The sequence below is a fragment of the Brevibacillus ruminantium genome (genome assembly GCF_023746555.1).
Lineage (GTDB): Bacteria > Bacillota > Bacilli > Brevibacillales > Brevibacillaceae > Brevibacillus > Brevibacillus ruminantium.
Genome location: NZ_CP098755.1, coordinates 2,489,240 through 2,604,582, shown reverse-complemented (window position 1 = coordinate 2,604,582; position 115,343 = coordinate 2,489,240). Strand labels below are relative to the sequence as shown.

The window sequence follows — 115,343 nt, the reverse complement described above, 5'->3', positions numbered from 1 at the left end:
TGATGGGCCCCGATACAGAATGTTTCTTTGGCGTTAGCAGACCAGGCGAACAGTTGGCTGACGCCGGCAAACACTTGGCCGAATCAGAACAGGCGTTGATCTTTCAAAGAAGCACGGACAGCCCATATTTTTCGGAGCTGGGATTATTCCGCCTGCTTTTCCATGTCCCCCAGGAGCCGGTCCTGACCCATTTTATCCATGACTATCTTGGTCCGCTGGTTCGCTATGATGCAGAAAACGGTACACAATTGGTCAAAACCCTGCGGCTTTATCTCGACAATCACCTGTCCAAACAAGAAACTGCAGATAAATTATTCATTCATCGGCAAACCCTGTACCATCGGCTGGAAAAGATCCAGGAATGTCTGAAAGTCGACCTGTCTCAGCCTGACAAGCGCCTTTGTCTCGAGATTGCCATCCGTGCACATGAATGGAAACACGGGCTAAAAGAGGGCAGCAGCCCCCCAAACGATGTGCAACAAAAAGCGTCGCATCCTTCACGATCGTGAGGAATGCGACGCTTTGTCAAAATAGCTACCTCGGGTAGTCGAGGTCCAGCTGATACTTGGCCTCGTTGCCTTTTTCCAGTTCAATCTTGATCTTGTACTTGCCTGCATCAGGCAGCGAGATCGTAAGGGTTTTCCCTTTTTCCAGTTTTTCGATAACCTTGATCGGCATATTTGTCTCATCGTACAGGATCAGACTGAGTTCGGCATAGCCCCTCCACGTAGGCACTACTCGCAATCTGCCTTCTTGGGCTGCTCGAAACGTCATCACGTCATATCTGTTGATGGCCTTTTCCGTGTTCAGAGTTCCCTTTTTTACATCGGGCCCTTCGGCTTCATCCACGATTTTCCCTGTGGTCGCCAGAGCGAATGGCTGTGGTCCTTTCGGGATATTGTAGCCCTTTACTTTGACCGTGTATACCCCTCTTTCAGGGCGGGGAATCCAGACCTGCTCCACGTTGTTCAGATTATCCACTTCGTCATCATAGGGATAGCGGAAAAAGTCATTGCCGTTGTACTGTTCCCCGTCGGGGGAGATGACAACAAGATTAAGATCGTTGACCAGTGTCCGATAGGCAGCGAGGGAGGCCGGATAATCGGTCCAGGCAAGCGTAATGGCCAGTGGTTTGGAGCGATCCGTTACTTTGACCGAGTATGACGCGCCCTCGCCCGTAAGCAGCCCTTCCTTTTCATCGACAAAGTCTGTCTGGATGGCATTGAGAAGATTGGCACGTCCGAAGCCTTGCAAACGCATGTCTTCATCCAGGTCATCTGTACCGCTGATCAGCATTGCCTTCAGGAGTGCTGCACTGGGGTTGTCATTCTCTTTTTCTTCCGAAAGGAATTGCCGGATTTGCGCAACACCCCCAGCCAGAAGCGGTGTTGCCATGCTTGTCCCACTGCTGTACGCATAAAACCTGTCAAACAGTTCTTCAAAAGCTTCCTCAGGTGCCAGCGAGGAGCGGGCAGACAGAATAAAGGTGCCAGGTGCTACCAGATCGGGCTTAAATCGTCCATCCATAGTGGTTCCACGGCTGCTGAATCCGGCAACTGTATCGGGATCATCCGCTTTCTCCCCGCCTACTTTAGGACGGTCATTCTCCGACGCCCCTACCGCGATCACGTTTTTGGCAGTAGCTGGACTGCCAACGGTTTTAAAGCCCCGGTATCCGACGTTGCCTGCAGCAACCAAAGCCGTCATATCCTTGTGCTCCCAGAGAAACTGATCGAACATGTAAGAATCAAGACCGTAATCACCGAAATCATCATCTCCCCAGGAATCGGAATGAATACGGGCCCCGCCCTCATACGCCTGACCCAGAATATCGCGGACTTCTCCGACAAGACCTCCCCATTTGTCCGACATCGAATGAAAGATGAGCTGTGCGTCTGATGCCGTTCCCTTGTATTTTCCAGCAGACGCCGCTCCCGTGCCCAAAGCGGAGGCGACAACATGTGTCCCGTGCCCTTCGAGATCACTCGCGTCACCTTCACGGCCGATGGCATACAGACGCAGGATTTGGCCGATGAAGTCGGGATGGATATTTTCCTCATCACCGGTATCCAGACCGCTGTCGGCGATCCCGATAATCTGTCCTTGGCCCGTGTAGCCTGTGTTTTCCAGCTTGTCCGATTTGAGTATTTTCGCTGCCCGGTCATTATGCAGCTTCCTTTTGGGTAACGGTACGACGGCTACGACATCCTCGGATTGGATCACTTCCTCCAACCCCTGCCCGGTCATCGCGGCCAAAGAAATATGGCGTGCATTTTTCAGACTCTCCACGCTGCCGCTCAGCTCTTCTTTGGCTGCTCTGTTCACCGTCCGGCGTATATCCACACTTTTATCAAAACCGATGACGGCAACCTCTACCTCTTTACTCGTGCCCAGAGCCTTTCGCAGCTCGGGTGCGACCTTGTTTACCGGATAAAAGGGAATGATCTCCTCGACAAAAGGCAGACGAACGACCTGTCGTTGGATTTTCTTGTCTGATAATTTTGCCACAAATGAAAAGTCAGGCAAATAATCCCCCAGTTCAATCCCGAGCGCCTCAACTTCATCCTTCCATTCCTGCTCGATGGGTCCTTCGAAACGGATGACATACAGGTCTGTTTCCGCTGTTTGCCTTGCATTGGACTTTAGAGCGAGCCCTTCGCTTGCTTCAATCTCCAGATCTCCCCGTCGTTCCCCCTGCTGCTTTGCTCCCGTCGGCAACTGACCGACCATCATACTCAGCACGAGGGTGGCAGACAAGGCAGCATACCACTTCATCTTTCGCTTCAATAAAAGCCCCCGCTTTCTTCTATCTAACTGGAACAATTTCTATTATACCAGCAGACTGCTAGATTTTGGATGTCTCTAGTCCAATCGTTTTGGAATTTTGTCCCAGATCAATTTCAAAAAGGAGGGCTATTGTTTTTAAACTGGCGATCGTTACTCAGTTCTTTCACTCGACTCATCCATGCCAGCAAAAAGCGGAGAAAAATCGCTCCATTCCAAACTGACAAGCTCTTCCCTGGTCCACTCCGCAGATTCTGTCATCGTCAAGCGCATCGCCTGGTTTTGCATCGCTTCCTGCAGCAGATTGGTTACGAACCTGCCGTTGCCATGAAGCCCTATCGCTAAAGCTGCCTGCTCTAGTCGCTCGCGTAGCAGCACTACCGTTTCGGGACGAATGCTGTACCCGCTATCCTCAACCCGTTGCAGCAGCATTTGGACCAATTCCTCTGGCGTGTAGTCGGGAAACGGAATGTATTTTTTAAACCGCGAATAAAGTCCAGGGTTGCTTTCCATGAACCTGAGCATCTCTGCCGGGTAGCCAGCCAACACGACGACCAGATTCTCCTGATGTCTCGTCATTTCCTCCACCAGGGTATGGATCGCCTCTTGCCCAAAATCCGATTCACTGCCCTCCGCAAGGGCATATGCTTCATCAATAAACAGGACGCCTCCCAACGCTTCGCGTACTTTGCGCCTGGTAACCGTTGCGGTCTGGCCGACATAACCGGCGACCAGGTCAGCCCGACCGACTGTCACGAGATGTCCCCGTTTTAAATAGCCGATCTCTTTCAGCATGGCGGCATACAGACGCGCCACCGTTGTTTTGCCTGTACCTGGATTTCCCGTAAAAACAGCGTGCAATTCGATGGGAACCGTGGGCAGACCAGCCTCATTTCGTTTGCGCTGCACGGTCACAAAGGATGTGATCTTCGCCAACTCCTCTTTCACCTGGGCAAGTCCGATCAAATTCTCGAGCTGACGCCTCGCAGATCCTGACTTGGATTCAGGTTGGGCAGGCAGGACATCCGCCGGATCAAGTAGGGTAAAGTCTTGCCATTTCAACTCTTTTTCACCAAGCTCCCGTCCCTTGGCGAAAATCGCATCCATCACGATATTGTGAACCGTTCGCGCGTTGCCAAAGGTATCGTCCACCTGTGCGTCCTCGATCCGTTTTCGCAGCGCCCGGCGCGTCTCTTCCGTCAGGGCATAATCGTTGCGGCTCGCCACTTTTTCCGCAATCTGCAGCAGCTCATCTGCACTGTAATCGGGCAGTAAAAAATGACCCGTTTCGGGAAAGCGGCTGCGCAGTCCCGGATTGGCAAAGAGAAATTGCCGCATTTCCTCAGGATACCCGGCCAGCATCACGACAAATTTGCCTGCATATTCTCCGCCCGTCATGGCTGCTACCAACGTGTCGATCGCAGCCTGCCCATAATCTGCCCCTGAGCTGTCCGACCGTTTTAGGCTGTAGGCTTCATCAATGAACAGAACGCCTCCTTCCGCACGTTTCACGGCTTCCATCACTTTTTGCTCGGTTTGTCCCACGTAGGCACCGACCAGATGCGACCGGTCCACCTCGACGATCTCTCCCCGCGCAAGCAATCCCAGTTCATGATAGAGTCGCGCAAGCAAACGAGCAAGCGTCGTCTTTCCCGTACCTGGATTGCCCATGAAAACCAGATGCAGCGGCAGTTGGTCCCGCATTTTCCAGCCCTTTTGCTCACGGAGCTGACGATAGCGAAGAAAACGGGCAAGCGAACGAACCCGCTCTTTGATCTCACGCATGCCAATCAGCGACTCCAGCTCTGCCAGTGCGGTTTCAGGTTGCTTCGGCTCCTCCTGGCTGTCACTGCTATCTTCCGCAAAAAGCTGCTGCTTCTCTTCGTGCTGGGCCGTCAATGCACGGATCGCATCCTGCAACGCCGTTAGAGATTCAACCGAAAAAAACATCCCGTGGAGAGAGCTCGCGTATTCTTCCGCTTTCTCTAACATCTGGCGTAAAAGGTTTTCCCGCTGCTGATAGAGTGCTTCCAGGTGAGCCAGCTTCTGTACGAAGGTAAACGCTCCTGCTTTTTCTGCTGACACTCTCGCCTCGGCAGCGAGCTTGATCCAGTCCGCCAGCTCTTCTAGTTCGGCAGCTCCTGCTTCCTGCAGCGTCTCCAGATTCTTTCGACGGCTTACCGCATTATCTGTCTCCCGAATTAACGGGTAGCGCTGACTGAACGTATGCTGCTTCAGTCGCTGCATCTGCAAACGCATCCGCCATTCGTGGGCAGGCAAAAAGGCAGGGTCCAGGAAAGCAGCGCGCGTCAGCCACTCATCGGCCAGGTGAAAACCATCGGGCTTCTCCATTCTTTTCGCAGCGAGCAGCGTCAAAACGACAGCTTCGACTTTAGAACCTTCTTCAGCTTCGGTACCAACCTCTTCTCCTGTTTCTGCTTTGGCATCTCCGGCTTTAGCTATCGCATCTTCTCCTGCTTTCTCTATACCTCCTTCGCTTCCCGGTTTCCCCCGTTCTTCGATGAGCCGAAGCAGCGTAAATAACTCTTCCTCCGTTACGGCCGCGGGATCAGGCAGTTTTTCCCGCCATCCTTTCATTTTTTCAAATTGATCCGGTACCTGTTGATGCTGCATGGGGTTCCTCTCCTATCCGTCCATTCAAGCTTTCATCCCTGTTGTATCATATTTTCTATGAAGTGAAAAGTACAGGTTGCTGCATAAAAGTGCCATCCTTGATTTTATGAAGAGAACTGCACTAATACAGAGCTGTGAAAAAGAGAAGGACAGCCTGACTCACATGGAGGGCTGCCCTGATTTTTATCTGACTATACTTGTATGTTGCCCATTTCAATATCGGACTGAAAATGGGCCATCGCCGCTGGAAATGCTTCTTCTTCCGTTTCCGCAGCAATCTTAAACATCGTAATCAGCTTATCGCCACTGCGAACCTGTACGTTGTATTGTGAATCACCGTCATAGGTTGTGGCGAACTGATATTCTCGTCCCTTTACCTCGATGCATTGTTCCATCGTCGACACACCTCCTGCCATAGTGTGCCTCGCTTTGAATTCTCTCATGTATGCGAATGGATCGTCAGGCGCCTCTTCCCTGCCCTTTATAGGCTTTTTCAGCCCCTGCTCCTGCGGGCTTTTTCCCGTTTCCAAGCGTCACTGTGCAAACGCCGGCAATCACCATGAGAATGCCGATTACCTGAATCCAGGTCATGCTGGCACCGTACAGCAAAACAGCGATCCAACAGGCATTGATCGGCACCAGATTCATATAAATACTCGCCTTGCTGGCTCCGAGATGATGAACCCCCTGATTCCAAAGAAAGAATGCCAGGACAGTCGCAAAGAATGTCATGTAGACCATCTCCAGCCAGGCCTGGCCGGACATCTGCGGCACCAGGCGCCAGCCATCCTCAAACAGGGACCAGATAACCAGTAAAACAGAGCCAGCGGCTGTCGTCACGGTAGTGGTCAACAGCGGAGAAACCCCGTTCATCACGACTTTGCCAAGTAAGCCGTACAGAACCCAGCAAAGCAGCGCCGCTAAAAACAACATATCGCCGGTATTGAACGTGAACGAGACAAGTGTTTCCCAGGAACCGTTGATAATGACGAGAAAGACGCCCGTCAGAGATAACAGTAAGCCGATGCCCAGCTTTTTATTCCAGGCCTCTTTCAGGAAAAGCACAGCCCCGAGCGTAATAAATACGGGTGAGTTCGCCATGATGAGCGATCCGTTAATGGCTGTCGTGTAAGTAAGTCCGTAAAAAAAGAACGCATTGTAGGCAAATATGCCGGTGAGAGCCATGAGCAAAAGACCACGCCATCGCTTCTTGATCTCTTCCAGGTGCCATTCTCCGCGGAGCTGCGTAATGAGCAACAGCAGAAGACTGGCTAGGGCAAAACGCAGAGCTGCGGCTGTGATCGGGGGGATTTCCGAAATGACGTGATGAGCGGCCCCAAATGCTCCTCCCCAAAAAAGTGGAACGGTCAGCATCCACACATACATGCGATAGTCTGTCTTGCTTCCTTCAGCTTTCATGTTCCTGGTTCCCCTTTTTTGTCCGGCTTGGCTGTGCTTTCTGCTCCTCCTTTTGCTCTTTCATGGGTTCTTCCTTTTGCTGACCCTCCGCCTCTTCCAGGACATGCAACACTTCCCTCATCGGCCGCAGCCAATTTTGCTTCATGATGGAAGCCGCCTGACTCGCATCTCTCCGTTCAAGGGCGTTGATAAAACGCTCATGCTCCTCGACGGATTCAGCCTTTGTCCGGATCGGCTGCTGCAAAAACAGGTATTTCATGCGCCGAACATGAAGTTGCAGAATCGAAGAAAACTGCGTGATGTACGGATTATCTGCCACCTCCAGGATGACATCGTGAAATTGTTCATCCCATTCCATCGCCTGGAAAAGCTGCCCGGCTTCGATTGCATTGCGGTAGGAGTCATTGATTTCCCGCAGCTTTCGAATATGTAGCGCTGTCATTTTGGGGGTCGCTTCTTCAGCGGCCAACGCTTGCAACGCTGCAAGCGGCGGATAGATATCGGGCACATCATCCTTGGAGATCGTCGTTACGATCGTTTGACGGCCTGGATACATCTCTACAAAACCTTGGGTTTGCAACAATTGCAGTGCTTCTCTCACCGGCGTGCGGCTAATGCCCAAAGCATCGGAAAGCTCAGCGTCATAGAGCTGCTCTCCCGGCTCCAGCGTCCCGTCGATAATCCAACGCTGGATCTGGTGAAACGCTTTTTCCTTCGCTGACAGGCGCACGGGGGCATGGTAGTCTTTCGGTATCGGCATAAAAAAGTCACCACTCACTTATAATTTGACAGAAATATATCGCATATAGGTTTAGCTGTCAAGGAATCTACTCGAACAGTGTAACAGTCCAACAGGAAGATCGACAGAGAGACTGGAGGAAGAAAGCTGCCGGGATATAGCGAATGGATGACAGGTATCTTGATGGCTGTTATGATTTGGATAAGAACGGAAAGCAGCTCGACATCCATCCCGGAAAGGAGCAGTACGATGAACTTCCAGTTGGCAGAAGCAGTAGAAGTTCTGGAGCGCACCCCGCAATCCTTGGAGTCTTTGTTGTCTGGCTTGTCTGAAGGTTGGTTGCATTGCAATGAAGGAGAAGGAACCTGGACGGTCACAGAGGTGATTGATCATCTTATCGAGAGTGAGAAAACAAACTGGATTCCTCGTCTGGAAATGATTTTGCAAGATGGCGAACGCACACCCTTTCCCCCTTTTGATCGTTTTTCCCATTTGAAGGAACCCTCAGAAACATCGATCGAACAAAAACTGCTTTCATTTCAAACGCTGCGTTCTGAAAACATCAGCAAACTGAAAGAGCTTGTTCAGCCTGAATTGCATTTGGAATTAACAGGCACACATCCTGCCTTTGGCGTCGTCAAGCTAAGTGAATTGCTGGCCACATGGGTCGTTCATGATTTGACGCACATGGCGCAAATCGTACGGGTTATGGCGGTCAGATACAGAACTGACGTAGGGCCATGGAAAGAGTATTTAGGAATATTGAACAAGGAAAATAGAAATCGTTGAAAGCCAGACAGATCCCCGCGCATGATGGGGGTCGATTTTTTTGCTTTCATGAAGAAACCCCCGGCAAATAACCGGGGGCATGAAACGCTTAGGTCACTCTATTTTCGATTGAACTACACAGCGGAAAACCTGGAAAGCTCCGTCACCTGACGCAGTACATTACCGTCTGGCAAGATAATGACCAGATAGCCCTTATCCTCATCATCTCCTGCTTCCCAGCGAAACCCGAAGCTCCGCTTCTCCTGCTCCGCTCCTTCGGGAAATACCTGCAACAGGCTGCTCATCGTATCAGGCAGAATGGGTACCGCTACCCGATTTCCCTGTTCATCCGGGATCGACAATAGTTTGGGCGCATCCGCAAAATATTGGACGGTATCGGCAAGCAGCGAGACCTGCTGGCCCGACAATTCAGAAGTAAACGATTCAAAAGCGACTCCCATTCCCATCATTCCTCTTCTTCTTGAGAATCATCAAACAGGCTTTGTTGAACCTGATTTTTCGCAGGCTCCCGTGTTGCTGCAGTGCGTGGTTCTGCAGAGCCGTCCGCATTTGGTTCTGCATCATCGCTCGGCAACACCGCCTCAAAAGCAACGCTGCGTACTTCACCGTTCACGGCTGAACGGCCGATGCCGCCCTGTTCGGTAATCCCGATCTGATCTGTCTGAAGCAGTTGCCACTCGTGGCCTTCTGTAAGCACATAGAGTGTTTCTTCGATGGCCAAAGCAACCAGTTGATGCGGGTGTGTCTTGCGCTTGCGAATCAGTTGCAAGCCTTTACCAGCCCGTCCCTGCAGTGGAAATTGACTGAGCATGGTCCGTTTGACAATGCCATCGGCGGTTACGATCGAAAATACGCGCTGGTCATCTTCTACCACCGGTTTTACGCCCACAACCTCATCGCCTGCCGCGAGCGAAATCGCTTTGACACCGCTGGACGCCCGACCCGTCGGACTTACCTCCGTTTTCAGGAAGCGTATACCCATCCCGTCTTTGGTGGCCACCAGGAATGCCCCGGACTCGTCAGTAGCAAATGCGGAGACAAATTCATCCTCATCTAATTTCAGCTTGGCCGCAACGAGTGCGCCGGAACGGTTGGTCTCGTACTCACTTAGCAGGGTTTTCTTCACCAGCCCCATCCGGCTCATATGTACGATATGGAGCGGTTCCTTGAAGTTCTCTACGATCGTAAAGCCGACAATGCGCTGATGCTTCTCCAGCGGGATGACGTTGACCAAGGCGGAACCAATGTCTTTCCACTTGTCATCCGGAATGTCATGTACCAACGTCGCAAAGTATTTCCCGTCCTGGGTGAAAAAGAGCGCCGTATGAGAGGTGTTCGTTTCGATAAAGTATTGGACGCGGTCCCCTTCTTTGACCCCGCAGGTTTCGATCGTTCCTCCCATGGATTTAAAGGAGCGAGGGCTGGTCCGCTTAATGTAGCCTTCGTTGGTCAGGGTGACAATGCAATCTTCTGCGTTGATCTGCATCGCGATATCTACCTTGATTTCTTCGATCTCTCCCTGAATCTCGGTAAGCCGAGGTTCCGCATACTTTTTCTTGATTTCATTGAGCTCCGCTGTTATCACTTGTATCAATTTTTTCTCACTTGCGAGGATCGAGCTCAGTTCCGCGATCTCCTTCGCCAGCGTTTCCAGTTCTTTTTCCAGCTTGACGATATCCAAACGGGTCAAAGAGGCCAGCTGAATGCTCAAAATCGCATCCGCCTGCGGATCGGAAAAACCGTACTTCTCTATGATGTTTTTCTTCGCATCTGCCCGATCTTCCGAATCCATGATCGTGTCGACCACCTGACGCAAGATGGACTTGGCCCTGATCAAGCCTTCGACGACATGCTCGCGTTTCTGCTTTCGGTCCAGATCGTACTGGGAACGTCTGGTTACGACTTCCTTCTGGTGATCGATGTAAGCCGCCAGAAGCTCCTTCAGCCCCATTTGACGGATTGTCCCCTCATGAATCACGTTCATGTTGTAATTGTAGTAAATTTGCAAATCCGTGTTTTTATAGAGGTATTTGAGGATCGCGGTTTCGTCCACATCTTTTTTCATGTCGACGACGATTCGTACCTTTTTCTGCTCCGCTTCCTTTCGGCCGGTTTCATCCCTGACCGCAAGTGCCCCCTCAATTTTTCGCTCCATGACCAGCTCGTCGATTTGGGCGACCAGCTTGGATTTGACCACATCGTAGGGAATTTCCGAGATGACGATTTTCTTTACCTTGCCACCCTTCGGCTCCTCGATATGCGTTTTTCCGCGTATGATAAACTGCCCGCGTCCAGTCTCAAACGCCTTGCGAATCCCCGACAATCCCTGAACAATTCCACCTGTCGGAAAATCAGGTCCCTGCACGTAGGTCATCAGTTCGTCCAGGCTGATATCCGGCTTTTTCATCTGGGCGATGGCTGCATCAATCACTTCCCCCAGATTATGGGTTGGGATATCCGTAGCAAACCCGACGGCAATTCCCGTCGCGCCATTTACGAGCAAATTGGGGAAGCGGGACGGCAGAACGGCTGGTTGCTGGGCCGAATTGTCGTAGTTGGGAATAAAGGTAACCGTATCTTTTTCAATATCGCGCAGCATTTCATTGGCGAGGGCGGAAAGCCTCGATTCGGTATAACGCATCGCTGCCGGCGGGTCCGCATCCAGGCTACCGAAGTTTCCGTGTCCCTGAATCAGCGTTTGCCGCATTTTCCACCATTGGGCCATGCGAACCATTGTTTCGTAAATCGCGCTGTCACCGTGCGGATGGTAGGTACCCATCACGTATCCGACGGTTTTCGCCGATTTCCGGTACGGCTTGTCATTGGTATTGCCCTCTTGATACATGGCATACAGAATACGACGCTGTACAGGCTTCAGTCCATCGCGAGCATCCGGAATCGCCCGGGACAGGATGACCAGATTCGCATAGTCGCCGAAGCGTTTCCCCATGATCTCTGCAAAGCTTTGTTCAAAAATCTGATTAGACAACATGCTTACTCATCCTCCCCCACTTCAAAGGTGACATGACTCTCAATCCATTCTCTGCGGGGCGGGACTTTGTCACCCATCAGTATGGTGACCAGTTTCTCCGAATGGGCCAAATCCTCCAGTTGGACCTTGATCAGCTTGCGTGTCTCCGGGTTCATGGTGGTCTCCCACAACTGATCCGGGTTCATCTCACCCAATCCTTTATAACGCTGTACATCTGCGCCGCGACCCAGCTTTTTCAGCGCCTGCTCCAGCTCAAAATCGTTCCAGCAATAAATGCCCTCCGTTTTCTTCCCACGCACTTCTTTTTTGACCTGGTACAAAGGAGGCTGGGCGATATACAGCCGGCCCGACAGGATCAATGGCTGCATGTAACGGAAGAAGAAGGTCAGCAGCAGCGTTTGAATATGGGAACCGTCCACGTCCGCGTCGGACATAATCACGATTTTGTCAAAGGCACAATTTTCAATAGAAAAGTCTTCGCCGATATCCGTTTCCAACACTTCCAGAATCGTGCGGAACTCTTCATTGGACAAAACATCGGAGAGCTTGGCTTTTTCTGTATTCAGCGGCTTTCCGCGCAGTCCAAAAATAGCCTGGAATTCTGAGTTTCGCGCCTGCTTGGCTGAACCCCCAGCGGAGTCCCCCTCCACAAGAAACAATTCATTGCGGCTCGGGTCTTTATACTGCGGAGGCGTAAATTTTTCGGAAATTGATCTCCGCTTCTTGGCGCTTTTGCCCTTTTTGTCTCCTCGCAGAGCCTCCCGCTGTTTCCGCAGCTCTTCCCGGATTTCCGCCGAACGAATCGCCTTGTCCACCAGGAGTTTTCCGGTCTCCGGATTCTCTTCCAGGAAAAAGCCCAGCTTTTCCGAAACGATCTGCTCCACAATGGTACGTGCTTCCTCATTGCCCAGCTTGTCCTTGGTTTGGGATTCAAATTGGACATCTGCCATTTGCAGAGAGAGGACGCCCAAAAAGCCTTCGCGCAGGTCATTCCCGGTCAGATTGGCATCCTTTTCCTTCAAATACCCCTTTTTGCGGGCAAATTCATTCAAAATTCTCGTCGTTCCATTCCGAAAGCCGGTGACATGCGTACCGCCGTCCGTCGTCGGAATTGAGTTGACGTAGGAAACCAGCGTCTCGGTATAACCGTCGTTGTACTGAAAGGCAAGCTCCACGTAGACGTTGTCTTTTTCTCCCTCAAAGTAGACGACGGGATGAAGCGTATTTTTACCTTCGTTCAGATAAGTGACGTACGACTTGAGACCGTCTTCATAATAAAATTCCTCTTGTTTTTTCTCGGGCCCGCGCTCATCGACCAGAATCATGCGCAGCTTCTTTAACAAAAACGCCGTTTCGCGGAATCGATCGCGGATCGTCTCGTAATCAAAGCGGGCTTGACCAAAAACGGCTTCATCGGGAAGGAAGCGGACTGTTGTTCCCGTCCGTTTTGTTTTTCCGGTGACGACCAGGTCCGTGACAGGCTTGCCCACGTGCTCATTGCCCTGTGCATCTACCTCGTAGGCAAATTTCTGCTTGTGCACCTGGCCATCCCGGTGGATTTCCACTTCCAGCCAAGCTGAAAGCGCCACCACAACGCTGGAGCCCACTCCATGCAAACCGCCGCTTTTCTTGTATCCGCCGCCGCCAAATTTTCCGCCGGCGTGAAGTGTCGTGAAGATGACTTCCGGTACGGGTCGGCCTGATTTATGCAATCCGGTTGGAATCCCCCGCCCATGGTCTTCGACGCTGACACTACCGTCTTTATGTAAAGTGACAAGGATTGTATCGTTAAAGCCGGCCAACGCCTCGTCCTTGGCATTGTCGACAATCTCCCACAGCAGGTGGTGCAGACCGCGGCTGCCCGTCGAGCCGATGTACATTCCCGGCCGTTTTCGTACGGCGATCAACCCTTCTAGTACTTGAATATCATCCTCGGTATAACGGAGCGTATCTGTTTCCTTCAATCGCTTTCTCCCCTCTACTTCTTTCCCTCGCGTTTGTCAGTCACTTTCTGTTGCAGTGATAAGGCGTGACCGAGCATTAACGGTTGATGATCCAAAAAAGCGAACACTTAATCGCTATTGTACCGTATGGAAACCATTGTATTCAATCTTTCGCTCTGTTTCGTATAGAAAAGTAGGCATTTCGTCCTGTTTTCATGGAAAAGCCACCTCACTTCACTGCGAGATGGCTGGTGGTTCCGCATTGTATTACTGAAGCAGCTGCTCCATTTCTTCGTCGTCAATTTCATAGTTGGCGTAAACGTTTTGGACATCATCATTGTCCTCAAATGCTTCCATCATCTTCAGCATTTTGGCTGCATCATCGCCTGTAATCTTCACGCTGTTTTGCGGAATCCATTGCAAAGACGCGTTTACAAAGGTATAGCCTTCTGCCTCCAGCCCATGCTTCACTTGATCAAGCTCATGTGGATGCGTGAAAATCTCATAGCTGTCCTCATGAGTCACCAGATCTTCCGCCCCTGCTTCCAATGCTTGCATCAGCAGGGTATCCTCATCGACATCGAATTCCTCACGATCAATCGTGATCACGCCTTTGCGATCAAACATGAAGCTCACCGAGCCGGTTTCTCCCAGATTACCGCCTCGTTTGTTAAAAATCGCCCGCACGTCGGCTGCAGTCCGATTACGGTTGTCCGTCAAGCATTCGACGATGACAGCAACGCCACCCGGCCCATAGCCCTCGTAGCGGATTTCATCGTAGTCATCAGCATTGCCTGCATCCGTCGCTTTTTTGATGGCACGCTCGACATTATCCATCGGCATGCTAATCGCGCGCGCATTGGCAATAATGGCTTTCAGCTTCAAATTTGCATTCGGATCGGCTCCGCCTTTTTTGGCTTCTACGTAGATCTGTCTGGCAAATTTGACGAATTGATTGTTCTTTTTCTGGTCTGCTGCGCCCTTCTTGGCTGCAAACAATTTAAACTTTGGCATCAGAAACTCTCCTCATCACTGCGGAAATACCACTTTCTAGTCTAGCACTAGAGAGGAAGGAAGGTCAAAGAAAAACACAAACAGCGCCCCATTTTTGTTACTTGCTTTTCCATTGTTCCCCTCTCCCGCCGCTTTCATGATCCTCTTTGATCTGGGCAACCTACAATCGAGTGAATAGGCCAAAAAGGGGGAGTTTCCTTGATCAGCGCAACGAAACCGTTCGTCAAATTTCACCGGTATGACCAGGAGCTGGTCTCCGATATTCAGGCTCTGAACTCATCGGGCTATCACAAAGACGATATTTGGGTGCTCAAATGGAACCCTGACAAAAATCATTCCAATCAGCGGGATAATTACTACAAGTACAGCACCCATTTTGAAAGTGCTGTCGGTCATATTGATAGCAAAGCCCACTTTTTTGACAATGGCGGAGAGGAAATGCGCACGCGTCTGGAAAAACTGGGGCTGACCAAAGATGAAGCATCTGCTCTGGTTCGCGAGCTGCTGGAATCGGATTATACCTGCCTATTGGTCGTCCGTGATCTGAAAGACAATATTATCAAGATGAACGACTAAAAAAAGACCGCTGCGCGTCTCGGCAGCGGTCTTCTCTTGTCAGTCTGACTATTCCTTTTCGATCAGTTCAATACCTTCCAGAACCTCGTTCAGCTTGGCATAAACGGTGCTTTCCTCGTCCTCTTCCAACGGCACCATTTCGCCCCCGTCTATCTGAAATACGAAGATATCCACTTCTTCTTCCAAATCCTCGTCGCTATCTTCGTCTTCCACTGCTTCTGTCAGGGCTACATACTGTTTGCCGTCCTGTTCAAACATTGCGATGACCTCAAAATCACCCAATGGTTCGCCGTTCTCGTCGTCCAGCGTAATAATATCGCCCAGTTCCAGATCTTTTTCTTCAGCAGTCAATGTGTTCACGTCCCTTTGATGAAATTGGCTGTTTCTTTCCCATCATACCGGTTTTTTCCTTCAGAAGCAAACAAACTGGCTGTCAGGGATTATGTACTTGTCCGGCCTTTCATTCCATATCCTGGATAATGCCTTTCTCACGCAGGAATGCTTCTTCAGACTCAAGGATCATGATAATCGCATCTCGCTGCACGTATTTTCCGGCTTCTGCCAGACGACGTTCCACGAAGCGCAGCATTTCTTCAAAATCAATGATTTGAATGTCTTGGTCACTCACGACGTACTCCTCCTTTTGTCTCTGTTCCCTATTGTACATGATGAACTCATTTCTTCCAACTCCATCTCCATCTTCGTTTGATTGGCGCCAGCAAATAGGCGCTCCAGGAGACAAGCAGCATACTGAGTACGAGATAGACACAGGAGAAGAACAACCAGGGCGTAAAATCAAAGCGAACTGCCGGGAGTGTGCCATCCTCTAAAATAGCGGAGAGGACGAGAAGCGGATTGATCCCGGCCAAATATTGAAGCTGCGGCAGATTCCACACATCTCGAGCAAGGGCGCGTTCAGGCGAGAGCTGAATCAGAATTTCTCCCAGAAAATAAAAGATCAGTCCTGTTGCCACAACGAAAAAAAAGGCAACTCCATAGGCAATAATGGTACTCACAGCCGTCCGCTTGATCAGAGTCGAGCAAAACAACCCCAGCGAACCGAGAAACAGAATGTTGACGACAAAAAACAGCGACAGCTTGAGCAGTTGTTCGGGGGAAACGCTACCGTAGAGCATGACGATGCTGTACAGCGGCATCGAAGCAATCACAAGCAGTGACGTAAAGGCAAGAGACGTGAACAGCTTGCTCCAGATAATTGTTCGTGGTGACAACTGCGTCGTCAACAGGACATTCAGTGTCTGTCGTTCTCTTTCGCCGCTCACTGCCCCTGCTGTCAGCGCCGGTGCAACAAAGCAGATCATCGCATAGTGGATGACAGCAGAAATTACAAACAAATCCTTGTTTTGTCCCAGTGTATCAGCCTTGATTGGATTGACGATCAAGAATCCGAGGGGAATTCCCCCCATGATCAGTAGAAACAAAGCAAGCGTCCAAAAGGTCCTTTTAGACCGGAATCGTTCACGCAATTCTTTGACTATGATCGGATTGGATAAGGCTCCTCTCATCCCTTGCCCACTCCTTCCGTAATAGCGAGGAATACGGCTTCCAGGTTTTCACTGGACTCCCCGAAGTAGGAGACGGCAACGCCTGCCGAAACCAGGTCGTGGAGCAGAGCGGCCTTCTCGGTATCACTGCCGACGAATCGAAAGCGAAAACCGTCCATCTGTTCATCCAGATCCTCGACAAATACGTTTTCTGACAGGAGCAAGGCAGCTCGATGATGATTGGACAGCGTTTTGACCATCATCAGGGTGACTCCGCTCGCCCGGATACTCACCTCGTCCAAAGCGCCACAAGCAATCAGTCGGCCCTTTTCGATAATTCCGATCTCATCACAAAGCTCGGCAAGCTCTGGCAAAATATGCGAGCTGATCAAAATCGTTTTTTTCATGCCGCGCAGCTGCTTCAAAATTTCCCTCAGCTCAATCCTGGCGCGAGGGTCCAACCCCGATGCCGGTTCATCCAGGATCAGTACCTGCGGATCATGAATCAAACAACGGGCGAGGCTGAGTCGCTGCTGCATCCCCCGAGAAAGAGAGTCTACGTATGCTTCTGCTTTGTCGGAGAGATTCACCAGCTCTAACAAATCAGCGAGCAGCCGCTTCCGCTTTCCGGCCGGAATTTTAAAGGCACCTGCGTAAAAATCCAGATACTCAAGTGCCGTCAGGTTGTCATACACGCCAAAAAAGTCTGGCATGTACCCGAGCGACTGACGAACGGCTGCTGGTTCCTTGCGCACATCATAGCCACAAACGAACGCCTCTCCCTCCGTGGGTTCCAGCAGGGTGGACAGAATCATCATGGTGGTCGATTTGCCTGCTCCATTGGGGCCAATAAAACCGAATACCTTGCCCTGTTCGATGGAAAGCTGGAGATCAATGAGGGCTTGAACCTTCCCATAGTTCTTGCTCAGATGAACGGTATTAATCATACAGTCCGCGCTCCTTTCCCTCCACCTGGAAGAACGGCATTGAAAATGACAGTCGCTGTTCTGCGGGATTTGAAAAACGGATTAAGATGGCTCCTTCTGGTGTGAGGTATTCGTGAAACTCACTTCCGAGAATGAGTCGCTGCTCCCTTTTAATCGGCTTCCACTTTCCGCTCTTCTGGTGGAAGACCTCTTTTTGGAACGGGCGAAACATACTGTGATCAAGCGGGACGATAACACGGTCCGCAAAATTGATCGCCCTGCCCATTTGCAATGCAAACGTAACACTGCCCTTGGAAATCTCCCAAAGCCCATACCGATTGGAATCAATATCCCCTTTTGCTTCGTGAAAATTCACGCTCAGCATGCCAAACGGGTAGGTAATATCACCGTTTTGATTTGCTTGGAGCTCAACATTTTGCGTGATGACATTGTAGTAACTGGCCTCATGAAACATATTCAGCGAAAAGATCGGCAGCGGGGCCTGATTGATTCCAACGACCCTCACTTTATTGGAATTGCCGTAGGAAATGACGGCATCCTGCATCCTGCTGAGCCGTTGTTCCGGAGTTTCTTCCCCGTCGGCGTACGGCTGCCGGGGCAGGTAGAGAGACTCCAGCTTTACGTCAATGCTCTTTTCCCGCCCCTTCCCGAGAAGGCCTATCGGGATGCGCTGCAACCCGATTTCAATAAAAGTTTGATCAAGCGAATAGATTGAATTATTTTTGATTCTGCCTAACAAGCGATCGCCCTGGACATATAGCTGAACATCCAGGTTCCCGACATTGCGCAAAAATCCAAAGCCTACCGTATGGCGTGGGGTTAAATAGGGAACGCGCTCAAATGAAAGCTTTGAGCCATCATCCCGCCGGTCATTTTCCAGGCGTCCATCCAGTTCGTAATCATTTCGTCCGATTGACAGCGGTATCGCCGTCATATCCGGCTTGACTTCGATGTGGAAATCCCCACCGCTAATCGGCAAGAACGACGATGCCGTCATGGCATATGCCAAATCTTTGTCCAACAGCTGAACGCGGGTCACCGAGTGACTGTAATTATCAGCGGCTACAGTCGGTTTGACCAAAAGGAACATCCCAGACCCGAGCAAAATGGCAGAGACAGGGATGATTCCCCAAGCCCATTGTCTTCGCTCTTTGCGCCTTAACAGAAAATACAGCACGGGAGCAACTGCGAGCACATAGGCGACCCATACCCCAGTCATGATCAGGGGATTGGGCGTCTTTACTTTCGGGATCATTTTGCTGAGTTCCAGCATCGGACGACCCAGTTGGTCGAAGTACACTCCATCAGTGATTCGTTCTTGAATGCCATGCTTTTGAAAAACACTTTGCCACAGTTGTGCATTGTACTGAGAAGAAGCGAGAGGCTCCTCGGTTACATCATAATTGACAAACAGGACGATGCCCTCGCCTGATTTTTTTGAAACAAAAAGAGGCAGTTCATGGGAGTAAACCGGAATATCCAACTGAGGGATATTCTTTTCAGAAAGATAGGGACGCAACCCATGTTCGGCTGCAATCTTGCCCCCAGACGGCCGGTCAATGGAGAGGATGTCTGAAAATCGTTCCACCCCTTTTTGCTGTCCGGGACCTGCAGAAAGAATGACGATTCCTCCGCTTTTCACCCATAACTTGATGGCCTCCATCTGTTCGTCGGACAATTTCACGATGTCATTTCCGCCGATCGCCAGCATGCTCAAATTTTGATAAAGCCAAGGCTGTGTCGGCATGGATTCGGGGTTTACATTCTGAACCAGGTATGGCATCCGTAACCTCGTCCCAGTCTGGTTCGTTGCCAGAAAATGGAAGGCATTATCACCCGAATGCAGGACCCCGACTAACACTCCGTCTTTCGGGTAGGACATGCGCAATTTTTCGCTTTTTACTGTCCTGCCGTCTTCGATCAAACGAAGCTGCAAGTTATTCATAATCATTTCAGCCGGAAGGTCAAAAAACACCCGCTTCTGTTCTCCGTCTTGCAACGTCAAAGGCTGTGTAAACCTGGCCTTCCGTGATGACATTTGCTCAGGTTCCGTCCCCAGCTCGATCTCACCGGAAAACGGTTGATCCCGACTTGTGACCGTAACTTCCAGCCGCATCCATGACTCGTATTTGGTGATTCCATCCAGCGGCTGATCAATATTGAAATCGTAAATCCCTTCAGCAGTCGCAGAGGGGGTTGAAACCCCCAGGCAAAATACTGCCAAAACGAACAGCCATTTCCATCTCATGCTTTCTCCTCCGCTCGTTACCTGGACGCAATCGAAATCGTGACGGTCGATTCACCTTTTCTTTTCTGAGCTAATAACAGATGTTTGCGATCCAGGGACCATTTCGCCTTGAGCAGCTCTCCTTCGCTCAACCTGCGAACAGGAATCACTTTTGATTCAGACGAGGCATCTCCTAGCTGAACCTGATTGATTTTCCCATTCGGTGTCGTGAACGTAACGCTGTTCGTCTCGTTCCATGAAGGCCATGTCCCTGCCTCCAGCTGCTTGACTTCCCCAGAGCGCACTTCCAATACATGGACCTGCTCTTTTTTTACGAATGCCAACAGCCTGCCGTCTGGTGACCATTCCGGCTGCGTACCTTCTACCAACTTCCAATCCCGCATTGCGATCGTACTGCTTACCCAGATTTCTTCGACTCCGTCGCTTGTCCGTCGGGTATACGCGATACTCTCATCGTACTGCGACCAGCTCGGGGACGTATACGTGACACCACGCTCTTCCTTAAGAAGCCTTTTGCTGACTGGACGGTCCTTGTCGGCCAGATCAACAATCCACAACCGCGAAAAACCATCAACCAGCTCTGTGACGGCTAATTGCTTCCCTCCGTTCGACCAGGAAACAGCTGTATAGGTCCCGCTGGTGGCAGGCAGTACAAGCGCCTCTTTGGACTTTTCTTCTTGAAGTGAAATCATTCTTACCTTCGTTTTATCAGCGATATAGGCTATCTTGCTTCCGTCGGGATTTAGACCGACTATAGCGCCGTCTGCATCACTGGCAAGTGTCAACAGCTCATACTGTTGAACAGATGGAACATCGCTTGACCAGACCCCAAAGTAGAGCGAAAGCGCGAGCAGGATCACCCCGCCTCCTGCAGTCAACCAGAGCCGCTTCAGCTTGCTACCCTTTTCTTTTTGCTGCAGTCGTTTTCTTTCCTGCTCCATCTCCGCTATTCGCTGCATCAACTGCTTTTTCAACTTTTCTTTCAGTATGTAGTTCACCGGAACGGCACGTCTTAGCTGCTGCAAATGAGATAGCAACTGCGCTATCGTGCCCTCGTCATTTCCAGGAATGGGGAAGCGCTCTTGGTCTCTCATTTGTCGTCTCCCCTTTCGTACATCTTCTTGAGCTGATGCAAAGCACGGTAGGAGATCATTTTTACGCTCGATTCGGTTTTCCCCAACACTTCTGCGACCTGTAGAATTTTTAGATCACCAAAATACCGCAGGGTCAAGACGTCTCGCTGATCTTGTGTCAATAATTCAAGTCGCTCCTGCAAAATTCGGATATCTTCATTCATGAGGGCCTGCAGCTCCGGCTGCCAGGTCTCGTCAGATTCGCCACTGAGAAAAATCTCCTGATCAACAGGAAATTCCCGGTTCTTTCTCATAAAGTCCACATAGGTATTGTGGGCGATACGAAAAATCCAGGATGCAAAAGGACTGGTCCTGCTATATTGTTCAAACTTTTCTAGCGCTTTTAAAAAGACCGTCGTGGTCAGGTCATCGGCATCCCACGAATTACGCACACGGCAGCGAAGATAGCGATTTACGCGATCGAAGTACTCATCGTAAAGCTCGCTAAAATCACGCGCCTCGTAATATTGGTTCGATGACTCGGAAGACGGTTTTGTCGATTGCTGTATGGCCATCTCCATCAATGTATCATCACCCTCTGTCCGGACCAATTTGTCTTGCAAAGCAGATGAAAACAGCGCCTGACAGGAAAAATTGGTTCCACAGGGGCTTTCCCCCTTTTGTACTACATCAATTTACTACGATTGAGATGGGTAAAATGTTACAGTTTTGTCGAAAAATTTTTGTAAAAAAAGGTAAAGTGCTGAGGTTTTTAGACAAATAATGCCCGTTCCAATTCCTCTTGAATGTCGGCTGCTGCCTCAATACCGACAGAAAGTCTTACCATTCCTTTGGTTATCCCGCTTGCTTCCCGCTGTTCCGGAGACAGAGCCCGATGAGAGGTAGTGACCGGATGAGACAGACTGGTTTCTACGCCTGCCAACGAGGGAGCCAGCTTGATCCAACGAAAGCTACGGAAAAAATCATATATCCGGCTCTCGTCCGCCAGCGTAAACGAAACCATCGCTCCCTGTTTTTGTCGCGCAAAAAAGGGGGTGGAAGCAGCATCAGGATAATAGGTCTTTTTAACAGCAGGGTGACTTTTCAGAAACTGGGCAATCTGCTTCGCGTTATCACATTGCTTTTCCATGCGCAGCGCCAGTGTTTTCAAGCCTCTGGCAGTAAGCCAAGCTTCAAACGGACTGAGCGAGGCTCCATAATTGACGACCACCTGTCTGGCACGTTCGATCAGCTCTTGCTTTCCAACCAGCACGCCGGCTGTTACATCACTGTGTCCCCCGATATACTTGGTCGCTGAATGGGCGATCAGATCTGCGCCGTAGTGTGCAGGCTGCACGAGATACGGGGTGGCAAACGTGTTGTCGACCATGACGGTGAGACCGTAGTTTTTTGCCTGCATGATCCAGTACGGCATATCGGCTACCGTGAGCAGCGGATTCGTGATCGTTTCCATAAAGAACATCTTGGTATTGGAGCGGATGTGTTGGTCCAGAGAATCGAGACGATTGAGATCGATACACTCCGCAGTGATTCCCAGCTTGGAGAGTTCGTTAAACAAAAGACTGTAGGTACCGCCGTAAATCTCATGGGAGACGAGGATATGGTCGCCAGGCCCCAGCACTGCGAGCAACCCCGCCATAATGGCTCCCATTCCGGAAGCTGCGCTGACACCTGCCTCAGCCTCCTCCAGAGCAGCTACAGCATCTGCCAGCTCATGCTGATTGGGATTCCCGTTTCGGGTATAAAGAAATTCACCTTCGCCTTCGTAGTACCTTTCTACATCCTCCAGACTTGAGAAAGCGAAAACCGAGGTCTGATAAATCGGCGATGCTTTGCTCTTTACCTGTCTTAGCGGTTCTTGTCCGATATGAACGGTTTTCGTCTCAAAGCTGTCTGCCACATGTACCCCTCCAATGTCACATTTCCTTACATTATAACACGCATTTTCGTGATTTTGCCAAGGAACCGGGGAAAAATCTGTCGTCCACCTACCCATAAAAAAATCCCCTTTGAGAGCGTGCAGATTCCATCTTCAGATGGACTTGGACACAGTCAACTCGAAGGGGACTCGGCGACGGCAACTCATCTTTTTCCTCTCGTATGTACGGAGAACTGCTGATCGTTGCAAAGACGGTTCGCCTTTACCTTACTTTCCTTGTCTATACGGCATCAACCAAAGCGTTGGAGGAGATGCCGAGAAAATCATATGCTTCTTTTTTCATTACAGATGGGTCGTCATTCCAGAAGCTCTTCTGTACCTCAGAAATTCCCGAAGAACGCGCGATACGATCCATTTGCATTTTCATGATGACGCTGCAGCATAATACGGCGCATTTCGAAACCTTTGGAAAAATATCCTTTTGCGTCTGCTCCCAAATTTCATTCACTTCCGGCTTAAACACGATTGGCTTCCCGTTTTGAATCATGTTGCGATTATCGATGAGCAGATTTACTTCACCGTTTTGAAACTTTGATATTGCACCAACGATCAGGTCTCTTGCCTTCTTGGAGTCTTCGATCGTCAGGTCAGCATTGACTTTCCAAGAAACAACCTTTTTCGTCTGATCCACATTGAAAACAAACTTTTGATCAAAAGACACGATATTCACACCCCAGTGAAAAAATTTGCCTGGTCTTTAAAACCAGGACGATAGCATTTCATTCAGCACATGGATGGTATAGCGAACTTGATGTTCCGCTTCTTTCAATTCAGCCTCTGTCATTTCCGACACATAGTCGTAAACATCACTATGCTCTTCATCCGCTTCTGTGTGTACTTCCCAATACTCCAAATCAGTGAAACCAGCCTTTTTCAATTTATCGTAGGCATGGCAATAAACAGCATGCGCAAAACCTTCCGACGTGCTGTTAATAATCAGCAAAGACATATTTTCATCCATGGACGCCACTGCCCGATATTGAAGAGAAATGAAATGTTCCGTTTCATAGTTGGGATGGCTCAGTTCCGGATCTTCCAGACCGATGCTGATCATCCACTTGCGGAGCATTTCCGCATGATCCTTCTCTTCCAGGTAATGAGTCTCGAACACATCGTGAGAAACATCAGGGAATCGCTCCCACCGCAGCTTGAGCAGGTCGCCAAAATGCTTGGACAGGTGGTAAAGGTGAACGCACCATTTGAAGTCTTCTGCTTTCGCGCTTTCCGGGAATTCAGTGAAGAAAGAATTCGTTGCTTTGGTTTTTGCCAGTTCTTCTGAAATGATCGATGAGATTCTTTCGACTACTAACGTGTTTGACATTCCACTTCACTCCCTACATGTAGTTGGCAATCACTGAAAAAGAGAAAATGACAGTTACCTGGCATCACCTCCACATATTTGTAATCGGACAAAAACATGAGAAATTTTAGTACAATTTCCCTAATTTTGATGGAAATGTTCTTGATACACTGTCACAAATACTGTGCTTCCTCAACTTTTACATGTTTCTGCCGAATTTTGACGTGAACGAAGAATGTATTATAATGTGTGATGTGATTTCTTAGAACAAGAAAGAAAGGATTGATGACAATCATGAAGAAATCCTTGTTGTCGCTCTTCACTATTGTGCTAACCATTGGACTGCTCGTCGGATGCAGTTCAAGTAACCTTGATTCTTCTCCAGAAAATCCAGCCAACCAGCCGGTGAATCAGCACCCGAAGGAGAAGGATACCACGCCTGCTCAACCCGCGCCTCCGGGCAAGTACAAGGAATACCCGGCGATGTCGATTGATACCAGCAAGAAATATACGGCCAAGGTATCAACGTCTCTCGGAGATTTTTCGATTGAGCTTTTTGCCAAGGATGCACCCAAAACTGTGAACAACTTCGTTTTTCTCGCGAAGGACAAGTTCTATGACAACCTCTCCTTTCACCGTGTTATCAAAGGCTTCATGATCCAAACGGGTGATCCCAAAGGAGATGGAACCGGAGGACCAGGCTACAATTTTGAAGATGAGCTGGACAACGGCCATAAATATGAAGTCGGTGTCGTGGCGATGGCAAACGTCGGACATAACACAAATGGAAGCCAGTTCTTCATCGGATCGGGCAAAGACGTGGAAGGGCTGAATAATTCGCCTGACTACACCATCTTCGGTAAAGTCGTAAGTGGCATGGACGTGGTTGAAAAAATTTCCTCTGTCAAAGTGAAGAAAAATCCACTATTCAATGAAGAGAGCGTCCCGGAAGAACCTGTGACTATCAAAACGATCACAATTGAAGAGAAGTAATGGACTAGCCGTCGGAATATCCGGCGGCTTTTTTCTATTAGTAAATAGTTCTATGGAACCAATCTCCTATTGATCGGCTTCCAAATTGCAGGGTAAACTGGCACATGACCGATTCGCTTCCGCGGAACAGATGCAAAAAGCGAAAAGGAGTGGTTTACGCATGCTGACAAAAAGAGCGCAACCGCGCTTTTTCTTCTTATGGAATAGTTTTTTCCTGATGATGTTTTGCTTGTCTGTCACACCGACCAAGGCAACGGCTCCTGACCTCGTCTTGTGGGGTCCTCCCCTACCGAAGCAGACTAGTGTTAGTGCCGCTTCCGTGCCACATACAGACAATCATTCACTCGCACCCATGAAACCCATGAAAGCAGCACAAAAGACGGCTGTTCGGTCAAGTCGCGCAGTGGAGCGAATCTCCGCTCGCGATGGAAGGATAAGTGTATCAAATAGGGATAGGGAGCTATTAGCCCGGTTGGTTTACGCGGAAGGCCGGGGAGAACCCTATGAGGGTCAGGTCGCCGTTGCGGCTGTGGTCCTGAATCGAGTAGAATCTTCGCAATTTCCAAACACGATCCCCGGGGTGATTTTTGCGGAAAATGCGTTTTCGCCCGTCCACAGCGGGAGACTTTCATCGGCAACCAATGAAACAGCCCGCAGAGCTGTATTGGATGCCATTCATGGTGCAGATCCTTCGCAAGGAGCTCTTTACTTTTTCAATCCTGAGACGGCCACCTCAAGATGGATCTGGTCAAGAAAACAAACTGTACGCATCGCGAACCATGTATTTGCTCGTTAATCTAAAATAAAGATTTGTTAAATAAATTTAATATTGCTTTATTTTTATTTTATCGACTGTTAACTTTTTTTTGATAAAGTTACTTCGTAAGCACTTTTCAACGCATTGAGAAAAGTTCCGGATGTTCTTCGGAATATTCTTTTGTCGCAGTAAGCATGATTGGTTGATCACCATCTAGTTATGCTTACTGCGAAAATGCTGGCCCGCTACTGATGTGCTTTGGGTGAGAGCAAAGCATCTTCTCTAGTGCCAATCGGCATTTTTCTCAATTGCCCCCAAACCTTTGCATTCCCTTGTGGAGTGCTTTTTTTTTCTACGACTGACCAATTAACTAACAAGGATTTCCAAGACCTCTGTCGAAGTTAGTCATTAGCCTATTTGACGGAGGTCTTCTCATGCCTTTACCCAAGAATCGTGTCATTCCTGAAAAGAAAATATACTTTCGGCCAGAGATACAGCATTGCCCGCACTGTGGCACGAAACTCAGGCGACATCATACCGCATGGAAAAAGAATGTCATCACACTTGCCGGTGTTATCCAAGCTTGGAGTATGGCTTATGCTTGCAGCAACGCAGATTGCTCATACCCCAGAACCTATTACAAATCCGCTGAAGCTGAGCTTCTCAGCATGAAACACACTTCCTACGGTTTTGACGTGCTAGCGTTGGTTGGTCAGCTTCGGTTTAAGCAACATATGACAATCGGCGAAATTACGGAAACGTTGAATCAGCGCGGGGTAACCACGTCAGAACGCAATTCTCAGCGGTTGTACGAACGTTATCTTACCTTGCTCCGCGCTAGCGTGACGGATCACGTCAAGCAAGCACTCAAGCAAGTTGTTCAGGACCGTGGCGGTATCATGATTTCCATGGACGGTGTTCAGCCCGAGAAAGGCAATGAGACGCTCTATGTCATACGAGAAGTATTCAGCGGAACGATCCTGTCTGCACAAAATCTAAAGAGTAGCTCCGCAGAAGAACTTAAGAAACTCATCCTGCCTGTTATCGAACTGGGATTTCCCATCATCGGGATCGTTACGGATGGTCAACAATCCATCCGAATGGCCATGGAATCGTTACTGCCGGACGTGCCGTACCAATACTGCCAATACCACTATCTAAAGGACATTGCAAAGCCTGTTGTCGATTTAGACCGCAAGCTCAAGACAGGAATCAAGAAGAGCCTCCGTGGTATTCGCGAAGTCGAGAAGCGAATCGAAAACGATGCCTCTACAGAAGCAGAGGTGGCAAAAGATTACGTGGCGGCCATTCGTTCTGTGCTCCTCGAAGACGGCAATCCCCCACTCGATCTACCGGGCATACGTGTTTATGAAAATGCTAGAGCCATTCAGGCTTCCCTCGAACGATGCCTGAGTAAAAAAGGGGCCCTCTCTGCTCAAAAACCTAATCAGAATTTTCGATAAATTGGATGATTTTGAAGAGCAATATGCTACCGTGATGCGCTGGTCCAAACCGATTCACCACGTTGCCGGGATCTTGAATCCAAGCATAGATAAACGAAGTGAAACGGTTCGATTTCATATGCAGCATCTGTTAGATTGGGTTGAACAGACGTACACCAGCAAAGACGACTTGCCAATGGTTGCAAATCTGAAAAGCTACTCCCGAGGGTTTTGGAAAGGCCTGTTTACGTGTTACGACCATCCGCATGTCCCACGAACGAACAACGACCATGAGCGTTTCTTCCGCCAGACGAAGACCCGGCATCGACGGATGACGGGTCTGAGAAGTTGGAACGAATATATCCTCCGAAGTGGTGAAATGGTCGTATTTGTCGATGACGCACTTCACCAGAGTAATGTGTTAAGTAGACTTCAGTCTGTAAACTACCTTGATTTTAAAAATGAACGCCTGCGTTGGTCTGCTCGTTTGAGTGAAGCTACCAAACGCAGACGATTCCGAACGAATCCAAGTGTGTACCTGGAACAGGCCGAAAATGCTTACTGTATGTTAATTGGTCAGTCGTAGTTTTTTTTTGCATTTTTCCCTTCATGGTCATTTTTTGCTTTTCCTGTTACAATGGAGGGCATGGAAAGGAGGATATCGGATTGCGTTTATATAGTCAGATGACCTTGGCAGAGCTGCAGGAGGAGATGGAACGGCTGCGCGTTTTAATCGAAGAACTACGAGAGCGCGGTGATTCATCCCAACTAGCGATTCACCAGCAAAAATTCTACATGGCAAAGTCGTATTACATCGGGACGAGCGAATTTCGAATCGGCGGAACCTATCGCGTCGTTGACCACGATCAGCCATTTACCATTGAATATTTTAACGGAGTGTTTGCCTGGGGGTGTTTTCCCGGTTCTCCAGAATCCCTCGGTTTCCCCGTCGGCATGCTGGATTTGTGGGTGTAGAGAGACTAACGAAAAAAGCCGGTCCTGGTTTCTCAGAAGACCGGCTTTGCTTTACATATCAAGCCATCGACAGTCCAAATTTTTTCTGGCTGGAACACCATTTTACACAGAAAGAGAGATCAAACATCATGGACATCATTAATCTCATGCTTTTAGCTCTTTTGGCAATGGGGATCTTGGGAAACAACCCTTCTGTCTCCATCGCTGTTACCGTTTTGTTAATGCTGAGGCTGCTTCATTTTGACAAGGCTTTTCCCTTCCTGGAGCAGCACGGCTTGCAAATTGGGATCATCGTGCTTACCATCGGTGTGCTGTCGCCACTGGCAAGCGGCAAAATCAGTCCGCAGACGATTCTCTCCATTTTTACAAATTGGCAGTCGATTGTCGCTGTCATGATCGGCATTTTCGTCGCCTATCTCGGAGGCAAGGGAGTCGGACTGATGACAGCCAGCCCCCTTGTCGTCACAGGTATTTTACTTGGCACCATTATCGGTGTGACCTTTTTTAGGGGAGTGCCAGTCGGTCCGCTCATTGCCGCGGGAATGCTCGCCTTCGTGTTGCAATTCCTGCCGAAATAGTTATTCCCATCTTCCTTTGGGACGCAGCCCGTAGGCAAGAATCTGCTCGGGAGTCACCAGTCGAAAGCCTTGCTGCTCACGATAATCGATCAAAAGTGCATTGGCCCCTATGTAATCCGTCGTTTCTCGGTCTAGCAAGAAGGTAACTCCCCCCTCCTCTGCGGTTAGATCCCCAGGTGCCTTGTCGTCCCAAAACAACCCGTACTCCACAGTCATCCCGCATCCCCCTACCAATTCTCCGTTGATCCGAAGCGGTTGAGTCCGCTTCGCAGCCTCTTCGCGCAGCCTTTCGAGTGCTGCTTCTGACACGCTAATTTTCATTTTTGTTCCCTCTCTTTTCTCCTGCTTAGATGTATTTGGATGCATCATCTTTCCCAAGTTCGCATACAATGGTTGAAAGGCTTTGCGGAAAGGACGATTTTTTATGCTTATCTATGAACAAGACGGTATCTATATTGCGGAAATGGAATATCAATCGGAGCGCATCATGAAATTCGGGAAAACCCAAGAGGAAGCAAAGGAAAGGTTGTTGGTCCGCCTTCTCGTTCTGGAAATGATTGGCTAACGAGGCGGCGCAAGCGAGGCCTGCTTTTTTATTCGTCCCGGTAAAAACGAAAGACTACTGCCGCTGAAAGAGAGGCCGATTGTATTGAAACCCATCCAGACCGAAGATCGTGATATCATCGCAGATATTCGCCGGCTAACCCATCGGGCAAATCGCAATAACATAACACGTACACAGGCTTACCTCGCATTTTTTCAGAATCACTCCGAAGTGCACTGGGCATTGCTTGCCCACCTCGTCTCACGAAACGGCGGATGGAATATGACCGACCTGCACGGCGAGTGGCTACCCCGTCTGATGACCGCTGCGGAGATTAAAAACTATTTCTGGTTTCTGGAACGGTGCAACTGGCTCATCTTTCATGATGCTTACGCTCAGTTGCTGCTGTATGAAAAAATGAAACGGACGGGCCAGGATTTGACTGCCCTGCTGGTCGATTTAGGTGTTTCTGTCTTTATGCAGCCCATCTGGCAAAGCTTTTTACATACGAAAGATAGCGTTCGTTTAACCAGAGCCCTGATCATCAATGAACAACAGTACATCGAGCAAAGAGTGGTGGACAAGCCCTTTGCCGAGCAACAAATTTTCTTTAGTCTGGCTTTCTTTACACAATCCATTCTCTCATTAAATCAAGTCATCTTTCCTTATAAAGAACACCCGACAGACCGCAGACTGCATGCATGCGGGATTAGTGTCCATCGCTTCCCTTCCGTCACCCAGCGAATCGATATCGGCAAAACGCTGTATCAATTGCTTTTTGACAACCCCGTACGGCTGCAAAGCATCTATGAATGGGCGAGGCGGATTCCTCACACGGGCTCCCGTGCTGACTATTGGCCACATCTTTTCACTCCGCGAAAGCCAGCGAGTGAAACAGACGGCAGGTATCTTCCTCGGTTCGAGGGGAAGGAGCTGATTGCTGGAGCGCCCAAACTCTACAGTCCACAGGTAAGCAGCGTATGGCCTGATCAGGAGCATCCTCCAGCAGATGGGACTGACTGGTATCAGGGAGAAAACTGGCAGACAGCCTTAGAAGCACGCGCTGACCTGCCTACCCTCGATGAGGATCAGTATATCCGCTCCCTGCGGATGATTGAGTGGGGCGTCAAATTTGTACAAGCATTCCGTCCCTGACCCATCGTTCACAGTAGAAGACTGAAGTCTGCTTTTTCCGTGCAAACCACCTATCCATCCTCTGCTTCCATGTGCTTTTTTTCATGAGAAACGGCAAGGAACGGAATCAATTCCCCCTTTTCCCAGAAAAACGGCAGCGGTGAAATCGGCAGCGAGCTTTTCGAGGAAAAGTCGTAAGCAAGCCTTGTCAATAAATCTGCGCCAGTCTTTCCGTGCAGATCACCGATGATCAATACATCTGGATGAGGGATAGCGACTCCAAGCGCATCCCCCGTCCTGTTTTGCTCCATTTCTTGCAACAAAGTCGGATGCAGGACTCTGCTTGCTGCATAGCCGTCTGTCGGTGCAATAAAGGTGATAAGATGAGGCCCTACCTGTTGCTTTTTTTTCGGAACCGGCAGTCGTTGCAAATTGTCCAAGGCCTGCTGATGGAGCTTTTCGATTGTCCATCCCGTCTCCTCCAGCATGTTCTTTTCAATCAGCTGATAGCCTTCGCGGTCATCGATAGCGTAGAGGATGGCCGTTTCCGCAGTATGCGGCTGGTACGCCCAACGCTCAGGCGCTCTTTTGATAAAGGAAAGATGCCGCAAGACTGGATAGATCTGTTCCTCTGCTCCTTCCAACCGATGTTCTCTAAGCTGTCCACGCACAATTACGAGGACACGTTCTACAAAAGCAGTGGTGAACAATGCCGCATCCTGCGGAGATTTTTCTGCACGGCTAAAAAGTGGCGCCAGGGGAATTTCGAGCAGCGCACGATCCTTCCTCTCTCCGGCATCAGTCCGCCCGATCAGGATACGCTCCCCTTCCCCAACACATGAGAGTCCTGACGGAAGCTGTTTTTTTACCGATTCCACAACCTTATTCATCAGTGATTGCCTGCTTGTCTCCACTCAAGATCCCCCTTTCCTTCCTCATCGCTTTACTCCCACGGCGGCGGAGCATCATTTGTGCCTGTTTGCCCTCCGCTGGTCTCGTGATCTTCCCATGGTGGTCTTTCTGTTGGGGCAGCGGGTGCATGCTGAGGGCCTCCCATTCCCGGTTGTCGTGTTTCAAGCTCCCGAATAATTTCGTGGATATCCTGGGGCTTCAGAAATTCTACAGGTGACACACCTCGTTCAAATTGAAGGAAATCCCCGTCCAGGAGAAGCACATATCTGCCATTTACCTTGGCGATGTAGAAATTTTTTCCGTAATCAGCCAATAACGCCTTTACTTGCATATGATCCAGCTTGCATTTCAACTCAATTTCCGGCTGCTTATCGGTGATAATCTGTGCAGCCTCCATTACCGTCTCATGATCCCATCTTTCCGTCAGCTCACGTTTGGGACTGGCTGCGATCAGTTCAATCTCTTCTTCCGCCCGCATACGTTCCTCCGAAGCTTCAGGGTAGGTCAGATCAATATGCTGTCTGGCCAACGTGAGCACTTCCTCGGACACGATCTGTGTCAGCGTTTGCGGATACTCCACAAAGCGGAGGAATTCCTCGAAATAGCGAGCGTGAGAAAACTGATGGATTTTCACATGGTACGGGTCATTCATTCCCATTTCGATCATATGGGGATACATCAAGGATTTCATATTCTTCGCATTGATCGCCATCTGCACGTTGGCAATCAGGCTTTGCTCGTCGGTAATCACCGCTGTTTTTTGTTCGAAGTCGCATTTCAAAATGAAAACATAGGGCTCATTCAACGTCTCCAAACGAGTGCGGACGATAATCAAGACCCCGCCTCTCACTTGAGAAGTGCGCAAATAGGAATGGATAATCTCCTGCGTCGGTTCGTGACTCTCACCTACAGTTTCTGCACGAAGCAGTCGTTGAAGCAGGGCATAGTTCGGATTGGCATCGAGCGGATGACCCGCTTCGATCACAAACTGACCCAGCTTTGTCGGACTGGCCTCACTCTTCGGATTCAGTTCGGTCTTCCGCTTGGCGATACGGGCGAATTCCCCGTCCAAAAAATCGCGCAGCTCGCTTTTTACATATTCATCGGCAGAAAGATGACGTGTCATACGTACCCGCTTGGTCCCACTCTCTTCCTCCTGCTGATCGATTAACGAAAACGACAACCAATCGATGATAAAATTCATAGTTTTCCGCTCCTGTCTGACAAGTAACAGAACTGATTATAGCAAATGCCAGAGGAAACGGTCAGGCTTTTCACGAAAGAATGATGGAAAAACAGTCTTTGATGAAAAAGAAGCAGCCCCTCGGATGCCAAGAGGCTGCTTCTTTTTCTTTACTCGCGAATGGGTTCCTTTTTTGCACGCTCCATCGCTTGTTTCAGTTCTCCTGCCGAACGCCGCAATACCTGGCGCTCTTGCTTGGAAAGCACCTCTCCTCCAACAGGGCCGTTGACCAATAATGACTCATCATCCAAACGATCGTTACGCATGGGAACCTCCTGTGGAATTAGATTGGTGTGCCTACCACTACTTTGTTTCAAATCTCCGTTTCTTATGTACCGGACGTTTTGCCGGGGCTGATTTATCCTTCCGTTCCTGCGGATCAAGCAATTGTCCGTGAGTCATGATCTTTTCAGCCAACGAAATGCCGGTCTGCTTGGAAAACTTGCGCAAGATAAACAACTCCTGCGCAGCGACGATGGAAAAGACCAAGCCCGCTTTTCCCATTCGTCCCGTACGTCCACTGCGATGCACATACGAATCTGCATCGGATGCCGGATCAAAATGAACGACACATTCGACATCCGCCACATCGATGCCGCGTGCTGCTACGTCCGTTGTAATCAATACAGAGATCCTGCCTTCCCGGAACAACTGCAATGACCGTGCCCGTTCTTCTTTGCTGGTATCCCGGTGCAAGAGCCGGCATGGCAGATGGTGATATTCCAGCTTGGAAACAATCTCCTCCACTTTGTCAATCTGATTGACAAACACCATTGATTTTTTTACGTTTACCAATCGAAGCAAGCGGCGCAGCGTATCTACCTTTTTACGAGGTTCGCTCACCAGGTACATATGGGCAACTCCCATCCCATTCCCTGGAGCAACCGCTCTGATCACCGCCGCTTCGCTCGCCATGCTGGAGGCTAGCTGGATGACTTCTTCTGACATGGTGGCGGAGAAAAAGACCCGCTGCGTATCACGCATCAATCTCTTGACTACTTCCTGAACCGGTCGGAGAAAGCCTGCATCAAGCAGTCGATCTGCTTCATCGACGACAATCGCCTTGACCTGATGGACCTTTAGCTTCCGGCTCTCCAACAATTCAAGCAAACGCCCTGGCGTAGCCACAACGACAGTGGGACGTGATTTCAGCCTTTCCAATTGTCGTTTGACATCCACCCCTCCGATGATTGCCTGTGCTGTCTGATTGCTTTTCACTAACAATAAGTCTGCCACTTTTGTGATTTGCATCACAAGCTCATGAGTAGGAGCAAGTACAAGCAACTGGATCTCTTTGGACTCCCTATCAAGATGATTGAGTAAGGGAAGCAGGTAAGCGAGTGTCTTCCCAGTCCCCGTCGGTGATTCGACAAATGCATTACGGCCGCTCTGAATCAGCGGGATTGCCTCTTCCTGAACGGGAGTGGGCCGTTCTATTTTTAGTTCGCGCAATGCTTCCAACAGGGGTGCGCTCAGTGAATAATCAGTAAACGTGGTGCTCACAAAAACCCTCCTGGCATGGATAATGTTGCTGGGGTAAGCTTACCATACTTTCCACAAACGTGAAACAACGGGAAGCTGCCACTCCACAACCAGCGGTTCCCCATTTTAAAAAAAGAGCGAAACCCTTCAAGGATTTCGCAGCGCGTTCAGCGATTATTAGAATCCAAACGAGTTTCCCGTTTCTCCATCTTGTCATGTCGATCTTTTTCGGTTCGCTGGTTATGTGTTCCCGGAGGGTTCTTTTGATACGCCTCCACTTCTTTTTGAAACTCCTTATCAAATCCGCGCATCCCCATCACCTCCTGCTGTTTATTTTGTCCGTTATCTTTAGTCCCTCATGCACGAAACTTTTTCTTGCGCCAATCGTCAATGTAAGAGAGAGAACTTTTTTCGAAAGATAGGGGTCATTATGCAAACATTATCACGCACTCATACCAGAAAGAAAAAACAACGCCGCACTCGTCGTGGAAGAGTGTTGAGGCGCATTCTGCTCACGAGTATGATGACCTTCGTCACATGTCTCCTGCTCGGGTTTACGTTTCTCTTCTTTACGGAAAAGGGTGAAGAACTGCGGGAGTGGGGTGCTGGCACGCTGCTGACCACGCAGCATGACTACTGGGCTCCGTACATGTTTCTGTCGGATGAAAAGCTTGAAGAGCTAAAACAACAGATTCGCAATCCGGTCGTCATTAACTCTGTCAGTGAAACGGAGCAAAAAACCGAAGAACCCGAAGTAGCGGAAGAACCTGAAGTGAAGCGAGAATTGATTGAAATTGAAGAAATTGATGAAAAACGAAGCAACTACTATTTTAAAGGCAAAATCATGTATATCAGTGACCCGAAACGCGTCCAACTGCTTGTCACCAACCGCAAGGAGCGGGGTGACCTGCTCGATGAATTTGTCAATAAATCCGGAGCATTGGGGATTGTCAATGCAAGCGGCTTCTACGATCCGGACGGATACGGCAAAGGGGCGGTTGCAAACGGCCTTGTGATCAAGGACGGGAAAATCCTGCAGGGCTACAATGCAAAGGGGAGCGAAACGGCGCTCGGCATCACCTTTGACGGGAAGCTGATCACGGGTAATTACACGGCTCAGCAGCTTGTCGATATGGGAGTGAAAGACGCCATGAGCTTCCGTCCGCAACTGATCGTCGGCGGAAAAAACCTGTTTGCTGACAAACCGGCAAAAAGCTGGGGCATCCAGCCGCGAACTGCTATCGGACAGAAAGCAGACGGCACCATCGTCTTTTTGGTCATCGATGGCCGTCAGCCGGGGCACTCGATTGGTGCCAGCATGAACGATGTGGCAGATATTTTGGAAGAACGCGGAGTCGTAACCGCAATGGCGATGGACGGCGGCTCCAGCTCCATGATGCTGTATAATAATGAAGCCATTACAAAGACATCCTGCCCGTATTACCGCGGTCGTTATCTGCCCAATGCTTGGGCGGTTTTATAGGGGGGAAGTCATGTACTTCCACTTTAGTGAAGATAAATCAATATCTGTCTTTCATCCTCGGCTCCATCCCAGTGATCCAAGTCGCGGTAATATGGTTTGGGCGATCAGCGGTGAGAAATCCCCCTTGTATTTTTTCCCGCGGGACTGCCCACGTATCGGCTTTTATGCCGGCCCTTCTACTACTGAGGAGGATCAGACAAAATTTGCGGGCATCTCAAAGGCTTCCCTCATTATTACCGTGGAAGCAGCCTGGTACGAGAGAATACAAGCGGCAAAATTATACGCGTATTCTTTTGCCCCTGCTCCCTTTGTCCCTGTAGATGAAAACTCGGGTTACTACGTATCCTACAATACCGTCACTCCCTTATCCGTGGAGCCTATGGGGGATCTCATAACGGCACTGGTTAAAGCGAATGTAGAGTTGAGGCTGACACCCTCCCTGAAGCCCCTGCGTGACGCACTCCTGGACTCCACCATGTGCTTTTCCATGATACGTTTGCGAAATGCCAAGCTTTAAGTCAAACGCTTGCAAGAAAGTTGCGATATAGTCATAACCACCGGCTTAGCCGGTGGCTTCCATTAGCCCTATAAGGGCATGTTACAAGCAAGCGCCTCAAAGGCGCCCTGAAAGTCTGCCAACCGCGTGTTGCCTCGGGCAGCCCCTGAAAAGGGGCTCCTTACCTGCCCTTTTTCACCGACTCACCCGTAAACGGGTCGATCAGCTCTTTCATCGTTAATTGTTCATAGTTCTTGTCCTCCACTAATTGGTTCCGAATATATTCCTCAATTACCTTTTTGTTTCTTCCTACTGTATCTACGTAGTACCCTCTGCACCAAAATTGACGATTTCCATATCGGTATTTCATATTTGCAAACTTATCAAAGATCATCAATGAACTTTTTCCTTTTAAGTAACCCATGAACTCGGACACGCTTAACTTAGGCGGAATACTCACTAACATGTGAATATGATCCACGCAAGCTTCCGCTTCAATGATCTCCACTCCTTTTCGTTCGCATAACTCCCGTAAAATTTTCCCTATCTCTCTCCTCAATTTCCCATATATCACTTGTCTTCGGTATTTCGGAGCAAATACGATATGATATTTACAGTTCCATTTGGTATGTGCTAGACTGCTCTTGTCCATCCTTTGTCCTCCTGTGATAAGTGTAAGCGGTTGGCAGACCGGCTCTCATCTTATCACCGAGTTCAAAGGATGACTACTCATAGCTATAAGCTTTCCCGAACCCCCAGTCTAACTGGGGGTTTTCTTATACAACAAAAAGGCAGCCAACTCTCGGCTGCCTCTTTTTATTGCTCTAGAGCTTGATCGCGGTCTTCGCTTGATCCAAGCTCCACTCTTCCACGTTCCAAACCTGAGTGACCCAATCCTCGTAGAATTCCGGTTCGTGGCACACCAGCAGGACGGTTCCCTTGAATTCACGCAATGCCCGCTTCAGCTCTTCTTTGGCGACGACGTCCAAGTGGTTGGTCGGCTCGTCAAACACGAGCCAGTTCGCTTCGCGCTGCAGCAGTTTGCATAGACGCACCTTCGCCTGCTCTCCCCCGGACAGCGCGGTCAAGGAACGGTTGATATGCTCATTCTTCAGACCGCATCGGGCCAGTGCCCCGCGAACCTCATGGTTGTTCAGATGCGGAAACTCATTCCATACATCGTCCAGTGCTGTAATCGGCTTTGCTTTGACTTCCTGCTCAAAATAAGCCGGGTGCAAAAAGTCACCTTGCTCCAGCTTGCCGCCCAGCGGCGGAATCATGCCCAGAACGGTCTTGAGCAAGGTTGATTTACCCACACCGTTCATCCCCACGACAGCCACCTTTTCCCCCCGCTCCAAGCTCACTGTCAGCTTGGGCAACAGCGGATGGGTATAGCCAATCGCCAAATCCTCTGCCTGGAAAACGAAGCGGCTGCTGGCCCGCGATTCCTTGAAAATAAAGGTTGGTTTTGCTGCCGTTTCCGGCTTATCGATCCGCTCCATCCGATCCAGTTGCTTTTGGCGGCTTTTGGCGCGGCCAGTCGTCGAAGCCCGTGCTTTGTTGCGAGCGATGAAATCCTCCATTTTGGAGATTTCCTCCTGCTGCCTTTCATATGCGTCAAAATGCTGGGACCGCTTCGTTTCGGACTGTGCCAAAAATGACTCATAGTTTCCGGTATAGCGGTTCAATTTGGTGAACTCCAAATGGTAGATCACATTGACCACTTCATTCATAAAGGAAGTGTCATGGGAAATCAACATAAAGGCGTACGGATATTCTCTCAGGTAGCCCTTGAGCCACGTAATGTGCTCCTCGTCCAGGTAGTTGGTCGGCTCGTCAAGGAGCAGGACGCTCGGCTTTTCCAACAAAAGCTTCGCGAGCAGCACTTTGGTCCGCTGCCCCCCTGACAGAGCGGCTACATCGCGGTCCAGACCAATCGCGCTCAGTCCAAGGGCATTGGCAATCTCATCGACTTTGGCATCAATCAGGTAAAAACCGCTATTTTCCAGACGGTCCTGAATTTCACCCATCCGTTCCAAAAGCTCCTCCAGCTCTTCAGGAGAAGCTTCTGCCATCTTTTCACCGATGGCCAGCATTTCGGCTTCTTCTTGCAGCAAAGGCAGAAATGCATCCTTCAGCACGTCACGAATGGTTTTGCCCGCTTGAAGCTTTGTGTGCTGATCCAAATAGCCGTATTGGACTTTTGGCATCCACTCGATTTTTCCGTTATCCGGAATCAATTGCTTTGTCAAAATGCCCATCATCGTAGATTTTCCCGTTCCATTTGCTCCCACCAAACCTACCCGGTCGTTGGGCTGCAGACGAAACGATACGTCACGGAACAATACGCGATCCGCGAAGCCGTGTGACAAATTCTCAACGATTAATACACTCATACTGATCCTGGTCCTCCTGCCTATCCTACGTCGAAGCTGATGTTCTCAAAAAAAGTGGGTTTATAGCGAAGCACATAGCTTGTACCGACCAATATCTGCTCATCCAAGCGCTTGCGCAATTCGTTTAGTGATATTTTTTCCATCGCCGTATTCAAAATGACAGCACGGGCCATTTGTCTCAACAGCATGACCTCATTGGAAAGAGCTTTACCCAGTTCCTTGCCGCTGTGTACAATTTCCGAGCGGTGGTTGTAAGACTGTCTGACGAAATCGGCGATCTGTTCCCGTTTCTCTGGCGTTTCGCCAAAGTAGTAAGCCATGCGAAAACGGAGCTTGTAGGTAATCTCTCCTTTTTTCCCGTCAGGTGCAAACAGCGACTCCAGAGAGATCCACAAATCGAGTAATTGGTCTTCCAATCTCTTCTTCTCCAGTGACAGGGAGTAACGGCGCAGAGCCAGTGAAGGGAGCGTCCGCCCTTCCTCCATCAATGCCATGAAAATCCTTTGTTCCTCCTCACCAAACAGGTACTTTGGGCCATCGTATGACCGTTTTAGGTAGGTGATCCCGAAAACGGGCGGATGCGCGGTGATGACGTAAGGAATGGAGCAAATGCCACTGGTCGAAGCCAGATTAAGCTTGTTCTCAATTTCTTCAATCCAGTCTTTTTCTTCATTGATCATCATTTCAGGATAATCAGCCATGAGAAAGAGACTGGTTTTGTCTACTTTGCGGTCAAACAAATGCCGGCTCTCATCCATCTGGTTGCGAAGATAGCGAGAGGCAACATTATAAGGTTTTTCCACGCCCGAAACAAGATGAAACGGTTTTCGAAGTTCAATGTTGATTGCTTGGGTCGTCGTGGTGTTAAAGATTGGAGCAATCAATATAGGCATACGATCATCTCCTTTCAAGGCCCCTGGTACGAAACGGCTGAAGAAACACTACCTTATAGAATACCAGCAATTCCTATGGTTCGTCACTACTAGATTACGGCATGATAAATGTGAAGGAGCTGATCAGATGAAAAAGGATCATATCTTGGACGAAAACCCTCATGAAACCTATAACAACTCCTATGAACCCATGGAGCAGACAGGCGAGCCGATGCCCGGCTCCAAAAAGGTAAAGCAAAAAAATCACAGCCGCCAAATCAAAACGCGGGAAGGGTAACATCCCCTTCCTGTTTTTTACATTCTGTAGATTGAATTGTCCCATTAGGATGAACTATGATGGTAGAAGTATCCTAGATGGAGGTCTACACTCATGATTACCGTTCGCCTATTGGGCACTGCCCCATTTCATCATACCATCTCTTACAGCGTTTCTCCGTTGTTTGAATTAGCTTCCAGTCTTCATCTGTTGACCCAAGCCCCCGCTTCTGGGACCTCAGCAGGCTGGGCAGAGCAAATGCTGCAAGACTTCCAGACAGAACGGATAATGGAGGAGTGGAAATATTTTCTCCCCCTCTTTGAAGATGCCATCCCTGCTATGCTTGACCCCATCCGGACGAGTGGTGTCATGTCAGTTGAAGAACAATTTTCATACTTTGTCGAAATGCCCACCGCGACCTTTCAAGCCAGCCTGCAGACCTTGATAAACAAACCAGACCGTGAACCTGGTAATATGTTGGCGCTGGATGCGATCCAGGATGCAGACTTTGTGAAGGGACGCTTTTCCTTATTTCTCTCCAGCTATTGGCAGCTTTTTTTTGCAGAAACCTGGGAAAAAATCGCTCCTCTCTTTGTCCGGGAAGCAGAGCAGATCTTCGCTTCGCTGCATTCTCCCGAAGCATGTATCTCCTTTCTTCAGAAGATTGCTCCTCCTTTTTCCTACGATCAAGAGCGGCAAGAGTTGCAGTGGGATGACCGCTTCCCGGAAGAAATCATTACGGAACAGCTCATCCTGCATCCCAGTTATTTCTTTCCATCAACCACACTGCTCAAAAGAGAACAGTCTATCCACTTGATCTATCCGATCGAGACATGAAAAAACGCCCGGCTATGGGCGTTTTGCATCTTGTGTCATATGGGCAACAATGAGTTTATCCAGATGTTGACTAATCTTGACGATTTCCGGGTCGAGAAAATTGTAACCTGAATTCTTGACAGCCTGTTCTAACTGCTGACGCACATCATCAATCATCTTTTGCGTAATTTCCATGGTGTCAACCCCCACCCGACTCATGCTACCACTATTTTACAATAATTGATTATGGGTGGAAAGAGGGAAAGACGAAAATAACCCCTGCATCTTGAAAGCAGATGCAGGGGTTATACTTCCTTATTTCATCACATGGATGGGACGTCCGAGGGCAAGCTCGGCTGCTTCCATCGTTACTTCACCCAAAGTCGGATGCGCATGAATGGTCAGCTCGATATCTTCGAGTGTTGCGCCCATTTCAATGGCCAGGCCGATCTCGGCAATAATGTTGGAGGCTTCCGGACCGACGATTTGCGCGCCCAGTACCAGATTGGTTTCCTTTTCAGCAATCACTTTGACAAAGCCTTCTCGGGCGTTTACCGAAAGGGCACGGCCATTGGCTGCAAACGGGAAGCGTCCCGCTATATAATCAATACCTTGCTCCTTCGCTTCGCGTTCGCTGATACCTACGCTGGCAATCTCAGGATCGCAGAAGACCACGGCCGGGATTGCCTTGTAATCCACTTCAGCAGGATGCCCGGCGATTGCTTCGGCAGCAACCTTTCCTTCGTAGGAAGCTTTGTGAGCGAGAGCTGGACCAGCGACGATGTCACCGATGGCGTAAACATTGGGAATGCTGGTCTGGCCTTGCTTGTCGACCACCACGTACCCGCGCTCTGTCAGTTTCATGCCGATATCAGCAAGACCAAGCTCGTCTGTGTTGGGACGACGGCCCACGGTAACCAGCACATATTCTGCTTCTACCTGTTTCTGCTCGCCTTTCACTTCAGCAGTAACCACGACGCCGTCTTCTCTTTCTTCCATGCCTTGAGCCAGTGCCTTGGTGTTGATCTCGACGTTCAGCTTTTTCAACTTGCGCTCGACGAGACGCGTCATTTCTGCCTCAAAGCCAGGGAGAATCTGGTCAGAACCTTCCAGGATGGTTACTTTGGTGCCGAACTTCGCGAAAACGGTACCCAGCTCTACGCCGATGTATCCGCCGCCGATGACTACCAGACTCTTTGGAATCTCTGTCAAAGACAGCGCTTCTGTGGACGAGAGCACACGCTTGCCGTAAGGGAAAGCAGGCAACTCAATCGGACGGGAACCGGTTGCGATGATGCAGTGATTAAAACGATAGCGGTTTACATCGTATCCGTGAAACACGCGTACCTCGTTTTCATTTACGAACAGGGCCTCACCAGGGATAACTTGGATTTTGTTCCCTTTGAACAGCTTGCCAACCCCACCCGTCAACTGGTTCACAATGCCATTTTTCCATTCCTGAACCTTGGCAAAGTCCACTTTGACGTTTTCCATGGTAATCCCCATGTCCGCGGTATGCTGGCTTTGTTCATAGGTATGAGCCGCATGAACCAACGCTTTGGACGGAATGCATCCTACATTGAGACATACGCCACCTACATTGCCTTTTTCCACGACGGCAACGGTTTTGCCCATTTGGGCAGCACGAATGGCTGCCACGTATCCGCCAGGACCCGCTCCGATGACGAGAACGTCTACTTCTGTAGTAAATTCACCTACTACCATCGCTTCTTATCCCTCCATGACGAGCAGCGTCGGGTTTTCCAGAAGCTGCTTCACGTAGTTGATGAATCGCTGTCCCGGCTCGCCGTCAATCAGTCGATGGTCAAAGCTGAGCGAAAGATGCAGCACTTGGCCTACCACGATCTCACCATTTTTCACCACTGGTTTTTCACTGATGCGACCTACACCGAGGATGGCAGCGTCAGGATAGTTGATGATCGGCGTAAAGAGCATTCCGCCTGCCGAACCGATATTGGTGATGCTGAAGGTAGAGCCTTTCAGCTCATCTGCGGTTGCTTTGCGATCGCGTGCTTTTCCGGCAAGCTCTGTGATTTCGCCAGCGATTTCGAAAATCGACTTGCGCTCAGCAGCCTTCACTACTGGCACCACGAGACCTTGATCCGTAGAGGTTGCGATTCCGATGTTATAGTATTTTTTGTAAACAATTTCTTGTTTTTCGTCGTCGATGGAAGCGTTCAGCTCTGGGAATTTCTTCAGTCCGGCAACGACGGCCTTCACGATAAACGGCAGATAGGTCAGCTTCACGCCGCGCTCTTCCGCCAGCGGTTTAGCTTCTTTGCGCATAGCAACCAGCTCGGTTACGTCCACCTCGTCAAAGATCGTTACGTGCGGAGCTGTATAAGCAGATTTTACCATCGCTTTGGCAATCGCTTTGCGGATGCCCTTGAGCGGTACGCGCTCTTCCACTTCGCCTGCTTGCGCCGCGTAGTGAACAGTCGGCGTAGCTGCTGCCTGCGCTACGTTGTTAGCCTCTTGAGCTTCGGCAGCGACAGGTGCTACCGCTGCTGGGGCCGCTGTTTGTGCTGCTGGAGCCGCTACTGCGCCACCAGCCAGGAAGCGGTCGATATCTTCGCGAGTGATCCGGCCCAGTTTTCCTGTACCTGGTACATTTACCAGCTGTACGCCTTTTTCGCGAGCGTATTTACGAACGGAAGGGGTAGCCAGTACATGCTTGCGCTCAATCGGCGCTGCTGCTGTTGCGGTTGCTGTCTGTGCCAGTGGTGTGTCCAAAGCTTGGTTGGCATTGGCACTCACCTGGGAGCCGATATCGCAGCCTGGTTCCATTTTTTCTTCTGCAGCGGGAGCAGGAGCCGCACTATCACCATGACCATGGTCAGGCAGGTTCGGGATTTCACCTTCTACATCGAATTCGATGAGCGGATCGCCCACGACCGATACGGTGCCTTCTGTTACTTTCAGTTCCAGCACTTTCCCTTTTACTGGAGACGGAACTTCCACAACAGCCTTGTCATTTTGCACTTCCATGATGACTTGGTCTTCTTCTACGGTATCCCCCGGCTTTACATGCCATTTGACGATTTCGCCTTCATGGATGCCCTCGCCAAGCTCCGGGAGTCTGAATGTAAAACGACTCACGTAATCTCCTCCTCGATGAGGTTGTTTGTATTTGCCAAAAGAAGGCGGAAAGTGTTCTGCTTTCCGCCGGTGGTGTCCTTAAAAATCGAGCACGCGGGTCAAACCGTCTACGACGCGCTTGACATCCGGGAGCCAGATATCTTCTGCTTGCGCAAATGGATACACGGTGTCCGGAGCAGTCACGCGGAGCACAGGTGCTTCCAGGTGCAGGATTGCACGTTCATTGATTTGAGCGATGATTTCGGCAGCGACGCCAGAAGTTTTTTGTGCTTCCTGTACCACGATGGCGCGGTTGGTTTTCTTCACAGACTCGACGATTGTCTCGATGTCGATCGGATTGATCGTGCGCAGGTCAATGACTTCTACTTTCGCACCACGTGCTTTTTCCAGCTCTTCCGCCGCTTTCAGGCTGGTATGAACCATCGCGCCGTAGGTGATGATGGTAACGTCGCTACCCTCTTTCACTACGTTTGCCTTGCCGAGCGGGATGGAGTACTCGCCTTCCGGAACTTCTTGACGGAAAGAGCGGTAAAGCTTCATATGCTCCAGGAATACAACCGGATCGTTGTCGCGGATCGCGGAGATCAGGAGTCCTTTTGCATCGTATGGGTTAGAAGGAATGACAACCTTCACACCGGGTGTTTGGAGAATCAAGCCTTCCAGAGAATCCGCGTGCAGCTCAGGCGTTTTTACCCCGCCGCCAAAAGGAGAGCGGAATGTAACCGGACTGGTATAGCGGCCACCGGAACGATAGCGCATGCGGGATGCCTGAGAAGCAATGGCATCAAATGTTTCAAATACAAAACCAAAGAATTGAATTTCAGCTACTGGACGGAACCCGTTAATGGAGAGGCCCACAGCCAGACCGCCGATTCCAGACTCGGCGAGCGGCGTATCGAATACGCGCTGCTCACCGAATTCGGCTTGCAAACCTTCCGTCGCACGGAAAACCCCGCCGTTTTTACCCACGTCTTCCCCGAAGACGAGAACGGTTTCGTCGCGTTTCATTTCAACGCGCATTGCATCCGTAATGGCTTGAACCATTGTCATTTGTGCCATGGGTTACTTCGACTCCTTTGCCAGAAATTCCGCCTTTTGCTCTTCCAGTTCAGGCGGCAGTGTTTCGAACATAACATCGATCAGTTCGCTTACTTTCATTTTCGGTGCTTCGTCTGCTTTTTTGATCGCATCTGCAACCGCTTGTTTTGCTTCTTCGATGACGGCTTCTTCGTCTTTTTCGCTCCACAGACCTTTGTTTTCCAGGAATTTGCGGAAGCGGATCAGCGGGTCTTTTTGTTCCCATTCGCTTTGCTCTTCACCCGTACGATAACGAGTCGGGTCGTCACCAGCCATGGTGTGCGGACCATAGCGATAGGTCATTGCTTCGATCAGGGTAGCGCCCTCGCCGTTGATACCGCGTTGTTTTGCTTCTTGCACCACATGGTATACAGCGAGAATGTCCATGCCGTCTACACGCGCATTGGCGATACCAGCCGCTTTTGCTTTTACTGCGACGTTATCTGCTGCTGTTTGCTTTTCAAATGGAACAGAGATAGCGTAACCGTTGTTCTGCGAGAAGAAGATTACAGGCAGCTTGTATACACCTGCGAAGTTCATGCCTTCGTAGAAATCACCCTGGGAGGTCGCACCGTCACCAAAGTAGTTGATGGCTACACGTTTTTCACCGCGAAGCTTGTAACCCATTGCTACACCTGTCGCTTGCGTACATTGTGCAGCGATAATAATTTGCGGCATCAGAACATTGACACCCTCAGGAATGCGTCCACCCTCGATGTGTCCACGGGAGTAGAGGAATGCTTTATGCATCGGGAAGCCGTGCCATACCATTTGCGGGATATCGCGATAGCTTGGCAGGATGAAGTCCTCTTTGGAAAGTGCGGACTCGGAACCGATCATCGCCGCTTCCTGTCCGGCAACCGGCGCATAGAAACCGAGACGACCTTGGCGGTTCAAGCTGATTGCACGTTGGTCCCACACACGGGTAAAGACCATTTTGCGCATCAGTTCGCGCAATTCATCATCGGAAAGGTTAGGCATGAGATCAGGACGAACAACTGTACCGTCCGGAGCAAGAATTTGCAGCGGCGTGTTGTTGCCTGTTTGTTCAACAGCAGTGGTAACGCTCATCACATTCACCTCGTCACTGAATTTAAAAGCGGAAAGGCAATCGTGCTGGAGCTGTATTTCGACTCTCAATAGTGAAAGTGCTTACAGCTACTTCCGCACGCCCTGTTATACCTCAGACAAAATAACTGTTTATTGTGTTATAGTATTGATATTACAGGGTTTATTTCCTTCCTGTTATCATTTACTATAAAATCTGTATCAGTTTTTTTCAAGGCTTACTTTTGGAATTTCGTTCATGTTGAGGTGAAATCCCGTGTCAGAATATGTAAAGAGAACGATTATGAAGGAAGAAATACCCAGTCAATACCTTGATGCTCCCCGCTCTGTAAAGGTATACCTGCCGCCTGGATACAACGAGCTCTTGTCCTACCCTGTCGTCTATTGTCAGGATGGAAACGATTTTTTCACAATGGGCCGGATCGCCACGATTGCCAACCAGCTGATTTTGGATGAAGGCGTCCCTCCCTTCCTCGTGGTGGGCGTGTCCGTGGACAGAAATAAACGGACAAGCGAATATTCCCCGGTCGGCTCGCGGAACGAGGGATACAAACGTTTTTTTATAGAAGAATTATTGCCCTACATTGAGGAGAAATATCCAGTTCGCAAAAGTCCGGAGGCCAGGGTATTGGCCGGTGACTCCCTGGGTGGAACTGCTTCTTTGCACATCGCCATGGATCAGCCTTCCCTCTTTCCCAATCTGATCTCGCTGTCCGGTGCGTTTTTCCAGCCCACGCTGGATCATCTGGACAAATCTGAAGATTTGTCCTGGCTTACAGCTTGGCTGGTCGTCGGCCTGGATGAAACAGCGGTGGAAACGCATATAGGCACCTTTGACTTCGTCGACTGGAACCGGAAGACAAAAGACCTGCTGGAACAAAAAGGCTGCCGGCTCTCTTATCGGGAGAAGCCTGGCGATCATGTCTGGGGTCTGTGGCAAAAAGAGCTGCCAGATGCGTTGCGCTTTTTCTTTCCCCCAACGGAATGGTAAGGACGATCTGTTTTATAACCCGTTGATTTCGCTGATATCGGAATACTGATAATAGCTGCCATCCGTCAGGAAAACACCTTGATGGGTGGCTCTATCGATTTCACCAGCCACTTGTCTCGCATCGTTCAAGACGATGTTGACAATTTTGCTCTCATCGCGTTGCATCTGGTTTTGTATCTGCTTCCTCTGTCTCGCGGAAATCATCTACATCCCTCTTTCCCTTTTGTTGGATACAAGTAGTATTCCATTGCTATTTATGAAATACTCCCCCTTCCCAGATTGCTTCTCTTCTCCCGCCTTCCTCCTGCACCAGTCCAGGGATGCAAATGGCACATTTTGGGCAAACTTTTCTCGAATTGTCAAAACCAACACCTGCAAGCGACATTCTCGGGAAAGGACCTTTTGAATGATGCGATCAAGCCAATCCCCGTCAAAGGAACTCACCACCTCCGTCGGTCACAATCAGCAACTGCTGGCAGAGCTTCTGGGCAACAGTTCCGATCTCGTTTTTCAAGAATTGCCTCTTGCCGCATCGAATCGAAAGGCGATCGCTGTTTACCTAAAAGGTCTGGTTGACCAAAAATTTCTGTTCAATCGTGTTTATGAAGTGATCTCAAGCCAACTGCTCAATGACGCGGGAGAGAATCAAAGACCCTATCTGGAGCGTGTGAACTGGTTTGTGCAATATGCCAGCACATTTGCCCAAGCCTTTCATACGACCAATGTAGAGCAAATAATCTCAGAGCTTTTGCACGGGAATACCTGTATTCTGATCGAGGAGCATGCGGGGGCTATGGTTTTCGGAACGAGCAAAGAAAAATCTCGCTCGCCAGAAGAACCACAAAGCGAAGCTCTCGTCCGCGGCCCGCGAATTGGTTTCGTCGAAGATCTCACCGAAAATACAGCACTTATGCGACGTCGCATAAAAGACCCCCATCTGACGTTTGACTCCTTGATCATTGGCAGAAGGGGTCGCAAAGAAGTGGTTATCTGTTACTTGCGCGGAGTGGTGAATCCTGATTTGGTAGAGGAAGTACGGAGGAGATTGAAGGCGATCGATATCGATGACCCGATCGAATCCGGATATATCGAAAACTACATCCAGGACCACAAATACTCTCCTTTCCCCCAGATCCAGAACACTGAGCGTCCAGACAGGGTCGAAGGCGCACTTTTGGAGGGGCGCGTGGCGATCCTTATGGAAGGAACCCCTTTCTCGCTGATCGTCCCAGTAACCTTCCCCATGCTGATGCAGTCGCCTGAGGATTACTACGAGCGTTGGATTCCGACTACCCTGATCAGGGTGCTGCGTTATCTGGCGCTGTTTTTTGCACTCTTTTTGCCCTCTTTATACATCGCACTGGTCTCCTACCATCAAGGACTGCTCCCGACCAAGCTGGCCATCTCGATCGCCGGATCTCGTGAGGGCGTTCCGTTTCCCACCCTTTTTGAAGCGTTGATCATGGAGGTGACCATCGAGCTCTTGCGAGAGGCAGGAGTGCGCTTGCCAAAACCGGTTGGTCAGGCTGTCGGAATCGTTGGCGGTCTCGTGATTGGACAATCGGCTGTAGAAGCGGGAATCGTCAGTCCGATTATGGTCATCGTCGTTTCTCTGACCGCTATTTCATCCTTTGCCTTTCCCCAATACGCTGTTGCGATCTCGATCCGTCTGCTTCGTTTCGTGATGATGTTTGCGGCTTCCGTTTTGGGTCTTTACGGCATCATCCTGATTTTTGTACTGATTACTTCGCACATGGTAAAGCTGTACAGTTTCGGGGTGAATTATGCGGCTCCCTATGCATCCACTCAGCATTTTTCCTGGAAGGACTTGTTTATTCGGGCCCCTCTTCATCTTTTGTTAAAACATCGTCCTGCCATGCTCAAATCGCTTGACCGGACCCGCTCCGGTTTATCTAAGAAAAAAGGAGACTAAGCAGCCTTGGGTTCCTTGCCGATTCCCTTCATTTCCACCTACCATCTCACAATTACCTTTGTCTCTACCATCATAGGCGTGGGGATACTCACACTTCCCCGTGTGGCTGGTGAAAAGCTGGGTACCCCGGATGTCTGGATTGAAGTAATTCTGAGCGGGATTATCTCGTTTTTGGCTGTCTGTATTTGTCTCTACCTGAGCAACAGATTCCCGCAAGAAACCCTATATCATTACAACAAACGGATTGTGGGAAAAATCCTGGGCGCCGTTATCAGTCTCCTTTACATCGTGCACTATCTTTTCTATAGCGCTTATGAGGCAAGGGTGCAAGCGGAAGCAGTTCGCCACTATCTCTTGGATCAAACGCCCATAGAGGTGACGATTCTAGCTTTTCTGCTCGTCGGCGTGTACCTTACGACTGGCGGATTACCTGCCATTGTCCGGATATCTGTCTTCTATTTCCCCATCACCTTGGTCATCATTTTTTCGATTGTCCTATTGAATTGGCAGAACTTCAAGCTGGATAATTTGCGGCCAGTCATGGAATTTGGCCCCCTTCCTTTAGCCAGCAGTCTTCTCTCTACTTCACAGGCATTCTCCGGCGTTGAAGTCGTCCTCTTTTTTCTAGCCTATACCAAGGAGGCAAGAAAGGCATTGCGACCACTTCTGCTTGGGACAGCACTCGTCACCCTGATCTACATGATTACCGTCATGATGGTAATCGGTTCACTAACGCTGGAAGAAACCAAGACCCTGACTTGGCCCACGATGGAGTTTGTCAAGCAAATTGAGTTTCCCGGAGCATTCTTTGAGCATTTTGAAATCTTTTTTATCAGCATTTGGCTGCTCAACATGTTCACAACCTTTTTCGTGGATCTTTATCTGGCCTCGTTTGGCATTTCCCTCCTCTTTGGTTGGAACATCAGACCTGTCATGCTCGGGCTCGTGCCTGTCCTGTATGTGATCGCCTCGTTACCTAAAGACTTGAATGAAGTCATGCGATTATCGAATCTCCTCGGCACTACTTCGGTTTTCGCTTCGTTGGTCATCCCTGGGGTATTGTTGTTCCTCTCCGTTCTTTTGGGAAAACGAAATGACAATTCTCGCATGGCGAAGGCAGGGAAAGAAGGATGAAAAAAAAACGGGTACCCTATTTGTTTGTTCTTTTGTTGCTCGCGTGGAGCTTCTTGACAACCGGCTGCTGGGACCGGCGTGAAATTGAAGATTTGGGGATTACAATCGGGATGTCGATCGACACGGCGAAACATGCACCGAGCAAGGAAGAGAAGCAAATCCCGCATCATCATAAGAAATTGATCCCGCTGTCCCTGACTTATCAGATCGTCAATCCCAAGGTGATCGGGGGAACCAGGCGATCAAGCTCGTCCAAACAAAAGCCCTATATCAATATTACCAGCACAGGTGAAACCGCTTTTCAAGTCTTGCGCGAAACCTCAACCCGAGCCGGACGCCCTCCGTTCTTCATGCACTTGAAAATGATTGTCCTGGGGGACGATGTGAGCCGAAAAATGGACTTGTCCCAACTTCTCAACCTGTATCTGCGCGATACAGAAATGCGGCGAACGGTAAACCTGGCCATCATCAAAGGGAGTGGAAGAGATGTCCTGGAGGCAAAAACCAAAAATGAGGACCTCCCCTCCTTTGAATTTATGCAGTTGGTCAATAATATGGCGAAGACGATTCATATCTGCAGACCCATTACTGTCGGCGAGGTATCCGAAAAAATTGCAACAGACACCAGTTTTCTTATTCCGCGCGTAGTCGTTCATAAACAGGAAATCAAGCTGGCAGGTGCTGCTGTCATTAGCGGAAAAACAGGCAAGATGCTCGGGTGGCTCGGAGAGGAGGAAACGGCTGGAATCAATCTGATTCTGGGAGCAGGCAAGACGGCGGAAACGCGTCCCGGCGGAATTATTGAATCCTCTATCGATGGAGACAACGCGCCGTTTTCTTTTGAAATCGGTAAGGTGCACAGCAAAATTATCCCCAGCCTAAAAAATGGCCGAATCAGCTTTACCGTGCAAATTAAGGTCGAAGGTCGGATCGGTGAAGATTGGAACATGCATGAAAATTCCTTTAGCGAGGCCTATGTGCAGAAAGTAAACCAAGCTGTCGCCAAGGAGGTAAAAAGGCTCGTGCTGGATAGTCTCGATAAGACGCAAAAAGGGTATCGTGCCGATGTGGCCGGTTTTGGAAAAAGACTGCACATCCAATATCCGGAAACATGGAGGAAGGTAAAAGATAATTGGGATGAGCAATTCAGTCAAGTTCCTGTGAAAGTGGCGGTAAGCGTAAAGACGGCTGATTTTTCTTTGAAAGGAAAAAAGAAATAGACGAAAAAAAACGCGCAGATCGTTTATCCAACCTGCACGGTTTCTCCCGCTGCTGTTATGCGTGTAATATCGCCTCAATGGCTTGTAGAGCAGTTCGGATATCTTGCTCGGAGATGTGCCTATGAGTGGTAAAGCGTACGACGTTCTCGTCGAAATCCACGGCGAGGACTCCCTTTTCCGCCAATCGTGATAAAAAGTCTAGTGCGTTCATCCCTGCTCGTTCCGTATGTACCAGCACAATATTCGTCTCGACGGGCTTTACCTCAAAGGAAAGCTGACGAAGCCCCTCAGCAAGAAGTGCCGCCAGCTGATGGTCCTCTTCCAGCCTGTCAACCATCTGCGTCAATGCAAGAATGCCCGGTGCAGCCATATAACCAGCCTGCCGCATGCCCCCGCCCAGTTTTTTGCGCCACCAGCGGGCCTCCTGGATAAATTCACGACTCCCGGCCAGCACAGAACCGATCGGTGCGCTCAATCCTTTGGACAGACAAACCTGCACTGTACACGCATAGCGTGTAAAGTCGGTGATTTCACGCTTCAGAGCAACGGCTGCGTTGAACAATCGCGCACCATCCAGATGGACACCTACACCCTTGCTGGTCGCGACTTTGTATACGGCTTCCATCTGTTCCGGAGAAATCACTGCCCCGCCCGCCCGGTTATGAGTATTTTCCATGCAGATTAACCGTGTTCGGGCGTTATGGATATTGACACCTCGAATCGCACGCGCCACTGCATCAGGGGCCATGGTACCGCGATCACTTGCGAGCGTCCGGGTCTGTACGCCAGCCAGAGCTGCTACAGCACCGCCCTCATAGTTAAAAATATGAGAGTCCTCCTCCAAAATCACTTCATCCCCATTGACACAGTGCGTCAAAACCGCAACCTGGTTGCCCTGTGTGCCACTGGTTACGAACAATGCGTCTTCTTTTCCCAAAATCTCCGCCGCCAGCTTTTCCAACCGGTTTACCGTTGGATCTTCTCCGTACACATCGTCTCCCACTTCGGCTTCCACCATCGCTCGCTTCATCTCTTCCGTCGGTTTGGTCACCGTATCACTGCGCAAATCGATCGCCACTGCTCATCTCTCCCTTTTCTCTTTTGTCTATCGTAACACTTTCTACGTTGCAACACGATTTCCCAGTTTGCTAATATGGAGAGAGAACCATACCAAAACAAGGGAGACTGACCCATGAAGGTAAAAATTACCCGCAATGCTGCAAAACAATTGAACGCCGTTCTGGAACAGGAAGAAGATAAAGAGCTGAAGCTTCGTGCATACATAACGCATGCCCATGGTGACCACGCCCACTATGGCTTGGCTCTGGACAAGCCGACCGAAGAGGATGTCGTCATTTCTACAGATAAAGAAATTGACGTGATCGTGAAAAAAGACGAGCCGCTCCTCGATGGCATCGTGATCGACTATCTATATACGCCACAGGAAGGTTATGTGATTACAAACCCTTCCAAAGGAAATCACGGCGATCATTAATCGTCTCCCTGCCCCCGCTATGCATTGCGCAGCGGGGGTTTATTTTTTACAAACTGTCCTGTTCGCACAGCGCTGAGTCGATATCCCGAATGAGCGGGCTTACCTGATCGACCGGGTGGAGCAAGACCAGACGATGGACCGGGCGCGTCATAACCACATAAAGGAGCTTCGTGTCCCATTCGCTATCGGTATACGCTTCTGTATCAAGAGTAAAGACCACGTCGAACTGCAAGCCTTTCGTCAGATAAGACGGCATTACCACGACTCCACCTGGAAACTGTGTATCTTTGATGCTCAGCAGCTTTACATCCTCTATGTGCCCTCGCAATTTTTTATAAGCCTGTTTGCTGGCTTCTGCCGTTTTTGTGACGATAGCAATCGACTGGAACCCTTCTTGGAGGTATGATTTAATGCGCTTCACTATTTTTTGCACGGGGAGGTCCTTCCCCTCCCAGGAGAGGCAATCCGGTTTCGCACCGTGACGCAGAACCGGTTTGGCCATGATGGTCTCCGGCAACTCAATTTTTCGCAACACTTCGTTCGCACACTTCATGATCTCGATTGTAGAGCGATAGCTTTGCGCGAGCGTGTAGTAAACAGCCCTTGGCTGCAGAAATACCCCTTCCATCAGCTCTTCCCAGGTTTGCAGCCCTCTGTACGCGTGAATCCCTTGCGCAATATCTCCGACGACTGTAAGGGACTGCCGATTCGTCACCAGCCCGATGACGGATATTTCCATGGCACTGAGATCCTGGGCTTCGTCGACGACACTGTGATCAAAGTGGTCGGCCTGTTCCAGTCCTTCGATTAAATGGCGTAAATACAACAGGGGTGCCGCGTCTTCAGGTTCGATCCGTTCATTGGCAAAAATGTCCTTGCTGGAGGCGCAGACATCCTGGATGATTAACTCTTTTGATGTGTCATCATTGCTTTGAATCAGTTCGCCCAGTAAATCTGGGTCGGTAATAAGCTCCCTGTACGCTTCCCATACCTGGAGTTCTGGAAAAATGGAGAAATAATGGTCCAAAACTTGCTCAATCATCGTTTCAAACTTATGCAAGCTCTGTTTGTCCAGATCGATTTTCACTTCACGCAGATGGGCAAACAATTGTTTATTGATCTCCTGCTTAAGATGCTTGCGCAGAGCTTCCAAACGACGACGGTACGGGAGTTGTCCGTATAGTTCCGTGAACAGTTGACGGATCTCTTCTCCTGGGATGGTAAAGACCTGCTGGGTTCGCTTGTAGACAAAGCCTAGTTTTTTAAAGGAGATCCGGTTTTGTGCCACATACGAAAGATAGCGGTGCAATACTTCACGAAAGGCAAGCGATCCTTTAAAACGGAGGCGGTGCAGAGCCACCTGGCGTTCCTTGTCGCTATATGTTTCTTCAAAAAACAGCTGAAGCGGCTTCTGCGGGTCTAATATGCGCCAGCCTTTGGGCAACATGGGTTTGACCAGTTTGGCCGCCCAGTCAAGGAAAGTGGATTGCTGTACATCCTCTACTCCTAACTCGGGAAGCACCTCGGAAATATAGGTAAGAAAGAGACGGTTGGGAGCAAAAACCATAAATTTCTTCGACATCATCGAGTCTTGATAATTGTAGATAAGGTACGAGAGCCGATGGAGAGCTATCGTCGTCTTCCCGCTCCCGGCTACCCCCTGCACCACGACGGGGCGATCTTTGTCCGCGCGGATGATATCATTTTGTTCGGATTGGATGGTCGCCACAATATCCTTCAGCCTGCTGTCGTTCGTCTGGTTCAGGTTGGCAGCCAAAAATTCATCGATGTAGCCTTCCTCCAAAAATTCATCCGGATGGCCCACTTCTCTTTGAATCGTTTCTTTTAAGGCACCATCATAGATACCGGTGATCTTCCCATCCTGCATGGCGAAGTTTCGCTTCAGCCTGACCTCACCGCGGACAATCTCCCGGCCATTGCGAAAAAAGGCATCTTTACTCTCTCCGCTGTAATATAAACCTGCTATCGGTGCCCGCCAATCAACGACGACGGAATCAAAGGTATCGTTTCTGACGATGCCGCGTTTTCCTATGTATACACGATCCAGCTCATATGTTTCGTCTTTCAAAAAATCAACACGTCCAAAGTAGGGTTTTTCCAGTCCTTGATCCTCGAGATAACGAAGCTCTTTTCCCTTTTTATAATTTACCACCTGCTTGACATAGTCATCGGTGAACTCCTTCACCTCTTTTCGCAGGGTGTCCACTTCCCTTTTAATAATCGAACGTGTTTCATCCAGTCGCTTTTGTTCATGTTCGTAATCAGGGTGACGGATCGACATATGTTTCCTCCTTTCTCAATCTCAATTTGTTCGAATTCTACTTATGTAAGAAGCTGTCTCCCGACCCAAATCCCTAGAGCACAGGCACAGAGTCCAAGAAGAATGCTGGAACCCGCATATACAATACCCCGGGAAATTTGCCCCTCACTCAAAAAGGTGACCACTTCGAGAGAAAATGTGGAAAATGTTGTGAATCCCCCGAGCAGACCAGTCGTCAGAAGGAGGTACATCTCTGCTGGTAACAATCCTTTTTCTTTTCCCCAAATCGAAAACAAGCCAATCACAAAGGAACCGAGTACATTCGCAAGCCAGGTACCTGCAGGAATTCCTGGCTGATTCAGTACGAACCCGAGACCATAGCGGAGCATGGAGCCAATGGCTCCGCCGACGGCAACAGCTACCCACGACAGCATCTTATTCCTTTCCCCTTCTGAAGTGATTTGGAACAAAAAGACACCCAAGCAAAAGCGTTGGATGCCATTTTTTTATGTCAATTCTCGTTCAATTAGTGTTTCGTGCTGTTATCTTCAAGATCCTCTACATAGCGGATCGAGTCCAAATTGGACCGCAGCGACGCTTTTACGGCGTCGATGTACTTTTGCCGCAGCTCTTTTTGCTCCTGCTTTTCCTCGTCGGTCAAACCGGCTTCTCGCGATTTCTTGGACAGTTCATTGATCCGTTTGATTTCCGCGTCTGATACCAAAACTGTTTCCCCTCGCTTTCAATGAATGCCGCTCTATTATATCATATCGCCGCTTTGAAGCAAGTAAAAAGCTTTGTGAATCAGGGCTTTATGGGTATCTGAAGTGTCTGGCCCGGATAAATGATTGCTCCATCCAGTTTGTTCCATGACTTGATCTCATTGACCAGATCTCGAACATCCATCCCCTCATCGCTGCGGTGATCAACAGCCAGCTTCCAGAGACTGTCCCCCGGCTGTACAGTTACTTCCTTAACCGCCTGGATGTGCTGCACGGATGGAACAGGCTTTTCTCCGGAAGCAAACACTAGTTCGGTCAATGTATAAAAAAAGAGAGTGAAAGCAGCAAAAAACAGAATCGCGTGACCGCGGGTTATTCCAAACCGCACTTTTCGCTCTGGCTTTTTGGCAAATCGGTTCGTCATCGTCATCGAACTCATCATCATCATCCCCCTGCAAACAAACGTTCTGTATGTTCTTGTCCTCATCATAATGCGAACATGTGTTCATGTCAAGAAAAAAGTCGAACTTATGTTTGTCGAACGCAAGATCCCATGGTATAATATAGAAAACATGTTCGAGAAGATTGAGGTGTGGTTTATGTCCAAACTATCAAATAGACAGCAAGCCATTATCGACTTTATTCGCAAGGAAGTACGGGACAAGGGTTATCCCCCTTCCGTACGCGAAATTGGCGAAGCTGTAGGGCTTGCGTCTAGCTCAACCGTCCATGGCCATTTGGCCAGACTGGAGAAAAAGGGATTAATTCGTCGCGATCCGACAAAGCCGCGTGCGATTGAACTTTTAAAAGAAGATGAGCGTTTTCAGCAAGACGATTTTGATGTGTCAGTTGTACGGGTACCGGTCATCGGCAAAGTAACCGCCGGACAGCCCATCACCGCCGTGGAACAAGTAGAGGACTACTTCCCTCTCCCGGACAGTATTGTTACATCGGACAAGGTGTACATGCTCCGTGTCTCTGGTGACAGTATGATTGAAGCAGGTATTCTCGACGGCGACTATGTCATTGTTCGTCAGCAAAATGTTGCAACCAACGGCGATATTGTCGTAGCCATGACAGAAGAGGACGAAGCAACCGTGAAGCGGTTCTTTAAAGAGAAGCACCACTTCCGCCTGCAGCCTGAGAACTCCACGATGGAACCGATTATTCTGGATTCTGTGACCATTCTGGGGAAAGTGATTGGTGTCTACCGTTTGATTCACTAGGACTGTACAGTAAAAGGCGTTCGCAGGATAAACACTGCGAACGCCTTTTTCTTCTTTTCCTATCCACGATGATCAAATGCTCATTTCCTACAGGGCCACAAAAAACCAGATAATCATGACAATCTGCAGCATTACTTTTACGAGTGCACTGCTCAAAAATCCGATCAATGAGCCCACTCCCGCCTTGACTGCTCGTTCAATCGGCTGATTTTGAAACAGCAGCTCGACCAGCACCACCAATACAAATGGCATGATCAGCATGCCAAATGGGGGAAAGAGAAAAATCCCCAAAAAAATTCCGAGCACTGCTGCCCAAGACGATGCCTTTGAGCCCCCGTATTTTTTTACGAAGTACATGTTGGTGAGCAAATCTGCCCCGTAGAGCAAAATGCTCATAGCAACCATGCCCCACCAGAACGAAGCTGGAAGTCCTGCACCAGGCTCGGCAATAAAAAAGTGATAGATCAGGAAACCGCCCCACAAGAGCAGCGTATCTGGCAGCACAGGAAAAAAGATACCGACGATACTGATCACGAATAAAAGCGATATAATGATCCAAAGCACAATGTCCATATGGTTGACACTCCCTCCTGTATAGGGTATACGGATAAAGGGCGCCTTTTGTTTCTTTCTGCCCCAGTTTTTTGTCCCACAGTATTCCCACAGTCAGATGGTTTGAGTCAAAAATACGGATCGTTCTGAGAGAAAGGGGATTCGAAGGAAATGTTCTCGGCACATGCTCATTACCATTCCCGTGATTGGGCCAACTTGGATTATCTCAAAACCGGCACCCCTCGTCAGCAAGCAGCCTGGCTCGCCTTGGACAGCCTCGGGATTCCGTCCTCGTTACAACAATTTCAGCCCATCCTGACGGGTACGATACCGCTGTCTATCGATCTGGCTGAAAGTGACCTAGATGTCATTTTTTTCGCTGAGGATTTGGATCACTTTGATACCATTTTGAAAGAGAGATACGGCAGCTTGGATCATTACAAGTCGTATCGTACGGAGGTTGCCGGCGTCCCTACCAGCATTACATCGTTTTGGCACCGTGGCTTCTGGCTGGAATGCTTTGCGCAGCCTGTTCCCGTCTCGCAACAAAATGCTTTTCGTCACATGATCATCGAAGCCCGATTACTGCAACTTGCCGGAGATCAAGTCGCAGCTGAAATCCGTTCACTCAAACACAGTGGATTGAAAACCGAACCCGCCTTTGCGCATTTCTTCGGCATTTCCGGTGAGGACCCATACCAGGCATTGCTTGAGCTGGAGGCATACTCGGAAACGGAACTGCGGAAGCTGGTCAAAACAGCGAAGCATAACCAGCCGACAAAACAGGCAAAAATTGAATCAGATTGGCATCGCACATAAACCATCAAACGAAAGCAGGTGCAAAGTCCTATGGATATCGGCTTCCTATCGATTATTCCGTTGCTCTTCATCCTCTTTTTAAACGTAATCAACATCCTCATCAGTGTTTGGGCCTATCGCGATTCTCGCCGGAGAGGAAACAGCAAGGAATTTTCCGTTGTCGTACTCATTGCCCTTTTATTTTTTCCCATTATTGGTTTGATCGTTTATCTGGTTATTCGAAATGACTAGAATCATTACAATCGTGTATTCGCACCAATCAAAGAAGTGATCGTGGGTGTTTTGTGGGGGCCCTTTACAGAATAAGCACCAAAACCACTTCACCCACACCTATAGAAAAACCCTTACACCAATAGGTGCAAGGGCTCTTTCCTGTTAATACGTATTCATATACTGTGTACGCTCCCACTCATGTACACGGGTGCGGAACATATCCCATTCGATCTCTTTTGCGCTGACGAAATGCATTAACGCATGTTCTCCCAGCGCTTCGCACATCACAGGGTTCGCTTTGAGGCATTCGATTGCTTCTTTCAGTGTGGCAGGCAAGCTGGAGATGCCTGCTTCCTCACGCTCCGCCTCGTTCATAATGTAGATATTGCGATCAACTGCAGGCGGTACTTGCAGCTTGTTTTTAATGCCATCCAGACCTGCACGCAGCATGACAGCAAGCGCCAGATACGGGTTAGCTGCCGGGTCTGGATTGCGCGCTTCAATCCTCGTACTCAAACCGCGGGATGCCGGAATGCGGACAAGCGGCGAGCGGTTTTTCGCGGACCATGCTACATAGCAGGGTGCTTCATAGCCAGGCACGAGACGCTTGTAGGAGTTAACCAGCGGGTTGGTAATCGCTGTAAAGCCGCGAGCGTGTTTGAGGATACCTGCCAGATAGTGTTTGGCGATGTCACTCAGGCCAAGTGGATCCTTCTCATCGTAGAAAGCATTTTTCTCGCCCATAAACAGCGATTGGTGCGTATGCATGCCAGAACCGGCGACGCCGAACAGTGGTTTCGGCATAAAGGTTGCGTGAAGACCATGCTTGCGGGCAATGGTTTTAACGACCAGCTTAAACGTCAGAATCTGATCAGCCGCCTGGATGGCGTCTGCGTATTTGAAGTCCACTTCATGTTGACCAGGAGCTGTTTCGTGATGAGAAGCTTCCACCTCGAAGCCCATCCGCTCCAACGTCAGGACAATATCGCGTCGGCAGTTTTCGCCCAGATCAAGCGGAGCAAAGTCAAAGTAACCACCCTGGTCGTTCAAATCCAGTGTCGGTTCTCCCTTGTCATCCATTTTGAACAGGAAAAATTCCGGCTCCGGTCCCACGTTGAAATTCGTAAAGCCCATTTCTTCTGCTTCTTTCAGAGCCCGCTTCAAAATGTAGCGTGGATCTCCTTCAAAAGGTGTGCCATCCGGATTGTAGATGTCACAGATGAGACGCGCCACGTTGCCATGCTCATTGCCCCAAGGGAAAATGACCCATGTGTCCAGATCTGGCACCAGGTACATGTCGGATTCTTCGATGCGGACGAAGCCCTCGATGGAGGAGCCGTCGAACATCATTTTGTTGTCCAGTGCTTTTGGCAGCTGGGATACCGGAATCTCGACGTTTTTGATGATTCCAAGCAGGTCTGTGAATTGCAAGCGAATGTAGTTTACATTCTCTTCCTGGGCTAAACGAAAGATGTCTTCTTTGGTGTACTTGCTCACGATTCTCTCCTCCTATATGCTCTTGGGTCTGAGGTTGTTCAAAAAGCCAGGATGCCGGAAAGCGAGTGGACTCACTTACAAGCATCCTCCGTTTTGAGCAAGCTCTATCAGTGGAAGAAGCGGGATAGCTCTCCACGTATTAACGCATCTTCGCCAGGGCGATTTGCGTTATTGAAAAGGATTTGTTGCTTGAGGAGCTGGTGCAGATCTTGTTCAGTCAATTCTTTGCGCTTGGCCTCCGACTTCACAGTGATTTCTGTTATTTCCGGGGCCGGTTCCTGTAACTGCAGGACTTGCTTGATTCCAGCGATGTTCAATCCTTTTTCGATCAACGTCTTCACTTCAAGCAAGCGATCAACATCATTAAAGGAAAAGAGTCGCTGCTTCCCTTCTGTTCGTGCTGGCTGAATCAATCCATTCTGTTCATAGTAGCGAATCTGCCGTGCCGTCAGGTCAGTCAGCTTCATCACAATACCAATGGGAAACAGCGCCATGTTCCGACGAAGGTCATCACTCACGACTTGTCCCTCCTTTGAAATCATCCTCGTTTGCTATTGTATGATTCAAAAACTTATCTGTCAACGCATGTCAGAAAAGTTCACACAAAAAAATTAAAAATAGGCGATTGGCCCCTCATCGGAACCTTTCGCCATTCCTGTGTTTTGTGTCCTACACTTCCAAATTCGCACCATTTTTCACTTTGTTGAAGCTAGCCTTTATGCTTGCGCTGCATCCAGATCAAGCAGCCCTTTTTCAAGCAATCCATCCAGTGCGGTAAGGATGCCCACCTTTACATGGGAATAGGTCAAGCCGCCTTGGACAAACCCGAGGTAGGGGGGCCGAATCGGTCCGTCTGCTGAAAACTCGATGCTGGCGCCTTGGATGAAGGTTCCTGCCGCCATAATCACGGGATCGGCATAACCTGGCATCTCACTTGGATGAGGTGTGACGTGTGAATCGACTGGAGCACTTTTTTGAATCCCCTGGCAAAAGGCAATCAACCTCTCTGCCGTGCCAAACTCAACGGATTGGATCAAGTCAGTGCGGGGATCATTCCACAGCGGGTCGGTGCGAAAACCAAGCCGCTCCAGGAGCGCAGACGAAAAAACCGCCCCTTTCAAGGCTTCACCCACCACATGAGGCGCCAGAAAAAAGCCCTGATACATCTCCAGCAAAGAGTAAAGAGAAGCGCCGCCCTCAGCACCGATGCCCGGGGCTGCCATGCGATACGACGCACGCTTGACCCATTCCTTTTTACCGACGATATACCCGCCGGTTTTGACCAGTCCGCCGCCTGGATTTTTAATCAAGGAGCCTGCCATGATGTCAGCTCCGACCTGAAGCGGTTCCCGTTCTTCTGTAAATTCCCCATAGCAGTTGTCTACAAAAACGATCAGTTCGGGATTGATTTCTTTCACAAACTGAATCATTTCCTGAAGCTTGGCAATCGTAAAGGACGGGCGATCCGCGTAGCCTCGCGAACGCTGAATGCCGATCACCTTGGTTTTCGGTGTTATCGCCGCAGCCACCGCCGGGAAATCAATCTCTCCGGATGGAGTCAGGGGGACAAACTGGTACCCGATGCCGTATTCCTTTAAAGAGCCCTGCCCTTCTCCGCGTACGCCCACCACTTCTTCCAGCGTGTCATAAGGCTTGCCGGTAATATAGAGCAAGTCGTCTCCCGGACGAAGCAGACCAAACAGCGATATCGCGATGGCATGTGTTCCGGAAATGATATGGGGACGAACCAGAGCGTCCTCCCCACCGAATACGTCTGCATAGATCGATTCCAGCGTGGAACGTCCTGCGTCGTCATAGCCGTACCCTGTCGAGGGGGCAAAATGAAACTCGTTCACCTGGTGCTTTTGAAAAGAACGAAGCACTTTTAACTGATTGAAATCAACAAGGGAAGCGATCTCCTGATGCCGCCCTGCGATCATCCGTTCTACTTCTTGTACGATGGGGCGCAACCGCTCCCCGTGTGCAAATAACGAAAACATCTCTCTTACCAACTCTCTTCTACAGTCTCTGGTTTATCCAAAAGGAACGGAGCGATTCTCCCGTAAATGGGATGGTCTTTGTTCACACGAACCGATATCCGATAGGTGGCTTCAGACTCGTCGAACTCCTGCTCCATCTCCACGCCTTCTCGATGCAGAAGGGACAAAATATCTCCCCGCTCCGCTGGAACAATCAGCGTGTATCGGTCAAACGATGCATACACATAAGATTCGATCCGTTTCAGCAGCCCGGCACGATCCTCTTCGCGAATGGCCGAAATTACAATGGAGTCCTCCACCGGAGGCAAATACGTTCCCGGCAGAATCAGGTCAGCTTTGTTGAATACGACAAGCTGAGGGATGTCGTCGGCTTTTAGTTCGCGAAGAATCCGGTCGACCACTTCCATGTGTATCTCCAGATCAGGATGATGGCCGTCAACCACGTGCAGGATCAGATCAGCCTCCTTTACGCCCTCCAGCGTCGAACGAAAGGCAGCAACCAGCGTCGTTGGCAAATCCTGAATAAACCCTACTGTATCCGTCAGCAAAACCTCCAGCCCGCTGGGGAGTGTCAATTGCCGGGTCATAGGGTCCAGTGTGGCAAACAACTTGTCTTCCTGCAGGGTATTGGCAACCGTCAGTTCATTTAACAACGTCGATTTCCCTGCGTTGGTATAACCAACCAAAGCAATTTGGAACACCTTGTTCTTTTTGCGTCGCTCGCGGTGCAATTGGCGTGTGCGAACAAGCTCAGACAACTGCTGTTTGAGCTCACTGATCCGGCGCCGGATATGACGGCGGTCGCTCTCCAGTTTGGTCTCCCCGGGACCTCTGGTTCCGATCCCCCCGCCCAGACGGGAAAGCTGCTTGCCTTGTCCCGCCAGTCGCGGCAACAGATAGTTGTACTGGGCAAGCTCCACCTGTATTTTCCCTTCGCGGGTATGAGCGCGCCCCGCGAAGATATCCAAGATCAACTGTGTCCTGTCGATCACTTTGCAGTCAAAAGCGATATCCAGGTTGCGCGTCTGGCTGGGCGAGAGCTCATCATTGACGATGATCACGTCAACGTCCAATTCTTCCGCCCTGTGCGCAATCTCTTGGATTTTTCCACTGCCCAAATACCAGGCATTATCAATACGCTCCCGATTTTGCGTGATCACATCCACGACTTCTACATCTGCTGTGCGTGCCAGCTCATGCAGTTCTTCCATCGACAAGCGGGAGCGTTCCATATCACGATTATCCAAAAAACAGCCAACGAGGATGGCTGTTTCTCTTCTCTTGATTTCATCGGCCACAGAACCACGTCCTTTCTTCCCTTATCATACCATAGTTTGCCCTAGTCGTTACCTGCCCCTTTGGCGCTCTCCCAAATGAAGTCATCAGGCAGAAGCGTCATCACATCGTCTTTGGTCGGCTCAGCGATTCCCAACAATCGAACAGCCTGCTTCCGAATCGCCTGTTCGATTGCATTGCGCACGTAGCGGGCATTGCTGAAATTGCCTTCAAACATCTCATGGCGCATCCGGCTTAAATGAAGGCGCAATCGATCCCTGGCTCCCAGGGAGAGTCGATACTCTTTGCTATCGACCATGGTCTCCGCGATCTTGATCAAATCATCTACGGAATAATCGACAAATTGAAGCTGAATGGGAAATCGGGACGGAAGACCGGGATTCAGCTCCAGGAAAGCATCCATCTCGTCTGTATAACCCGCCAAAATGCAGATAAAATCATTGCTGTAATCCTCAAGGGCCTTTGTCAGACAGTCGATCGCCTCTTTGCCAAAATCCTTTTCGCCCCCCCTTGCAAGGGAGTACGCTTCGTCAATAAACAGGATGCCACCGAGTGCTTTTTTGACCAGCTCTCTGGTTTTTTGGGCAGTATGGCCGATAAATTCTCCGACCAGGTCAGCACGTTCTACCTCGATCAGATGGCCCTTGCTCAAGATTCCCATTTCTCGGAAGAGTTTCCCAAACAACCGGGCCACAGTCGTTTTCCCTGTACCCGGATTCCCTTTAAACACCATATGAAAAACTTGCTTTTCCAGCTTCAGGCTGTATTTTTCCCGTTCCTTGTTGATCCGCAGCAAGGCATGAATTTCGTACATTAATTTTTTGGCTTCTTGCAGGCCAATCAGCTTTTCCAGCTCATCAAACGCTGCAGCTACATTGCCCGGTGCAGTCGTGCGTACTTTTTCGGACAGAGTTTCCGGTAATTTGACCCGATCCGGCTGGCGAAATACCACCTGAATCCGGTGTGGAGATTTCACAGTCATCGAATCAGCCGGCGGTTGATTGCCCGACGGTTTCACAAGCGATCACCTGCCTCTTGGTCATACCTTAGTATACTCACCCGTCCGGAAAACCTGCCCATTTTTTGTTGCTATCCTCTTTCAGAAAGAGTCAAAGGTGCTTATCTTCAGCTTGTCTTTTCCTGAGCCAGTGCCGCTGATCGAGCAAGGAAAGCAGCACGAGGCCCAGTATGCAGCCAGACAAAAAGGGGACCACACCAGCCAGCGGACGTAGCAACAGATTTCCGTCCTGGGTCAACCATAAGTAGCCTGCGGCTGTCAGGATCCCGCAAAAACCTACCCCAGACCAGTATAGAAGCTTCTCAGGGAAAAAGTGCGGGGAGCTTCCAGCGTACCCTGTAAGGATCGCTGACGCTTCACATGTATCTGTTGGCAAGCGGGATGAATTTTTTCTGCGAGCCGCTGCCCAGGTAAACAGAGCAATCAGTAACAGCCCGCCTAGTGTGCTGCCATGCTGCAACAGCTTGTACACGGGTATCTCCCATCCAGCCATGACAACCTTTTGCTGGAGCAGCGAGATGCGTTGGACGAAAAATGCTCCGTCATGCGTAAAAGCATCCCAGGCCACATGGCTGAAACTGCCGATGAGTGCCGAATAGGCAAAGACCACAAAGGAGCGGAATGACCCCAGCTGCCAGGGCCGGTTGGCCAGGCTGTGTAACCCCCGGTCCAACGGTGCCGGCAGATGGGCGACAAGGCTCCGCTTTACGATAAAGTGAAAAAGAAATGCCAACAAAAAGACCATTGGCAAATCAAACAAAAACAGCCCTGCGACCGTATGGCTGATGGTACTGTATGGTCGCAAACGCAGAAAATATTCAAAGTCGGGTGCCATGCTGCCAAATATCAAGGCGGAAAACGAGAGCCACCGTACGCGATAAAACGGCAAAACGATGGCGGGATGTGCAAACGTGAACGGCATTTTTTCTTCTCCAGTTACCATAATATTTATTATGTATACAAAGACCTTGCTTTCTAACTTGCACAATCCTATTTCAGGAAGTGTCCGCTGTATATTCGTACCAAAAGATAGTAAAAAAGCCCGGATGGCTAGATCCCGGCTTCGTGGTGTGGCGCTGCTTATCCTTGTTGATTGTTTTGATCCTGGGACATAAGCGACACAGGGCGCTGCGGAGTGAAGGTTGAAATGGCATGCTTGTATACCAATTGCTGTTTTCCTTCACTGTCAATAACGATCGTAAAATTGTCAAATGCTCTGATATAACCGCGCAATTGAAAACCATTTACAAGGTAGATGGTGACCGCGATGTTTTCCTTCCGTAAGTGGTTCAGGAACGTATCTTGAATGTTGATCGACTGTTTCATGGTCAAATACCCCCTAAAAGGACTTGTATGTTATATATTCGGCAATTGAGGAAACTTTCCTGCCATTATCTGTTTGATTGTTTGCACGACCTTTGGCCGGTCATCAGGCTCGGTTACGTCAAACCATTGGATCTCGGACATTCTGCGGAACCACGAAAGCTGCCTTTTGGCAAAATGACGAGTCCGTTGTTTGATGTCGTTCACCGCTTTCTCCAACGGGATCTCCCCGTAGAGATACGGGATCAATTCTTTGTAACCGAGTCCCTGCATGGAGGTGTGAGCTGAACCGTAGCCGAGGTCAAGTAGACGCCTCACCTCCTCTACCAGACCAGCCTCGATCATCAAGTCAACGCGCTGATTGATGCGTTCATAGAGCTTCTCGCGCTCCATGGTCAGTCCAATGATCAAAAGGTCGTACGGCGAATATTCCGCACGATGCTGATAATCAGACATTCTCATCCCGGTTAACTGGTAAATCTCCAAGGCCCGAATGACACGCTTCACATCATTGGGATGCAGGCGCTCTGCTGTGAGCGGATCTACATCTGCCAGTCGTCGATGAAGCTCTTCCACCCCATCAATTTCGGCCAATTTTTGCAGCCTGTCTCTTAGCTCAAGGTCCTGCTGCGCATTGGCAAACTGAAACCGATGCGTTACTGCCTCTATGTACAGCCCTGTTCCCCCTACGATCATGGGCAGCTTTCCGCGTTCGTTGATTTCCGTGATCAAGCGGGTTGCTGATTCCTGGAAAAGGGCCACCGAATACTCTTCATCTGGATCAAGTATGTCGATTAAATGGTGGGGAACTTTGGTCAATTCGGCAGGTGTTGCTTTGGCTGTGCCGATATCCATGCCTCGATATACCTGCATGGAATCCCCGGAAATGATCTCCCCTTGATACTGCTCAGCCAGTTGCAGACTTAGCTCTGTCTTGCCCACTGAGGTAGGGCCGACGATTACGACAAGCCTCTCTTTTGCTTGCACGGTCACTCCCCTCCGCCTTTCTCTTTATAGCTGTACACGACCTGTTTTCCTCTGGTTCGATAGGGAGTAAAGCCAAACTGTCGATACAGCCCTCCTGCCTTGCCTTCCTTTAATACGACACGCCTTCTGGCAACTCGAAGTGCCTCCGCAATCGTCTCCTCTTTCAGAGCGTGGTTGTTTGCCCATTCCCTGATGCCGGCAATTCCTACGGAGCTTTGTACCGTTTCCTCGAACATCGGATCAAAGTAGATCACATCAATCGAATCGGCAGGCATGCTTTTCAACACATCAAAATGGTTTGCCACACGTACCTCGACTCGCTGCATCGCATCATGAAGGGCTGCAGAATCAGTGGACCAGTGGCGAAGGCCGTCTTCTACCAAAAGGCCGATAATCCTTTCCGATTCAATCCCGATAACACGTCCTTTTGCACCAACACCGTAAGCCAAAATGATCGCATCTGCACCCAGACCCATGGTTGCGTCCAGCACTTGATCGCCTGGTTGAATTTGGCAAACGGCAAGCATAGTATCAGTATCGCCGCGCTCCAAACGCTTTATACGAAAGGCTGCTGTATTTGGGTGAAAAAAGAATGGCTTCTTCCCCTCAGCTTCCAGTCTCGCCCCAGCGGAGGACACGATAAGGATCTCGTTTTGTGCATATTTTTTGCGCAGCTCGTGGAGCGAGTAATCCCTGCGCTCGATCAAAGGGAGCCTGAAGCTCTCGGATAGCTCCTCTGCGTGCTGGACTGTTTCCGCACTTGGTTCAAGCGAGGTGGTGACAATCATTCGTCTCACCTGTCAACATTGTAGTCATGATGGCTGGTACTCCTTTATCCGCACAGGCAGATCCAACTGTTCGATTTAAACTCTCCTTCATCTTTATATCTTTTTCAGGTAGGGATTGTCAAACTACAATCATTTTTTTGAAACAGCTACTATACATATTCGTAGAAATGAATATGGGTTGTAATAGCACCTATACATGCATAGGGGAGGTGTACGCCTTACACACGTAAGGCTACTCATTGGAACTAGTCAACTTGATTTTGGTTGTGATTCTCATCGCATTAACCGGATTCTTCGCGGCAACTGAATTTGCGATCGTGAAAATCAGAAGTACCCGGATTGACTAACTGAAATCGTCGATACACTGGGCGGCTGGTTCCTTACCACAAAAACAGAGTATACCGCGCAGCGCAATTGATAAAGAGGCCAAAGGTGTATGCAAAAAGACACCTTTGGCCTTTGATAGGTCTGTGATCAGTAGCAGGTCTAAGTCTGTCTGCCCTTTACATCACGCGTTTGAACATTTTTTCCAGATCGTAGCTGGTGAAATGTATGATGATCGGACGACCGTGCGGACAAGTAAACGGGCTGGAGGAATCGCGAAGCTGGTTTAACAGACTTTCCATTTCGGCGTGGGTCAAAAAGCGATTCGCTTTGATCGAAGCCTTGCAGGCCATCAAGATCGCTGCTTTTTCCCGCATGGCGCGAATATCTGCTTGCGCTGATTCCCCGCTCTCCAGTACGAATTGAACGAGCTCTTCGATCACCTCGATCTCGCTCCCCTCCGGGAACCAGTGCGGATGTGCCCGTACGATATAGGTCTTGCTACCGAAGGACTCGATCTCCAGTCCAAAGGTGTGCAACAGCGGCAAACGCTTTTCCAGCTTCAACGCCTCCTGCGCTGTCAGTTCAATCGTATGGGGAAACAACAGCATCTGACTGGCGACTCCTTCTTCCGCCAATTTCTGCATGAAGTGTTCGTAAAAAATCCGCTCCTGTGCGGCATGTTGGTCAATCAAATACATCCCATTTTCATTTTGCGCCACGATATAGGTCCCATGTACCTGTCCGACGGGGTAAAGAGGGGGTACACTTTCCTTCGTTTCAGAATCCGTTTTACCCATGACATCATCCTGAATGAGAGGAATGTACGGAGTTTTTGCCTGATCCGGTTGTTTTCGATCCGGTTCTGTACACGCATTGGGTTCGGCAGCCTCTTCTCTTCCCCTGATTTCCGGATTCTTCTCATAGGCACTGTCCGTTGCTGCCTGGTTGTCATCCTCCTGATCGGCTCTTTTTGTTTCCATGACCCCAGGATAAAGATCCGTTCGTACGGGCAGGGGCTGTCCCTTTTTTCCTTCCGACAGAAACGGCTGTGTGCTCGTACTGGACAGGGTATAGCGCATATCATCTCTTGCTTCACGCGCTTCCCGGATTTGCCCCGGCAGGTTAGCCAGGCGGACCCCAGCCCCCGCAGACGGAATCGATACTTCCGGTCCTGATCTGTCCTGCACTCCTGGCTTTGACCAGGTCAAATCGAACTGGGGCTGTACAACCTGTTCAATTACCCGTGCCTTTCGTTCTGCGGCCATCGGACGGACGATATCAAGTCCCTGGAGCAGGGTGTTTTTGACACATGCTTCAATCGCTGTACACAGCTCGTCTTCTTTGCTGAAACGCACCTCCAGCTTGGCTGGGTGAACGTTGACATCGAGCAGTGTCGGGTCCATCTCGATCTGCAGTGTGACGATCGGATATCGTCCGATGGGCAGCAGCGTGTGGTAACCGCGCATAATCGCATTATGCAAACCATAATGACGAACATAACGGCCATTTACCAATGTTGAGAGATATGAACGATTGGCACGGGTAACCTCTGTCTTGGAAATAAACCCGCTCCAGCGAAAATCCAGCGTCTCTCCTTCAATTGGCAAGAGCAGCTTTGCCACCTGCACCCCGTATATGGCTGCCATCACATGCAACAGCTTCCCGTCACCGCTCGTTTGCAGCAGCGTTTTGCTGTTGTGCGTCAACGTAAACGACACGGCAGGGTAGGTTAGAGCCAGTCGATTGACGTAGTCAGAGATATGTCCGATTTCCGTAGAAATGGATTTCATGTATTTGAGCCGCGCGGGCGTGTTGAAAAAGAGGTCGCGGACTGCGATTTCTGTCCCCTTCACCGTCGCAATTTCACTGACGCCCTTGATCGCCCCCCCTTCAATGGTCAGCCGGGTGCCGACCTGCCCGCTTGACTGTGTGCTGGTCAGTTCAACCCGAGAAACTGCGGCAATACTGGGCAAGGCCTCCCCGCGAAAGCCCAGCGTTCGGATGCGGAACAAATCCCGTGTCTGCCGGATCTTGCTGGTTGCGTGCCGTTCAAAAGCGAGGCGACAATCTTCCTCATCCATGCCTTGTCCGTTGTCAACCACGCGAATCAGGGAGAGCCCTCCCTCTTCCACATGTATTTCGACAGAGCTTGCTCCTGCATCAATAGCATTTTCCACCAGTTCTTTGACAACCGAAGCTGGCCGCTCCACTACTTCTCCGGCAGCGATCATATTGGTCAGGTGCTCTTCCAGCACATGGATTTTCCCCATCGGTTACCTCCTCGAACTGGGCAACTACCCTTTTTTCAACTGTTGTTTCCATTGAAATAGCTTTAACATCGCATCCATCGGCGTCGTCTGGTTCAGATCAAGCTCACGCAGCTCGACCATGATCCGTTCCTCGTCGGGAGATAGCAGATTTGCCGGCTCCTCCCGCACCGCGGCAACCGGCGCAGACCAAAGTGTCTCCAGTGACATTTGCTGATCATGAGCAGGATGTCCTCCTGTTTCCAGGCTGCTTAAAATTTCACGGGCTCTTTCGATCACCTGATTCGGCATCTCGGCAAGCTCCGCCACGTGAATTCCGTAGCTTTTGTCAGCTCGACCCGGTTCGATTTTATGCAAAAAGAGCAGTTTGCCAGCCCTTTCTTCGCAGCGGGCATTGACATTGACAACACCCGGCAAAGCGTCCTCTAAGCCGGTTAGTTCATGATAGTGTGTAGAAAACAATGTCTTGGCTCCAATTTTTTGTTGGATGTACTCGATCACAGCCTGAGCCAGTGCCATCCCGTCATACGTTGATGTGCCGCGGCCGATCTCGTCAAGCAGAATCAAGCTTTGCGCTGTCGCTTTTTGCAAAGCGTGCTTGGTCTCCAGCATTTCGACCATAAACGTAGAATGGCCTCCTACGAGATCATCGGCAGCCCCGATTCGGGTAAAAATTTGATCGACCAGGGACAGGCGTGCTTGTTTGGCAGGAACAAAACAACCGATTTGCGCCATCACCACCAAGAGGGCAACCTGCCTCATGTAGGTACTTTTACCTGCCATGTTGGGACCGGTAATCAGCAAAATCTGGCGATCCTTCTGGTTCATTTCCACATCATTGGCGACGTATTTTTCCCGCTCCAGAACCGCCTCCACTACGGGGTGTCTGCCTTCGTTGATGATGCACTCGCCCGATGTTACCAATTCCGGGCGAACATAGCCCCGCTCATCACTTACGGTGGCAAACGACTGCAATACATCGATCGCTGCAATTCGTTCCGCCAGTTCCTGCAAACGAGGGATGTGGCGAGCCACTTCGTTTCGAATCTGGACAAACAATTGGTATTCCAATTCAATCAGCTTTTCTTCTGCTTCGAGGATGAGCGATTCCTTTTCTTTCAGTTCTGGCGTAATGAAGCGCTCAGCATTTGCCAGTGTCTGTTTGCGCTCATACCTTCCTGCAGGCACGTTTCCAAGGTTCGCCCGGGAAATTTCTATGTAATAGCCAAAGACTTTATTGTAGCCCACCTTCAACGAACGAATCCCGGTAGCCTCCCGCTCCGATTGCTCTAACTGTGCGATCCAGGTCTTCCCTTCCCGGCTTGCGGTATGAAGCTTGTCCAGATAATCATCATAGCCGGAACGGATCAAGCCGCCTTCACGAACGGACACAGGCGGATCTTCGACCAATGCCGTCTGTAAAAAAGCGACGATGTCGGCACATTCGTCCATTCCTGTTGCAAGCTCGCTTAAAACTGGGGCATTCGTGCTCAGCAACAGCCGCTTCAACTCCGGAACACTCTCCAGTGAGAGGCGAAGCTGAATCAGGTCGCGGGCATTTGCATTTCCGTAGGAGATCCTGCCTGCCAAACGTTCCAGATCATATACCTGATCCAGGCATGTTCGCAAATCAGTGCGTAGCAAAAGGTCTGCCTTCAGATGAGATACGGCATCCAATCGTGCTTCCAGCTCTGTTTTATTGACCAAGGGGCGCTCGATCCAACGTCGCAGCATCCGCCCGCCCATCGCTGTTTCCGTGCGATCCAGCAGCCAAAGCAGCGATCCCTTCTTGGACTTGTCTCGGATGGTTTCCGTCAACTCCAGATTGCGCCTTGAAAAGCCGTCCATCTGCAGATATTGCTTGGCATCATAGCGCTTGATCAACCGCATATGTGCGAGGCTCCGCTTTTGGGTAGCCCCGATGTAATGAAGCAAGGTATTGACACCTAAGCGCATGGCAGGGTCCAGCTCTTTAGCAAGCGCTCCGTACTGCCCGTCCACAGCCAGCCCATCTACATCCGACTTATCGATGTAGCTGGTAGGGACATCCTTTTTAAGCTCCGAGTTCCAGCCGGCTAGTATCAATTCTTTGGGGCGGTATTGCATCGCTTCGTCCAATGCTGCCTCTTTTCGCCCTAACAAGGAGGTCGCGTACATCTCACCGGTACTCATGTCACATGCGGCTACGCCAAAGCTGCCATTCTCTTCCGCCACGGCTACAAGGTAATTATTTTCCTTGTCCGAAAGCCATTTCCCCTCCATCATCGTTCCCGGCGTAATCACTTTGGTTACTTCCCGGCGCACGACTCCTTTTGCTGACTTAGGGTCTTCAACCTGTTCACAGACGGCAACCTTGTAGCCTTTTTTCAGCAATTCGGCGATATAGTTATCGGCGGAGTGGTGAGGTACCCCGCACATCGGGATTTTCTCATCTCCCCCGCCTTCCCGTCCTGTCAGTGTAATTTCCAGTTCACGAGATGCCTGGATCGCATCATCAAAGAAAAGTTCGTAAAAGTCGCCTAAGCGAAAAAACAAGAAAGTATCCGGATAATCTCGCTTGATCGCCAGATACTGTTGAATCATCGGGGTATATTGAGCCATCGCTATACGTCTCCTAGCATCGAAAATCTCATCCGTTCAATTATAACATGGGAAAACACCCCCCGTGTACCGTATATCCCCAAAGGAATGTCTAGCCTTTTCAATCATAGAGACACCATTCTCTCCGCAGGTCTTGATCCGCGGGCCAGACTTTTACCGCGAGCAGATAGGAGAAATATTGATCCAGAATTGATCTGGACCGTTCATAGTCCGGGAGCTGCGACAGCTCTTTTCGCATCGCCTCTACGAAGGGAATAAGGCGTTCCTTGTCACTGCTGTAATAAGCTCGAATCAGTGAAGGAGGGATACTGTCCTGGCTCAGCAGCTCGCTTGAGACCGCCACCAAATGAGCGAGATGCAGAACACCCCTGGTTACGATGGGATGTACAAGCCAACTTGGCAACGTACGGTATTCGAACCCGGAGACACTGTTTCCGTACTCCTTTTCGCGGACGTCGCCCAGAAATCCATAGCGGGGACGCCGTTGTCGGCAGCCCTGATCCTCGATCAAAACCAAGGGGAGCGCCAGGTAAGCATCCAGTTGACGCAGCAGTCGAAAATGAGGGCGGATGCCGCTAAAGTGGATGTGACCGCCGATCGGATAGCCCTCAAAGGGCATACCTCCCGCGAGCCATTCGATCTCTTTATCCGTTATTTTCTGGGCAGCTTTCCCCAATGCCTTCACGATGCGCAAGAACAAAATGTCAGGGTTGCCAGAAGGTGCGGGACGCAATTCAACCAAAGGATGCTGGTGCAGTGCCAGCTCTTCCCGATATCGTGTCGAGTCACATCCGACGACACCCGTTGTCCCTAAGTATTCGGAGGCCAGAACCATTTTGCCATCTGCGTCACGCAAGGCAAATTCCGGATCTGCCCCGAGCTTCAGCTGGATATGCGTGCCCCAGCGATCCTGTTCAGCACGCCACCATTTTTCTGCTTCCCTGCTAAGCTCTTCTGCGTGTGCCAGCTCCCAAGTATCAGAGACCGCTCGCACTTTTATGCGATAGGGAGAGGCTGCCTCTAGAATGATTTGGCCCGAATAGAGACCGACTGCATAGAGACATCGCCTAGCCAGGCGCAGGACTGCGCTGACCTCATAATCCTCTGCGGATGGGTCAATGCGTTCAAACCGTTTATGATCAACCGTGTGCTGGAGCCACTGAGGTTGTTGCTGACACCGTTCTGCCGTCAGCACATGTTTCTCAATCAGTTGGATGCGGTACGTTCGCGTGCCTGGTTCAGGAGCTTCCTCTCTCGTCGTAGGGATTCCATTAATGCGCAGCAGATACTTCAGTCTTACAGGATTTTTTAGAAAGGCCACCAGCTTTTTGTGATTCTGCGGAAGAACCAGATCCTGCCAGCACTCACTCCATTCCGAGCGGGATCCCTTTGCTTCTTCGCTACATGCAAACACACCCGTCACCTCCACTCAGATGTGATAGCCTATGTCACCAGCCCGGAAAAAGTGAAGCTGCCCGGGTATGAACCTGGGCAGCTTTCCATATCCATAGAAAAAGAAAAAGAGGAGATGGTTCGTCTCCTCTTAATCCAATTCGTCCAGCAGCGTGGCCGAATCAAAATCATCATACTCATCGCTGTTGTCTTCGTAGTCACCGATCATATGGAAATCCTTGTCGTCGCAGCTATTGCACACGACTACACATACCTTGGTTTCCCCAATGACCTCGACTGCATATTCACTTTCTACTCTTACTGTGACGGTTCCGCCGCCGCTCAGTTCAGCTTTGACGCACTTCGGCTGTTCTACGGCGCGGGCGACGATTTCCAGGTCTCCGCGGCAGTTTCTGTCGAAGAACGAAAGCGGAACGAGTACGGAGAAATCGACGGTCTCCCGCTTAACTTCGGTTTGCGTGTTATCGGCAAACGAGTACCACAGGTTGACGTCATACGTACCAGATACCTCAACCGCGTCCCCATCCTTCTCTGCCTGGAAATTCGTGTTTATCACCCAGCATCCGAGGATCGTCGAAGGAGTGTGCGATGTTATGATGGTGTGGGTCGTTTGTGTAAATTTATGACCTTTACCGCAGACGGCTTTGGCGATGAGTTCCCGGCACTGCAGGTCTTTGTCTATACCCGACATTTCGTTACCTCCTCCATACAACGTTTCTGTACATTTGTATGCAGGGCATCCGACTAGGGTGCAAACACCCAGCGCCATTTTGGGAAGGCTTGTCGCCTGATCATTATAGAAGTCTTGCGGTATTCATGTTTTTAGGAGCAGCAACCGTCTGTATGTTTTTTCTCCGGTCCGCCTCCCGTTTCTCCTGTCAGCGGATTGCCGCCTGTGTCGAGAACGATGCGCTCCGAAACGGTGTTGGTAATGACGTTTGTAATCATTTGGAGCAAATCATTGACATCCACTTGGGACTGCTTGAACTCGGTGACGAGCGGAATGCTGTCCAGCTCTTCGTGAAGCTGGTTGTATTCATTTTCAACTTTTTTCACCAGATCTGCCTTGTTCATGGATTCGAACATGACCATTTGTTTTTGCTTCTTTTTCAGGTCGCTAATCAAATCCTGGACGCGTTCGTTGTTCTTGATCTGAAGTTCGGCGCGTTTGTAGAAGTCTACTTCCTTCGTGCGGGCGATCATCCCAGCCAGTTCGCGTGCCTTCTCCAGAATCTCTTTGTGTGTGTACAGTTCTGTTTGTTCCATCTCTCTTTACACCTCGATTTTTCTTACGATTTCCCCGTGAAGGGTCCATGTTTTTACATCTGTTATTTTAACATGTGTGTATTGGCCAATCAGTGAATGATCACCGACAAAGTGAACCAGCTTGTTCGTCCGCGTACGGCCGGCCAGTACTTCTGGATTGTTTTTGGACTCGCCTTCGACCAGGACCTCTACGACCTGATCTTTCAGAGGCTGATTTCTTTCCAGACTGATTTTTGCCATCAGTTCGTTCAGGCGGTACAAGCGTTCTTTTTTGACTTCTGTCGGTACATTGTCCTCCATCACGGCTGCCGGTGTACCCTCACGCGGCGAGTAGATAAAGGTATAAGCCAGATCGTACCCTACCGCTTCGACCAGCGAAAGCGTTTCTTCGAACTGTTCATCCGTTTCTCCCGGGAAGCCGACGATAATATCGGTCGTCAGAACCACATCAGGAATCACCGCTTTAATTTTACGCACCAGCTCCAGATAGTGTTCTCGCGAATACTTGCGGGCCATGCGCTTCAGCACTTCCGTCGAACCGGACTGAACTGGCAAGTGAATGTGTTCCACCAGATTTCCCCGTTTTCCCAGCACCTCAATCAGGTGATCGTCAAAATCTCTCGGGTGGCTGGTCGTGAAGCGTATGCGCGGAATGTCGACCTTGCGGATTTCGTCCAGCAGATCGCCAAATCCGTATTCGATATCCTCAAAGTCTTTTCCATAGGCGTTGACGTTCTGACCCAGGAGCGTGATTTCCTTGAAGCCTTGACGAGCCAGGTCACGCACTTCTGCGATAACATCCTCTGGTCGGCGGCTGCGCTCCTTCCCGCGTGTATACGGAACGATACAGTACGTACAGAACTTGTCGCAACCATACATGATGTTGACCCAAGCTTTGGTTTTTCCTTCGCGGAGCTTCGGCATATTTTCAATGATGTCGCCCTCTTTGGACCACACCTCGATCACCATTTCCTTGCTAAACATGGCATCGCGGAGCAAGAAAGGAAGACGGTGAATGTTATGGGTACCAAAAATCAGGTCGACCTGCTGATAGCTCTTGAGGATCTTGTTGACCACTTTTTCTTCCTGAGACATGCAGCCGCATACGCCCAGAATTAAGTTGGGATTGTTGTGTTTCAAGCGTTTCATGTGCCCCAACTCGCCGAATACCTTGTCTTCGGCATTTTCCCGAATCGCACAGGTATTGAAAAGAATCACATCGGCTTTTTCCACTTCTTCTACAGCGGAATACCCCATTTGTTCGAGGATGCCGGAGATGGTCTCCGAATCATGCTCATTCATCTGGCAGCCATAGGTACGCAAATGATAATGCTTGCCTTTCCCGATCTCTTTCATATCCTCAGGAATGTCAAAATTATAGTGCACTTGAATTTCTTCTTTGCCCCGCTTTTTTGCTTCCTTTAAAGAGGGCGGTTGAAAATATTTGGCGTAGTCTTCCACTGATTTGGCTGACTTCCCGGATTTTAAGTCCGGAGTCGCGTCCTTCTTCGCTGTCATTTGTCTATCACCTCATCTGCAAGATGTGTTTGTTGGTAGTTACAACTCATGATTATAGCACATCCAGCGCTGTTTCCCGAATGGAATTGAGAACTTCCTATGAAGATTCGAGGCGCCAAGCATTTGATTCCCGTCGGCATCTGCTTAGATTTATCATTTCGACACATGAATGTCGAAAGTGCCCCATATACATTTTTCAAGAGCCTATCCATGCAAATGGCTCTTGAACCAGCTCCGGCATCGGCCATTAGACCTGGTCCTTCCATACATAACCCGGTTTGATCGGAGGTAGAATCCGGTCATACGCGACTCGACTGTGACTATCTACACAATTTTTCCTTTCGGGCTTGTTTTCTTGCAACTTCTTCCTGTCCACCTTCGTCAGAAATGCAGGCCAAACGAAAACCAAACAGATCAGGAGGTTCCTATGAAAAGAGTGCTGTCGTTCTTTCTCGCTGTGATGATGTTCATTACAGTCGTGCCTTTTGTAAGTGCCCAAAGCACCTTCTCTGACGTCCCGCGTAATCACTGGGCGTATAAAGAAATCCAGGCTATGGCATCCAAAGGGATCATCAAAGGTTATGAGGATGGAAAGTTCCGTCCCAACAGCCTTGTAACCCGGGCGGAGTTTGCAAAAATCATGATCGCTGCGGCAGGCGTAGATATCGACAAGTCAAAGGTAAGCCAGACGTTTCAGGACGTTCCGAAGAATCACTGGGCTTTCTATTATGTCGAGTACGCCAAACCGTATTTGACCGGGTACAAATCGGATACGGGCAACCGCTATACCTACAAGCCTGACCAGTACGCTGTACGTGAAGATATCGCCGTCGCTCTTGTTCGTTTGCTTGGTTATGACCAAAAATACCAGGCTGACCTGAGCGTACTCAAGCGCTTCAATGACGACAACCGTGTGTCCCCTGCTCTCCGTCCCTATGTGGCGCTTTCGATCCAAACTGATCTGATGAAGGGCAGCAACAATTACTACCGTCCTCAGGACGCCATTACGCGAGCTGAAGCAGCGTCTTTGCTGTTCCGTGCTCTGCTGGATCAAAAGGATGACGAAACCAAGGTGGTCTTCCCGTCTCCGGAGAAACCAAACCAAGAGCTTCCGACCAGTGTTACCGACAACTTCAATTCTGACGATTTGAAAAAATGGGATACAGACAAAGCGATCGGCACATGGGAGGTTGTCAACAATCAGGTGTCAGCCGTAACCAAGGATCGCAAGCTGGAACACTTCTTCCTGCCGTTGATCTGGAATGAAAAAGCCAACACAGACCGATTCGAGATGTCTGTGGACGTCAATGCAGACGGCACGAATGGACTAGGTGGACTTTATTTCAACGGGAAGAATGAAAAAGCACACGTCGTCTTCTTCACAAAGGATCGCGTAATCCTGGCGAAAGTGGATGACGTGAACGATGAAGACTACGACATTATTGCAACGAGCTCGTATAAGCTGAAGAGCACGAATAAGCTGAAAATCGTCGTAAATAAAGACAACATCTCCATCTACATCAACAATCAGTATTTGTTTGGCCAACAAAAACTGAAGCTGGATGGAACCGAACTCGGTCTTTATCTGCAAAAAGCTGCGACCAAAGACGCTCCGAAAAAGATTACAACGCTCGACAATTTCAGCTTTAAGCTGGTTCGGTAAATTCATATAAACCGTCTCCCTCGGCAGCGCGATCACGCTTTGATCGTCCTTCCCGGAGACGGTTTTTTCTTCGCGGCAAAAATTGTGAGCCCTCCGCCCTAGAAATGATTGGCGCAGAGCGTTATAATGATAACGATTCTTGACCATAAAGGAGTTACCTATGTCTTTTTCTGTGAACCGCTCTTTTTTGTGGATGGATTCTGGTACGTACCAGGAAAGCCCATTGGAGCCTTTGGCCAGAGACGAGGCGCTGACTGCAGAAATGCAGCAGGAAAACGCCGCGCCGATTATCCATCTGTGGGTCTATGACAAAGCTCTTTATTTGGGCAGGCGTGACGCCAAGCTGCCTCGACTGGAACAAGCCTTGCATCATTTTGGACAGAAAGGGTTTGGCTGTGTCTTACGTTCTTCGGGTGGTGCCTGTGTGCCTCTGGATGCAGGTGTACTGAATCTTGCCTGTCTGTTACCGGATACGTCGATATCCATTGATGCTTTTTTTCAATTTGTCACTCAATTACTGTCGGTAGGATTGCGTGACTTCGGTGAAGTTCAGTTTGGAGAAGTAGTGGGTTCCTATTGTGCCGGAGAGTATGATTTCTCCCTTTGTGGTAAAAAAATAGGTGGAATGGCTCAACGTCGCACGCGGTTTGGGTCAATCTTGCAACTCTGCATCAACGTCGAAGAACAGCCTCGTGGTGAGTGGATGGAGGAATTTTACAGCCTTGCCGGATTGTCCGACATGGAAAAAAACAAGCCGATTCCATCTATTGATGGCAGTACTGTTGGCAGTATTGCTGATCTTACAGGATCGTCTGTTACGGTGGCCGAGGTGAAGGAGCGTTTGTATGCAGCTATTCAATCTCATTGGCCAGTCCAGCACGTTCCCTTTGCTGTCAATGACCACACACTCACCATGAGTCGTGCACATCTGGCTGATCGTCTGGGCCTGTTTGCTTTTACCGCAAAAGAGCTGGGTCACCCCGGCTGGAAACTGTCTGCCGCTTTGGAACCGATACGCTTCGACAACTAGAACAAGCGCTGTAATGACAGCGCTGGCAACATTTTAGGAGGAGATATGAATCGAGATCGAAAGGGAAAGTTTCAGGATTTGAATGCCCTTTTTGTATTTGGGGCTGCCACCGTTTTGGCCATTCATATTCTGGGCTTCTTTATTCAGACGAATCGAGAGTATCCCTGGAATACGGACATGGAAGCCGTGCTTTTGATTTTGCTCCGATTTGGTCGGTCATTGTTTATTTTTGCGACCGGTATGCTTCTGTTTTACTGGTACCAAAAACGCCACGTGGACTGGGGCAATTTTTGGCGAAAGCGTTGGTGGACGATCGTTCTGCCATATATCATCTGGACTGCAATCTACACCATGTTCAAATTGCAGACCGTCAATCCTGTTGAATGGGCGGGACCATTTCTTCACAGCTTGTTTACAGGAAGCGCTTTTTACCATTTGTACTACATTCCGTTGTACTTGCAGTTAAATGTCCTCTTTTTCTTCTGCAAAGGATGGGTGGAAAAGCATCTTCGCTTTTGGATGGTAGGCCTTTTGTTCGTCATCCAAAATGCGGTCTATCTGGGCTATCACTATCTGTTTGCAGATCCGCAATGGGCCATTGACTGGTCGGGTCATCCATTGCTCTCCCTGATCCAATACGGGTATATCACCAGTCAAAATTATGTCTATATGTATCTTTTCACATTTGCACTCGGTGCTTATGCCGGTCTCAACGTAGACAAATGGCGGCTGTGGACGGCACGTCTGCGCATTCCAGCAGCACTCGTAACCATAGGGATAGCCTTCTGGATTGCATACCGCTTCATCAGTGACCAAGTGAGCTATGAAGAGAGCTTGAACATCTTCGATCCGCTCTATCTGTTGTATACGACCAGCTTCCTGATCAGCTTTTATCCCCTTTCCCGCTACCTGGGCAGTCTGCCCGTGATCAGCGGATGGTTGTCTCAAGGGGCTAAGTATAATATGGCCATCTATATGGTTCATCCATTGATTTTGTTTTTATTGGAGAGCTACGTTATATTTCGACTGGATTGGTCTGTACCCGTCTTAATCACAGCAATGTTTGTGATTACGCCCCCACTCTCTATTTTTTTGTATCAGCATACGCAGATTTCTTCATGGAAGCGCGGCTCCGGAAACAAGGAACGCCGTCCTGTCTTTATGAAAACAAATGGCGCCTGATTCTAAGGCGCCTTTTACTTTTCATAACGAAGTGTCCGCTCATTATAACGCCATAACTGATAAGAGCTCTTCTCCATTATCGGGACACCTGTCAAATCCAGCGAGCGTTCCAAACTGAAATAAATCATGGATTTTTGTGCTGCATCTAGAAAGACAGAAGCATCAAGTACTTCATGATTCTCCCGCTGCTTTTGACGTAGTTGCCGGTGGGCAAGGCCGTTCCACACTTCCCGGTAGCCTTCCGGGGTTTTGTGCAGGATATGGTATGTACGCTCATCTACATCTGCAGAGGGACTATTGGTCGTAAGCACCAGTTGGTTATCGGCTACAAGCTGATAGCTGTAAACAGACTCTGCTTTGCTGAAGGCCGCTTGGTAGTGGCTGCCTTTCCGTTCGTAGACCACTACCAGTCCCTGTCCGTCAGGCAGGTTGATTGATGCGAGCAAATCCGGTGGGAGCTCGGATTGCGCCTGGGCAGTCTCCTTTTGATTTCCGATGGGTATGAGCTTGATTCCGTCTCGCGTAACCAACTGACGAACATCTTCGGCCACTCTGCCGCTCATATCTTCCACAATCCACGCAGGAGTAGACAGAGTCGTTCCGTCATGGCTGGCAAATCCATAACTTGAAAGTGAATACTGTCTGCCCGCTGCGAAACCGATCCCCGCCGATACTAGCATTATCAAGGCAAGTGCAGCCCAGATTGTTTTTCTCATGGCAACAGCTCCTTGCAAAAAGGCGATCCACTGGTAAGACGCTAGAACCAGTAAAAAAGTTACATCTTTCCTACAATCACCTAATGTATTCTCTGCATGATTCCTGCATAATACAAGCAAGGGACTTTTTGTTCCACACCTCGATCATTTGCCCGGTTCCTGCCGGGCATCTTTGCTTTGTTTTTCTTCAGAGCCCTATCCTTCCTTTACTCCTTGCGGTATCATAGAGGTGAACCACATAAGGTGAATCTTCACCAAAGAGAAGAAAGGTGGTGGCTGTTGTTTTGAATCTAGACCCGCAATTGCTTCACTCAAAGATAAAGGATCTGGTGATTGCTTCCACAAAAGTAGCTCATGTACAGCTCGGCAATTCTCTGGAACACGCCCTGCTGGTTCTGATTAAGTCAGGCTACTCGGCAATCCCGGTATTGGATCACTCTTACCGACTTCACGGTCATGTCAGCACAACCAATATCATGAACAAAATTCTTGGGTTGGAACGGTTTGAATATGAAAAAATGGCTGACTATACAGTGGATCAGGTCATGACTACCAAAATTGCCCGAATGAAGGACTCGGATGAGTTTTTGAAAGCATTGGAACTGTCAATCAATCACCCGTTTATCTGTATCGAGGATGAAAATGGTGTTTTTCAGGGGATTCTGACCCGGAAATCGATCTTGGCGCTTGTCTATCGGCATTTTCGGCAATTGCCTTATCCTGCTGCGGAGAATCAAGTGTCATCTCCCGAGGCTACATAGGCCCGGAACCGACAAAAATTAAAGGCAGACCTGGCCCCTGCAGCCGGGTCTGCTTTTTTTTTTGTGAAAAACGGTCATGACCGTATTGTGCATTTCTCACCATCAGATGGTTGGTCCTTGGTCGTGTCCTACTATAACAAATCAGCCAGTATGATCGGTGACTCCTGAATGTTCTCATGGTGTATTTCTCTGATGGTCGGCACCATTCCTTTCAGGAGAGAGCGGGCGTATTCCATTGGGTGACGATACGTCCGTTTGAACATCGTCATTTCTTTGGCTTTGTAAAAGGAGTAACGCTGATCTCTTACATTAATCTCGATCAAGTACGGTTTTCCTTTGTCGTCAATCCCCATATCCATGCCGAGATCGGCTAGTGACGGGTAGTTCTTTGCATATTGCCTGGCCAAATCCAACGCTGCTTTTTGGATACTCTCCACGATTTGTTCCTGCTGCTCCTGTGAAAATATATCCTGCCAAACGGATTTCAGTGGGACTGCCTTTCCACCACGAGACAAATTGCTCAATTTGTTTTGTGGATTGGCCACTTTTGCAACCATGCCGCTTACTGTCCATTTCATCTCTCTGTTTTTTTGAACCGATACCCGGATATCATAGGTTCTGCCCTGATAACGATTCAACGGAACACCCTGCTGAATCAAAAAACGCCTCTTTCCGGTCCACTCTGCCAGCTCCGACAGCAATCGCTGCCTTGTCAATACCTTTCTCTGCTTGGACGAGATGAAATGGTAGTGATCCCCCTCCCGCTCAATTCTCACGACACCGATCCCCACGGAACCAACGGCTGGCTTGACGTACAAAATCGAATAGCGGTTGAGAAAGTCTCGAATCTTTTCCCCCGAATATTTCACTGTATGGGGCAAGTAAGAACGTATTTTCGGGTTTTTCCACAGCATCTGGTGTACTCTCCACTTATCTCTGACGACCAGACCGTTAAACACAATCTGTTTCTTGCTTAATTGCCGAATCACTTTGCGCGATTGCTGATCTCCAGTCAAAACACGATTGTGAATCACTCTCGGTATCGGAACAATTCTCGGAACAAGACGCTTTCCGTTCCAAAAGTATCCCTTTACCTTTCCGTTTGACCGTACATGGCGGGGGTGAAAAAAAACAGGCTCAAGCCCCATTTCTTTTCCGATTTCAGCGTAATAAGGCAAATGTTCATACGACTTTTTGCCATCGATGCCGCTTTGCATAATCGCCCAATCCAGCATAATTCCAACTCTATCCACGGAGTTTTGCCCCCTTGATTCATTCCTCTCTTCAGGGTATGTTTCTCCATTTGGAAGAGCGTGCCTATTTTTGTCAGATCCTGCGCTTGCCCGGGAAAGGCAGCGTGCGTAAAAACGGTTGTACTCTTCACGTATCTCTGCGCTCGATTGCAATCAGGAAAGGAGCTTGGTTCTGTTGGTTGATGTATTGGTAGTGCAGGACAAGATACTCCATCTGACTCAGTTGTGAGCAATATGCCAAAACAGCCTCTTTCTCGGTGCTCCCTGCTGCATGACCCCAGTAGATCATCACGGTCATGATGCCTCCGGGCTTTAGAATTGACAACCCTGCGGAAATGGCTCGTACGGTACTGGATGCTTGCGTGGTAATTTCTTTGTTGCCCCCCGGCAGATAACCCAGGTTGAACATGATGGCCCCGGCTGAATCCGATAGCAGCTCCATTTCTTCATGACTGGCCAGCTTCATCTCCACCCTCTCCAGTACCCTTTCCCGCTGCAGACGCTCTCGGGTCTTCTCGATCGCTTGGGGTTGAATATCGTAGGCGACAACCTTTCCCTCCTGGCCTACCAGGGTTGCGAGAAACAGTGTATCATTGCCGTTGCCCATCGTGGCATCAATCACGGTCTCCCCTGGTGACACCCTCTCTCGTATCAGATTTCTTGCTACCTCCAAAACATTTGGAAACAACCTCTTTCTCTCCTTCCGCATGAATCCTCTTTTTAAACTTCAAGCCGCAAACCGATTTTTGCGATGTGGCAAGCTCCACTTTTGAAGACACTCGCTTCCCTCCGCACCTCTTCTTCTTCATACTGGTAAAACAGATGCGTAATTAACAGCGAACGGCATTGCAGCTTTTCGGCCCATTCCGCAGCCTGTTTGACACTGAGATGGCCGTTGGGCGTGGCCGGACGATTTCTTTCCAGATAGGTGCCTTCACAAATGAATAAATCCGTACCTTTCGCAAAGCCATCCCACTGGGTGCCTGGGCCACTGTCTGCACCGTACACGATTGATTTCCCTTGTGACTCTATTTTCATCGCATAACAAGGGTCCCCATCTCCATGATCCGTACGGAGAAAGGAGAGCCTCATGTCTCCAATCTCCCGTGTACTCCCCTCCTCAATCGGATAAAACCGGGTTGCCTCCCGGTAAACCAGTTCTGCTGCTTTCTCAGCCGGCTCTGCCGGAGCATAGATGGGCAGTGGACGGTCCTTGTCACGCTGCCCAAACAATTGGTGGACCATCAGTCCATACTGCAAGACCCCTACATCGGCTACATGATCGTGATGATAGTGACTGAGAAGCAGGGCATCCAAGTCATAGACAGGAAGGTACCGGGTAAGCTGTGCCAACACACCGCTTCCGCAATCCAGCAGCAAATTGGTTGTATCGGTTTGGATGAGATAGCCGGGTGTAGCTCCAGATGGACCCGGATATGGGGACTGGAAGCCAAGTATAGTTAGGTGCATATTCATATCGCTTCCTCTCATAGGATGGAGTAAGTGGGACAGGAGGTCTGACATGCAACATTCTTGGAAAGCCGCATTGCAAATCGCCTTTACCTATATCGGTACGGTAGTGGGAGCAGGCTTTGCTTCCGGTAAAGAGATTGTTGAGTTCTTTGTTCAATATGGATCTCAAGGGCTGATCGGGATTTTCCTCGCCACTGGCCTGTTTATTTGGGGCGGAGTACGTGTCATGCTCCTCTCCTATCGCATTCAGGCAGACTCCTATCAAGATCTGAGCACGTATTTATTTGGACGACCCATTGGCACCATTTTCAACCTCATTTTGTTAACGGTACTTTTTGGCACGACGTCCGTCATGCTCGCTGCAACAGGTGCCGTTTTTTGGGAATCCTTTGGCCTCCATCCGCAAGTCGGGATCGTAGTGAGCATGCTGCTGATCTTTTTCATTGCACAGCGAGGATTGATCGCCATTCACTCCGTCAACAGTTTCTTCGTCCCGCTCTTGATCGCGTTCACCGCACTTGTATTTCTTTACTCGAAGCCTTGGTTGGAAACAGGTCCGTTGATCGAGATCAATAAGCCTTTTGCCTGGCTTAGTTCCCCTCTCTACTATGTTGCCTTAAATGTATCACTTACACAAGCGGTTCTGGTTCCGATCGGACGTCACAGCACGGGTGAGCGGCCTCTGATCTTGGGTGGTATTATTGGGGGATCGGGCATTGGCTTGTTATTGATCTTGGCCTATTCCTCCATGTCGGTGCGCATGCCAGTCCTCGGTCAAGCTGAAATGCCGATGATCACCTTGCTGCAGGGATTGGGTACATCCATCCCTTTCTTTTTCTCCCTACTCGTCTACGCAGAAATATTCTCTACGCTGGTCTCCAACGTGTTTGGACTATCAGAGCAAGTAAAAAAGGCAACTGGTCTTCGCAGGCCAACGATTGTCGGAGGCATTCTCCTGATCGGCTACTTCATCAGCTTTATCGGATTTGGACCTTTGCTCCGGCTGCTCTATCCGTTATTTGGCCAGTTGGTTCTGCTATTTTTGCTGATGCTTTTTTTGCAACAGGTTTTGCGTAAACCAACCTGAGATTATTGAGGCAGCACGTATCTTGTAGAATCGAGTAGGAGGGGGTGGCTAACCCCCGTCCTCTCACACCACCGTACGTACCGTTCGGTATACGGCGGTTCACCAAGCTTGACGAATGTCAAAATATCGCTGTGTTAAGCTTTTGAGCCCTTGTTGTTGCCAGTAGGCAATGCCGAGGGCTTTGTGTATATGCGGAGTCTTTGTAGTACGCCATGCCCCCTTGCGGGTGTTTGCAATTTCAATTGCTTTTGTGTGAGATATACCAAGAGAACGGAGTTCTCGATATCTGGTTCTCACTCGTTTCCACTGCGTCCACAAGCAAAGACGGAGCCTACGCCTTGTCCATTCCTCAATGGATTGTAAGATTCCCTTTGCGTCTGCAAGGGCAAAATATCCAATCCAACCCATGAGATACTGGTTTAACCTTTCAACCCGTTCCTCAAGCGAGATACTCCACACTGGATTCGTGATCGTGCGGATTTTCTCTTTTAACTTGAGAAGGGATTTTGGGTGGATACGAACCGTTGTCTGTTTTACGAAAGTAAAACTAAAGCCAAGGAATTTACGTTTCCACGGCCGGTCCACCGCACTTTTCTCCTCATTTACTTTTAGCCTAAGCACCTTTTCCAAGTAATCTTTCATGCTCTTCTTAACCCGTTCTCCTGCTCGTCTTGTTTTCACGTAGACGTTGCAATCGTCCGCATAGCGGCAAAAGCGATGTCCCCTCTTTTCTAATTCCTTATCCAGATCATCAAGCAAGATATTTGCTAATAGTGGGCTTAGCGGTCCACCTTGCGGTGTCCCCTCACTTGAGGTAGTACAGATTCCTTTTATCATGACACCTGCGTTTAGATAGGATCGAATCAGCTTTAGAAGGCGCTTGTCTTGGATTTTACGAGCCACGCGGCTCATCAGGATATCATGGTTGACACGATCAAAGAATTTCTCTAGATCGATGTCCACCACGAATCTGTATCCTTCCCTGATATACGCTTGCGCTTTCCTTACTGCCATGTGGGCGCTACGTTTCGGGCGAAATCCGTAACTGGACTCCGAGAAGGTGGGATCGAAGATCGGTGTTAATACTTGGAGGATGGCTTGCTGGATGAAGCGGTCCACCACGGTGGGAATGCCTAATAACCTTACGCCTCCGTCAGGTTTCGGGATTTCGACTCTGCGGACAGGTGAAGGTCGATAGGTTCCTCTTTCCAATTCCTCACGGATAGTTTGCCAGTGTTCGTGTAGATAGTCGCGTAGTTGTTCGGTTGAAACACCATCGACTCCACCAACACCTTTGTTTGCTTCTACTCGTTGAAGTGCCATCCGTAAGTTTTCCCGTGATAAAACTTTCTCCAGCAAGTCCATAACGATATTCCTTCCTTCGCACATGCGGGTTCCGTGTTTGCTGAACGATACTCAGCCCTCTTTTGTACCCTCGGGGCTTCACCCCTGCTCTTCAAAAGTAGTTCCTTTCTGGAATTCTGCTTCGACGTATCGTAACAAAAGACATGGATCGCGTGCTGACTTGATGTTCAGCCCTTCCCCATTCAAGCGTCCTCTACTCGGGTACTATGGCCTCTGCTGACTTCTGCATGTTCAGCGCCTCCTTACGGAGGCGGTTACCAACAGTTGAAGGCGTTCCATGCAGACCTCCCCAGGTAAGAACGATAACTTTCATCCCATGTACCTGCCCAAGTTTACTGCTGTATCCCTTGGCTGTATGGGGCTTTGTCTTGTTTAGCAGACTCGCCCGAATACAACAGCCTCAAATTGGGTTCGTGTACCTCAGGTCGGGATTTTGCCGCTGGCTTCCTTCAGATTCGACCTCACGGTCGACACCCTTGCCTTGAGCTAACGGTTGGGACAGCCACCCCCCGTTCGGGACTTCCACCCTATAGCTATCGCCCATGCTGGGCGCACTAAAAACAAAAATCCTCTCCCGGTAATGGAGAGGATTTTTATGATCACGCAACTTTTTTCTTTTGGAACTTACGCGAACTCTGCAACCAGTTTCGCAAAGTCTTCGTCGCTCAGACGAATGTCTTGGGAAGCCAGACCTTGTTCTTTGAAGCCCGCTACCAGTTGTTCATATGGCTTTTGCTCTTTGTTTTGGTAGATCAGACCGGTCAAGAGACCTTTGTGCTCCATAGATGCAGCCATCGCTTTGATGCGGTTGTGAGGATCATAACCTTCGATGGTATCTACCGGCACGATGTTTTCTTTAAACCAGTCGTAGGTGTTTACTTTGTTGTAGGTAACACAAGGGCTGAATACGTTGATCAAAGAGAAGCCCTCATGCTTGATACCCATTTCAATCAGTTCTGTCAATCCTTTCAGGTCGCTGGAGAAGGATTGCGCTACAAACGTAGCACCAACGGACAGTGCCAATTCAATTGGGGAGATAGCAGACTCAATGGAACCAGCCGGTGTAGACTTGGTCACAAAACCAGTCGCAGAACGCGGAGAGGTTTGGCCTTTCGTCAGACCGTAAATTTGGTTGTCCATAACAATATAGGTAATGTTCATGTTGCGACGAATCGCGTGAACGGTATGACCCATACCAATCGCAAAACCGTCACCGTCACCACCTGCAGCGATTACGGTCAGTTCGCGGTTTGCCATTTTCAGTCCTTGAGCGATAGGAAGTGCACGTCCATGCACACCATGGAAACCGTAGCAATTGATGTAGCCGGAAATACGACCGGAGCATCCGATCCCGGATACAACTGCCAGCTGCTCAGGCTCCAGACCTACGTTAGCAGCCGCACGTTGAATCGATGCCTGCACGGAGAAGTCTCCACAGCCCGGGCACCAGTTTGGCTTAACGTTATTGCGAAATTCTTTCAAAGTCGCCATGCTTAATCAGCCCCTTAACTTCGCTATAGATTTCCTTCGGCAAGAACGGATTTCCGTCGTATTTCAGCACAGATTGGATTTTTTCTGCGTGTCCAACATGCTGTTTGAGCAGATTGGTTACTTGCGCCTGGGCATTGTGTTCAACCACAATGACTTGTTTTGCTTTCTCCACCAGTGCTTTCACTTGCTCAGCCGGGAAAGGATGAATCAAACGGATTTGTGCTTGGTTTACTTTCACGCCTTCTTGCTCAAGGCGGGTTTTCGCTTCTTGAATGGTACCGATCGTCGAGTTGATACCCACGATCAATACATCTGCTTCATCATGCTTGGCATCGACTGTTACAGGGTTTTTGAAGGTTTTCAGCACACCCTCCAATTTGCGCATACGCTTATCCATTTGAGCCACGCGGTTTGCAGCGTTCTCAGACGGACGTCCTGTTTGGTCATGCTCTACACCCGTTACATGGTGCAAGCCGTATTTTTGTCCTGGGATAACGCGCGGAGATACGCCATCTTCTGTTACTTCATAGCGCTTGAACAGATCATTCTGCTCTTTCTCCGGCAGTTCTTGTCCAGCCAGCAGTTTTCCGCGGCGGATTTCCACTTTGCTGTAATCAAATGGGTCAACCGTTTGTTTACCCAAAGAAAGGGTAAGGTCGGTCATCACGATTACAGGAAGCTGATATTCTTCAGCGATGTTAAACGCTTCCACAGTATCATAGAAGCACTCTTCCACTGTGCTTGGTGCGATTACCACTTTCGGAATATCACCATGCGTACCGTAGATCATTGCGTTGACATCGGATTGTTCTTGTTTTGTAGGCATACCAGTAGATGGACCACCACGTTGGGTGTCCACGATTACAACCGGTGTCTCTGTAATCCCTGCCAGACCAATTGCTTCCATCATCAGGGAAAGACCAGGACCCGCAGATGCGGTCAAGGCACGAACGCCACCGAAGTTTGCTCCGATTGCCATCGTAATCGCAGCGATTTCGTCTTCTGTTTGAATAACTGTTCCGCCAAACTTCGGCAGTTTTTTGATCAGATATTCCATAACCTCAGAAGCTGGGGTAATCGGGTAAGCTGGCATGAAACGGCAACCAGCCGCTACTGCACCAAGTGCAATGGCATCGTTTCCGATCAAGAACAGCTGTTTTTGACCTTCAGCCTTCTCCAGTTGAAATTCAGGGAGTTGTCCACCAGTCAAATCGTTGACAAAGTCAAATCCGCGGCGAATCGCATCCATGTTTTTCTCAACGACTTTTTCGCCCTTGCGGAGGAACATGTCTTCAACAATGTTGCGATAGCTTTCCGCTGGAATGCCGAGGATCGCGCTGGATGCACCAATAGACACCATGTTTTTCATCAGGGACGTACCCAGCTCGTCTGCAATTTCAGTCAGCGGAACAGTCAGGAACCGAACCGGTTTCAGACCTTCTGGCAGTTTTGGGTTAAATTTCGCGTCCGCGATGATGATACCGCCTTCACGCAACTCATGAGCGTTAAAATCAATGGTCTCCTGGTCAAAAGCGATTAGGATGTCCAGATCATCGGAGATTGCGCGCATCGGCTTGGTGCTCACACGGATTTTGTTGTTGGTATGTCCACCCTTGATCCGGGAAGAGAAGTGGCGATAGCTATACAGATGGTATCCCATCCGGTTCATTGCCATCGAGAAGATTTCACCGGTGCTCTCGATACCCTCCCCTTGCTGTCCTCCAACTTTCCAGGAAAGTTGACTAATCATTCAAATTCCACCCCTTCAGTGACTGTGAGAAAAAGCTGCCCCACCTTACTCGACAGGTTCCGATAAGATGTGACAAATACTGCATAGACTGTACCAATTGTAGTCTGAGCCATGCAAAAAAGCAAGCGCTTTTACTCAACTTAACTTTGGCCTGAATTAAATTTTGAACTTGGTACATTAATGTTCTCACTGACTATTGTAGCACGTTTCGAAAAACACGCAACCAGTTTTCACTCATAAATTTCTGTACGTCTGCCTCTTTGTAATGCTTTAGCAACGCATTTACCAAATGCTCGTAGTCTCCTGCCCTGCCCAGATCTCCGAAAGTTGTAGTAATGCCGTCAAAGTCAGAGCCAAACGCAATATGATCGGCTCCGCCGAGTGCACAGACATGATCCAGATGCCGCAGCAAATCATCAATCCACACTGTGCGCTCTTCCGCAGTGACAAAGAAGTCGACAAAGGTCAGGCCCATGACTCCTCCTTTGGCCATCAGAGCTGTAATTTGCTCATCGGACAGGTTGCGCGGATGATTGCATAATCTGCGGACATTGGAATGAGAGGCGATCACGGGAGCTTTGGACAATTCCAGTGTATCCCAAAAACCGGGCTCGGCCACATGGGACAGATCGATGACCATTCCCAAGCGATTCATTTCTTCTATTACTGTTCTGCCAAACTGGGTCAAACCACCGGGGGTGGGCTCCTGACAGCCGGCCGCTACCGCATTGCCATGGTTCCAGGTCAACGTCATGCCGCGAACCCCCAGTCGATACCAGGTTCTCAACTGGACCAGACTTTCTTCTAAAGCATGTGCGCCTTCTACAAACAGAATGGCCCCTTTATCGCCCTTTAATACACAGTCATCCAAATCAGAACGGCTCAGAATCGTGCGCAGCTGCTTACTTGCCACACGTTCATGGAAAAGATCCAGCATCTCCAGCACAGCTTGAAAACGCCGACCAAATGGAACCTTGCGGGGAACATAGCAGGCCATCACTTGTATATCGACGTTTCCTTTTTGCAGCTCAGGGAACCCTGCTTGCAGCTCTTCATCCCCCTGATAAAAATCCAGACTGGGATTCTCCCAAAGCTTGGCCAGCACATCGCAATGGGCATCAAAAACTCTCATGATCTCCCTCTTTCCCTTTGTTATTTCGTTTCCATGAAAAAAACCTGTTTATTCTACGAACAAACAGGCAGCTCAAGTCATGTTCGGTTTGGAATTTATCTGGGTTCTACGATCAGCTTGATGGCTGTGCGTTCTTCTCCATCAATCACGATGTCGGTAAAGGCTGGAATACAAATGAGGTCAACTCCACTCGGCGCTACGAACCCTCGTGCGATAGCTACTGCTTTTACAGCTTGGTTAAGTGCTCCTGCGCCGATGGCTTGAATTTCAGCCGCTCCGCGTTCACGAAGCACACCGGCTAGGGCACCAGCAACGGAGTTGGGGTTAGACTTTGCTGAAACTTTTAATACTTCCATCCTTTAGAACCTCCCGTCTGATAGGAATCCTGTCATCATTAGAATGATATTCGCATAACCCCTAAAAATTCCTGCAATAGCGCAGTAAATATTCTAAAAATTCAAATCTTCTCTCATTATTCCATAAACGGGTGGTCTGCGTCAATGCGGATTCGCTCCAGCTTCTTGGCATGGCCGGTTGCTTTATCCAGCGTGATGAGCACAGCATTCAACTGTGCAGGGCCTTCCGCCACCTCAAATCGAACCGGAAGCTGCGTCATAAATTTTTGGATAACTGCTCCGCGCTCCATGCCCAAAATCCCGTTCATCGGGCCGCACATGCCCACATCGCAGAGAAAACCTGTGCCCTGCGGGAGAATCCGCTCATCTGCCGTCTGTACATGGGTATGAGTCCCGACCACAGCGCTTACGCGTCCATCCAGATACCAGGCAAGCGCCTGTTTCTCCGAAGTTGCCTCCGCGTGGAAATCGACAAAGATATATTTGGTTCTCTTTCTCGCCTGCTCGACCAGCTTATCAGCCACCTGGAAGGGACAGTCGAGCGGCGGCAAAAAAGTTCGTCCCTGCAGATTAATGACAGCAAGCTCGCCTTCGGATTGTTTTATGTAAGTAATTCCGTTCCCAGGGGCACCCTGCGGAAAATTGGCCGGCCGAATCAGGCGAGGTTCATCGTCAATAAAGTCAAAGATCTCTTTATTGTCCCATGTGTGGTTACCGAGAGTAATCGCATGAACACCAGATTCAAGCAACTCTTTGGTCATCTTTTGGGTAATGCCGCGACCGTGGGCCGCATTCTCTCCATTTACAACCAGGAACGTGGGTTGGTATTTTCTCTTTAAGATGGGCAAGTAGGTTTTGACGATTTCTCTCCCTGGAGAACCCATGATGTCTCCGATAAACAACAGCTTCATATGGCTTTCACCTCATCCTTTAGTATAGCACTAATTGTTTTCATACAGAAATTCGGCAGGAGTTGAAAGGTGCTGTTTTCGTGAAAACCGCTATTTCGCTGAAATGCAGCGTGCATATCCTTATATTACAGCGTTTGTATAATCGGAATGAAGTGGTCGTATACTCGAGATACAGTAGTCGTATTCTCAAAATACAGCGGTCGCTCGCATCCTCATCCAGGTATAGAGCGCACAAAAAAAAGTAAAGTGGCATCAGCCACTTTACTTTGCATACTCGACAGCCCTGGTTTCACGGATAACCGTAACCTTGATATGACCCGGGTAGTCGAGTTCATTTTCAATTCGCTTCGTGATTTCACGTGCCAGACGGGTTGCCTCGGCATCGTCGATTTTGTCAGGCTGCACCATAACGCGAATCTCGCGGCCTGCCTGAATGGCGTAAGACTTCTCCACTCCATCGAACGACTCGGAGATCTCCTCCAGCTTTTCCAGACGCCTGATATAGGTTTCCAGTGTTTCGCGGCGTGCACCGGGGCGTGCAGCAGACAATGCGTCTGCAGCTCCAACCAGCATCGCAATAACCGATGTGGGCTCTGTATCCCCGTGGTGAGAAGCGATACTGTTGATAACCACAGGATGTTCGTTGTACTTTTTGGCCAGTTCGACACCAATCTCCACATGTGAACCTTCCACTTCGTGGTCGATCGCTTTTCCGATGTCGTGCAAAAGACCCGCACGTTTTGCTAGCTTCACGTCTTCTTTCAACTCTGCTGCCATCAAACCGGCAAGGTGAGCTACTTCCATCGAATGCTTCAACACGTTTTGACCGTAACTGGTGCGGTAGCGCAGACGTCCCAGGATCTTGATCAAATCCGGATGGAGACCATGAACACCTGTCTCGAAAGTAGCCTGTTCGCCGTACTCACGGATTCTCTCATCCACTTCACGACGAGCTTTTTCCACCATCTCCTCGATTCGTGCCGGGTGGATGCGTCCGTCTGCGACAAGCTTGTCCAGTGCGGTCTTGGCAATCTCCCTGCGAATCGGGTCAAAGCCTGACAGAATAACGGCCTCAGGTGTATCGTCGATGATAAGATCAATACCAGTAAGCGTCTCCAGGGCACGTATGTTTCGTCCTTCTCGACCAATGATTCGCCCTTTCATCTCATCGTTTGGCAATGTGACTACAGAAACTGTTGTTTCCGCCACATGGTCAGCCGCACAACGCTGAATCGAGGTAGTGATGATTTCCCGAGCACGTTTGTCCGCCTCTTCTTTGGCCTGTGTCTCGATCTCTTTGATCATGACCGCCATTTCGTGACGAACCGTGTGTTCTACCTCGGTCAAAATAATCGATTTGGCTTCCTCCTGTGTCAAACCGGAGATACGCTCCAACTCAGCAACCTGCTCTTTATATAAGTGCTCCACCTTGCTATGCATGTCCGCAATGGTTCTGTCGCGCTCAGCCAGTTCTTCTTCTTTGCGCTCCAGCTGCTCCATTTTGCGATCCAACGCCTCTTCTTTTTGCAAGATACGGCGTTCCTGACGCTGGATTTCGTTGCGCCGCTCGCGCAGTTCCGTCTCCGCTTCGGAACGAAGTTTAAATACTTCATCCTTCGCTTCCAGCACTTTTTCCTTCTTGACGGCTTCCGCGTCTCGTTTGGCTTCTTCTACGATCTGCAGTGCAGCTTCCTCCGCACTGGAGATTTTCGCCTCCGCAATGGATTTGCGTACGAAATAGCCAATAGCAAGTCCGACAAGCAGCACGGCAACAAGCACAATCATCATGACTATGGGATTTGAAAAAATAGCACTCATAGGCTCTCTTGTTTCACCTCCTCTTGGTAAGACATCTCCCCGCTTTCCAAGCATTCGTTTTTCACGGCGTACTGCTGTATGGTCGCTCTTCTCAAAGCTAAAAAACAGGACCGATTTTACTCGGTCCGCTGAATCCGTACATGTCCGTACGGGTCTTCAGTTGTTCACAGGTACGAGCGATCAAATCAGCGAAATGGTATGAAACAGCTAGTAAATACACATCTATTTTATTATTTGTGAACAAGAATTGTCAAGAACATGCAAAAGCTGCTGCGTTCACTGCTTTTCTTACTTTCTCAATTCCTGCCGAATCGCCTGAATCACACTACTGGAAAATCCTTTTCTGTATAGCATCGCCAGTAATTTCTGCTCGTCTTCCCGCTCCAGCTCTCCGGTGTAGCGGCGAAGTTTTTTCTCTACCAGTACCCGAGCTGCTTTTAATTCATCCTCTCGGGTTACCGTACTCATCACATCTTCGGCCGTTTCTTTGTCAATTCCCCGCTGCTGCAGTTCCATGCGCAGCATCAAAGGACTTCGCTGTTTTAACCGTATCCGTTCATTTACCCATTGTTGGGCGAAAGCCTGATCATCCAGATAGCCCATCTGCCTGCACCGCTCAACGATGTTTTCGGCCACTTCCCTCGAGTACCCTTTTTCTTGCAAATAGACGAGAATCTGTTTGGACGTGCGGGGCCTGATTCCGAGATAGCGCAGCGCCAGCAAATACGCTCTATGCTCCTCTTCCGCTAGCAACACTTCCTGAGTAAGGCGCTCATCTACTTCCATTCCTTTGACCAGCTGGTATTTGATCAGGATGTCCTCATGAACAGAAAAAACGAGCTCGTCTTCGATATAAAAATGATAGCGATGCTTGTTTTTGGTATCGCGGTGAACAGCGGTAATGCGCCCGCTCTTCATCGTGCCTCGCCCCTCTCTTCAGCTAACCTGACTTACGCTTAGCCAAGTATCTGTACCTGCAGGCAACCTAGTTTTTACCTGCAAACAGGAACAGCCTGTCACATGACAGGCTGCCTGTTTTCCCATTAATCGAGATCAAACATTGGTTCTTCGTCTTGTTCAGGATCATTGACCGGCTCTGTCGTCGGAACCGAACCAGGGTTCAGACTATAGTACTCACGAACCTTCGATTCAATCTGATTCGCAATTTCCGGATTCTCTTTCAAGAAGATCTTCGCATTTTCACGACCTTGACCGAGGCGCTCATCATTGAATGAATACCATGCTCCACTTTTTTGTACCACATCAATCTCCGCACCGATATCCAGAATGCTTCCCTCTTTGGAGATTCCCTCTCCGTACATGATGTCCACTTCTGCTGTCTTAAACGGCGGAGCTACTTTATTTTTCACGACTTTTACTTTTGTTTTGCTTCCGATCACGTCGTTGCCAACTTTGATCGATTCCGCTTTCCGTACGTCGAGGCGCACGCTGGCGTAGAATTTCAAAGCTCGTCCACCTGGTGTCGTTTCCGGGTTCCCGAACATGACTCCTACTTTTTCACGGAGCTGGTTAATGAAAATGGCAATTGTTTTGGATTTGTTGATCGCACCGGAGAGTTTGCGAAGTGCTTGGGACATCAAACGCGCTTGCAAACCTACGTGCGAGTCGCCCATCTCCCCTTCGATTTCCGCTTTAGGTACCAGGGCAGCAACCGAGTCGACAACGATGATGTCAACAGCTCCGGAGCGTACCAGTGCCTCGGCAATTTCCAGTGCCTGCTCACCCGTATCAGGCTGAGACAGCAGCAGTTCCTCAATATTTACACCCAGCTTGGCAGCATATACAGGATCAAGTGCATGCTCCGCGTCGATAAATGCGGCTTGACCGCCCTGACGCTGGACTTCTGCGATCGCGTGGAGAGCGACCGTGGTTTTACCAGATGACTCGGGTCCGTAAATTTCAATGATTCGACCACGTGGGAATCCTCCCACTCCCAGGGCGATATCAATCGCAAGGGCACCGGTTGATACCGTGGATACCTGGACGTTAGCCATTTCCCCCAGCTTCATGATGGAACCCTTACCAAATTGCTTTTCTATCTGACGCAGTGCACTTTCCAAAGCGGCGCGACGATCTGACAAATACGACACTCCCTTTCAAACGTAACTATTATCTTCTTGTCTTCATCATACATCGAGACAGAAGAGTTTGCCAAGTATTTTTTACGAACAAATATTCGCATAAAAAAACCACCCGCTCCAAATGCTCGAGCGAGGTGGCTTTTCACTCCCTGTCTAAAACGATCAAGAACGCTTGCCGCGCGGTTTTGCCGGCTCGAGATTGATCCGCTTGCCGTTGATCCGCGTCTGGCGGAGCGACTCATAAACGAACGGTGCCACTTCCTCCGGTACCTCCACGAACGTGAAGTTTTCGAAGATATCGATGCGGCCCACGGCCTTTCCTGGGATGCCTACGGTCTCGGAGATCTCGCGCACCAGATCCTGTGGACGCACGTTCGCGTTGCGCCCGACATTCAGGAAGAAACGAACCATGCCTTTGGCTGCGCCGGTTTCTCCAAAGTTGTACACGTCGGTTTCCTCTGTCTCGCCCACCTCGCTGTGGAAAGCCAGATGGAGGGCTGCTGCCGCCACTTTCTCAGCGGGATACTGACCGATCAGGGAGTCAGCGACCTTGGTGTACATCTCTGAAATCCCATTGTTTTCAAGAAGCGCGACCAGTTGTTCGCGCAATTGCTCCTGTTTGCGCTCGGCCACTTCCTCCAGGGAAGGAACGTTGCGGGAGACAACCTCTGCTTTGGTCTGCTTCTGGATAAACATCATCTGTCTCATCTCACGAGGAGTTACCAAAGTCATGGCAATTCCTTTGCGTCCGGCACGGCCCGTACGGCCAATCCGGTGCACGTAGCTTTCTGAGTCTTGCGGAATATCGTAGTTGATGACGTGTGACACGTTTCCTACGTCGATCCCGCGGGCGGCCACGTCCGTGGCAATCAAAAATTCGATAGAGCCCTCACGGAAAGCATTCATCACCTTGTCGCGCTGAGCCTGGGAGAGGTCGCCGTGCAGCCCATCCGCCAGATAACCACGAGCCTGCAGCACTTCGGTCAGTTCATCGACACCGCGCTTGGTCCGGCAAAAGATAATGCCCAACTCCACATCCTCGCTGTCGAGAATGCGGCAGAGACTCTCCACTTTGTTCCGTTCGAAAACTTTGTAGTAAACCTGTTCGATCAGCGGTGCGGTCACTTCCTCCCGGCTTACCGCGATCGTTTCCGGCTGTTTCATGTAGCGGTTGGCCAGACGCTTGATTTCCGGCGGCATGGTGGCGGAGAACAGAAGGGTTTGGCGCTCTTCCGGAATGTGATTGATAATCGTTTCGATATCATCGACAAAGCCCATATCGAGCATTTCATCCGCTTCATCCAAAACCAGCGTGTGCACGTGGTCCAGCTTGAGCGTTTTGCGGCGCAAGTGATCGAGAACGCGGCCAGGAGTACCGACAATAACTTGTACGCCCTGGCGAAGTGCACGGATTTGATGCCCGATGGATTGGCCACCGTAAATCGGCAGCGTGCGAATTTTTTTGTATTTGGCGATGCGCAACAGTTCACCTGCTACCTGGATAGCCAACTCCCGCGTAGGAGTCAAAACGATCGCCTGCACGCGGTTGGACGGATTCACTTTCTCCACCAACGGAATCCCGAAAGCAGCCGTTTTTCCCGTACCGGTCTGGGCCTGGCCAATCAAATCCCCGCCCTCCAGAACCTTTGGGATGCATGCGGCCTGAATCGGTGACGGCTCTTCAAAGCCCATGTCATAGATGGCCTGTACAATATTTTTATGTAAAGGAAAATCAGAAAAAATCGTCATATACGTTCACCTTTCTTTAATCGCTGAAGCGCGTAGAATAAAGCAAATTTGGCAGCACGTCCGACGATGGCGTGTCTGCTTCCTGCAAGTCGAACCTCTTTGACAAGGGTTGGTAGGCCGTCGACAGCCACACCGATGTACACGAGTCCGACCGGTTTTTCTTCAGATGGATCAGGTCCCGCTACTCCCGTAACAGAAATGCCGCAATCGGAACCCAGCTTGTGCCTGATATTTTCTGCAAGCAGCTTGGCCGTTTGTTCACTGATCGCCCCATCTGTTTCCAGAACCTCACGCGGGATATCGACGAGATCATGCTTGGCATCATTGGTGTAGCAGACGATACCCCCGCGCATGACAGCAGAGCTGCCAGGTACAGAGGTAATCAAAGAGGCAACTTTCCCTCCCGTGCAGCTTTCCGCACAGGCGATGGTTTTCCCGTTCTTCTTTAGCTCTTCCACCAGAACCTCATGCAGGGAGGTTTCCCCTTCCGCATAGATGAACTCCCCCAGTCGTTTGCGAATCTCCGTCTCAACCGGTTCGATCAGCTGCTCCGCCTGTTCGACTGTATTCGCCCGTGCGGTGACCCGAAGTGTGACCTCAAATTCTTTAGCGTAGGGCGCGATCGTCGGGTTGTCCTGTCCTTCGATCAAATCGAGCAACCTCTCTTCCAACGCGGATTCCCCGATGCCGTAGAAGCGCAGGACATGGGAGTGAAACACCTGTCTTTCCGGCAGAAGACTGATGAAAAAGGGCATCGCGTAGCGATCGACCATCGGATATAATTCACTGGGTGGCCCGGGCAAGAGAACAAATGTACTGCCTTTGTACTCGGCTGCCATTCCCGGCGCCATCCCCGTGTCGTTCGGGAAAACCACACCGCGGTCGAAGACGAGCGCTTGCTTGCAGTTATTCTGGGTCATGACAATACCGCGCTGGCGAAAGAAGGCTTCAATGCGCTCCATTGCCACGCTGTCTGTCACCAGTCCCGTCTCTATGTACGAAGCTACCGTTTCCTTGGTCAGGTCATCCTGGGTCGGCCCCAGTCCACCGGAAAAAATAACCAGATCAGAGCGGCTTGCTGCCAGCTTGATCGTTTCCATCAGCCGCTCGGTATTATCCCCCACGACGGTGTGAAAGTACACGCCAATCCCGATTTCCGCCAATTTCTGCGACAAAAATTGAGCGTTGGTATTGGCGATCTGCCCCAGTAAGAGCTCTGTTCCTACTGCAATAATCTCCGCTCTCATGACCCTCATCCATTCTCTTTAGAGGATTGAAAAAAGAGTCCAATACCCGATTGTCTACGAGTATTGGATCACATTGCGATTCTTGGCAAAGTAGTCATAGCCCGAATACAGCGTGATGATTACCATCGCCCAGATCGCCACAGTATCAAATGGGATCCCGAAAAATTCAAACGGGAAGTTGCGGATGATAACCGCCGTGATCGCTACGATCTGAATCCACGTTTTTAGTTTACCCAAGGCGCTGGCTGCAATTACCTGTCCCTCGGCAGCCGCTACCAGGCGCAGCCCTGTTACGGCGAACTCTCTACTAATGATTATGATGGCAATCCACGCTTCCAGTCTTTGCATTTCCACTAAAGAAATCAAAGCTGCCGAGATCAGCAGTTTGTCAGCCAAGGGATCCAAAAACTTCCCCAAATTCGTGACAATCTTCTTTTTACGGGCAATGTAGCCGTCAAGACCATCCGTACTTGCCGCTAAGATAAAGACCAATGCCGCAATCAGCTCGTTGTACGTAATCGTCAAGCTGCCGATGGTAAAACTCCCAATATTGTAGCGCACCAGCAGAAAAAACATGACTACGGGCACCAGGAATATCCTGGCAAGGGTGATGCGGTTGGCGAGATTCACCTAGACTACCTCCCCGGCCAAGTCGTATTCATAGGAGTGCGTAATCTTTACTTTCACAATTTTCCCCAGCTCACCCTGATAGCCGGAGACGAATACCTCACCGTCAATCTCAGGCGCATCATACTGCGTACGGCCGACGTAAATATCATTGCGCCCTTCATAGCGCTCAATCAACACGTCAAGCTCGCGGCCGACAAAGCGTCCGTTTCTTTCTCCGGCAATTTCCCGCTGGATTTCCATCAGGATGTTTGCCCGCTTTTCCTTGGTCTCCTCATCGACGTGATCAGGCAGGCGGGTTGCAGCCGTGTCATCCTCGTTGGAATACGTGAAGACTCCTAGCCTGTCAAACTTCACGTCCTTTACAAATTCGCAGAGACGCTCAAAATCCTCTTCGGTTTCCCCCGGGAAGCCGACGATCAGTGAAGTCCGCAGAGCCACGTCCGGCACTTGTGAGCGGATTTTGGCAACCAATTCACGTGAATCCCGCTGACGACCTGGGCGGCGCATTTTTTTGAGGATATGATCTTCCGAGTGCTGCAGCGGCATATCCACGTATTTGCATACTTTCGCGTTGTTTGCGAAAACGTCAATCAGCTCGTCCGTGAAGAAGCCCGGATAAGCGTAATGAAGGCGAAGCCATTCAATACCCTCCACTTCCGCCAAGCGGTTCAAAAGCTCCGGCAGCATGTGCTTGCCGTCGTAAATGTCTGTTCCGTAATTGGTGGAGTCCTGAGCGATCAGACTGAGTTCCACGATCCCCTGCTCGGCCAAATGCCTCGCTTCTTCTACGATAGATTCGATTGTCCGGCTGCGAAATCCTCCGCGCATGATCGGAATACTGCAAAAAGTACAGGCGTTGTCGCAGCCTTCCGCAATCTTCAGATAGGCGGAATAGGTGCCTGTTTTTACTTTTCGCTTCACTACTTCTTCGTACGTAAAAATGGGATTGCCCACGTAAATCGGACGTTTCCCCTCCAGTGATTCCTCGATAATGCCGGTAATAGACATAAAATCGCCTGTGCCGACAATGCCGTCCACTTCAGGAATCTCATCCAGGATATCCTCTTTGTATCGTTGCGTGAGACAGCCTGCGACTACAAGCGATTTCAGCTTGCCGGATTCTTTCAGCTCAGCCATATCGAGAATCTTGTTTACGGATTCTTCCTTGGCGGCATCAATAAATCCACAGGTATTGACAATAACGACGGTCGCTTCCTCCGGGTTGTCGACCAGCTCGTAGCCTTTCTCATCTATCAAATGAGCCATCATGTCCGAATCAACGAGATTCTTCTCACAGCCCAATGTTACGATCGCAACTTTTTCTCGTGAGCCTGCCTTCTCTGTCATGCTTATTTCCTCCAATTGGTCACACCAGCCCAGATTACACCTATACAGTATAATATAAGCCAAGATGGGGTGTCAAAGTTGAAGCGCACAGAAAAGGCAAGCAGAATATGCTTGCCTTACTGATTTGCTGATTGCCCTGTGGCAATGCTGATATTGGACGGCATGAACTTGAGTGTGGAGGTATCCAGCGTCGCGCCGTTTACCGTAACTTCTACAGCCATCGGTTTGCCGAGGCGCACATATGCCGTTTTCCCCAGCTCGATTTCAACCTCATCACCTTTTTTCAAAGTGCCTTGTTTCGGAAAATTATTGACTTTCTTTTCCGCTGCACCATACCAGCAATTATCATTGACTGCTTTGATCTTCACCTTGATGGATTCAGCACCGGTCAACGTGTAGCTATAAAGCGAGCCTTGCTGCGACTCAAACGTAAGGACTGACTGCGAGGCCGCATCCGGAACCAAAGGGTCCTGCCCTGCCATACCGGGTGTCGTATCCGGGACGACTGGTGGAGGATTGGGTGTCTGCGCTTGCGGTACATTTGGCACCGGATTCGGAGTCCCAGCCTGGCCTGGGTTGACAACCTCCGCACCGGGATTGATGTTATTCCCGGGCACCGGATCAGCGGAGAAACGGTCGCTATTGACAAAGGCAACATAGGTCACGCCGAGGATCAATGCGATGAACAGAACAAGCAGGGTTTTCGTTACCCACCTGCCTGCCTGGAGTGGATTGCTGGTAGTTGCTACACGCCGCCTGCGAAGCCGTTCCATCTGTTCCTGTGGAGGTTGGGCTGGCAGGTCAGACTGGAAATGGCTCATGATATGGTTGGGATCAAGCCCAACAGCTTCCGCGTAGCTCTTGATAAAAGCACGTGCGTAAAAATGGCCGGGAAGTTGGTGGAAGTGACCCCTCTCGATCGCTTCCAGATACCTCCGTTGAATTTTGGTAATCCGCTGTATGTCCTCGAGCGAGATTCCTTTTTCTTTCCGAGCCGTTTGTAGCACTTGACCTAACTCTGACACAGCTTACCCTCCTTCTTTTATGTCATGTCAAAGTGATCAAAACCGCGGTTGTTGATCAGCTCGTATGTAATCTCTTCTTCAGGATGATGCCGCAGTTCGATGATATAGTGAAAGTCGGATAGTTCATACTCAGACTCTCGAACGAAGATGTCAGGATGTTCGATAATTTTTGCGGCCGGATAGCTCATGACTTCACGCAAAAGAGAGTGGTGCTTTTCGGTTGCACGCATCGTCGAAACGATCCCATCTATTAAATATACATGATCAGCGGACATCTCATCAATGGCAAGGGAGCTGCGAACAGTCTGACGCAAAAGCGTGGAGGAGAGAAATGTCCACCGCTTGTTGGCCGAAACACTGGCGGCAATCATCGATTCGGTTTTACCGACGCGCGGCATCCCCCTGATCCCGATCAGTTGATGTCCTTCCCGCTTCAAAATCTCTGCCATAAAATCGACGAGAAGCCCCAGTTCATCCCTCACGAACAAAAATGTCTTTTTCTCTTCACTGTCTCGTTCGATATAGCGCCCGTGGCGAACTGCCAAACGGTCAAGCATGGTCGGCGGACGCAGCCGCGTTACCGTTATCTTGTCCATCTTTTGGATAACATTGCGTACAATTTCAATTTTCCCATCGTCATCTGTGGTCAGCAGCATGCCTCTTCGCATATCGTCCACACCATTGATGGTCACGATGTTGATGCCGAGCATCCCCAAAATGGACGCAACATCACCCAAAAGTCCCGGTTTATTTTTGGCAATCTCATATTCCAGATACCACTCTTTTTGCACGTCCATCTCCGATCCTCTCCGACACCAAAATATTCTCTTCCTAAGTAGTATAACACGTTCCAACTATTCGACAATGAGGGAATAGAAAAATCCCCAAAAGTCGGGGATTTGAGATTTTTGATCACTTTATTAATTGCCACGGTTGATATTGTTTGGGTCTTGCACCAGCTTGACCATCAGCGAGGCAAGCGAGCGTTGCTGCTCCTCGTCGCCCGCATCCCACAGCTGCTTCAGCAGGCGCTCCTGATCGTTTTTCGGATCGACCTGCCCAGACAGGTAGCCGCCGATCTGGTAGGCGACATTTTGCAGAGTGTCGCTTTCCATTCCAGCTTGCTTGGCCTGTTCTACACGATCTCCGAGAAACTCTTTCCAATCACGAAAATTGTCGAGAACTGACATGAAAATATCCCTCCTCCTGTACATTGCGGTCCCCTATCTGACCGTCACATTGGTAGAGTGCCAACAAGAGGAGAAATTTATTCACATCCCTACGTGTACCAACCGCCGTTCGGGCTGATAATCTGGCCGGTGACATAGCCAGCTTCGGGGGAGAGGAGGAATCGCACAACCGCTGCTACTTCTTGCGGCGCACCCAACCTGCCAAGAGGGATCTCGGAGGTGATCATCTCAATGTCCTCTCGGCTGAAGCGGTTCATCATGCCTCCCTGAATCGCGCCAGGAGCAACAGCATTGACAGTAATTCCATTTGGTCCCAGCTCTTTTGACACTGCTTTGGTAAAAGCGTGCACCGCACCTTTGCTCAGTGAATACAGCACTTCACAGGATGAACCTGTCAGCCCCCACAGGGACGAGATGTTCACGATGCGGCCAAAGCGCTCACGCAGCATTGCCGGAATGGCTTTTTGGGTGACAAAAAAGGTCGAGCGGACGTTGGCTGCGATGAGGTCGTCGAATTGTTCCGGCGACACATCCGTCATCAGTCCTACATGATCAATCGACGCATTATTGACGAGCAGCAGCGGGGGCGTCAGCATGGCACCAAACATCGCCTCGATTTGCTTCGTGTCTCTCAGATCAGCCTGCATGGCGTATGCCGGAACCCCTCGCTCCCGGCAAACGTGCAAAATGGCCTCGATTTTGTCAGCAGACCGATGATAATGCAGATAAAGCGGGATGCCCATCTCCACAAGCGCCAGGCTGATCGCCTGCCCGATCTCGCCCGATGCCCCTGTTACCAAAGCCCACGGCGGCCTATTATACATAACGATTCACTACTCCTGTGGCGAAGCAGAACGAACAATCGAGACAGACATTTGTTCAAAAACAAAATGCTCCTTCATGCGCGCTTCTACATCTTCGCGGGTGATCGACTCCAGCGTCGGCACCACGGAAAACAGCTCGCTTCCATTAAATTTGTAGCTGGTAAACTGGTTCGCGATAAATTCGACGGAATTGAGCGACCGGAGGAACAGTCCAATTTTCTTTCGCTTGGCCCGCTCAAAATCCTGCTGGTGGATACCCGATTGTATCAAACCGCGAATACCTGCCTGCAGCTCTGTTACCAGTTTGTCTGGATCGGGTGTATCTCCGCCGATAATCGAATAACCGTAATCAGTTTCGCCACTGTAATCGAAGTCAAAGCTTTCCGTAATCAATCCGGAGTCATACCATTTCTGATAGAGTGCCGAACTGTTGCCAAACGCGATGTCCAATACAAGTTTAGTAGTCAGCTCCCGCTTTAACAAGTCCTTGCCTGTAAGTCCGTTTGTCTTTTCTTTGAAGCCAATCAAGCATTTCGGCAAGCCCACCGTCAAATTCGCTTCAACCCGGCTTTTAGCCACCCCTGCCGGTTCCTCCGGAAATATCCGTTCGATCCGGGGCGCCGGCGGGAAGTCTTTGGCTGACTGGTTGTCTCGCACCCATTTCATCACTGTTTCCGGCTGGAAGGAACCGACGACCAGCAGCACCATGTTTGCGGGATGGTAGAAGGTTTCGTAGCATTGGTACAGATTGTCCTTGGTGATATGCGAGATGGATTCAATCGTACCGGCAATCTCGATATTGATCGGAAATTTCTGGTACATTGCTTTTAAAAGGTTCATGTAAACCTTCCAGTCGGGATTGTCATCGTACATGGTGATTTCCTGACCGATGATGCCCTTTTCCTTTTCCACACTGGCCTCTGTGAAATACGGCTCCTGGACATAATCCAAAAGGAGGTTAATATTGCGATCAAGCTTGTCGGTGCAGGAAAACAAATAGGCCGTGCGGTTAAAGCTGGTGAAGGCATTGCAGGAAGCACCATTTTTGCTGAATTCGTGCATCACGTCCAGCTCTTTTTTCTCGAACATTTTGTGCTCGAGAAAATGAGCAATGCCATCCGGCACATTGATTTCCTCTCCGTTTTTCAAGCGAAAATGACTGTCAATCGAGCCGTATCGCGTCGTAAAGACGGCGTAGGTTTTGCTGAATCCCTCTTTGGGGACCAGATAAACGGCCAACCCGTTTGGCAGCGTCTCATGATAAACAGTTTCGCCCAACTGATCAAATACGGTCGTCTGCATATCAGGCCTCTCCTTTCTTGTCTCGCAACAGGTAAATCGTATCGATCACGACGTGTTCCGCCACCCGCTTCAGATCCTCCACCTTGATCCGATCAATCTGCGAGAGCAATGCTTCCAGGCGTCGCTTTCGACCGCTGATGACACCGTTGTAGGCAAAATCAATCATCATCCGGGCACTATCCAGCAGTTCACGGAACTGATTGGACAGCGTCGCCTTTGTCTGGGACAGCTCTTCCTCGGAGATGTTTCCCTGCCTCATGGAAGCGAGCTGCTCTTTGATAATCTCTACCGCACGATCGTAGTTTTTTACATCAATGCCCGACATGATCATCATGATTCCCTTATGGCTCTCCAGCCGGGATACAGCGTAATAGGCCAGACTAGCCTTTTCACGCACGTTGACAAACAGCTTGGAGTGAGGGAAACCGCCAAGAACTCCGTTGTAAACCAGCAGAGCCGGATACTCTTCGTCAGCATACCCGATCTGGGTGCGGCAGCCGATATTCAGCTTGGCTTGATTGACATCCAGCTTCTCGATGACTGCACGCTCCTCGTCCACCTGTTTTTTGGCTGGGGTCGGTTTCATTGCGTGTACATCCTGGCGATTTAGCCGGATATGTTTCTCTACCGCTTTTTCGACCGTCGATTCCTTCACATCGCCGACAACAAAAATGTCAATCGGAGATCGGCTGGTGATCTGTTGGTAATGCTCGTACAAGCTTTTCCCGTCAATCCCCGGCAAATCTTCGGTGCGCCCTTGGACCAGGAGGGCATACGGTTCTCCTTTGCACATTTCAGCCGTCACGCGCTGGTTGGCATATTTCATCTTGTCGTCAATCAAGCTTTCAATTCGCTTGCGCAACGTCTCTTTTTCCTGGGAGACATACTTTTCTGCGAACGCCTGATTCTCAACATAGGGACGACAAAGAATATCCCCGACAAAGCGGATCGCTTCCTCCAAAAGTCCGTTCTCATGGGAGAGATACTTTTCGTTTGGCACCTCCATGTAAATGTGAAGGATTTGCCGCTCCCCTTTTTTGGTGACATCGACATCAAAAATGGCTCCGTAGAGAAAATCGAGGTATTCCCGCAGCTGCTTGGCATCGGGAAAACGAGCCGTTGCCCGTTTCATCACCATCGCCAGAAGGGCTGTCTTGGTCACGTTCTCCTCAGAAAGCTCCTGCTCGATCATAGTGACGATGGTAGTCGTTTTAAATTTGCGGGTAGGCATGATATGTACATTGATTCCATCGATCACGGACGTATGAAAAGAAATATCCTTCACGCTGTCGCTCATGACCATAATCTCCCTTCTTCATCGTAGTCCCCTCTATTGTAACCAATTGGAAGGCTGTTCAGCAAAGTTGTGGTCACGTAAAAAAGGACGGCAATCATGTTCATACCGTCCTTTCCTTCTCTCTATTAGATTATGCCCCCAGATACGTGCGTACCACTTTTTCATCATGCAGAAGATCGGAGGCGGTCCCGCTCATTTCGATCTGCCCGGACGACAGAACATAGGCGCGATCCGAGATGGACAGTGCGGCGGCGGCCAGTTGTTCCACCAGCAGAATCGTCTTGCCCTCTTTGCGCAGTTGAATCACCGTATCCAGAATCTGTTTGACAAATAGCGGTGACAGGCCCATCGAAGGTTCATCCAGAACGAGCATTTCCGGATCGGACATCAGTGCACGGGACAGGGCCAGCATCTGCTGCTCGCCGCCTGACAGCGTGCCCGCCAACTGTTTGGAGCGCTCCTTCAAACGAGGGAACCTCGTATACTCCCGCTCCAGCCAGTCCCGAACCTGGCGGGGCTGCTGCTTGATCTTGGTGAAAGCTCCGAGGATCAGATTATCCTCAACCGTCTGATCGCCAAATACCTGCCGGCCCTGCGGAACATGCCCAATCCCCAGCCGCATGATGGCGTGTGCCTGCATGCCGGTGATCCTCTCTCCTTGATAGATGATGTCCCCCTCGCGCAGCTTCACCAGACCCGTGATCGCTTTTAGCAGCGTGGTTTTGCCTGCCCCGTTCCGGCCGATCATGGCGACGATCTCCCCTTTCGCCACTTCCAGAGAAACGCCGCGCAGTGCTTCGGCCATCCCGTAATGAACCCGCACATTATTTACCGACAACAAGCTGCGTCACCTCCTCCCCGCCCAGATATGCTTCGATGACCTGTGGATGGGACTGAATATAAGCAGGATCGCCTTCTGCGATCTTTTTTCCGAAGTCGAGCACAGTGATCGTATCGCAAACGTTCATCACAATCTCCATATGGTGCTCCACCAGCAATATTGAAATGCCGGATTGCTTTACCTTTCGAATGACGCGAACGATGTTGTCCACCTCAAACATGCTGGCACCAGCCGCCGGTTCATCCAGAATCAGCAGATCAGGCCGGGTGGCCAAGGCGCGGGCGATTTCCACCAACCTCTGCTGTCCGTAAGAGAGATTGGCTGCTTGCTCATCCGCTTTGTCAGCGAGCCCGACGAAGTGAAGAAGTCGAATGGATTCGTCACGATACCGCTTTTCTTCCCGCCAAAAACCGGGCGTGTGCAAGAGATTTGCCGTAAAACCAGTGCGATAGTGCATATGAAAGCCAAGCATCACGTTTTCCAGAACGGTAAGCTCGTGAAACAGTTGAAGATTCTGAAACGTACGGGTAATTCCTGCTGCCGCCATGCGATGCGGCGGATAGTTGGTCACATCGACACCCTTCCAGCGAAGCTTGCCTTGGGTCGGGACGTAGACACCGGAGAGCATGTTCACCGTCGTGCTTTTTCCTGATCCATTGGGTCCGATCAATCCCCTTACTTCTGAGCCGCTAATGCTTAGATTGATATCATCCACGGCTCGAAAACCATCAAACTCCATGACGACAGAATCAACCGTCAAGGCCGCGCCAGCCTTGTTGTCCATCTGGCTGGGTGCATCGGCTTCCTGACTGGATTCTTCTCCCGCTGCCGGAGGGAGCTTCTTCCTCTCTTTCAACAGTCTCTCCACTCCGCCGACGATCCCCTCAGGAAGCGCAATCAGACTCACCAGCAGGATTCCGCCGAAGATCAGAAGGTGGTAGTCATACAAGCTTTGCACCCATTGCGGCAAAAGAAAAATAACCACCGTACCAACCAAGGGGCCCAGTCTGGTTCCTGCTCCGCCCACAATGACTCCGACGAGGAACAGGATTGACTTGTCAAACGTGAAAGTATCACTATTGAAATACGCATTTTGAAAGGCGAATAAAGCTCCGGCGAGTCCTGCCGTACACGCGCTGATAGCAAAAGCCATGATCTTCCAGTTCCTTACATGAACACCTACTGTAGCGGCTGCCACTTCACTGTTGCCCATGGCCCGAAATGTTCTGCCAAAACGCGAGGTGAAGAGATTGTCGATCAAAACAGTGACGATCAAAGCGACTACCGCGATAAACCAATAATAAGAGACTGTTCCCAATGGCGCACCAAACAAACGGGCTTCCGGCAGATACAGACCAGCCGGTCCGCCTGTTACTTCCACCCAGCGATTCGCGACGATTTCCACGAGCAGCCCAAAGGCAATCGTCACCATTGCCAGATAGGGCCCCTTCGCACGGAGAGAGAGCATCGCTACCAGCCCTCCGGCAGCGGCACAGAGCAATACGCCCAAGAGCAGACTGAGCAAAAACGGCATGCCTGCAACTGTACAAAGCCCGGTCACATAAGCCCCGATCGCATAGAAACCGGCATGCCCCAAGGACAGTTGTCCCGAAAGGCCAACCAGAAGGTTCAGCCCCGCTACTACGATGTACGTATAGAGAAAGCCCTGGGCCATGTGAACGTAATACGAATTGGGGAACAGCCAAGGAAAGAAATAAAGGGCGACGGCAACCAACAGGTAAAGGAGTCCTTTTTTCATTTCAGAATTTCTCCTTTATTTTCTTGCCCAATAATCCTTGAGGCAGAAAGATCAATACGATCAAAATAAGGAGAAATGCGCTCGCATCCTTGTAGGCGGAGCTATACAAAGAAAACACCTGTTCGATAACGCCGAGCAGAAGACCTCCGATCAAAATGCCTAATGGATTGGTCAATCCCCCGATAATCGCTGCAGCAAATGCTTTCAAGCCCAGATTGGCTCCCATGAAAAACGCTGTATTGGTAATCGGTCCGACGAGAATGCCGCCGATGCCGGCAAGTGCCGACGAGAGCGCAAAAGCCAGTACCGCCATTCTTTTCGGATTGATCCCCATGAGCGAGGCTGCCTCCGAATTATAGGCCACTGCAGCCAACGCCTTTCCCAACAGCGATTTATTTAAAAAGAAAAAGAGACAGGCCATGATGATAATCGCACCGACGGCTACAAACAACTCATGCTTGGTGATGCCCACGGTGCCAAACCGATATACCTCGCTGCCGAAAGGGGAAGGAAAGGGGATGACATTCCTCCCCCAAATCAGCATGGCAATATTTCGTATCATCAAAGAGACCGCCACCGTGCTGAGAATCCAGCCTACAGACAGGAGGTGGCTGAGAGGGCGTATGGCTCCCCTCTCCAGACCCCAGCCCAGAAGACCCATCGCTGCCGCCACAATCATCAAGGTGAACAGAATGGAAACGATCAGATTCATTCCTGAAGAGGTCATTGCCCCAAGTGAGGTCAAGCCCAGCAATGCCCCCAGCATCAAGAAATCCCCTTGGCCAAAATTCATGGTGCGGGTTGTCACATAGGTAATATAATAGCCCTGGGCGATAATAGCGTAGATGCTTCCCAGAATCAATCCGCTTACGATGGCTTGCAGCAAAAGCAATTCCTCCTTTCACAACTTTTTAAGTAAGCACAAAGCAGATCAATCCTTTGTCCTTTTTAATAAATCAGACTAGTTATCAGACTCAGGGCTTGACGATTGCCCCATCCTTGTACGTCGCGAGGAACATGTTTGCGCTGGTCAAGCCCTCGTGCTTTTCTTTGGTAAAAGGCCGCTCGCCGATGGCGGTAACTCCTTTGAAGGAATCCATATTCTCGATTGCGTCCCGAATGGCTTTGGGATCTGTTCCTGCTTTTTTTACCGCTTCCAGGATCAGTTGCATGCAATCATAGCCTTGTGCCGAGGCGATCGGGAAGATGTCATCGCCAAATCTGGCCACCACCTTTTCATGAAACGCACGCGACTCTTCGCTTTGGTCAATGGTAAAGGATTGCACCATGTAGACATCTTTATTGACCAAATCGCCCACCAGCTCTTTCACTGTCGGATCGCCCATCGCCCACGATGCCACCGTCAAAGGATAGTAATCCAGCTTCTGTCTCGACTTCAGATACTGAGCAGCTTCTGGCGCCAGGCCGTAAAAAATCACGACTTCGACCTGTGCATCACGCATCTTGGCTAGTTGCGCTTCCATATTGGTATCGTTCACCTGAAAGGATTCCACGGCAGTCAAACTCATGTTGTACTGCTCTTTTAAAACGGCCTCGACGTCCGCTCTCCCGCCCTGGCCATAACCGGTCGTATCGTGCAGAAGACCAATTTTGGTCAGTTTCTTATCGGAAACAACCCACTTGAGGATGGTTTCGACCTGGCCTTTGTCGTAGGGGGCAACGCGGAAAATATAGTTTTTGTCTTCTTTTTCGTAGGTCTCCGTAATCGCTGTTCCCGTCGCGACCGGGATGATTTCCGGAATTCCCGCTTCCTGGGCGAACTTGATTTGCGCTTTGGCGTTCCCGGAGTTGGCTGGCCCGACAAAAGCGACGACCTTATCCTGTTGGATCAGACGCTGGACAATCTCTACGGATTTTTCAGGCTTGGCCTCATCATCATAGACGATCAGCTTGGCTTTTTTGCCATCTGCGCCGCCCGCTTCGTTAAAGTCGTCCACCGCCATTTGCGCTGCCCGTTTCACCGCTTCACCGAACTTGGCTGTTCCGCCGCTTAGTGAAATCGCCAGTCCGACGTTGAACACTTCCCCGCCACTTGTTGCATTTGCTGCCGCTCCGCTGGAAGCTGGCTGTCCCCCGGTTTGGCCGCCGGAGGATTGCTGGTCCAGCTGCGGACCGCATCCCGCTGCCCCAAGTGTTAAGGCCATCGTCAAAGATACCCACCATTTTGCCTTGCTCATCGTCATTACCCCCTTTTTTCTCCAAACAATTCCTTAGTGCATGACATAACCCCCGGAGATATTCACTGCTTGCCCAGTAATGCCTGTCGCCAGATCGGATGCGAGATAAACCGCGAGATTGCCGATTTCCCCCGCTTCCAGCAATCGATGCTGGGGCACATGCCTGAGTATCACTTCCTCCAACACCTCGCCTTCTGCCAACTGATAGCTTTTTGCCAGATCGGAAAGCTGGTTGCGGACAAGCGGGGTATCCACATACCCGGGACAGATGGCATTGCAGGTAACACCCGAATCTGCCGCCTCCATGGCAGTAACCCTCGTCAGCCCGATAATTCCGTGTTTGGCTGAGCAGTACCCTGCCTTAAAGGGCGCACCCATCTTTCCGTTGATGGAGGAAATGTTGATGATCCGCCCCCAGCCACGCTCCTTCATTTGGGCAAATACGGCTTGTGTAGCCACAAAAGGCCCTACCAGCATGACTTCAATGAGCTTTTGAAATTGTCTGGGATCACAGGTTTCAATCGGGGCTACATATTGAAAGCCAGCATTGTTCACCAGAATGTCGACCGGACCCATGCTTTGCTCGCATGTTGCCACCATGTGCCTGATCGATTCTGTTTCCGACAGATCTGCCTGAATCGCGATTTTCTTCTGTTGTTCCCTCTCAGCCATGGACATGATCGCCACTTCAGCTTTGCCAAGGTCAATGTCGGCAATGGCAAGATGACATCCGGCCTCGAACATTTTTTCAGCGATGGCAAGCCCGATCCCGCTTGCACCCCCGGTAATCAAAGCAACCTTGTTTTGCAGTAGATTCGTTTGCATAAGTCCTCCTTCCCTCGCCTGTAAACGTTTACAAAACAGAATATTTGCAAACTTCATGCCAAAGAAAGGAAGCAGAATCCATCAGGGGTAACACATCCGTGTTGATTTTTTGCGACACTACTCCTGTAGCATATGTACGACATGTAGCGATATTGAGACATTATTTTTGAGCAATCTGGTGTTTTTCCAGCTTTCGATACAAGCTGGCTCGATGGATCCCCAGAAGCTGAGCGGCTTGTACTTTATTTCCTTCACAGTGAGCGAGCGCCGCCTCCAATACCCTCTTTTCTGTCTTGGCCAGTTCTGCTTCCAGATCGAGCGAAATACCTTCACTTGTTCTGACCACCTGTTTGTCCAGCAAATAAGGCGGGAGATGCTCAAGATCGAGCTCGCCCTCTTCCGCCAGCTGCACAGCCCGCTCCAAGACGTTATTCATCTCGCGGAGATTTCCTGGCCATTTATGTGCAAAAAAGATATTCTGAACCCGTTCGCTCAGGCCCGAGACATTTGTATAAAGCTCTGCATTCAGCTTGTTGATCAGCTTGCCTGCGAGCGAGAGAATCGTCGCCCCTTGCACACGCAGCGGCGGCAGATTGATCATGAAGACGTTCAGCCGATAATACAGGTCCTCGCGAAATTTGCCCTCTTGAATCAGTTTTTCCAAAGGGCGGTGCGTGGCAGCGATAACGCGAATGTCCACACCGATCGGCCGGGTTGCACCGATCCGCTCCACCTCTCTTTCCTGCAAAACCCGAAGCAGCTTGGCTTGCATGTCCAGTGGCATATCCCCGATTTCATCCAGGAACAAGGTTCCCTGGTTGGCCAACTCAATCTTTCCGGGCTTGCCCCCCTTTTTCGCTCCGGTAAACGCTCCCTCTTCATACCCAAACAGCTCCGCTTCCATCAAATCCTTGGGAATGGCAGCACAATTTACACGGACAAATGCTCCCTCGGCCCGGCTGCTTGCTTCATGGATGGCGTGGGCAAACAACTCCTTGCCTGTCCCGCTTTCCCCCAGAATCAACACCGAAGACCTGGTTTTGGCAATCCGCTTGGCCATCTGCACGGCTTCTTTCATCAACGGATGCTCCGCCATGATGTGGGCAAAGGAATATTTGGCACCCATCATTCGCTTTAGCTCCTGCCGATAGAAATCCAGCTTCCGCTCCATGATGTTGTACCTCTCGACGATGCTCCTCAGCTCTCGCAAATCGCTGAACACCACTTTTCCCAAAGCGCCAACCGTCTCCTCTCCCTCTTTTAACGGCATCCGGCTGACGATGATCTCTCTGTCACCGATTCTCATCAGTTGATCGATCTCTGCCTTTCCGGTCTGGATGACGACATGCATCCTCGTATTTTCAATTACTTCCGTTATATGTCTCCCGATGGCCTCCTCAATCGTCGTGCCCAAAAAGTCGCAGTAGCTCTGGTTGATCATCGTGATGATTCCGTTTTTATCGCACATGACGATACCATCGTACAACTGTTCCACCAGTTCTTTGAATTGATGAAGCTCCCGCTCCTGCTCAGACCACAAGCCGCCCTTATCAGATGAGTTTGGCATGATCTGAAAAATCGAGAGTCCGCCCACTACCTTTTCCTCGGAGAAAAGAGGCAAACGGTCAACCAAAAACAGCTTTTCGCCAAACTGGATTTCCCTGCGAAGACTTGCTTTCCCCTGATTCATGACCTGCAGCATATCAGAGCCGGGCGCAATGCTGATGATCGGCCGATTGATGATTTCTTCCTTTTTTAAGCCCAGCAACTGGGCACAAGCGTTATTCACATGGGTGATGATGCCGCCGCGATCCACAAAAACAAAACCATGCGGCATATTATCCAAAAATTCAAACAACGAAAACTCCACGCGTACACCCCTCCTTCTCCTTCCACTTTACCGAAAAAAAGGAAAAGAAAAAAGGAGCCTTTTTGCTCCTTTCCTTTTCCTGTCGCTCATACGATATCCGTGGTGTCCCAAAGACTGAGATCATCGTGGTCCGTGTGACTTTCTTCAAAACGCCCGCAATCGGGCTCCAAGCAAAGCATCCCGTCCAGTTGACTGTCATGAAACGGCAAACCGTGCGTGCCGCCGCAGTAGGGACATGTCCACATATGGTGTCCTCCTTTGATTGAAGTCCTTTCCATACATGTAGTTTACCCCAGATGCTTTCTCTGTTAGTCAACCTTGTTGTTTTCCCAGAACTGCAGGTAGGAATAAGGATTGAACGCAACATCATCGGACGCTCGGTACAGGCCAAAATGCAAATGGGGCGGAAACATGCCAGAGGTCCCTGGAGCCCCATAGCCTGTCGTCCCCACAAATCCAATCAGTTGGCCTGCCTGGATTCGCGTTCCCACCTGTAAATCGGGACAATAAGCCTGCAAATGTGCGTAATACATTTTAAACTTGCCTGAATCATCCGTAATATTGATCCTCCAGCCGCCATAGGTATTCCAACCAATCCGGTTGATCACGCCGTCTCCCACACTGTAAACCGGTGTTCCTTGAGGAGCCATGATGTCGATGCCCTCGTGTGAACG

Annotated in this window: 114 protein-coding genes (2 of these 114 running past the window's edge); 28 read left to right on the top strand and 86 right to left on the bottom strand. The window is 49.9% G+C overall.

What is annotated here, in order from left to right; translation table 11 throughout:
* Positions 1-509, top strand: the 3' end of a protein-coding gene (locus NDK47_RS12825) for a PucR family transcriptional regulator (protein ID WP_251875460.1). 1,177 nt of this gene lie to the left of the window's left edge; the window shows 509 of its 1,686 coding nt (coding positions 1,178-1,686); its start codon lies beyond the left edge, outside the window; the stop codon is at positions 507-509.
* Between the two features lie 25 nt (positions 510-534).
* On the opposite strand, the gene NDK47_RS12820 is transcribed toward NDK47_RS12825, so the two are convergent.
* The 5 genes from NDK47_RS12820 to NDK47_RS12800 form a co-directional block, all read right to left on the bottom strand.
* Positions 535-2,787 carry a S8 family serine peptidase gene (locus NDK47_RS12820; protein WP_322112092.1) on the bottom strand — a complete coding sequence of 751 codons (2,253 nt, stop codon included), beginning with the start codon at positions 2,785-2,787 and terminating at the stop codon, positions 535-537.
* Positions 2,788-2,937: 150 nt separating this feature from the next.
* Positions 2,938-5,418 carry an AAA family ATPase gene (locus tag NDK47_RS12815; RefSeq protein WP_251875458.1) on the bottom strand — a complete coding sequence of 827 codons (2,481 nt, stop codon included), beginning with the start codon at positions 5,416-5,418 and terminating at the stop codon, positions 2,938-2,940.
* A gap of 191 nt (positions 5,419-5,609) precedes the next feature.
* A complete protein-coding gene (locus NDK47_RS12810) occupies positions 5,610-5,813 on the bottom strand; it encodes a hypothetical protein (protein WP_251875456.1) in 204 nt (67 codons plus the stop codon).
* Between the two features lie 64 nt (positions 5,814-5,877).
* Entirely contained in the window at positions 5,878-6,837 is a 960-nt protein-coding gene (locus tag NDK47_RS12805) for a DMT family transporter (protein ID WP_251875454.1), read from the bottom strand.
* Complete coding sequence (locus tag NDK47_RS12800) at positions 6,827-7,597, bottom strand: GntR family transcriptional regulator (protein WP_322112091.1); 771 nt, start codon at positions 7,595-7,597, stop codon at positions 6,827-6,829. Before NDK47_RS12800 ends, NDK47_RS12805 begins: the two co-directional genes overlap by 11 nt.
* A gap of 228 nt (positions 7,598-7,825) precedes the next feature.
* Here NDK47_RS12800 and NDK47_RS12795 point away from each other — a divergent pair, with 228 nt between their 5' ends.
* Positions 7,826-8,365, top strand: a complete 540-nt coding sequence (locus NDK47_RS12795; protein ID WP_251875452.1) for a DinB family protein — start codon at positions 7,826-7,828, stop codon at positions 8,363-8,365.
* A 113-nt stretch (positions 8,366-8,478) separates the two neighbouring features.
* Here the strand turns inward: NDK47_RS12795 and NDK47_RS12790 are convergent, their stop codons facing one another.
* From NDK47_RS12790 to NDK47_RS12775, 4 genes are all read right to left on the bottom strand, one after another.
* Positions 8,479-8,805: a hypothetical protein gene (locus tag NDK47_RS12790; protein WP_251875450.1), complete on the bottom strand. Its 327-nt coding sequence runs from the start codon at positions 8,803-8,805 to the stop codon at positions 8,479-8,481.
* A gap of 5 nt (positions 8,806-8,810) precedes the next feature.
* Positions 8,811-11,357: a DNA topoisomerase IV subunit A gene (gene parC, locus NDK47_RS12785; RefSeq protein WP_251875448.1), complete on the bottom strand. Its 2,547-nt coding sequence runs from the start codon at positions 11,355-11,357 to the stop codon at positions 8,811-8,813.
* Positions 11,358-11,359: 2 nt separating this feature from the next.
* Positions 11,360-13,321, bottom strand: a complete 1,962-nt coding sequence (locus tag NDK47_RS12780; protein WP_251875446.1) for a DNA gyrase/topoisomerase IV subunit B — start codon at positions 13,319-13,321, stop codon at positions 11,360-11,362.
* Between the two features lie 246 nt (positions 13,322-13,567).
* Complete coding sequence (locus NDK47_RS12775; protein WP_251875444.1) at positions 13,568-14,314, bottom strand: YebC/PmpR family DNA-binding transcriptional regulator; 747 nt, start codon at positions 14,312-14,314, stop codon at positions 13,568-13,570.
* Positions 14,315-14,512: 198 nt separating this feature from the next.
* On the opposite strand from NDK47_RS12775, the gene NDK47_RS12770 reads away from it, so the two are divergent.
* Positions 14,513-14,890: a YflT domain-containing protein gene (locus NDK47_RS12770; RefSeq protein WP_251875442.1), complete on the top strand. Its 378-nt coding sequence runs from the start codon at positions 14,513-14,515 to the stop codon at positions 14,888-14,890.
* A 48-nt stretch (positions 14,891-14,938) separates the two neighbouring features.
* On the opposite strand, the gene NDK47_RS12765 is transcribed toward NDK47_RS12770, so the two are convergent.
* From NDK47_RS12765 to NDK47_RS12720, 10 genes are all read right to left on the bottom strand, one after another.
* Positions 14,939-15,241, bottom strand: a complete 303-nt coding sequence (locus tag NDK47_RS12765; protein ID WP_322112090.1) for a DUF1292 domain-containing protein — start codon at positions 15,239-15,241, stop codon at positions 14,939-14,941.
* A 109-nt stretch (positions 15,242-15,350) separates the two neighbouring features.
* The gene (locus tag NDK47_RS12760; RefSeq protein WP_251875438.1) at positions 15,351-15,518 is read right to left on the bottom strand and encodes a hypothetical protein; all 168 of its coding nucleotides are present in this window, start codon (positions 15,516-15,518) and stop codon (positions 15,351-15,353) included.
* 46 nt (positions 15,519-15,564) lie between these two features.
* Positions 15,565-16,416, bottom strand: coding sequence for an ABC transporter permease (locus NDK47_RS12755; RefSeq protein ID WP_251875436.1), 852 nt, complete (start codon positions 16,414-16,416; stop codon positions 15,565-15,567).
* On the bottom strand, positions 16,413-17,342 hold the full coding sequence (locus NDK47_RS12750; RefSeq protein WP_251875434.1) for an ABC transporter ATP-binding protein: 930 nt from the start codon (positions 17,340-17,342) through the stop codon (positions 16,413-16,415). The genes NDK47_RS12755 and NDK47_RS12750 overlap by 4 nt, the downstream gene beginning before the upstream one ends.
* A complete protein-coding gene (locus NDK47_RS12745) occupies positions 17,335-19,590 on the bottom strand; it encodes a DUF8726 domain-containing protein (RefSeq protein ID WP_251875432.1) in 2,256 nt (751 codons plus the stop codon). Before NDK47_RS12745 ends, NDK47_RS12750 begins: the two co-directional genes overlap by 8 nt.
* Positions 19,591-19,607: 17 nt before the next feature.
* Positions 19,608-20,684 (bottom strand): TolB family protein, encoded by a 1,077-nt coding sequence (locus NDK47_RS12740; protein WP_251875430.1) that lies wholly within the window; start codon positions 20,682-20,684, stop codon positions 19,608-19,610.
* Entirely contained in the window at positions 20,681-21,244 is a 564-nt protein-coding gene (locus tag NDK47_RS12735) for an RNA polymerase sigma factor (protein WP_251875428.1), read from the bottom strand. The genes NDK47_RS12740 and NDK47_RS12735 overlap by 4 nt, the downstream gene beginning before the upstream one ends.
* 191 nt (positions 21,245-21,435) lie before the next feature.
* On the bottom strand, positions 21,436-22,584 hold the full coding sequence (locus tag NDK47_RS12730; RefSeq protein WP_251875426.1) for a trans-sulfuration enzyme family protein: 1,149 nt from the start codon (positions 22,582-22,584) through the stop codon (positions 21,436-21,438).
* Between the two features lie 259 nt (positions 22,585-22,843).
* Positions 22,844-23,284 (bottom strand): hypothetical protein, encoded by a 441-nt coding sequence (locus NDK47_RS12725; protein ID WP_251875424.1) that lies wholly within the window; start codon positions 23,282-23,284, stop codon positions 22,844-22,846.
* 36 nt (positions 23,285-23,320) lie between these two features.
* Complete coding sequence (locus tag NDK47_RS12720; protein WP_251875423.1) at positions 23,321-23,944, bottom strand: iron-containing redox enzyme family protein; 624 nt, start codon at positions 23,942-23,944, stop codon at positions 23,321-23,323.
* Between the two features lie 273 nt (positions 23,945-24,217).
* Here NDK47_RS12720 and NDK47_RS12715 point away from each other — a divergent pair, with 273 nt between their 5' ends.
* From NDK47_RS12715 to NDK47_RS12690, 6 genes are all read left to right on the top strand, one after another.
* Positions 24,218-24,916: a peptidylprolyl isomerase gene (locus NDK47_RS12715; protein ID WP_251875421.1), complete on the top strand. Its 699-nt coding sequence runs from the start codon at positions 24,218-24,220 to the stop codon at positions 24,914-24,916.
* A gap of 160 nt (positions 24,917-25,076) precedes the next feature.
* Positions 25,077-25,712, top strand: coding sequence for a cell wall hydrolase (locus NDK47_RS12710; RefSeq protein ID WP_251875419.1), 636 nt, complete (start codon positions 25,077-25,079; stop codon positions 25,710-25,712).
* A gap of 629 nt (positions 25,713-26,341) precedes the next feature.
* The gene (locus tag NDK47_RS12705; RefSeq protein WP_251873633.1) at positions 26,342-27,136 is read left to right on the top strand and encodes a transposase; all 795 of its coding nucleotides are present in this window, start codon (positions 26,342-26,344) and stop codon (positions 27,134-27,136) included.
* A gap of 1 nt (position 27,137) precedes the next feature.
* Positions 27,138-27,701: a transposase gene (locus tag NDK47_RS12700; RefSeq protein ID WP_171506468.1), complete on the top strand. Its 564-nt coding sequence runs from the start codon at positions 27,138-27,140 to the stop codon at positions 27,699-27,701.
* 80 nt (positions 27,702-27,781) lie between these two features.
* Positions 27,782-28,090 (top strand): YfhH family protein, encoded by a 309-nt coding sequence (locus NDK47_RS12695; protein ID WP_251875417.1) that lies wholly within the window; start codon positions 27,782-27,784, stop codon positions 28,088-28,090.
* Between the two features lie 128 nt (positions 28,091-28,218).
* Complete coding sequence (locus NDK47_RS12690; RefSeq protein WP_251875415.1) at positions 28,219-28,668, top strand: DUF441 domain-containing protein; 450 nt, start codon at positions 28,219-28,221, stop codon at positions 28,666-28,668.
* On the opposite strand, the gene NDK47_RS12685 is transcribed toward NDK47_RS12690, so the two are convergent.
* A complete protein-coding gene (locus NDK47_RS12685; protein WP_251875413.1) occupies positions 28,669-28,989 on the bottom strand; it encodes an iron-sulfur cluster biosynthesis family protein in 321 nt (106 codons plus the stop codon).
* A gap of 103 nt (positions 28,990-29,092) precedes the next feature.
* On the opposite strand from NDK47_RS12685, the gene NDK47_RS12680 reads away from it, so the two are divergent.
* Both NDK47_RS12680 and NDK47_RS12675 read left to right on the top strand, forming a co-directional pair.
* Positions 29,093-29,233, top strand: a complete 141-nt coding sequence (locus NDK47_RS12680; protein ID WP_251875411.1) for a hypothetical protein — start codon at positions 29,093-29,095, stop codon at positions 29,231-29,233.
* A gap of 84 nt (positions 29,234-29,317) precedes the next feature.
* On the top strand, positions 29,318-30,367 hold the full coding sequence (locus tag NDK47_RS12675; protein ID WP_251875409.1) for a DUF2515 family protein: 1,050 nt from the start codon (positions 29,318-29,320) through the stop codon (positions 30,365-30,367).
* A 50-nt stretch (positions 30,368-30,417) separates the two neighbouring features.
* Here the strand turns inward: NDK47_RS12675 and NDK47_RS12670 are convergent, their stop codons facing one another.
* The 5 genes from NDK47_RS12670 to NDK47_RS12650 all read right to left on the bottom strand — a co-directional run bounded on the left by NDK47_RS12670 (position 30,418) and on the right by NDK47_RS12650 (position 34,294).
* Positions 30,418-31,260 (bottom strand): DUF1444 family protein, encoded by an 843-nt coding sequence (locus tag NDK47_RS12670; RefSeq protein ID WP_251875407.1) that lies wholly within the window; start codon positions 31,258-31,260, stop codon positions 30,418-30,420.
* Positions 31,261-31,289: 29 nt separating this feature from the next.
* Positions 31,290-32,462, bottom strand: coding sequence for a DUF3900 domain-containing protein (locus tag NDK47_RS12665; RefSeq protein ID WP_251875405.1), 1,173 nt, complete (start codon positions 32,460-32,462; stop codon positions 31,290-31,292).
* Positions 32,463-32,611: 149 nt separating this feature from the next.
* Entirely contained in the window at positions 32,612-32,767 is a 156-nt protein-coding gene (locus NDK47_RS12660; RefSeq protein ID WP_251875403.1) for a hypothetical protein, read from the bottom strand.
* Positions 32,768-32,804: 37 nt separating this feature from the next.
* A complete protein-coding gene (locus NDK47_RS12655) occupies positions 32,805-34,004 on the bottom strand; it encodes a DEAD/DEAH box helicase (RefSeq protein ID WP_251875401.1) in 1,200 nt (399 codons plus the stop codon).
* A gap of 146 nt (positions 34,005-34,150) precedes the next feature.
* On the bottom strand, positions 34,151-34,294 hold the full coding sequence (locus NDK47_RS12650) for a hypothetical protein (RefSeq protein WP_251875391.1): 144 nt from the start codon (positions 34,292-34,294) through the stop codon (positions 34,151-34,153).
* 119 nt (positions 34,295-34,413) lie between these two features.
* Here NDK47_RS12650 and NDK47_RS12645 point away from each other — a divergent pair, with 119 nt between their 5' ends.
* Entirely contained in the window at positions 34,414-35,466 is a 1,053-nt protein-coding gene (locus NDK47_RS12645) for a phosphodiester glycosidase family protein (protein ID WP_251875389.1), read from the top strand.
* Between the two features lie 10 nt (positions 35,467-35,476).
* On the top strand, positions 35,477-35,983 hold the full coding sequence (locus NDK47_RS12640) for a DUF6886 family protein (protein WP_251875387.1): 507 nt from the start codon (positions 35,477-35,479) through the stop codon (positions 35,981-35,983).
* A gap of 160 nt (positions 35,984-36,143) precedes the next feature.
* Here NDK47_RS12640 and tnpA read toward each other — a convergent pair whose 3' ends face one another.
* The 3 genes from tnpA to NDK47_RS12625 all read right to left on the bottom strand — a co-directional run bounded on the left by tnpA (position 36,144) and on the right by NDK47_RS12625 (position 39,251).
* Complete coding sequence (tnpA, locus tag NDK47_RS12635) at positions 36,144-36,614, bottom strand: IS200/IS605 family transposase (RefSeq protein ID WP_251870395.1); 471 nt, start codon at positions 36,612-36,614, stop codon at positions 36,144-36,146.
* Positions 36,615-36,786: 172 nt separating this feature from the next.
* On the bottom strand, positions 36,787-38,358 hold the full coding sequence (locus NDK47_RS12630; protein WP_251875385.1) for an ABC-F family ATP-binding cassette domain-containing protein: 1,572 nt from the start codon (positions 38,356-38,358) through the stop codon (positions 36,787-36,789).
* Positions 38,359-38,378: 20 nt separating this feature from the next.
* Positions 38,379-39,251, bottom strand: coding sequence for a HEPN domain-containing protein (locus NDK47_RS12625; RefSeq protein WP_251875383.1), 873 nt, complete (start codon positions 39,249-39,251; stop codon positions 38,379-38,381).
* A 127-nt stretch (positions 39,252-39,378) separates the two neighbouring features.
* On the opposite strand from NDK47_RS12625, the gene NDK47_RS12620 reads away from it, so the two are divergent.
* Positions 39,379-39,528, top strand: a complete 150-nt coding sequence (locus NDK47_RS12620) for a small acid-soluble spore protein P (protein ID WP_251875381.1) — start codon at positions 39,379-39,381, stop codon at positions 39,526-39,528.
* A 93-nt stretch (positions 39,529-39,621) separates the two neighbouring features.
* Entirely contained in the window at positions 39,622-40,344 is a 723-nt protein-coding gene (locus NDK47_RS12615) for a hypothetical protein (RefSeq protein ID WP_251875379.1), read from the top strand.
* A gap of 12 nt (positions 40,345-40,356) precedes the next feature.
* Here the strand turns inward: NDK47_RS12615 and NDK47_RS12610 are convergent, their stop codons facing one another.
* The 5 genes from NDK47_RS12610 to pdhA form a co-directional block, all read right to left on the bottom strand.
* A complete protein-coding gene (locus tag NDK47_RS12610; RefSeq protein ID WP_251875377.1) occupies positions 40,357-40,518 on the bottom strand; it encodes an aspartyl-phosphate phosphatase Spo0E family protein in 162 nt (53 codons plus the stop codon).
* Between the two features lie 120 nt (positions 40,519-40,638).
* Entirely contained in the window at positions 40,639-42,048 is a 1,410-nt protein-coding gene (lpdA, locus tag NDK47_RS12605) for a dihydrolipoyl dehydrogenase (RefSeq protein WP_251875375.1), read from the bottom strand.
* A gap of 6 nt (positions 42,049-42,054) precedes the next feature.
* Complete coding sequence (locus NDK47_RS12600) at positions 42,055-43,443, bottom strand: dihydrolipoamide acetyltransferase family protein (protein ID WP_251875373.1); 1,389 nt, start codon at positions 43,441-43,443, stop codon at positions 42,055-42,057.
* Between the two features lie 78 nt (positions 43,444-43,521).
* Complete coding sequence (locus NDK47_RS12595; protein WP_251875371.1) at positions 43,522-44,502, bottom strand: alpha-ketoacid dehydrogenase subunit beta; 981 nt, start codon at positions 44,500-44,502, stop codon at positions 43,522-43,524.
* 3 nt (positions 44,503-44,505) lie between these two features.
* Positions 44,506-45,591, bottom strand: a complete 1,086-nt coding sequence (gene pdhA, locus NDK47_RS12590; RefSeq protein ID WP_251875369.1) for a pyruvate dehydrogenase (acetyl-transferring) E1 component subunit alpha — start codon at positions 45,589-45,591, stop codon at positions 44,506-44,508.
* Positions 45,592-45,844: 253 nt separating this feature from the next.
* Here pdhA and NDK47_RS12585 point away from each other — a divergent pair, with 253 nt between their 5' ends.
* Positions 45,845-46,579, top strand: coding sequence for an alpha/beta hydrolase (locus tag NDK47_RS12585; RefSeq protein ID WP_251875367.1), 735 nt, complete (start codon positions 45,845-45,847; stop codon positions 46,577-46,579).
* A gap of 12 nt (positions 46,580-46,591) precedes the next feature.
* Here NDK47_RS12585 and NDK47_RS12580 read toward each other — a convergent pair whose 3' ends face one another.
* Complete coding sequence (locus NDK47_RS12580; RefSeq protein ID WP_251875365.1) at positions 46,592-46,783, bottom strand: hypothetical protein; 192 nt, start codon at positions 46,781-46,783, stop codon at positions 46,592-46,594.
* Between the two features lie 202 nt (positions 46,784-46,985).
* On the opposite strand from NDK47_RS12580, the gene NDK47_RS12575 reads away from it, so the two are divergent.
* From NDK47_RS12575 to NDK47_RS12565, 3 genes are read left to right on the top strand one after another with little or no spacing between them, the layout of a single operon-like run.
* Positions 46,986-48,512, top strand: coding sequence for a spore germination protein (locus NDK47_RS12575; RefSeq protein ID WP_251875363.1), 1,527 nt, complete (start codon positions 46,986-46,988; stop codon positions 48,510-48,512).
* 6 nt (positions 48,513-48,518) lie between these two features.
* Entirely contained in the window at positions 48,519-49,646 is a 1,128-nt protein-coding gene (locus NDK47_RS12570; RefSeq protein WP_251875361.1) for a GerAB/ArcD/ProY family transporter, read from the top strand.
* Positions 49,643-50,866, top strand: a complete 1,224-nt coding sequence (locus NDK47_RS12565; RefSeq protein ID WP_251875359.1) for a Ger(x)C family spore germination protein — start codon at positions 49,643-49,645, stop codon at positions 50,864-50,866. The genes NDK47_RS12570 and NDK47_RS12565 overlap by 4 nt, the downstream gene beginning before the upstream one ends.
* 55 nt (positions 50,867-50,921) lie before the next feature.
* Here NDK47_RS12565 and ltaE read toward each other — a convergent pair whose 3' ends face one another.
* Complete coding sequence (gene ltaE / locus NDK47_RS12560) at positions 50,922-51,944, bottom strand: low-specificity L-threonine aldolase (protein WP_251875357.1); 1,023 nt, start codon at positions 51,942-51,944, stop codon at positions 50,922-50,924.
* A 114-nt stretch (positions 51,945-52,058) separates the two neighbouring features.
* On the opposite strand from ltaE, the gene NDK47_RS12555 reads away from it, so the two are divergent.
* A complete protein-coding gene (locus tag NDK47_RS12555; protein WP_251875355.1) occupies positions 52,059-52,361 on the top strand; it encodes a HesB/IscA family protein in 303 nt (100 codons plus the stop codon).
* Positions 52,362-52,407: 46 nt separating this feature from the next.
* Here the strand turns inward: NDK47_RS12555 and NDK47_RS12550 are convergent, their stop codons facing one another.
* The 4 genes from NDK47_RS12550 to yneA form a co-directional block, all read right to left on the bottom strand.
* Positions 52,408-54,663, bottom strand: coding sequence for a HelD family protein (locus NDK47_RS12550; RefSeq protein ID WP_251875353.1), 2,256 nt, complete (start codon positions 54,661-54,663; stop codon positions 52,408-52,410).
* A 41-nt stretch (positions 54,664-54,704) separates the two neighbouring features.
* Positions 54,705-55,076, bottom strand: coding sequence for a fluoride efflux transporter CrcB (crcB, locus tag NDK47_RS12545; protein WP_251875351.1), 372 nt, complete (start codon positions 55,074-55,076; stop codon positions 54,705-54,707).
* Positions 55,077-55,168: 92 nt separating this feature from the next.
* Positions 55,169-55,366 (bottom strand): DUF896 domain-containing protein, encoded by a 198-nt coding sequence (locus NDK47_RS12540; protein WP_251875349.1) that lies wholly within the window; start codon positions 55,364-55,366, stop codon positions 55,169-55,171.
* Positions 55,367-55,446: 80 nt separating this feature from the next.
* Positions 55,447-55,803, bottom strand: a complete 357-nt coding sequence (gene yneA / locus NDK47_RS12535) for a cell division suppressor protein YneA (RefSeq protein WP_251875347.1) — start codon at positions 55,801-55,803, stop codon at positions 55,447-55,449.
* Between the two features lie 160 nt (positions 55,804-55,963).
* On the opposite strand from yneA, the gene lexA reads away from it, so the two are divergent.
* Positions 55,964-56,590: a transcriptional repressor LexA gene (gene lexA / locus NDK47_RS12530; RefSeq protein ID WP_251875345.1), complete on the top strand. Its 627-nt coding sequence runs from the start codon at positions 55,964-55,966 to the stop codon at positions 56,588-56,590.
* Between the two features lie 87 nt (positions 56,591-56,677).
* On the opposite strand, the gene NDK47_RS12525 is transcribed toward lexA, so the two are convergent.
* Positions 56,678-57,163 (bottom strand): DUF456 domain-containing protein, encoded by a 486-nt coding sequence (locus NDK47_RS12525; RefSeq protein WP_251875343.1) that lies wholly within the window; start codon positions 57,161-57,163, stop codon positions 56,678-56,680.
* A 150-nt stretch (positions 57,164-57,313) separates the two neighbouring features.
* On the opposite strand from NDK47_RS12525, the gene NDK47_RS12520 reads away from it, so the two are divergent.
* On the top strand, positions 57,314-57,961 hold the full coding sequence (locus NDK47_RS12520) for a DUF4269 domain-containing protein (protein ID WP_251875341.1): 648 nt from the start codon (positions 57,314-57,316) through the stop codon (positions 57,959-57,961).
* A 30-nt stretch (positions 57,962-57,991) separates the two neighbouring features.
* Positions 57,992-58,192 (top strand): PLDc N-terminal domain-containing protein, encoded by a 201-nt coding sequence (locus tag NDK47_RS12515; RefSeq protein ID WP_251875339.1) that lies wholly within the window; start codon positions 57,992-57,994, stop codon positions 58,190-58,192.
* A 144-nt stretch (positions 58,193-58,336) separates the two neighbouring features.
* Here NDK47_RS12515 and glnA read toward each other — a convergent pair whose 3' ends face one another.
* From glnA to miaB, 15 genes are all read right to left on the bottom strand, one after another.
* On the bottom strand, positions 58,337-59,671 hold the full coding sequence (glnA, locus tag NDK47_RS12510; RefSeq protein ID WP_251875337.1) for a type I glutamate--ammonia ligase: 1,335 nt from the start codon (positions 59,669-59,671) through the stop codon (positions 58,337-58,339).
* A 107-nt stretch (positions 59,672-59,778) separates the two neighbouring features.
* Positions 59,779-60,189 carry a MerR family transcriptional regulator gene (locus NDK47_RS12505; protein ID WP_251875335.1) on the bottom strand — a complete coding sequence of 137 codons (411 nt, stop codon included), beginning with the start codon at positions 60,187-60,189 and terminating at the stop codon, positions 59,779-59,781.
* Positions 60,190-60,387: 198 nt separating this feature from the next.
* Positions 60,388-61,671 carry a methionine gamma-lyase family protein gene (locus NDK47_RS12500; RefSeq protein WP_251875333.1) on the bottom strand — a complete coding sequence of 428 codons (1,284 nt, stop codon included), beginning with the start codon at positions 61,669-61,671 and terminating at the stop codon, positions 60,388-60,390.
* 5 nt (positions 61,672-61,676) lie between these two features.
* Positions 61,677-62,969 carry a GTPase HflX gene (hflX, locus tag NDK47_RS12495; RefSeq protein WP_251875331.1) on the bottom strand — a complete coding sequence of 431 codons (1,293 nt, stop codon included), beginning with the start codon at positions 62,967-62,969 and terminating at the stop codon, positions 61,677-61,679.
* Between the two features lie 41 nt (positions 62,970-63,010).
* Entirely contained in the window at positions 63,011-63,985 is a 975-nt protein-coding gene (locus tag NDK47_RS12490) for an AAA family ATPase (RefSeq protein ID WP_407653415.1), read from the bottom strand.
* 91 nt (positions 63,986-64,076) lie between these two features.
* Complete coding sequence (locus NDK47_RS12485; RefSeq protein ID WP_251875329.1) at positions 64,077-64,907, bottom strand: DUF4184 family protein; 831 nt, start codon at positions 64,905-64,907, stop codon at positions 64,077-64,079.
* A gap of 158 nt (positions 64,908-65,065) precedes the next feature.
* Positions 65,066-65,311 carry an RNA chaperone Hfq gene (gene hfq, locus NDK47_RS12480; protein ID WP_251875327.1) on the bottom strand — a complete coding sequence of 82 codons (246 nt, stop codon included), beginning with the start codon at positions 65,309-65,311 and terminating at the stop codon, positions 65,066-65,068.
* Between the two features lie 30 nt (positions 65,312-65,341).
* Positions 65,342-66,301 (bottom strand): tRNA (adenosine(37)-N6)-dimethylallyltransferase MiaA, encoded by a 960-nt coding sequence (gene miaA, locus NDK47_RS12475; protein ID WP_251875325.1) that lies wholly within the window; start codon positions 66,299-66,301, stop codon positions 65,342-65,344.
* Entirely contained in the window at positions 66,298-67,083 is a 786-nt protein-coding gene (locus NDK47_RS12470; RefSeq protein WP_251875323.1) for a class I SAM-dependent methyltransferase, read from the bottom strand. The genes miaA and NDK47_RS12470 overlap by 4 nt, the downstream gene beginning before the upstream one ends.
* Positions 67,084-67,586: 503 nt before the next feature.
* Positions 67,587-69,680, bottom strand: coding sequence for a DNA mismatch repair endonuclease MutL (gene mutL, locus NDK47_RS12465; protein ID WP_251875321.1), 2,094 nt, complete (start codon positions 69,678-69,680; stop codon positions 67,587-67,589).
* A gap of 24 nt (positions 69,681-69,704) precedes the next feature.
* Entirely contained in the window at positions 69,705-72,278 is a 2,574-nt protein-coding gene (mutS, locus tag NDK47_RS12460; protein ID WP_251875310.1) for a DNA mismatch repair protein MutS, read from the bottom strand.
* A gap of 100 nt (positions 72,279-72,378) precedes the next feature.
* A complete protein-coding gene (locus tag NDK47_RS12455; protein ID WP_251875308.1) occupies positions 72,379-73,692 on the bottom strand; it encodes a putative amidoligase domain-containing protein in 1,314 nt (437 codons plus the stop codon).
* Between the two features lie 129 nt (positions 73,693-73,821).
* Positions 73,822-74,382 carry an outer spore coat protein CotE gene (gene cotE / locus NDK47_RS12450; RefSeq protein ID WP_251875306.1) on the bottom strand — a complete coding sequence of 187 codons (561 nt, stop codon included), beginning with the start codon at positions 74,380-74,382 and terminating at the stop codon, positions 73,822-73,824.
* A gap of 131 nt (positions 74,383-74,513) precedes the next feature.
* The gene (locus tag NDK47_RS12445; protein ID WP_251875304.1) at positions 74,514-74,957 is read right to left on the bottom strand and encodes a YlbF/YmcA family competence regulator; all 444 of its coding nucleotides are present in this window, start codon (positions 74,955-74,957) and stop codon (positions 74,514-74,516) included.
* Between the two features lie 6 nt (positions 74,958-74,963).
* Entirely contained in the window at positions 74,964-76,475 is a 1,512-nt protein-coding gene (gene miaB / locus NDK47_RS12440; RefSeq protein WP_251875294.1) for a tRNA (N6-isopentenyl adenosine(37)-C2)-methylthiotransferase MiaB, read from the bottom strand.
* 427 nt (positions 76,476-76,902) lie between these two features.
* Here miaB and NDK47_RS12435 point away from each other — a divergent pair, with 427 nt between their 5' ends.
* The 3 genes from NDK47_RS12435 (at position 76,903) to NDK47_RS12425 (ending at position 80,350) form a co-directional block, all read left to right on the top strand.
* A complete protein-coding gene (locus NDK47_RS12435; protein WP_251875292.1) occupies positions 76,903-78,138 on the top strand; it encodes an S-layer homology domain-containing protein in 1,236 nt (411 codons plus the stop codon).
* A gap of 160 nt (positions 78,139-78,298) precedes the next feature.
* Positions 78,299-79,168 (top strand): lipoate--protein ligase family protein, encoded by an 870-nt coding sequence (locus NDK47_RS12430; protein WP_251875290.1) that lies wholly within the window; start codon positions 78,299-78,301, stop codon positions 79,166-79,168.
* Positions 79,169-79,213: 45 nt separating this feature from the next.
* Positions 79,214-80,350 carry an acyltransferase gene (locus NDK47_RS12425; RefSeq protein ID WP_251875288.1) on the top strand — a complete coding sequence of 379 codons (1,137 nt, stop codon included), beginning with the start codon at positions 79,214-79,216 and terminating at the stop codon, positions 80,348-80,350.
* A gap of 14 nt (positions 80,351-80,364) precedes the next feature.
* Here NDK47_RS12425 and NDK47_RS12420 read toward each other — a convergent pair whose 3' ends face one another.
* Positions 80,365-81,066 (bottom strand): response regulator, encoded by a 702-nt coding sequence (locus NDK47_RS12420; RefSeq protein ID WP_251875286.1) that lies wholly within the window; start codon positions 81,064-81,066, stop codon positions 80,365-80,367.
* Positions 81,067-81,350: 284 nt separating this feature from the next.
* Between NDK47_RS12420 and cbpB the strand changes: the two genes are divergently transcribed.
* On the top strand, positions 81,351-81,827 hold the full coding sequence (gene cbpB, locus NDK47_RS12415) for a cyclic-di-AMP-binding protein CbpB (protein WP_251876133.1): 477 nt from the start codon (positions 81,351-81,353) through the stop codon (positions 81,825-81,827).
* A 131-nt stretch (positions 81,828-81,958) separates the two neighbouring features.
* Here cbpB and NDK47_RS12410 read toward each other — a convergent pair whose 3' ends face one another.
* The 3 genes from NDK47_RS12410 to NDK47_RS12400 all read right to left on the bottom strand — a co-directional run bounded on the left by NDK47_RS12410 (position 81,959) and on the right by NDK47_RS12400 (position 84,556).
* The gene (locus NDK47_RS12410) at positions 81,959-83,080 is read right to left on the bottom strand and encodes a YheC/YheD family endospore coat-associated protein (RefSeq protein ID WP_251875284.1); all 1,122 of its coding nucleotides are present in this window, start codon (positions 83,078-83,080) and stop codon (positions 81,959-81,961) included.
* Positions 83,081-83,207: 127 nt separating this feature from the next.
* Complete coding sequence (locus tag NDK47_RS12405) at positions 83,208-83,768, bottom strand: tRNA 5-(aminomethyl)-2-thiouridylate-methyltransferase MnmM (RefSeq protein ID WP_251875282.1); 561 nt, start codon at positions 83,766-83,768, stop codon at positions 83,208-83,210.
* Between the two features lie 32 nt (positions 83,769-83,800).
* Positions 83,801-84,556, bottom strand: coding sequence for an MBL fold metallo-hydrolase (locus NDK47_RS12400; protein WP_305883387.1), 756 nt, complete (start codon positions 84,554-84,556; stop codon positions 83,801-83,803).
* A gap of 46 nt (positions 84,557-84,602) precedes the next feature.
* Between NDK47_RS12400 and NDK47_RS12395 the strand changes: the two genes are divergently transcribed.
* On the top strand, positions 84,603-85,640 hold the full coding sequence (locus NDK47_RS12395; protein ID WP_251875280.1) for a YkvI family membrane protein: 1,038 nt from the start codon (positions 84,603-84,605) through the stop codon (positions 85,638-85,640).
* Between the two features lie 99 nt (positions 85,641-85,739).
* Here the strand turns inward: NDK47_RS12395 and ltrA are convergent, their stop codons facing one another.
* The 27 genes from ltrA to NDK47_RS12260 all read right to left on the bottom strand — a co-directional run.
* The gene (ltrA, locus tag NDK47_RS12390; protein ID WP_251871428.1) at positions 85,740-87,005 is read right to left on the bottom strand and encodes a group II intron reverse transcriptase/maturase; all 1,266 of its coding nucleotides are present in this window, start codon (positions 87,003-87,005) and stop codon (positions 85,740-85,742) included.
* Between the two features lie 624 nt (positions 87,006-87,629).
* Complete coding sequence (locus tag NDK47_RS12385) at positions 87,630-88,496, bottom strand: 2-oxoacid:ferredoxin oxidoreductase subunit beta (protein ID WP_251875278.1); 867 nt, start codon at positions 88,494-88,496, stop codon at positions 87,630-87,632.
* Complete coding sequence (locus tag NDK47_RS12380; protein ID WP_251875276.1) at positions 88,468-90,246, bottom strand: 2-oxoacid:acceptor oxidoreductase subunit alpha; 1,779 nt, start codon at positions 90,244-90,246, stop codon at positions 88,468-88,470. The genes NDK47_RS12385 and NDK47_RS12380 overlap by 29 nt, the downstream gene beginning before the upstream one ends.
* A 193-nt stretch (positions 90,247-90,439) precedes the next feature.
* Positions 90,440-91,378: a dipeptidase gene (locus NDK47_RS12375; protein ID WP_251875274.1), complete on the bottom strand. Its 939-nt coding sequence runs from the start codon at positions 91,376-91,378 to the stop codon at positions 90,440-90,442.
* Positions 91,379-91,473: 95 nt separating this feature from the next.
* Positions 91,474-91,734, bottom strand: a complete 261-nt coding sequence (gene spoVS / locus NDK47_RS12370) for a stage V sporulation protein SpoVS (protein ID WP_003385776.1) — start codon at positions 91,732-91,734, stop codon at positions 91,474-91,476.
* A gap of 116 nt (positions 91,735-91,850) precedes the next feature.
* Positions 91,851-92,645 carry a TIGR00282 family metallophosphoesterase gene (locus NDK47_RS12365; RefSeq protein ID WP_251875272.1) on the bottom strand — a complete coding sequence of 265 codons (795 nt, stop codon included), beginning with the start codon at positions 92,643-92,645 and terminating at the stop codon, positions 91,851-91,853.
* Between the two features lie 261 nt (positions 92,646-92,906).
* Positions 92,907-94,433, bottom strand: coding sequence for a ribonuclease Y (rny, locus tag NDK47_RS12360; RefSeq protein ID WP_407653437.1), 1,527 nt, complete (start codon positions 94,431-94,433; stop codon positions 92,907-92,909).
* Positions 94,434-94,751: 318 nt separating this feature from the next.
* A complete protein-coding gene (locus NDK47_RS12355) occupies positions 94,752-95,381 on the bottom strand; it encodes a RecX family transcriptional regulator (protein WP_251875268.1) in 630 nt (209 codons plus the stop codon).
* A gap of 125 nt (positions 95,382-95,506) precedes the next feature.
* Positions 95,507-96,565 carry a recombinase RecA gene (gene recA, locus NDK47_RS12350; protein ID WP_305883386.1) on the bottom strand — a complete coding sequence of 353 codons (1,059 nt, stop codon included), beginning with the start codon at positions 96,563-96,565 and terminating at the stop codon, positions 95,507-95,509.
* A gap of 162 nt (positions 96,566-96,727) precedes the next feature.
* Positions 96,728-98,314 (bottom strand): DEAD/DEAH box helicase, encoded by a 1,587-nt coding sequence (locus NDK47_RS12345; protein WP_251875264.1) that lies wholly within the window; start codon positions 98,312-98,314, stop codon positions 96,728-96,730.
* Positions 98,311-99,561: a competence/damage-inducible protein A gene (locus NDK47_RS12340; RefSeq protein WP_251875262.1), complete on the bottom strand. Its 1,251-nt coding sequence runs from the start codon at positions 99,559-99,561 to the stop codon at positions 98,311-98,313. Before NDK47_RS12340 ends, NDK47_RS12345 begins: the two co-directional genes overlap by 4 nt.
* Before the next feature lie 54 nt (positions 99,562-99,615).
* The gene (pgsA, locus tag NDK47_RS12335) at positions 99,616-100,191 is read right to left on the bottom strand and encodes a CDP-diacylglycerol--glycerol-3-phosphate 3-phosphatidyltransferase (RefSeq protein ID WP_251875260.1); all 576 of its coding nucleotides are present in this window, start codon (positions 100,189-100,191) and stop codon (positions 99,616-99,618) included.
* Positions 100,192-101,538, bottom strand: coding sequence for a 30S ribosomal protein S12 methylthiotransferase RimO (gene rimO, locus NDK47_RS12330; RefSeq protein ID WP_251875258.1), 1,347 nt, complete (start codon positions 101,536-101,538; stop codon positions 100,192-100,194).
* Between the two features lie 116 nt (positions 101,539-101,654).
* Entirely contained in the window at positions 101,655-102,563 is a 909-nt protein-coding gene (locus NDK47_RS12325; protein ID WP_251875256.1) for a helix-turn-helix domain-containing protein, read from the bottom strand.
* A gap of 17 nt (positions 102,564-102,580) precedes the next feature.
* Positions 102,581-103,360, bottom strand: coding sequence for a YmfK family protein (locus tag NDK47_RS12320; RefSeq protein ID WP_251875254.1), 780 nt, complete (start codon positions 103,358-103,360; stop codon positions 102,581-102,583).
* A gap of 123 nt (positions 103,361-103,483) precedes the next feature.
* Positions 103,484-103,753 carry a DUF3243 domain-containing protein gene (locus tag NDK47_RS12315; RefSeq protein WP_251875252.1) on the bottom strand — a complete coding sequence of 90 codons (270 nt, stop codon included), beginning with the start codon at positions 103,751-103,753 and terminating at the stop codon, positions 103,484-103,486.
* A gap of 89 nt (positions 103,754-103,842) precedes the next feature.
* A complete protein-coding gene (gene ymfI / locus NDK47_RS12310; protein WP_251875250.1) occupies positions 103,843-104,577 on the bottom strand; it encodes an elongation factor P 5-aminopentanone reductase in 735 nt (244 codons plus the stop codon).
* Between the two features lie 9 nt (positions 104,578-104,586).
* Positions 104,587-105,879: an EF-P 5-aminopentanol modification-associated protein YfmH gene (gene yfmH / locus NDK47_RS12305; protein ID WP_251875248.1), complete on the bottom strand. Its 1,293-nt coding sequence runs from the start codon at positions 105,877-105,879 to the stop codon at positions 104,587-104,589.
* Between the two features lies 1 nt (position 105,880).
* Positions 105,881-107,176, bottom strand: coding sequence for an EF-P 5-aminopentanol modification-associated protein YfmF (gene yfmF / locus NDK47_RS12300; RefSeq protein ID WP_251875246.1), 1,296 nt, complete (start codon positions 107,174-107,176; stop codon positions 105,881-105,883).
* A gap of 130 nt (positions 107,177-107,306) precedes the next feature.
* Positions 107,307-108,017 carry an ABC transporter ATP-binding protein gene (locus tag NDK47_RS12295; RefSeq protein ID WP_251875244.1) on the bottom strand — a complete coding sequence of 237 codons (711 nt, stop codon included), beginning with the start codon at positions 108,015-108,017 and terminating at the stop codon, positions 107,307-107,309.
* On the bottom strand, positions 108,001-109,776 hold the full coding sequence (locus NDK47_RS12290; protein ID WP_251875242.1) for a branched-chain amino acid ABC transporter ATP-binding protein/permease: 1,776 nt from the start codon (positions 109,774-109,776) through the stop codon (positions 108,001-108,003). The genes NDK47_RS12295 and NDK47_RS12290 overlap by 17 nt, the downstream gene beginning before the upstream one ends.
* A 1-nt stretch (position 109,777) precedes the next feature.
* A complete protein-coding gene (locus NDK47_RS12285) occupies positions 109,778-110,662 on the bottom strand; it encodes a branched-chain amino acid ABC transporter permease (protein ID WP_251875240.1) in 885 nt (294 codons plus the stop codon).
* A gap of 88 nt (positions 110,663-110,750) precedes the next feature.
* Positions 110,751-111,974 (bottom strand): ABC transporter substrate-binding protein, encoded by a 1,224-nt coding sequence (locus tag NDK47_RS12280; RefSeq protein WP_251875238.1) that lies wholly within the window; start codon positions 111,972-111,974, stop codon positions 110,751-110,753.
* 33 nt (positions 111,975-112,007) lie between these two features.
* On the bottom strand, positions 112,008-112,799 hold the full coding sequence (locus tag NDK47_RS12275) for a 3-hydroxybutyrate dehydrogenase (protein WP_251875236.1): 792 nt from the start codon (positions 112,797-112,799) through the stop codon (positions 112,008-112,010).
* Between the two features lie 160 nt (positions 112,800-112,959).
* On the bottom strand, positions 112,960-114,669 hold the full coding sequence (locus NDK47_RS12270; RefSeq protein ID WP_251875234.1) for a sigma 54-interacting transcriptional regulator: 1,710 nt from the start codon (positions 114,667-114,669) through the stop codon (positions 112,960-112,962).
* A gap of 86 nt (positions 114,670-114,755) precedes the next feature.
* Entirely contained in the window at positions 114,756-114,914 is a 159-nt protein-coding gene (locus NDK47_RS12265; protein ID WP_251875232.1) for a CpXC domain-containing protein, read from the bottom strand.
* Positions 114,915-114,977: 63 nt separating this feature from the next.
* Positions 114,978-115,343, bottom strand: partial view of a stalk domain-containing protein gene (locus NDK47_RS12260; protein WP_251875229.1) — the end only. The gene runs 648 nt beyond the window's last position; only the last 366 of its 1,014 coding nucleotides appear in the window; the start codon falls outside the window, past its right edge — the gene reads right to left on this strand; the stop codon is at positions 114,978-114,980.

What these genes read in the sequence shown, in the direction of transcription:
- NDK47_RS12265 (WP_251875232.1), bottom strand. Translation starts at nt 114,914, where the DNA reads ATGTGGACATGTCCCTACTGCGGCGGCACGCACGGTTTGCCGTTTCAT.
- NDK47_RS12380 (WP_251875276.1), bottom strand. Translation starts at nt 90,246, where the DNA reads ATGATTAGTCAACTTTCCTGGAAAGTTGGAGGACAGCAAGGGGAGGGT.
- NDK47_RS12620 (WP_251875381.1), top strand. Translation starts at nt 39,379, where the DNA reads ATGAAAAAGGATCATATCTTGGACGAAAACCCTCATGAAACCTATAAC.
- NDK47_RS12610 (WP_251875377.1), bottom strand. Translation starts at nt 40,518, where the DNA reads ATGGAAATTACGCAAAAGATGATTGATGATGTGCGTCAGCAGTTAGAA.
- NDK47_RS12665 (WP_251875405.1), bottom strand. Translation starts at nt 32,462, where the DNA reads ATGAATTTTATCATCGATTGGTTGTCGTTTTCGTTAATCGATCAGCAG.
- NDK47_RS12430 (WP_251875290.1), top strand. Translation starts at nt 78,299, where the DNA reads ATGTCTTTTTCTGTGAACCGCTCTTTTTTGTGGATGGATTCTGGTACG.
- yfmH (WP_251875248.1), bottom strand. Translation starts at nt 105,879, where the DNA reads ATGCAGACGACCGTATTTGATCAGTTGGGCGAAACTGTTTATCATGAG.
- NDK47_RS12365 (WP_251875272.1), bottom strand. Translation starts at nt 92,645, where the DNA reads ATGAAGCTGTTGTTTATCGGAGACATCATGGGTTCTCCAGGGAGAGAA.
- NDK47_RS12630 (WP_251875385.1), bottom strand. Translation starts at nt 38,358, where the DNA reads ATGAGTGTATTAATCGTTGAGAATTTGTCACACGGCTTCGCGGATCGC.
- NDK47_RS12400 (WP_305883387.1), bottom strand. Translation starts at nt 84,556, where the DNA reads ATGAATATGCACCTAACTATACTTGGCTTCCAGTCCCCATATCCGGGT.
- NDK47_RS12755 (WP_251875436.1), bottom strand. Translation starts at nt 16,416, where the DNA reads ATGAGAGGAGCCTTATCCAATCCGATCATAGTCAAAGAATTGCGTGAA.
- NDK47_RS12710 (WP_251875419.1), top strand. Translation starts at nt 25,077, where the DNA reads ATGCTGACAAAAAGAGCGCAACCGCGCTTTTTCTTCTTATGGAATAGT.
- NDK47_RS12735 (WP_251875428.1), bottom strand. Translation starts at nt 21,244, where the DNA reads ATGGAGATGGCCATACAGCAATCGACAAAACCGTCTTCCGAGTCATCG.
- yfmF (WP_251875246.1), bottom strand. Translation starts at nt 107,176, where the DNA reads ATGAGCGACAGCGTGAAGGATATTTCTTTTCATACGTCCGTGATCGAT.
- NDK47_RS12515 (WP_251875339.1), top strand. Translation starts at nt 57,992, where the DNA reads ATGGATATCGGCTTCCTATCGATTATTCCGTTGCTCTTCATCCTCTTT.
- NDK47_RS12500 (WP_251875333.1), bottom strand. Translation starts at nt 61,671, where the DNA reads ATGTTTTCGTTATTTGCACACGGGGAGCGGTTGCGCCCCATCGTACAA.
- NDK47_RS12660 (WP_251875403.1), bottom strand. Translation starts at nt 32,767, where the DNA reads ATGCGTAACGATCGTTTGGATGATGAGTCATTATTGGTCAACGGCCCT.
- mutS (WP_251875310.1), bottom strand. Translation starts at nt 72,278, where the DNA reads ATGGCTCAATATACCCCGATGATTCAACAGTATCTGGCGATCAAGCGA.
- rimO (WP_251875258.1), bottom strand. Translation starts at nt 101,538, where the DNA reads ATGACAGAGAAGGCAGGCTCACGAGAAAAAGTTGCGATCGTAACATTG.
- NDK47_RS12745 (WP_251875432.1), bottom strand. Translation starts at nt 19,590, where the DNA reads ATGAGATGGAAATGGCTGTTCGTTTTGGCAGTATTTTGCCTGGGGGTT.
- NDK47_RS12385 (WP_251875278.1), bottom strand. Translation starts at nt 88,496, where the DNA reads ATGGCGACTTTGAAAGAATTTCGCAATAACGTTAAGCCAAACTGGTGC.
- pdhA (WP_251875369.1), bottom strand. Translation starts at nt 45,591, where the DNA reads ATGAGCGTTACCACTGCTGTTGAACAAACAGGCAACAACACGCCGCTG.
- NDK47_RS12790 (WP_251875450.1), bottom strand. Translation starts at nt 8,805, where the DNA reads ATGGGAGTCGCTTTTGAATCGTTTACTTCTGAATTGTCGGGCCAGCAG.
- NDK47_RS12580 (WP_251875365.1), bottom strand. Translation starts at nt 46,783, where the DNA reads ATGATTTCCGCGAGACAGAGGAAGCAGATACAAAACCAGATGCAACGC.
- NDK47_RS12345 (WP_251875264.1), bottom strand. Translation starts at nt 98,314, where the DNA reads ATGACGATTTTTTCTGATTTTCCTTTACATAAAAATATTGTACAGGCC.
- NDK47_RS12420 (WP_251875286.1), bottom strand. Translation starts at nt 81,066, where the DNA reads ATGAGAAAAACAATCTGGGCTGCACTTGCCTTGATAATGCTAGTATCG.
- NDK47_RS12685 (WP_251875413.1), bottom strand. Translation starts at nt 28,989, where the DNA reads ATGAAAATTAGCGTGTCAGAAGCAGCACTCGAAAGGCTGCGCGAAGAG.
- NDK47_RS12740 (WP_251875430.1), bottom strand. Translation starts at nt 20,684, where the DNA reads ATGAGAGACCAAGAGCGCTTCCCCATTCCTGGAAATGACGAGGGCACG.
- NDK47_RS12690 (WP_251875415.1), top strand. Translation starts at nt 28,219, where the DNA reads ATGGACATCATTAATCTCATGCTTTTAGCTCTTTTGGCAATGGGGATC.
- NDK47_RS12615 (WP_251875379.1), top strand. Translation starts at nt 39,622, where the DNA reads ATGATTACCGTTCGCCTATTGGGCACTGCCCCATTTCATCATACCATC.
- NDK47_RS12320 (WP_251875254.1), bottom strand. Translation starts at nt 103,360, where the DNA reads ATGGACGTGCAAAAAGAGTGGTATCTGGAATATGAGATTGCCAAAAAT.
- NDK47_RS12565 (WP_251875359.1), top strand. Translation starts at nt 49,643, where the DNA reads ATGAAAAAAAAACGGGTACCCTATTTGTTTGTTCTTTTGTTGCTCGCG.
- NDK47_RS12680 (WP_251875411.1), top strand. Translation starts at nt 29,093, where the DNA reads ATGCTTATCTATGAACAAGACGGTATCTATATTGCGGAAATGGAATAT.
- NDK47_RS12395 (WP_251875280.1), top strand. Translation starts at nt 84,603, where the DNA reads ATGCAACATTCTTGGAAAGCCGCATTGCAAATCGCCTTTACCTATATC.
- lexA (WP_251875345.1), top strand. Translation starts at nt 55,964, where the DNA reads ATGTCCAAACTATCAAATAGACAGCAAGCCATTATCGACTTTATTCGC.
- NDK47_RS12720 (WP_251875423.1), bottom strand. Translation starts at nt 23,944, where the DNA reads ATGTCAAACACGTTAGTAGTCGAAAGAATCTCATCGATCATTTCAGAA.
- NDK47_RS12805 (WP_251875454.1), bottom strand. Translation starts at nt 6,837, where the DNA reads ATGAAAGCTGAAGGAAGCAAGACAGACTATCGCATGTATGTGTGGATG.
- NDK47_RS12645 (WP_251875389.1), top strand. Translation starts at nt 34,414, where the DNA reads ATGCAAACATTATCACGCACTCATACCAGAAAGAAAAAACAACGCCGC.
- NDK47_RS12640 (WP_251875387.1), top strand. Translation starts at nt 35,477, where the DNA reads ATGTACTTCCACTTTAGTGAAGATAAATCAATATCTGTCTTTCATCCT.
- NDK47_RS12810 (WP_251875456.1), bottom strand. Translation starts at nt 5,813, where the DNA reads ATGGAACAATGCATCGAGGTAAAGGGACGAGAATATCAGTTCGCCACA.
- NDK47_RS12520 (WP_251875341.1), top strand. Translation starts at nt 57,314, where the DNA reads ATGTTCTCGGCACATGCTCATTACCATTCCCGTGATTGGGCCAACTTG.
- miaB (WP_251875294.1), bottom strand. Translation starts at nt 76,475, where the DNA reads ATGACAGCGAAGAAGGACGCGACTCCGGACTTAAAATCCGGGAAGTCA.
- spoVS (WP_003385776.1), bottom strand. Translation starts at nt 91,734, where the DNA reads ATGGAAGTATTAAAAGTTTCAGCAAAGTCTAACCCCAACTCCGTTGCT.
- NDK47_RS12550 (WP_251875353.1), bottom strand. Translation starts at nt 54,663, where the DNA reads ATGTCGATCCGTCACCCTGATTACGAACATGAACAAAAGCGACTGGAT.
- cotE (WP_251875306.1), bottom strand. Translation starts at nt 74,382, where the DNA reads ATGTCGGGTATAGACAAAGACCTGCAGTGCCGGGAACTCATCGCCAAA.
- mutL (WP_251875321.1), bottom strand. Translation starts at nt 69,680, where the DNA reads ATGGGGAAAATCCATGTGCTGGAAGAGCACCTGACCAATATGATCGCT.
- yneA (WP_251875347.1), bottom strand. Translation starts at nt 55,803, where the DNA reads ATGAGTTCGATGACGATGACGAACCGATTTGCCAAAAAGCCAGAGCGA.
- NDK47_RS12355 (WP_251875268.1), bottom strand. Translation starts at nt 95,381, where the DNA reads ATGAAGAGCGGGCGCATTACCGCTGTTCACCGCGATACCAAAAACAAG.
- NDK47_RS12485 (WP_251875329.1), bottom strand. Translation starts at nt 64,907, where the DNA reads ATGCCGTTCACGTTTGCACATCCCGCCATCGTTTTGCCGTTTTATCGC.
- ltrA (WP_251871428.1), bottom strand. Translation starts at nt 87,005, where the DNA reads ATGGACTTGCTGGAGAAAGTTTTATCACGGGAAAACTTACGGATGGCA.
- NDK47_RS12525 (WP_251875343.1), bottom strand. Translation starts at nt 57,163, where the DNA reads ATGGACATTGTGCTTTGGATCATTATATCGCTTTTATTCGTGATCAGT.
- NDK47_RS12595 (WP_251875371.1), bottom strand. Translation starts at nt 44,502, where the DNA reads ATGGCACAAATGACAATGGTTCAAGCCATTACGGATGCAATGCGCGTT.
- parC (WP_251875448.1), bottom strand. Translation starts at nt 11,357, where the DNA reads ATGTTGTCTAATCAGATTTTTGAACAAAGCTTTGCAGAGATCATGGGG.
- NDK47_RS12275 (WP_251875236.1), bottom strand. Translation starts at nt 112,799, where the DNA reads ATGCAAACGAATCTACTGCAAAACAAGGTTGCTTTGATTACCGGGGGT.
- ymfI (WP_251875250.1), bottom strand. Translation starts at nt 104,577, where the DNA reads ATGTATAATAGGCCGCCGTGGGCTTTGGTAACAGGGGCATCGGGCGAG.
- NDK47_RS12445 (WP_251875304.1), bottom strand. Translation starts at nt 74,957, where the DNA reads ATGGAACAAACAGAACTGTACACACACAAAGAGATTCTGGAGAAGGCA.
- NDK47_RS12650 (WP_251875391.1), bottom strand. Translation starts at nt 34,294, where the DNA reads ATGCGCGGATTTGATAAGGAGTTTCAAAAAGAAGTGGAGGCGTATCAA.
- NDK47_RS12315 (WP_251875252.1), bottom strand. Translation starts at nt 103,753, where the DNA reads ATGTCAGTTCTCGACAATTTTCGTGATTGGAAAGAGTTTCTCGGAGAT.
- NDK47_RS12795 (WP_251875452.1), top strand. Translation starts at nt 7,826, where the DNA reads ATGAACTTCCAGTTGGCAGAAGCAGTAGAAGTTCTGGAGCGCACCCCG.
- NDK47_RS12290 (WP_251875242.1), bottom strand. Translation starts at nt 109,776, where the DNA reads ATGAAAAAAGGACTCCTTTACCTGTTGGTTGCCGTCGCCCTTTATTTC.
- lpdA (WP_251875375.1), bottom strand. Translation starts at nt 42,048, where the DNA reads ATGGTAGTAGGTGAATTTACTACAGAAGTAGACGTTCTCGTCATCGGA.
- NDK47_RS12625 (WP_251875383.1), bottom strand. Translation starts at nt 39,251, where the DNA reads ATGCCTATATTGATTGCTCCAATCTTTAACACCACGACGACCCAAGCA.
- NDK47_RS12715 (WP_251875421.1), top strand. Translation starts at nt 24,218, where the DNA reads ATGAAGAAATCCTTGTTGTCGCTCTTCACTATTGTGCTAACCATTGGA.
- NDK47_RS12340 (WP_251875262.1), bottom strand. Translation starts at nt 99,561, where the DNA reads ATGAGAGCGGAGATTATTGCAGTAGGAACAGAGCTCTTACTGGGGCAG.
- NDK47_RS12705 (WP_251873633.1), top strand. Translation starts at nt 26,342, where the DNA reads ATGAAACACACTTCCTACGGTTTTGACGTGCTAGCGTTGGTTGGTCAG.
- NDK47_RS12815 (WP_251875458.1), bottom strand. Translation starts at nt 5,418, where the DNA reads ATGCAGCATCAACAGGTACCGGATCAATTTGAAAAAATGAAAGGATGG.
- NDK47_RS12750 (WP_251875434.1), bottom strand. Translation starts at nt 17,342, where the DNA reads ATGATTAATACCGTTCATCTGAGCAAGAACTATGGGAAGGTTCAAGCC.
- NDK47_RS12375 (WP_251875274.1), bottom strand. Translation starts at nt 91,378, where the DNA reads ATGAGAGTTTTTGATGCCCATTGCGATGTGCTGGCCAAGCTTTGGGAG.
- hfq (WP_251875327.1), bottom strand. Translation starts at nt 65,311, where the DNA reads ATGAAACAGTCGATCAACATTCAAGATACGTTCCTGAACCACTTACGG.
- NDK47_RS12470 (WP_251875323.1), bottom strand. Translation starts at nt 67,083, where the DNA reads ATGATTGTCACCACCTCGCTTGAACCAAGTGCGGAAACAGTCCAGCAC.
- crcB (WP_251875351.1), bottom strand. Translation starts at nt 55,076, where the DNA reads ATGCTGTCGTGGGTAGCTGTTGCCGTCGGCGGAGCCATTGGCTCCATG.
- NDK47_RS12425 (WP_251875288.1), top strand. Translation starts at nt 79,214, where the DNA reads ATGAATCGAGATCGAAAGGGAAAGTTTCAGGATTTGAATGCCCTTTTT.
- NDK47_RS12775 (WP_251875444.1), bottom strand. Translation starts at nt 14,314, where the DNA reads ATGCCAAAGTTTAAATTGTTTGCAGCCAAGAAGGGCGCAGCAGACCAG.
- NDK47_RS12575 (WP_251875363.1), top strand. Translation starts at nt 46,986, where the DNA reads ATGATGCGATCAAGCCAATCCCCGTCAAAGGAACTCACCACCTCCGTC.
- NDK47_RS12435 (WP_251875292.1), top strand. Translation starts at nt 76,903, where the DNA reads ATGAAAAGAGTGCTGTCGTTCTTTCTCGCTGTGATGATGTTCATTACA.
- rny (WP_407653437.1), bottom strand. Translation starts at nt 94,433, where the DNA reads ATGATGATTGTGCTTGTTGCCGTGCTGCTTGTCGGACTTGCTATTGGC.
- NDK47_RS12800 (WP_322112091.1), bottom strand. Translation starts at nt 7,597, where the DNA reads ATGCCGATACCGAAAGACTACCATGCCCCCGTGCGCCTGTCAGCGAAG.
- NDK47_RS12280 (WP_251875238.1), bottom strand. Translation starts at nt 111,974, where the DNA reads ATGAGCAAGGCAAAATGGTGGGTATCTTTGACGATGGCCTTAACACTT.
- tnpA (WP_251870395.1), bottom strand. Translation starts at nt 36,614, where the DNA reads ATGGACAAGAGCAGTCTAGCACATACCAAATGGAACTGTAAATATCAT.
- NDK47_RS12555 (WP_251875355.1), top strand. Translation starts at nt 52,059, where the DNA reads ATGAAGGTAAAAATTACCCGCAATGCTGCAAAACAATTGAACGCCGTT.